Raw genomic sequence first — 107,660 nt, 5'->3', positions numbered from 1 at the left:
AAAATAAGACGACGTCTTATTAAGTGAACCCCAAAGATCCAGATATCCATGATTTTAGGCCATGGGGAATGACATAGACTAAAAAAGCTTTCTATGAAAAAAGAAAAAGTAAGAAAAAGCGAGTTAACAAGAAAAAAACAAAGATTATTATGGGAGGAACAAAGTATGAAAAAATTGTTTGCCATGGCGCTGGCGGCCGGAATGAGTCTGGCAATGACGGCATGCGGGACCGGAGGAACTCAGACGACGGCAGGCGGGACAACTGCTGCGGCAGGAGGCGGGACTACGACGGCGGCTGCGAATTCCGGAACCACGGCCGCAGAAGGAAGCAGCATACCGTATCCGGAGCGTTCGATCAAGGCTCTGATCGGTTACGGCGCCGGTGGTTCCACGGATAATGCGATGCGTCCCCTGCTATCGGTGGCGGAAAAAATACTGGGGCAGAGCATTGTGGTGGAAAACGTTTCCGGCGGATCCGCCAGCATTGCGTTCCAGTCAGCCTTTGAGGCGAATTCCGATGGTTACACCTTAATCGTCGGAGCGGAGACTCCGGCGCTGTACGACGCCTACGACTTGATTGACTATACCTACAGCGACGCCGCGATGGTAATGGTGGCGGCGGATTGCGCCCAGCATATCTTTGTCTCCAAGGATAGTCCCTACGACACGTTTGAGGATTTGGTCAATGCAGAAAAAGAAAATCCGGGCAGCGTTCTGAAAGTGGCTTCCGGCAACGTTGGCATCAACGCTTCCATCGAATCCATCTGGAGCGCCACAATCGGAACCAATTTTTCTGTCTATACGGCGGACAATGCGTCCTCGGCTGTGACCACGGTGATGGGCGGTTTCGCGGATTTCGGTCTCGGCAACACCGCTACTTTATACGATTACTATAAGAACGGGGATATTAAGATTCTCTGCACCTGCCGGTCCGACCGGGATCCGGCGCTTCCGGACGTGCCTGCCATCACGGAGACGTATCCGGAAATGGCAGACTATCTCCCGATGAAAGCTTTTTACACCGTAGCGGTGAAAGGAGACACGGATCCGGAGATCGTGGCTTACCTGCAAAAAGTGTTTGAGGAGGCCTATCAGTCCGAAGAGTACCAGGCGGTCTTGAAGCAGTTACAGCTGGATCCGGTAGGAGCCGTCGGAGACGCCGCCACCGAGTATGTGGATACCTTCCGCAAGAATGCGCTGACCGCGCTGACCAAAAGCGGCGCTGTGAAAAAAACGATGCAGGAATTGGGCTATTGAGTAGAAATGAGAGGGTACAATGGCTGAAAAAATAGGTAAAGATAACATAAAGGAGGAAAAGCCTGGGACTCCAAAAGAGTCTCAGGCGGGAGAGGAACAGGCAAAAGGGCCTCAGACGGTCGCTCCCGGCGGGAAAGCAATGCCTTTTTTGTTCCTGGGGATTGGAATCTTCTTCTTTTACCAGTCCCTGCTTCTCCATCAAAAGGATCCCACCCTGGACGGCTATGCGACTTTTCCCCTGCTGATTACGGGAATCATCATATTGCTCGCCTTGGTGGACATCTGGCAGAACCGGAAAATTCCCACGGAGAACCAGGGAAAAAGTCTGGGAGAAAAGATTAAAAACGGAGTCCGCTATCTGCTGCCTACGGATACGCTGATCATGGTAGTTTTTGTGTTTGTCTATCTGGCGGCTTTGGAATTGGGATTGGGCTTTGTGATTTCATCCACGGCATTCCTTTTTATCTCCATGTGCTACTTGATTCCGAAGAAGATGGTGAAAAACGGGATCTATACGGCGGTGATCATGGTGGCTATCTATGCGATTTTTAAAATTCTGTTCCAAGTTTATCTGCCGTAGGAGGAGAGAGTGATGGGCGCAATTTTATCTTATCTGTTTACACCGTTTACGGACCCGCTGATGCTGGTGGCCGTGGCGGCCGGTACCTGCGCAGGCGTCTATGTCGGCGCGATTCCCGGCTTGACCGGAACCATGGCTGTGTCCCTTTTGGTATCCCTGACTTTCGGCTGGAACACCCATGTGGCTCTGGCGGCCATGATCGGCGTGTTCTGCGGAGCTGTTTACGGAGGCTCCCGCTCTGCGATTCTTTTGAACATTCCTGGAGCTCCGGCCGCGGTAGCGACGGTATTTGACGGCTATCCCCTGGCGCAAAAGGGAAAAGCGGGCATGGCGATCGGAATCACGACGACGCAGAGCGTGGTGGGCGGCATCATCGGCGTGCTGGTGCTGGCGATTTTTACCCCGGCGGTGTCAAAATTATCGGTTTCTTTCGGGCCGATGGATTATTTCCTCCTGTCCGTGATGGGGCTTTTGATGATTGGAACCTTGGGCAATACCTCCATGGTGAAAGGGCTTCTCCCCGCCGCTCTTGGGATTCTGATCGGCCGGGTTGGACAGGACAGCATTTCCGGCGTGGCCCGTTTTACCTTTGGGAATACGTATCTCCTGGCCGGGGTGTCCTCGGTGGTGGCGATGATCGGCCTGTACGGCGTATCGGAATCTTTCGCCCAGCTGAAAACCAGGAATTTCCCAGTGGTGAAACAGGACGTAAAAAAGGTGGTTCCTGCCTTTGGCACAGTAAAGAAATATTTGAAGCTGACGGTAAAGTCTTCGCTGATCGGCTCGGTGATCGGCGCTCTGCCGGGCGCGGGAGGCAGTGTGGCGGCGCTCTTGACTTATGATCAGGCAAAGAGAACCACGAAAAATCCGGAGGTGCCTTTCGGCGAAGGGGCGATCGAAGGCCTGGTGGCCCCGGAATCCGCAAACAACGCGGCGGTCGGTGGCGCATTTATTCCTATGCTGACCTTGGGAGTGCCGGGCGATGCGGTCACGGCTGTGATTATGGGCGCGCTGACGATTCATGGACTGCGGCCCGGCCCGCTGATGATGGCGGAACAGCCGGATCTGTTTTATATCATTGTCAGCCTTCTGCTTCTGTCAAACGTTTTTCTTCTGGTATTCGGCCTGACAGGCATCCGCCTGTTTGCCAAATTTGTGGAGATCCCCAAGGGGCGTTTGATCCCGATTATTATCATTCTGTCGGTGACGGGTGCCTTTGCGATCAACCATATGCTCTATGATATTTTCTGGATGATCGGTTTCGGCCTGCTTGGCTATGTCCTGAAAAAGTATGGGTATCCGGTTTCCCCGATGGTTCTGGGAATCATCCTGGGGAACCTGATCGAGACCAATTTCCGGAGGGCCCTGGTGTCCTTCCGCGGCGTAGGAGGCTGCATCCGCAGCATTTTCACCCGGCCGATCACACTGATTTTATTTTTAATTATCGTGTATGCCATCGTCTCCCAGACGAGATGGTATAAAAAAGCAATTCAGAGTTTCCGCGAGAAGCGGGCAAAAAAATAAGAAGGAGATTTATCAAATGGACGAAAAAGTAGTGAAGATTATCAAGCCTTTCCGGGAGGGGCAGGCGGAGGCGGTTGCCCTGGGGGATTCTTCTCTTCGGTATGAGTACACAAAGCCCGACGGGACGAAGGGAACCTTTGGCTCTGTCCGGAAGGTATTCCGCTGCATCAATGAGCGGGAGGAGTATGGAGCTTCCACCAAATTTAAAGTGGGACTGACGATTTTTGCACCCGGCGAGGGCGGCCCGGTTCATGTTCACGAGAATTCGGAGGAATTCAGCTATATCATCCAGGGAAGCGGCGTCCAGCTGGACCGGGATGGGAATATCGTCGGGACTTACCAGGCGGGGGACGTCAAATTTGTCCCGGCCGGCGCATATCACGGAGGCTTTTGCACCTCGGACGAGCCAATGGTGATGCTGTGGGCTTACTCGGAGGGCGGGGAACTTCCCAAGGAATAAGGATGGATGCGATGAAGATAACCACGGACACAAAGCTGGTTCCGCTGCTTGGCATGCCCCTGGGGCATTCCTATTCGGTGGAACTGCAAAATCAGATTTTTGAGCGGGAGGGACTGAATTACCTTCGGATCCCCATCGAGGTGCAGGGCGATGCCGTCGGCGAGGTGGTGGCGGGGCTCCGCCATATGAATATAGCGGGGATCACGGCGACGAAACCCAATAAAATCGAGATCATGAACTATCTCGATGAAATCGACCCGCTGGCGGGGATTATCGGGGCCGTCAATGTCAGCGTATTCCGGGAAGGGAGGCTGACCGGCTACAACACGGATGGCGAAGGTTTTTTGCAGTCATTAGAGGAAGAAGTAGACTGCGATCTTCCGCAGACGGACTTCTTTTGCTTTGGAGCAGGCGGCGCCGGACGGGCGATCTGTACGATTTTGGCGGACCGGAAGGCAAGATCGATCCGGATCACGGACTGCGTGCCGGAGGTGGCGGAGCATTTGACGCATCACCTGAGCTCTTATTATCCCGACACGCTGCTGGAGACCGTGCCTTTTACGGACAAGGCTGCCCTCGGCGCAGCGGTATCCCAGTCGGATGTAGTGATGAACGTATCCGGAGCCGGAATGTACTCCCGGCTGGATGAGACACCGGCGGATCCGGCTTGGCTTCATCCAGGCCAGGTGGCCTTTGACGCCACCTACAATCCGGAGGAGACCCGTTTCCTGCGGGAGGCCAGGGAGGCTGGCTGCCGGACCTTTAACGGAAAGCGAATGCTGGCTTACTGCGGCATGTTGGGTTACCGGCTTCTGACCGGGAAAGAGCCGCCGAAGGAAGAATGGCTGAAGAGAATGGACCGGATGGAGGAAGAAAGAAGGCAGAACCGGAAGGAGTGAAACGGGATCCTGCGTACCGGCGCTTACCGAAACCGGGAAAAGTATTCGATCACATAATCCCGGAACAGTTGGGCGGAAGAGGACAGATAGGCCTGGCCGTCCCAGGAAAGGTTGATTTTCCGGTAGCAGTGGGGGCTGCGGACCGGCACCAGAGATAATTCACTGTTGTCATAGGAAAACCAGGTATATTTGGGCACAAAAGCAATGCCCATGCCGATGCGCACAAAACCGCACAAAGTCTGCCAGTCGTGGCATTCCAGGATAAAATTGGGCTGGAATCCGGCCGCCTGACAAAATTGTTCGGTGTTGTAGCGGTAGGTGGCTGTTGGGATAAAAGTCAGGAAGGGTTCGTCTTTCAGCTCAATCAGGTCGATCCAGGGCCTTCCGGCCGCCCAGTGGGAGGGGGGGAATGCGATCAGAAATTCCTCCTCCAGCAAGGTAACGGAGTGGCCGTTGTCTTTGGCGTCCAGTCGCGGAAGATCAAAAGTAAAGTCACAGGTCCGGCGGACCGAGTCGAACTCCTGATACTGCTTTTTGCTGATGGAAAAATGAATATGGGGATATTGCTTGCTGAAACCGCCGAGAATATCCGGAAGCATGGAGATGCCGGCCTGAACGTAGAGAAACAGGTCGGGGTAGGAGGTGCTGTTCCGGTCGGTCAGTTCTTTTCTGGCGTTGTTGATCTCGGACAAGGCAGCTGCAATATGAAGATGAAAAATCCTTCCGTTCTCGTTGAGCCGGAGGGATTTTCCCTGCCGGTCAAAAAGTTTGACGCCCAGCTCATCCTCCAGCAGCTTGATCGTCTTGCTCAGGGAGGACTGAGAAATATGCAGCTTTTCCGCTACTCTCGTCATATGAGGTTCCTCGGCCAGCATTTTAAAATAGCGCAATTGCAGAAGTTCCATGTGTGTCCTCCCAGCTGTTTTTTTCAGTATAGCATAGGAGAAAAGCGGATGTCCAGAGGGGGATCGGATTACCGCTGGATGTAAATATATTTTAATGTGTATAAAATTTGCCTGCCCGTATCCATTACTGCCCGGCAAATTTTTGTGTCATAAATTTTTTGAATTCCTCGGCTGCCGGAGACCGCGCATCCGCACTGCGCCAGGCGAGGAAGATCTTGATCAGCGCCGTCTGCGGAGCGTGGGCGGCCTGGATATACTTACCGGCCGGATGAAGCTGGGAGGCAAGCAGGGAATTGGAAAAACCTACGGCTAGGCCGCTTTCCATCAGCTCTTGCTTAAAGAGAGCGCTGTTGGTGCGGTAACGGACATTGGGGATAAAATTATGATGGGTAAATTCGTCGAAAATTTCTTCAATCCGATCGTTGCCCCACTGGAGGGAAACGAAGGGCTCCTGCTTTAGCTCCTGAAGATGGAACCGGAGATTTTCCGGATCCGGCAGGTCTCGGCGGGGGGCAATGATGACCCGTTCCGCCGAGGTGATGTAGAGCCTTTCCTGGAAGTTCAGTCCGTCCGACTGTTCATAGCAAAGTAAGGCGTCCATATTTTGGGAGTTGACGTAGGTCAGATCGCTGATGCGCAGGAAGGTAAAGGTGATATCCGGATTTACGGAGGCAAATTCCTCCAGCGCGGGAATGATGGGCTGGAGCGAGAGGTAGGAGCCGAGGACAATATTTCCTTGGATATTCAGGTTTTTGGCTTCATTGGCTGCGTTTGTGATTTCCTGCAGCGCAAACGAAATATGGGAATAGAATTTCTGACCTTGGGCCGTCATTTTAATATGACGGCCGTTTTTTCAAATAGCTTGACCCCCATTTCATTTTCCAGGCGGCGCATGGTCTGGCTGAGCGAGGGCTGGGAGACATGCAGTTCGTGGGCCGCTTTTGTGATGCTTCCTAGTCTTGCAACTTTCACAAAATATTGAAGCTGTAAAAGTTCCATCTGGGTATCCCCCCTTTTATACATAACTTCGGATTTATGAATGCTGTTACAAAATATGTATTTGAAATAATACGCGGAATGTCGGAAAATGTCAAGTATAAAACAAAAAATATTCAATAAAGAATGAGAAATAATTAATACATACATAAATGTGAGACAGAAAGGACGACAAAAATGAAAGTAAGCGCGGTGGAACTTTTTCCCTATCCGGGATATGAGGGGCATGTGGATATGACTCTAAGTACAGATTCGGGAGTGAAAGCCAGTACGGCGGAGCTGCAGGAGACAATTAAAGCTTATCAGCTGGGACCGGGAACCACGATGAAAGATACCAATATCCCAGGGACAGGGGAAGGGCAAATCATGAAGCTGCGGGTGATCACTCCTTCTGGGATTTCGAATCCTTCTCCGGTTATTCTGGACATCCATGGAGGCGGATTTGTCAGCGGAAGCGTGGACATTGATAACTACAGAAATATTTATCTGGCCGAGCATACCCCCTGCATTGTCGTCTCGGTGGAATACCGGCTGGCGTCCAGGGCGCTTCCTTTTCCCGCGCAGCTGCTGGATTGTTACAGCGCCTATCGGTGGCTGCGGGATCATGCGGATGAGATCGGTGGGGACCGGAACCGCATCGGAGTCCACGGAACCAGCGCTGGCGGAAACCTGGCTGCCGGATTGGCTCTTTATCTAAGGGACAAAGGGGAAGCACAGCCGGCTCTGACGGTGTTAAACTGTCCGGATCTGGATATGGCATGGACAAACTCGAAAGTACAGTTCGGAAAGCTGGGGAAAGCGCCGGACTATGCCCATTCTACGCAGGCAATTTATGTAAACGCAGACGGCAGCCCGCTTTCGTACTATGCGATGCCTGCCCTGTGCAGGAATTTGAACGGACTGGCTCCCCATATGGTGATTACCGCGGAGTATGATCCGCTGAGGGATGAGGGAATGTCCTATGCGCTTCAACTCCTTCATGACCATGTTCCCTGCGCGACCATACAGGCGCCCCGTGTCACCCACGGCTTTTGTGTGATGGACCGGCCCCTGACCCATTGGGTGCATAACGGAATCTGCGCGGCATTCCGTCGGGAGTTTGGAATGGAGATTACTGAATTTTAAACGCGGGGAATCCACAGCCTGCTCAGAAGCGGCGTAAGATCTTCAAACAGAAATCAGGAGGAGGCCTGCCGTTACTGCTTTGTGTACTCGGTCATGCTTGCCACGGCGTATTGTATCCGCAAAGGGCGGATGCTTCGGGTCGATGTGGTAATCAATTTGTTTCCGCCGGTTATCGCAAAATTTTTGGATTTGGCCGCTCAGGTCATGGCCATTGCTTTCTGTGTGATTATGTTAAAACCTTCCTGGAACGTGATGGCCTCCGCTTTTCAAATCGGGAATGTCAGCTCCGGTCTGGAACTGCCGATGTGGATACTGTATACATCGGCGCCGGTTGGTTTTTTTCTGGGAATTGTCCGCGGGATTGAGGTACTTGCAATTTCCCTGAAAGATTTCAAAAAGATGCTGAATGAAAGAAAAGGGGGTGACGGAGAATGAGCGCGATTGTATTCCTCGTATTTTTTGTCTGTTTAGTATTGGCGGTACCGATCGCCATGTGTATGGGATTCGCCACGATCCTGCCGGGTCTTCTGGATCCGAAATTTGCCGGAAATTTGGAGGTTGTGGTGCGAAGCATGCTGAAAGGCGTGGACACCATGTCTATTCTGGCGATCCCTTTGTTCATGCTTTCCGGCGCCATTATGGCAACCGGCGGACTTTCGAAACGGCTGTTTGATGTTTTTGCCTTATTCATCGGAAGATTCCGAGGCGGAATGCCCTGCGCAGTGGTTGTGACTTGCCTGTTTTACGGGGCAATTTCCGGTTCCGGCCCGGCGACCTGTGCCGCGGTGGGTACCATGTGCATCCCGGTTCTCACCACATTGGGATATAAGAAAATTTTTGCTGCTGCGCTGGTGGCGACGGCGGCTGGGCTGGGCGTCATTATCCCGCCCAGTATACCCTACATTTCCTTTGGCCTGGTGACGGATACTTCCGTGGGAGACCTTTTTACCGCGGGGATTTTCCCTGGCTGCCTGATTGCCCTGTGGCTGATGATCTATGTGGTGATTTACTGTACGGTAAAAGGGGAAGACAGGGAGAAGATCGAGGCGAATCACCGGTCGCTGCGAGAACGCGGCGTTCTCCGGGTGCTGCGGTATGGCTTTTTTTCCCTGCTGACTCCGGTCATTATTCTGGGAGGTATTTATTCCGGTATTGTCACCCCGACAGAGGCGGCCTGTGTATCCGTATTTTATGCAGTTTTTGTCTGCCTGTTTCTTTACCGCAGCATTACCTTTAAAGACCTGTGGGGATTCTTTAAGGACGCGGTACGTTCCTATGCCCCGCTCGGTATGTCTCTTTGCCTGGCCAGGGCCTTCGTTCAGATTTTGGCTCTTCTGAAAGCGCCTCAGCAGCTTTCCGACTGGCTGTCGACCACATTTACCAGCAAATATTTGTTCCTGCTGGTGCTGCTAGTTATTCTATTCCTGCTGGGCATGGTGCTGGATGTCGGGCCGGCAAACACGATTTTGGGGCCTATGCTGATCGCTTTTACAGGAAATATGGGAATCAGCCCGGTTCATTTGGGAATCATCATGACCTGCGCTCTGGCGATTGGATTTGTTACACCGCCGTTTGGCATGAACCTCTTTGTGGCTGCCCCCATGGTAAAGGAAAATCCGATGACCATCGGAAAGGAAGCCTATCCGCTGATCGGATTTTATATGATTGCTTTGATGATGATTACCTTCATTCCGCCGATCAGCCTGGGGCTTTTGTAGCAAAATACAGCATGAAGTTTATTCCGGCGTTTGAAGCGCCTGGAAATAATCATTAAGAGGAGGAAACAATATGAAACGGAGAAAATGGACTGCACTGATTATGGCCGGTGTTCTTGCGTGCTCGCTAACAGCCTGCGGAGGCAATTCGGATGCCGGGACCACCAGCGCGGGAACCCCTGCGCCTGCCAGTACCGCCGCCAGCGGAAGTACAGAAAACGGCGGCGCCACGACCGGAGGAGGGGAGGGAGCCTATAGCGGCCTGGAGGAGCTGACCATGATTGTCGCCTCCAGCGCGTCTTCCAACTTAAATACCTTCACTCTTCAGCAGCAGTGCGCCGATGCGATCAAGGAAAAGACCGGCGGGAAGCTGAACTTCGACCTGAATTGGGATGGGATTCTGGGCGATGACGCAGTTTTGACCGAAAACTGCATCGCCGGTTCCATTCCTATGGTCAGCCTGATGTCTTCGGCTCTAGTCAATTATGTTCCGGAAGTAGGCGTGTTTGACTGCCCGGCGGTTTTTGACAGCGAGGAAGCGGCGTATCAAGGCGTGGCAGCTATGAAAGAAACTCTCGATCCGATTTTCGCGGAAAAAGGACTGGTGATTTTGGGGATGGGATTCCAGACGTTCCGGGCCCTGTCCACCAACAGAAATCTGCAGAAGGTAGAGGATTTCCAGGGAATGAGCATCCGGACGCTGGAAAACAAGTATCACATGGCATTCTGGAATAATCAGGGCAGCGTGGCAACTCCTTTGGCGTTTTCGGATTTGTATCTTTCTCTGCAGCAGGGGTTGGTGGAAGCCCAGGATAACACGGCGCCTGCAGTGTATTCCAATAAGTTTTATGAAGTTCAGGATTACTATATGGCCGTACCGGCATTTATGAATGTGGCGCTGGTTGTGGGCAGCAAGACTGTCTATGATTCCCTGGATCCCGCCTATCAGGAATGCCTGATGGAGTTCGGCGCCAATTATGTGCAGGCGGCTTATGATTCCGGATCCAGCGATATCAAGGAAGCGCTGGATAAGATGAAAGATGATCTGACTGTTCTGCCGGTGACGGATGACATGCTGGCTGCTTTCAAGACTGCTGCCAAGCCCATCTGGGATGATGTTGCGGCTGCTTTGGGCGACGATATTGTCAATCGTTATCTGGGTACGGCAGGCATTACCCGCTGATTTGGCCCTCATGATAGTAGGAAAAGGAAAACAAACCGGCGGCCGGAAAATTTTGATTCCTTCGGTCGGAAAGTTTTAATTTCGTCTGTACAAATTTGGAAAAATATCTTAATATATGGATAGCTTTACAAAAGCCCAGGCAGCCCTGCCTGGGCTTCAGGTTTGGGAGATAGGAGAGAGGAATGAAAAAGGGCGTTATCTATATACTGGGAACCGCGTTTTTTTTCGGCACTCTGGAGGTCAGCCTGAAGAGTGCAAATTTGGGTATGCCTGCCATGCAGGTCACATTTCTGCGTTTTTTAATCTGTGGACTGGTTCTGCTGCCTGCGGCGATAACCAGCATCCGGAAGCGGAAGGTGCGCCTGACAAAGGGTGATCTGGCGTATTTGACATTGCTGGGATTCATCTGTATCACCTGCAGTATGACCGTATACCAGGTGGGGCTGAATTACTGCAATGCCAATACCGCTGCGACGATTCTCTGCATTAACCCTGCTTTTACCATGGTTTTTGCTCATTTTCTGACGGAAGATAAGTTTAACCGGAAGAAAATGGTTGTGCTGGGGCTCAGCATCGCCGGGCTGGTTTTTGTGGCCAACCCGGTGAATATGGCGGAGGGGAATACTCCGTTGGGAATTCTCCTCGTTTTATTCGGCGCGGTTGCTTTCGGCCTGTTTACGGCTCTGGGAAAACGACGCGTGGACAGGATCGGCAGTATGGCCCAGAACAGCTTTGGCTTTCTCCTTGGCTGCGTGATTCAATTATTTATCCTCCTCTTTGCCAAGGTTCCGGTCTTTGAGGGAGTAACCTTGGCAAACCTGCCCTGGATTTTATATCTGGGCGTGGTGGTGACTGGGTTTGGCTATATTTGCCTGGTAAAGGGGATAGAGACCGCCGGTCCGTCCCAGGCGTCGGTGGCTTTTTTCCTGAAGCCGATCGTTTCCCTGATTGCGGCCGCGCTCTTTCTGGGGGAAGCGGTTACCTGGAATATCGTGGTCGGGATTGCGTTTATTTCCGGCGGATTTTTGTATTCTTATAAAAAATAGCTGCGAAGCAGATATTTTTGTCCAAACGGAGCGAAGCGGAGTTCGGACTTCTCCCCCTTTTTATGGAGCGACGGAGGAGCGAAATAAAAAATAGACGTGCTTTATATGGCGAATATAAAGGCTAGAAAGCAGCATAAACATTGGATTTAGCGCACTTTTTCAGGTTTGATTTGCCGGGTGCTTGAAACAGTTCAATTCTCTAACATCGGTGAAAGTGTGACCGCGTTCCGCAGGCAGTTATAACGAGTAGCGTGGAACGGTAAGGCTTATGCCGTTTACCGTTCCAAATCGCTGCTTTTTTCTTGCCTATCTGTTGAGGCTTTTTACCGGATTCCTCTTTTTTGGTTTGTTTTAGCTGAGGGTGGACGGCAGTATGGTAGGTATCCGGCACTTCTCCGGTCGTGTAAAAGTCATTGGTCAGCTGGTGTTTGTTGGTAGCTGACGTATGCCTTGGGTCGTGACAACAGGATTCGACAGAATATGTTTGAATATGATTAAAAGTAGCGTCATACTATGTCGAATATATTCCTATACGCTGGGCTAAAGGCAAGACATTTAGCATAATATCTGATATAATAGGGGGAAAGTCATTGGAGGTTGAGCATGAAGGAAGAAAAGGTCTTAAAAGCAAAAATAACTGCTAAAGGAATGCAAATTTCTGTTGTGTCGGACGGAAGTTACGATGACTATATCTCTTTAACTGATATTGCGAAATATAAAAGTGAAGATCCGGCTGCCACAATCCAAAACTGGATGCGAGGCCGTGACGTCATTGAATTTTTAGGACTATGGGAGACGTTGCATAATCCGGATTTTAAACCCCTCGAATTCGAGGGGTTTAAGTCACGGGCTGGTTCTAATGCATTTACTTTATCTCCGAAACGGTGGGTGGAAGCAACAGCTGCAATTGGTATGTATTCCAAATCTGGTCGTAATGGAGGGACTTTTGCACATCGGGATATTGCATTTGAATTTGCCTCCTGGATTTCAGCAGAGTTTAAGCTATACATCATCACAGATTACCAACGCTTAAAAACAGATGAAAACAGCAGGCTTTCATTAAACTGGAATATGAATCGGGAAATCTCTAAAATTAATTACCGAATTCATACAGATGCCATAAAAGAACATCTGATTGTTCCAGAATTACCAAAACAATATCAAAGTTTTACATATGCGACTGAAGCAGATGTTTTGAATGTGGCAATGTTTGGTATGACAGCAAAGCAATGGCGTGAGGCTAATCCAAACCTGGATGGAAATATAAGAGACCACGCCACGCTTCAGCAACTAATTATCTTATCTAATATTGAAAGCTTAAATGCAGAGATGATAAAACAAGGCATAGGACGTAATAAACGGTTGGTGGAATTAAATAGAATTGCAAAAGACCAGATGATATCTTTATTAAAATCAGCAGGAATAAAACGTTTAGAGGATTACAACAATTGAACGCAATAAAAAGCTACCGGATTATAACAAAGTTGCCTACAGGAATCCGTGGTATGTAAACAAAGTGTTTTTATGCTATTTAAGGAGAAGAATTAAATGGACAATAAGGATGAACAAATCCAGATTTTAGAGTGTTTTAAAAATCAAATTTCATTAACATGGAATTCATCTTGCGCGGAAGATTTTAGACAATGCTTTCTTTTCGTAAAAGATTTTTCTGTTTGGATAAAATGTCTCGACGCAATTCCACAATCCATTCTGTTGAAATCTTCCATAAATGAATGTGCAATTGCAAATCTCTTTTGCAGTCAAGGTCTTTATAAGCAAGCGATGGCCTCTCTACGGTTATGTTTGGAACACTGTCTATATGCCATACAACTATCTTCGGATGATTTCTCATTTCGACGTTGGAAAGCAGGACAAGAAGATATGAAATGGGCATCAATTACTGATAGTGAATTTGGCATATTTGGTAAAACATTTATTCGCGCATATGCTCCAGAGTTTGAAGATCGAAGTTCAGAACTTAATAGGACCGCAATTAATGTATATCGAGAATGCTCTGAATATATACATGGAAATTACAGCAAGCTAAATTGCTTACCCGGGCAAAATGAGTTTAATCAGGAATTGCTGTCAAAATATATCTCTTGTTTTCAAAGTATTGCATATTTAATTTCTATTTCACTTGTAATACGATTCAAAGAGTTTATAATAGAAAGCAAAATGCTCATAACATTAGAGCAGCCTATTATGCATAATATAGATATGTTACCGGAAGTCCAGTTGTTGTATAGTAAGGATGGAGATGAATAGTAATGAATGAATTTATATATCGAACTGAAGAGATGACACCTGAATTAATTTGTAATTTATTTGTTTCAACCCCTACTGATGAAGATATTATTTAGAAACTAATAGCTCCAACTCCAATCCTTTTGATTGGTAGTCGTGGTGTTGGTAAATCTTTTTTGTTTAGGGTAGCGGAAGCACAGTTAAATAGTAATTTTGAAACCAATAATGTTTTGCCAGTTTTTATTACATTGCGGAAAGCCTCATTGATTCAGACGGGGAATACCAATCAATTTCAATCTTGGATGCTTGCAAAGATTTGCTCCGAATTGCAACGAGCCTTAAGAAAAAGTGGGAAATTAGCCACTATTAATTATGGCCTTGGTATATTGCTCGGTGCATCAGCAAAGCCTGAAAAATCTGAACTTGAGGATATAACCGAGCGGTTTGAGTCCTCCTGGAAAAAGCCAGGGGAAGTAATCGATGATTCAATGATTCCAACGTTGGATAGTTTGTTAAATGTCGTTGAAGATTTATGTGAAGAACTTGGTATTAGACGAATTGTCCTGTTTATTGATGAAGCTGCACATGTATGCCGACCACAACAACAAAGAGAGTTTTTTACTCTTTTCAGAGATTTACGTTCTCCTTATATTAAATGTAACGCTGCTGTATATCCCGGTGTCACTATTTATGGAGAATCTTTTGAGCCGCTTCATGATGCCATACAAATTTCCCTAAACAGATCTGTCACAGATGATAACTATGTTGAAACTATGAAGGAAATGGTTCTCAATCAAGCAAGTGATAGTACATTATCTATGACATTATCAAAACGTGGTGAAAATTTCTCTATATTGGCGTATGCATCAGGTGGTAATCCACGTCATTTGCTAAAAACAGTTGAAATGGCTGGTAAACTAGATTCTGCTTCGGTTAACAAGGTAATACGTGAATACTATCGAGAATTGCTTTGGGCAGAGCATTCAAATCTTGCAGAGAAATATCCGGGATATGCTAAACTTATCGACTGGGGGCGTGATTTTGTTGAAACTGATGTAATCCCTGCAGTGAAACTTAAAAATGATAAATTTTTGGGTTTAAAAAGCGAAGAAGGTGTGACCAGTGCTTTTTTCTGGATTCATAGAAATGCTCCACAAGAAGTAAAAGAAGCATTGCGACTATTGGAATACACGGGTATTATTCACGAACATTCTTCAGGTATTCGTGCAACACGAAGTGGAATAGGGGCACGTTATGAAATCAACCTTGGTTGTTTGTTTGCAGAAGAAACAATACCAACAACGACAGCATTTTCTATTGCTCAGAAATTGAGTGTGAAAAAGATGACTGAGTATGGTAATAATTATAAAGCATTTAATAGCATTATAGGAGTTATTATTGAATCTGCTCGAAATGTAGAATTAGCAAAACAATTTGTAAAGAGTGTCGATACTTTAGATCTTACTTTATGGCAAAAGAGAAAACTGCATGAGTTAAATATCAATACTATTGGTGAACTGATTGAGGTAGAAGAAAGTAAACTGAAAGAAGCACGGTATATTAAGGAAACTCGTGCGAGGCAAATTAAAAATGCGGCTGTAGCGGCTGTTTGCGAATATCTAATAGGATGATTTTGGAATAAATATTTTTGTCGTGGCCTTGACATAAGGGGGGCGAAGATGGTGATGATAAAGTTCGACATATTATACTGGATTGACTTCGAACAAAAGAGAAAAGTAGGTTGTATTTCAGAATAAAAAGAAGATGCGATTATTATTGCATCTTGCAAAGGACATTATAATGGTTAAAGAGCAGGAGGGGAAGATTCCACCTGTTCTTTAATTTTTTGTCGTGGGTTTGTCATACATATGTCGCAAATCACGGAAACGAATATGCGGTATACCTAAGTTTTCCAATAGTTTTGCGAAAACGCTTAAGATCCATACGGCAGCCTGCGGCGCGCTGTTGAGCTTTCAGACCATCAGATCATTAACAAAATATGAGTTTACCTGCGTTTTGTGCGACTTTTTTGTGCAGCCAGAAAATCATTTGCTTTTCTTAGAACGGACTCACAACCTCGGTAATCGGCAATTCGGGTCTCCCTTACCATAATTTTTGCAAATATCCCCGGCGCTCATTTTCAATCGCAGACGAACCACAACGGAATATCCCATGCCCGATTGGACGTTACCGTGATTCCGTTCCAGCCTATCCACGGTTTGGAGATGCGTCAAAAGGAATAGTGATCAATTAAAGGAATAGAGAAATGGCACAGTAAATAAGCAAAAGGGCCATGATAACATTTACCAACTTTGCGTGTTTTGAGAAGAATTTACAAAATACCGCTCCAAACAGCGCCCAAACAAAAGAGCCGGAAGCGCCAAGCAGAGATAATATAACAGTAAATCCAATCAGAGCTGCACTGGAATGATAAACCGGCAAGATATAAAGCGACATTGCAGTGATTGCGTAAATATAGATTTTGGGATTGACGAATTGCAGTACCATGCCTGAAAGAAAGCTGGCTTCTTGATCGCCGCTTGTACTTAATTCCGAAGAACTTTTCCAGACTTTCCATGCAAGGTACAGCATATAAGCAGCGCCTAATATCTGCATGACAATCTTCACTTTAGGAAGATACGAATAGAGCGTTGCGCTAAATGCAGTACAAACAGACATAACGATTGCAAATCCGGCCAGTATACCGAGATTAAAGCGAACGCTCCGACGGAATCCCAGCCGTATGGCATTGCTCATGGAAAGCAGATTGTTGGCACCCGGTGTGTAAGCAGTAATAAAACAATAAATCAGAAAATCATATAAATGGAACATCATAACCCCTTTCTATTAAAGAATGGTTTTTGTCAATCCCCCAGAATGCCAGATGCGACTTCACCATGCAGCAAATGGAAATCACCTTTGTTGTATTTTTGAGTAGTCCCCTGGCTTCTTCAAGATTTGGAATCAGAAGGATAGCTCCTTTCCTCTTTACAAGCCTAAATTGAAACTGTATAATGGTATAAAATGATTATTATATTGTACTAGTACGATATAATAATACAACTAGTGCATTATAATGTCAAGAGAGAGGGTGATTTTTTGGATTCAATGAATGTGATAGTCGCTAGAAACATCAGACGACTGCGTGAAGAAAAAAAATTAAGCATGGACGAGCTTGTAAGATTGAGCGGCGTTAGTAAAAGTATGCTGGCACAAATTGAGCGCGGTGATGGGAATCCGACGATTTCTACATTATGGAAAATTTCAAATGGAATGAAAGTGCCGTTTGACGCTTTAACCGTTCGTCCCAAAAGTCCGTATGAGATTGTGAAGACATCGGAAATTCAACCCTTGCTTGAAGATGGCGGAAAAGTAAAAAACTACTCTCTTTTCCCGGATAATGAGAACCGTAGATTTGCAGTCTATTATCTGGAATTAGATGAAGGCAGCTATTGGGAATCCGAACCGCACTTAAAGGGAACCACTGAATTTCTTACAATTTTTACGGGAAAAATCGAGATTCATGCTGGCGGTCAACGTTTTATCGTTGAAAAGGGCGAAAGTATACGATTTGGAGCCGATACCGTTCATTCATACAAAAATGTTGGGAATGAAACCGCAGTACTGCACATGATTCTTTTTAACCCCTAATTGTGTTTCAGAGGAAGTTATCCCGAATGTAGCAATGTTGATCTTATAAAAGTTATATCAGTTGTGAATATGATGGAATAAGAAAAAATGCGGTTCCCAGCATGCCCCCTACTTTCTAAAGATATCAAGCGCATGGCTTGTAATTCCCAGTAGATCCTCCCGTTCACAGGTGGCGAAATGATACCTCATATACAAGGCAAAGATATCGGAATCCATCGCGTCGATCGCCTCGCGCATTAATAAGGTGCATCCGTCAGCAGCGACGTAATGCAGCCGGGTAACAGGAAATACGGACATTAAGGCGTCAATGTCTTCTTTCCGGACAAGTTCAAATAAATCCTTTGGCTCTGAATTCGCGGCAAATGTCTGAGCGTTAAGTAAGCCCTCTTTTATATATTCCGCGACGTTGACATTGCCGCGCTTGAAGCCCTCGTCCAGAAGGCAGCCGTCGGAGATCACATAGGCGGCAAAAATTACGCCTCCTGGTTTCGTGATACGAATCGCCTCGCCCAGAGCTTGCCGCTTGTCTTCTGGGGTATAGAGATGATACAGCGGGCCTAACAGCAGTGTAATATCATAGGTATCGGCCGGGAATGAAGATAAGTCCAAGGCGTTGCCCTGAACGATGGTGATTTGCTCGTCCGGCTCCGTATTTTCCCAAAAAACTTCTATATTGTGTTCCACTAATTCCACGGCATCCACGAGATACCCCTGACGCGCCAGCGCATGGGAGTACCGGCCTGTGCCGGCGCCGATTTCAAGCACACGGCTGCCAGAAGTGAGATACCGCTCGATATACCGCATTGTGGTCAGGAACTCAACAGACCCATGAGGGAACGCCAGCCGGTTATCCTCATCATAATGATTATAAAAGTCAATTAAATAGGGGGTTGTTTTCATTTTCACTCCTTCTGCGTCCGTTAGCGCCATTCGATCCATTCCAATGCGGTATTTCTTGCAGTATCAAAGCAGTCAGCACATCCATCACCATTTTCTCAGCGTTTTCTCGATCAAAAGAAAGCTTTTTCGTCGCGGTCAAAACAGCGATTCCATGGGTATAGAGAAATAAGTCCAGATAAATCTTTTTTGTGCGTTCTAAATCGATTCCGATGGCTTTCGAAAAAATCTCCGCCTTTTTTTCATTGTCAGCTTCCTGATAAAAATCATTTGCTTTTGTCATGTCCAAATCCATATCATGGATAAACAGCAAATGGAACAGGAGGGTTTCTTTTTGAGCAAAGTCAACATAGGAAAGGGGGAGAACTAAATAAGGAGGGACCTTCGCTAAATCACGATAATCCGCGACATACTGTTCATAGAATTCATAGGCAAACGCTAGATAATCGGTTTTTGGCAGCAAAAGCGCCTGGGGGCAAGATGATCCACAAAGAAAAGGATAGGGGGCGGCAGATAAGCTTCCGGGATCAAGCCATTGCGTTATTGACTCGATTCGTTGATGCTGGTACACTGAAATTGGGAGGATAGGAATGGACAAAAATTATTCCATTCCGGCTATGAATTAAGGGACAAGGACAGGTATGATCTTTCCATTCTTGAGAACCTGCTGGAATAATGGGCAGGATTAAAACGGGAAGCAGTGGAGTGTCTCCGGCGGATCTTACAGCAGCTGGGTAGGCTGAAATATAGCCTGACCGGAGGCAAGGTATCAAGTATAAAGGAAAGGGAAAGTCAATGAAGAAAAATGATAATCTAGTGATCGCATGTATGTGCTTTGGTATGATACTAGGGATCGCGATCGGTTGGGTGGTGGGACATTCTCAAGGAAAAACAGGCATAACCATGTGTTTCGGGCTTGTATTCGGCATGATCGCGGGAGCAGGTGTCGGAATGGTTGTCAAAAAAATCAGAGAGAAAAGCTGAGGCGTCTAAAAAGGGAATGCAGATTTGCCCCGGTACTTGCTGCGGCGTTTTCGAGGGACTCTTTGACCTTGCCGGGCCATTCCTGGGGAACCATAAGAGCCGGAAACCTACGCCAGAGAATGATAGGCAGCGGCCCGAAACAAAATCCGGCTTGATTTTGAAAAAACCTGTTGACAAATAAAAAAACTCTGCGTATAATACACCATATCAAAATAAACACTTCAAAAACCATAGAGGCGGAGAAGGTATTGCAGAGAGCACTCACAGAGAGCGGGGAAGCTGAGAAACCGCAGAACGCGTTGCACTACATGGGCCGCTGAGGGCGAGGGGAAAGGCACAGCCAAGTATCCAAGACGTATTGTCCGCGTTAAGGGCAGGGGATGTATTGGCATTCCTGACAAAGTGAATTCGAAACGAATTAATTAAGGTGGCACCGCAGGTGAAAACTTGTCCTTATTCTGCACAGGCAGAATAGGGATTTTTTTTGTATAAGCTACGAGCCGGGCAAAACGAAGAACGCAGCCGCCGGGAAGGGCTTGCACTTCCCGGCGGCTGAGCTCTCCGTTTTATGAGGCGACAGCCTCCAATGAGGGAGGGCGAAAGCCCTCCCGAATGGGCCCGGCGGGGGAAAGCCAGGAGCACCCTGGCTTCTCCCAACTGCGAATTGGCCAAAGGCCAAGAGCCCAACCTACCGCCCCCGCGAAATAGCCAAGAGCCCAGCCCATCCGCCCCTCCGGCCAATACCGGACACCAAGCGCCCCCTATTTCCAAAAAAAGGAGAAAAAAGATGAAAAAGAGCAAAAAAACCAACTTATTAGCCTACGGAATGAGCCTTATCATGGCGGCCGGCATGCTGGCCGGCTGCGGCAGCGGGACCACTTCTACCACCGCAGACGCCACCACCGCGGGATCCGCGGCCTCCCCGACAACAGCCGCCTCCGACGCCGCCACCACCGCAGCCGCCACTGACGCCTCAACCGGCAAAACCTACAAGATCGGCATCATCCAGCACATGGATCACCCCTCCTTAAACCAGATCTACGAGACCATCGTGGAAGAATTGAAACCCCTGGAGGAAGCCGGAACCATCGAGATCGTCTACCAGAACGCCAGCGGCGATTCCACCATGCTTCCGACCATTGTCCAGGAGATGATCACCGGCGGCGTGGATATCCTGGTTCCGATCGCAACCCCGACCGCCCAGGTGGCGGCCTCCGCGACCAAGGAGATTCCGATCGTATTCTCCGCGGTCAGCAACCCGGTGGAAGCAGGCCTGGTGGAATCCCTGGACAAAACCGATGGTAATATCACCGGCGTTTCCAATTCCATCCCGGTGGAGGATATCATTAAGCTGGCCCTGGAGCTGACGCCGGACGTAAAGACCTTCGGCATGGTCTACAACACCAGCGAGATCAATTCCGTGACTGGCATCGAGAAAGCCAAAGCCTACTGCGACGCCAACGGCCTGAAATATGAGGAGGCCACCGTAACCGGCACCGCCGACGTGCAGCAGGCGGCTTCTTCCCTGGTTGGTTCCGTGGACGCCTTCTTCACCCCCAACGACAACACGGTGGCTTCCGCCATGGCCGCGTATCTCCAGGTGGCTACGGAAGCGAACCTGCCCATCTATGTGGGAGCCGACTCCATGGTCATCGACGGCGGCCTGGCTACGGTGGGAATCGATTACACGGTTCTTGGAAAACAGACGGCCCAGATGGTGCAGCGCCTGGTGAACGGCGAGACCATTGCGGAGAACCCGGTGGAGCAGATCGCGGAGTTTGCCAAGATGATCAATGCGAAGACAGCCCAGGAACTGGGAATTGAGCTGTCCGACGCGATGAAGGCAGAGTTTACGATTTTGGGAGAGTAACGATTCGGATTTGTTGGTTCCGCCCTGTCTGGGTACGGGGCGGAGGAAATGGAGAAAGTCATGAGCAAAATTGTCGTTTTGGGAGCCGGCCATGTCGGCTCTCTCTGTACCTTAAATCTGGCCCTGTCCGGGATCTGCGGGGAGATCGCCTTGATCGACATCGACGAGAGAAAGGCGGACAGCCAGGCCAAAGATATCGCAGATGCCACGGCTTTCATGCGCCGGCCGGTAAAAATCTATGCGGGGACTTATGCGGACTGTGACGACGCTGACATCTTGGTGATCAGCGTGGGCGTTTCCAGAAAACCTGGCCAGACCCGGCTGGATATGCTGGGAGACACCATCGACATCATGAAGGACGTGGTGGAGAAACTGAAACAGACGAAGTTCAACGGGATGATTATTTCCATCTCCAACCCCTGCGATATTGTGGTCAATTATGTGAGAAAGCATTTGGGTTACCCGGCGCAGAAGATCTTCGGCACCGGCACGTCCCTCGATACGGCCAGGCTTCGCCGGACCCTCCATGAGCTGACCGGCGTCGATATGCGCTCGATCCAGTGCTTTGCCATGGGAGAGCACGGCGATTCCTCCATGGTCCCTCTTTCCCATGTCACGTTGATGGGGAAACCCCTGACAGAGTTGATCCAGGAAAATCCGGAGGTCTACGGCAAGGTGACGCTTTCGGTTCTGGAAGAGCGGACCCATCAGATCGGTATGGAGATCATCATCGGAAAGGGCTCCACAGAGTTTGGAATCGGGGCGGCCCTGGCGGAGATCTGTCAGGCGGTGCTCTACGATGAAAAGCGGGTCTTCCCGGTTTCGGCCTATCTGGACGGAGAATACGGAAAGAGTGGTTTTCATGTTGGCGTTCCGGCTGTGATCGGAAAGAACGGGGTCGAGGAGATTTTGACTTTGAAATTGACCGAGTCGGAGCAGGCGGCGTTTGACGCTTCCTGCGAGGTGATTCAAAAACACAATGAGCTGGCCGAGGCCAGATAGGAGAAAAGATGGGAGTACTGCTGCTTCGTTCCCTTCAGGAGGGATTTGCCTATGCCGTGCTGGCCATAGGCGTATACATTACCTTTCGAATTTTAAACACGCCGGATTTAACGGTGGACGGGAGCTTCGGCCTCGGCATGGCGGTATCCGTGATGCTGACCGTGGCGGGCCATCCGGCTCTTGGTCTGCTGCTTGCTTTTCTGGCCGGGGCGGGCGCGGGCACAGTGACCGGCCTTTTGCAGACGAAGATCGGCATTCACCCGATTCTTGCCGGGATTTTGACCATGACCGGCCTGTATTCGGTGAATCTCTTTGTGACGTCGGGCAAGTCCAATGTCTCTGCCAATACCGGGGAGACATTGTTTCAGGCCGCGGAGAGGGTTTTCGGACTGACCGCCAATCAGAGCAAGACTTTGCTCCCCCTGATCGTCTGTCTGCTCCTGGCGGCAATTTTGTCCGTGTATTTTAAAACCCGCCAGGGCTTGGCGATCCGGGCCACCGGCGACAACGAGGATATGGTGCGTTCCTCCTCGGTCAACGCCGACATCTACAAGTGCGCGGGCCTGGCCCTGGGAAATGCCTGTGTGGCTCTTTCCGGCGGCCTGATCGGTCAGTCGCTTTCTTTCTTTGACGCAGGATACGGCAGCGGCATGGTGGTGATCGGCCTGGCTTCGGTGATCATCGGGGAGACCGTCATCGGCCGCCGTTCGGTGACCATCGGCCTTTTTTCTGCGATCCTCGGTTCCGTGGTTTACCGGATGTTTATCGCGGTTGCCTTAAAAGTTAAGCTGTTTCCGTCCTACGGCCTGAAACTGGTCTCGGCGGTCATCGTGGCGTTGGCGCTGTCCCTGCCTGCGATCAAGCAATGGATGAGCCTGCGGAAGATGAAGAGAAGGGAGCGGATCTAGGATGCTGACCGTAAAAAATGTAAAGAAAACCTTTTATCCGGGCACGCCCAATGAAAAGCGGGCGTTAAATGACGTCAGTTTAGAGCTGGACGCCGGGGACTTCGTCACCATCATCGGTTCCAACGGCGCGGGAAAATCCACACTTTTTAACGCGATCGGCGGCGCTTTCTGGGTGGATGCCGGGAGCATTCATCTGGACGGGAAAAATATTACTTCCTGGAAAGATTATAAGAGGGCGTACGATATCGGCCGGGTCTTTCAGGACACCTTGAAAGGGACGGCGCCCAATCTGACAATCGAGGAAAATCTCGCGCTCGCCTATACGAGAAAAGCGAAAAAAAGCCTTTTTGCCGTCAGCCGGGACGATCGGGATTTTTTTCGGACGCTTCTCGAAAAGCTGAACCTGGGCCTGGAGGACCGCTTAAAAGCAAAGGTGGGGCAGCTCTCCGGCGGCCAGCGCCAAGCGGTTTCCCTGCTGATGTGCACGATTGCGGAGCCGAAGCTTCTGCTGCTCGATGAGCACACGGCGGCTCTGGATCCGGCCACCGCGGAGAAGGTGCTTGCCATCACGGTGGAGCTGGTGGAGGCTGGAAAAATTACCACCATGATGATTACCCACGATATGCAGGCCGCCCTTTCCATCGGAAACCGGACGATTATGATGGACGACGGCGGGATTATCCTGGATCTTTCCGGAAAGGAGCGGGCGGATATGACTGTGGACCGGCTCCTGACCTGCTACACGGAGGCCAGCAAAAAGAAACTGGCCAATGACCGGATGCTGCTGCGGTAGAAATAGCGCGGACTGGTAAGCGCGAATTAAAAATCCAATATCGAACCAAGAAACAAGGACAAACAAGAGGTCTGCCGGATTTACCGTCCAGCAGGCCTTTGTTTGTCCTTTGCGGTTTTTCTATTCGTATCAAGGAAGGATCAGGAAAGTCAAGCGGCAAAGAGACAGGGGAAGCTTCCATTAAAAGTAGAAGAGATCTTCAAACTTTTTATTGAGAGCGATACATATAACCAAAGCCAGCTTGGCGGTAGGGTTAAACTGCCCGGTCTCAATGGAGCTGATCGTATTGCGGGAGACTCCTACCATTTCCGCTAACTGGGACTGGGATAAATTTTGTTCCGCCCTGGTTTCTTTCAGCCGGTTTTTTAATGTCAGTTTTTCGTCCATCCTCTCCCCCCGGTCAATGTCCCATAAAAAACCGAACCGTCGCGAAAACGGCCATTGCAAGTGTGACAACGGCGAGGAAGAGATTGGCCTTGTCTCTCGTTTTGATAAAACAGTAAATCCGGCCGGCAAAGACCGAAAAACAGACCGTTGCGCAAAGATCCATGATCGGCTGGCCGTTTTGTCCCCGAAGGAAGGCAAAGACAGCGGCGCTGCAGACTAGCGCCAGGTACGTATATTTGATCGATTTGTCACGGACTTGCGCAACCATTTCGTCTTCTTCTCCCTGCGCTTTCTTTAATATGGTTTCCCTGTCCATTCTGGTAACCTCCTTTTGTGATTTTGGAACCAACGAGCAACATATCCATCTACCTTTTTCGGCGGAAAAGGCTGCCGCGGGCGATGCCTGCCGGGTGACGGGATCTTTATCCGGCAGCGGACGGTATGAAGGATGAACCAAATCGCCTGCCTTCGGTGAACTTTCTGCCTGTAGAATCTTGATGCCAAGTTTACTTGGTATTTAGATGATACTGCTGCCAAGTTTACTTGTCAAGATAAATCCACACAAATTTTGGCGGTACGCCTTTTTTCTGTTTTGATGAGCCCGCCGGAGTCCCTTCTGCCTTTGCCGGGGAGAAGACGGAATGATGACAGGCAAGAAGCGAAAATAGTCCACCCTTTTCCTCCGAAATGTGAGTGTTCACCCTCTTTGCCAGGTGCTAAGATAAAGCCATCAGTGTACAAGGAGGATATCGCAGTGGAAGAAAAGAGAGTGATGTCGGAGCGGATCAAAAAGATATACGAGATCGTCCGTGCTCCAAAGATCGCCTTCAGCGTGGAGAAGGCAAGTTTATTTACCGAAGCATATCAAAAATTTGAAGGGGATCCCAACGTGATCCGCATGGCGAAGGCACAGTCCTATATGCTGGAGCATATTCCGATTTATATCATGGAGGGGGACCTGCTGGCCGGAGCGCCCGCCAGCAAGCCGATGTGCGTGGAGGCGGATTTTTGGACCAAGGGAACCTGGCAGAAAGAAGGAATCGAATCCCTGCGCGGGGAAGAGTATTCCATCACCGATGAGCAGGCGGCTAAGATGTATGAGCTGACCGAATATTGGCACAAAATTATCCCGGAATATAAGCTCTACGACCTCTACGACGAGCCCATGTGGGCCTGGAAAAAGAGCGGCTATCTGCTGCCGGTCAACAAGACGCTGGAGGAGGCGGCCGGCATGGGCTACGCCTGCAACGGTATGGCCATCCTGCCGGAGGCGGATACGTACCAGATCGACTACGCCTATGTGCTGAACAAAGGTTTGCAGAAAATCATCGACGAGGCCCAGGAAAAACTGGACCAGGTGGTCAGCATCAAGATCAAGACCGAGGAGGACATCGAAAAGATTTATGTATGGCGCGCCATGATCATCATCAACAAGGGCGTCATCGCCTGGGCGATGCGGTATGCGGATCTGGCCGAAAAACTGGCGGCGGAGTGTGCGGACGCCCGGAGGAAAGAGGAACTGACCGAGATGGCGAAGATCTGCCGCCGCGTCCCTCAGTATCCGGCAGAGACCTTCAAGGAGGCCTACCAGTTCCTGTGGTTCCTGTTTGTGATGATCAGCTGCCAGACCACGACGCCCTTGGGACGCCTGGACCAGGTTCTCTATCCTTATTATAAAAAAGACGTGGAGGACGGAAACCTGGACGATGAAACCGTCCTGGAATACATGCAGAACTACCGTCTGAAGATCATGCAGATGAAGAACACCTCCGGCGGCCAGAGCCGGTTGAAATGGTCGGGCCAGGCCCGCTGGAACGGCGTGACGCTTGGCGGTGTGGATGAAGAGGGAAATGATGCGACGAACCCTCTGACCTACCTGTTTTTGGAAGCAGCCTACCGCTGCCGGACGCCCCATCACACGCTCCACCTGCGCGTCCATGAGAAAACCCCGGATGAACTGATGATGAAGGCACTGGAATTGGTCTCCACCGGAATCGGAATGCCCTCCTTCAACAGCGATAAAGGCTATATGACAACTTTGATGGAAAAGGGAGTGCCGTTAGAGAAGGCCAGAAATTATATGGTGATGGGCTGCGTGGACCCGACCGTACCGGAAGGCTGGGGCCATGTGTATTCCATGATCGTCACCTCCCTGCCCTTCGATACGTTCCTGCACAACGGTTACAGCCCTCACCTTGACATGCAGATCGGACCGAAGACCGGCGACGTCTGCGAGATGAAGACCTACGAAGAGTTTGAGGAAAAGATGCTGGAACATCAAAAATATTACATCGAGTATTTCGGCCAGGATATGCTGCTCCGCTACCTGACCGGGCGCAAAGAAATGCAGGATCCGTTCCCCATCTCCCTGTTCTCGGACGGCGTGGAGGTCGGTAAGATCGGCAAGATGCGGGAACTTCCCTACGGCCTTGGGCCGACCATCAACCTGGGTGTCGGCACCATCAACGTCGGCGATTCCATGGCGGTGATCAAGAAACTGGTATTCGATGAGAAGAAAATTACCATGAAACAGCTTCTCGACGCCCTGGACGCCAACTGGGAGGGAGAGGAGAACCAGAAGATCCGCGAGATGTGCCTGGCGGTGCCCAAGTACGGCAATGACGATGACGAGACCGACGAGGTGGTCGCCCGCATCTACAGCCGCCTGGTGGACATCGGATGCAGCATCGACAGCTACAGGGGCGGAAAGTTCTGCGTCAGCGGACTTTCCATCACGGCCCACGATCCGGGCGGACGCCTGACCGGCGCCACTCCCGACGGCCGCTATGCAGGAGCCGCCCTGGCTGACGGGTCGGTTTCCCCGGAGCAGGGCTGTGACGTCTGCGGGCCCACCGCGATGCTGAACAGCGCGATGAAATTGCCGCAGCGCCGGATGAACGCGACACTGCACAACATGAAAGTTCACCCGACCGCGATCCGGACCGAGGACGACCGCCGGAAGCTGATGATGCTGATCCGCACCTACATGATGGAGGGCGGAAATCAGATCCAGTTCAACGTGGTGGACCAGGAGACTTTGGTTGCGGCGCAGAAGGAGCCGGAGAAGTATAAGGACCTGATCGTCCGTGTGGCCGGATATAGCACCTATTTTGTCACCCTGTCCAAGAATGTACAGGACGAGGTGATCGGCCGGACCAGCTACCGGGGACTTTGATCCGGGGGTGCCGGTGGGCTCCCACAGCCAGCAGTCGGCGCGGCTTTGATTATTTTGGCAGGAGGATCCGATGGAACAAGGGATTGTTTTTAACATTCAAAGATATTCGATTCATGACGGGCCCGGAATCCGAACCACGGTTTTTCTCAAAGGCTGTCCTCTGCGCTGTCAGTGGTGCCATAACCCGGAATCCAATCTGGTGAAGGAACAGATGGCCTGGTATTCGAACCTCTGCACCGGCTGCGGCGCCTGCCGTTCGGCTTGTCCGAAGGGCTGTATCCGGCAGGCCGAAAACGGAATCCTTCAGACCTGGGAAAACTGTACGGACTGCTGTGCCTGTGTTGATGCCTGCCGTCAGAAAGCCCGCGAACGGATCGGGAAGATCTGGACGGCGGAGGATGTGATAAAAGAGGTGGAGAAGGACCGGCGGTATTACCGGTATTCCGGCGGCGGTCTGACCGTCAGCGGAGGGGAACCCTTATCTCAGCCGGAATTTGCCGCGGCCCTGCTCCGGGAAGCCAAAGAGCGGGGGATCTCCACCGCTGTCGAGACCTGTGGGTTTGCCGCCTGGGAGAGTGCTAAGCTGGTTTTGTCTCAGGCGGACCATGTCCTGTACGACATCAAGCACATGGATTCCAAACGGCACCGGGAGCTGACCGGAGTGGGGAACGAGAGGATTCTTGATAATTTGGAGCGGGCGGTCCGGGAGCTGGGGAAAACAGTCTGGGCCCGCCTCCCTCTGATCGCCGGCGTCAACGACTCCGAGGAAGAGATCCGCCGGGTGGCTGCCTTCCTGGCCCCTTTTGTAGCTTCCGTGGAGGAAGTATGGCTGCTCCCTTACCATGAGATGGGGAACTCGAAGCGGGAAGCCCTGGGATGGAGCACGGAGATCTGCGGGACATTTCGAACGCCGGAGCCTAGTCACTTGGAAGAACTGGCGGAGATTTTCCGGGGGCAGGGATTTTCGGTGAAATATTAGTGAGATACGGCAGAGGCGGCAGGGCAAAATTTTTTCTCGATGAAATCGGGGAGGAAATTTTGCCCTTCGCTGTTCTTATCTGCAAAAACTACCTTGCATTTTTTGCCGTTACGTGTTATTTTATAAACGGAAAATTAAATAAAACAGATATGTCAAGGGGAGCCCTCATGGGCTGAGAGGAAAGCACGTTTCGACCCTGGAACCTGATTTGGATTATGCCAACGGAGGAATCGACAGCAAGAGAAGAACTATTCAAACCAGGCGCAGGCCTGGTTTTTTGTTTTTTCAAAGGAGAACCAATGGAAAAAATCGTAGAATTTCAAAAGGTAACATTTCAATATGAAGAAGATCCCAATCCGATGTTTGAAGATCTGTCTTTTTCCGTGGAGCAGGGCGAGTTTGTGGCTGTGGTCGGCGCCAGCGGCTGCGGCAAGAGCACGCTGTTCCGCCTGATCCACCAGCTCGAAGAGCCGGAAGAAGGACACATCCTGGTCGGCGGGAAAGAGGTAAAAGGCCAGAAAGGCTACAGCGGCTTCATGCCCCAGCGTGATCTGCTGATGCCCTGGCGGACGCTGGAAAGAAATCTGGCGCTGCCTCTGGAATTAAAGAAAGTCCCGAAGGGAGAACAAAAAAGAAGAATCCAGGAGCTGCTGGAGCGGGTCGGGCTGGGCGGGAACGGAGGAAAGTACCCGCGGGAGCTCTCCGGCGGAATGCGGCAGCGCGCCTCTTTTGCCAGGACGCTTCTGTCCGGATCGGATCTTCTCCTTTTGGACGAGCCTTTCAGTGCTCTGGATTATCTGACCCGCGTTTCCCTGCAGGAGTGGCTGGCGGAACAGTGGGAAAGTTTGGGGAAAACGGTGCTGTTTGTGACCCACGATGTGGAAGAAGCCTTGTTTTTGGCCACGAGGATTTTGGTTTTAAAGGGGCGTCCGGTGCGGTCGCTGGAAAGTATTCCGGTTCCGCTTCCCTTCCCCAGAAACCGGAAGATGCTGGAAGCGGTGGAGATACAAGAGTTGAAGGAGCGTTTGATCGCGGGATTGCAGGAGGAGAGACGGGATGAAGAAGAAAAATAAAAGGTCGGGGAAAGGGCTGTCAGGCCTGGTCATCTTCGGGTTTCTGGCGCTTTGGCAGGGAATCGCCATGCTGATCGGCGCGGCGTACATCCTTCCCACGCCGGTCCAGGTACTGCAAAAGCTCTGGGAGCTGAGGGAACCGCTGTTTCTCGTACATCTGCCCGCTACGATGGCGATCACCGGACTGGGGCTTTTGATCTCTTTGGTCCTGGGGATCCTTCTGGCGGTTTTCATGGATATGAACCCCACCGCGGAAAAAGCGCTGTACCCGCTGATCGTGGCTTCCCAGACCATCCCGACCATGGCGATTGCGCCGCTTTTTGTGCTCTGGTTTGGTTACGGCATTTGGAGCAAGGTGCTGGCTGCGATTTTAATCACCTTTTTCCCGGTCACGATTACGATCCACGACGGCCTTCGTTCCACAAAACGGGAGATGGAAGAGTATATGGAGACCTGCGGGGCCGGGAGATGGGAAATTTTTTGGAAATTGAAGGTGCCCTGGGCAATTCCTTCGTTTTTCTCCGCGGTCCGGATGGCGGTTCCGATCAGCGTGATCGGCGCGGCGATCGGGGAATGGCTGGGAGCCCAGAGCGGTCTCGGCTATTTCAGCAAACGGATGATGACCCAGCTGGACGGCGCCGGGGTATTTGCGCCCATCGTCCTGCTCTCGGCGGCGGCCATGCTGGTGGTCTTTCTCGTGGGAAAATTGGAAAAACATTTTGTGACCTGGAGAAAAGAACTGTAAGGGAAAAACTTACTTTTCCGGCAGCACCACAACAACCTGGAGGGAACGGCCGTCCGGGGAGGAAGCGGTAATCTTTCCTTTATGGGAGGTAACGATTGCTTTTGCAATGGAAAGGCCGATCCCGTAGCCGCCGGTCTGGGAATTCCGGGACGGGTCCGCGCGGTAAAAGCGCTCAAACAAATGCGGCAGACTTTCCGGGGAAATATTTTCCACTGTGTTAAAGACCGTAAGCCGGATGGATTTCCCCGATTTTTCCAGGGAAAGGGAGATGGCTCCTTCCGGATCGGAGTATTTCAGCGCATTGTCCAGAAGGATGGAGAGAAGCTGGCGGAGGCTTTTCTCGTCCCCGCACAAAGACAGCATGGGCTGAATGCGGCTGGAAAAGGTTTTGTTCTGCTGGAGGGCCAGGGCCTGGAAGGATTGGACCATCTCCGAGGCCAGATCCGAAAAGGGAAAGTCAATCTTTTGGACTTGTTTCGTTCCCTCATCCATCCGGGCGAGGAGAATCAGATCGTTGGTCAGCGAAGCCAGCCGCTTCGTTTGGCTTTGTATATCCTGAATCCACTCGTTTTCTCCAAACTCCATGGACAAAACATCCGCATCCGCGTCAATGATGGTCAGCGGGGTTTTCAGCTCATGACCGGCGTCGGTGATGAATCGTTTCTGTTTCTCATAGCTTTCCGAGAAGGGCTTAATGATCCGGCCGGAGAGCATGGCCAGCAGGGTGAAGACGGCCAGCAGTCCAAGCAGGGAGATGCCGCAGCTCGTGAACAGGAACGAGCGGAAGGTGGAAAGCGTCCTGCCGCAGTCCAGGAAAATGATCCGGGTTCCCTCGTCCGTCTCTTGAAACGTATAGCGGTAATCCCCGATAAACCCCTGATTTTCCTGCCGCTCCCAGAGACTTTCGGCGTACTCCATGGCGGTGGCGGTGTCAACAGCTGCGATTTTTCCCGTGTCCACAGAGATCACTTCTCCCTCACGGGACATCAGTACGGAAAAGAACCGGGACTCATAGGGCGTTTCCGGAGACAGAGGTTTCGGCGAGTCATGCTTCCCGCGAGGCTCCTCCATTTTGGGAAATGCCCCATTGTTCGATTTCAATATGGAAAGGACGCTGTCGGCGTCTTTTACAATATCCTGGTAATTTAAAATGTTGATCGACCCCATGATGATGAAGAGCACCAGGAGGAGGGAAAACATGGACAGGGCGATAAACTTGATCCGCAGTTTCTTTATCATTTGATTTCCTCCAGGGAATACCCTGCGTTTCGCTTGGCTTTGATTTGAATATCTGCGTGGAGCGCAGTCAGCTTTTTTCTCAGATAAGAAACATAGACCCAGACCACATTGATCTCCGCTTCGCTGTCGTAGCCCCAGATTCGCTCCATCAGCCGTTCGGTGGAGATCAGATTCCGGGGATTGCACATCAAAAGTTCCAGCATCTGAAATTCTTTATTGGCCAGGCGGAAGCTTCCGGCCGGGGAGGAGAGCTCAAACGTAGCGCGGTCCAGCGTAATGTTGCCGAATTGCAGTTTCGAGCTGGGCTGGTCCGTCTGGGTTCTTGTCATGGCGCGGATGCGGGCCAGGAGTTCCCGGCTGGAAAACGGCTTGGTCAGGTAATCATTGGCGCCGCAGTCCAGGCCGAGGACCTTGTCGTCGATTTCGGATTTTGCCGACAGGATCAGCACCGGGATCCGGTCGCCTTTATTCCTCAGTGCCTTTAACACTTCCATGCCGTCCCGTTTCGGCATCATGATATCCAAAATTAACCCGTCGTAGTTGCCGGTTTTTAAATATTCCAGAGCCTCTTCCCCGTCGTATACCGCGTCGGCCGAGTAATTGTTTTTTTCCAGAATCGTGATAATCGCTTTTGAGAGAGACCTCTCATCCTCTGCGAGCAATAATCTCATGAAAATCCTCCCTATAAAACCGTCCAGCCTGCCGTGTCCGAACTTTGCTGTAACAGCAGGTCTTCCTTAATAGAATAGCCTCCGGACATTAATTATAATTAAAAATCCGGAATCTTCTATCGATTCCCCTTCTTATTATAACATTGCAGCAGCGCAAAATCATCTTTTTCTTCCCCGCCTCCGCGATTCCATAAGAAGAACCGTAAAGCCAAAACAAGCTGCGGACCAATTCCTCCAAACAATTTTAACTTTTTTTTCGGATTTTAAGTTGAGTTAGGTTTTGCACTTTACAATGATTTTACCAAGGAGGATAAAATCAATGGGAAATCAGATGATTTTTAAACGAAAAGAATTGAAATACTTGCTGGATCAGCGGCAGAAAGAGGCTTTGCTTCGGGCGATGGAGCCGTATATGGCCCTGGATGGGTATGGGAGGACGACGATCCGCAATCTCTATTTTGACACGGACAACTTCCGGCTGGTGCGCCGGTCCATGGAAAAACCCATATACAAAGAGAAGCTGCGGGTCCGCAGTTACCGGCAGACGCGGCCGGATGTCCCGGTCTTTGTGGAGTTAAAGAAAAAATACCGTTCCGTGGTATATAAGAGGAGGCTGTCCCTGCCGGAGCGCCAGGCCATGGAGTGCCTCCGGAAGGGCGGGGCGCTGCCGGTTTCCTCTCAGATAGCGGGGGAAATCCAATATTTCTGTGAATTTTATCAGGATCTAAGGCCGCAGGTCTTCTTAGCCTATGAGCGGGAAGCTTTTTACAATCTGGCCGGAGGTGATTTCCGGGTGACCTTTGATGAAAACATTCTTTACCGGCGGGAGGCCCTTTCCCTCGGAACGGAGGTTTGGGGAACCCCGCTGCTGGAGGAAGGGCAGACGCTGATGGAGATCAAAACCGTGGGAAGCATTCCGCTGTGGATGACCCAGGTTCTCTCACAGGAACAAATCTTCCGGACCTCTTACTCGAAATATGGGAGCGCCTACCAAAGAATGATCTGCCAGGGGCAGGAAGGAGGGCTCTTGTATGCTTGAATCCATGTTCCGCGGGATTTTTGATGCGGAAACAGCCAGTGTGATTTCGGTGGCTGATTTCCTTCTCTGTGTCGGGTGTTCTCTGGTGATCGGATTGATTCTGGCCGCCATGTACATGTACCGGACCCGCTACACCAAAAGTTTTGTCGCCACACTGGCGCTTCTTCCCGCGGTGGTCTGCGTGGTGATCATGATGGTGAACGGAAATGTGGGAACCGGGGTCGCGGTGGCCGGGGCTTTCAGCCTGGTGCGGTTCCGCTCTGTGCCGGGAACCGCCAAAGAAATCGGCGTGCTGTTTTTAGCCATGGGAGCGGGATTGATCGCCGGGATGGGGTATCTGGGATTTGCCTTCTTGTTTGCGCTGATTTTGAGCGCTGCCAGTATGGTCTACAGCCGTTTGGACTTCGGCTTAAAAAAAGCGGAGCGGTACAAAACCCTCCACATTACGATCCCGGAAGATCTGAATTATACCGATGTATTTGACGAGATCTTTCAGAAATATGCCGCAGTCTGGGAGCTGATCCAGGTGAAGACAACGAATATGGGGAGCATGTTCCGTCTGACCTACCATCTGACCATGCGTCAGGCAGATCAGGAAAAGGAGATGATCGACCAGCTTCGCTGCCGGAACGGAAATCTGGAAATTTCGGTTTCCCGGCAAGAGTCCGGGGCGTCGGAACTGTAAAGGAGGACGGGACATGACAAAAATGAAACTGCTTTCCCTGATGCTCGCCGCGTCGCTGTTCTTCTCCGCGTGCAGCGCTCAGAGTGGGGAGACCTCTCATTCTTCCCAGGATACGGCCGTGTCTTCTTCCGGTCAGACGGCCGCCGCAGAGCCCGGCGCATCAGACACACAGACGGAAGCGGAAACACCGTCTTCCCCGGCGGAGCTCAGCCAGTCGGAGATGTTTACCGACCGGGATAAGGAGATCGGCTATGATGAGGATGCCAGCGTCCGCATCCAGCTTGGCGGGGACACGGCCCAATGTGACTCCGAGGCCGTAGAAATATCCGGCGGCACCATCACGATTCAGGACGAAGGGACTTTTATTCTGACCGGCACGCTGAACGGAATGGTGATCGTGGACGCCGAAGACACGGATAAGCTCCAATTGGTTCTGGACGGCGTTTCCATTAAAAGCGAGAGCTCGGCGGCCCTTTATATCCGTCAGGCGGACAAAGTATTTGTCACCCTGGCTCCCGGATCGGAGAATACGCTGTCAAACGGCGGCTCCTACACAGCGATTGATGAAAACAATATCGATGCGGCGGTCTTTTCCAAAGAGGATCTGACATTAAACGGTTCGGGATCCCTGAACATCCAGGCGGCGGCCGGACACGGCATCGTTTCCAAGGATGACCTGGTGATCACCAGCGGAACCTATCAGATCACCGCCTTAAGCCATGGCCTGTCCGGAAAAGACAGCGTGCGGATCGCCGGAGGAAGTTTCAACATTGCTTCTGGGAAAGATGGGATCCATGCCGAGAATGCGGACGACGCCTCCCTAGGTTTTGCCTATCTTTCGGACGGGACCTTTGTGATTTCTTCGGAGGGGGACGGCATCAGCGCAGGCAGTATCCTGCAGATCGAAAACGGAGAATTTCAGATTCAGTCCGGAGGGGGCAGCGCCAATGCAGAGCAGTCCCAGAGCAGTGGGCAGCAGCCGGGGCGCTTCCCAGTGAAGGAAACGGAAACCGCCTCTGCCTCGGAGGACACCGTGAGCACAAAAGGGCTCAAGGCGGACGGGGATTTGCTGATAAATGGCGGGAATTTCACCATTGATTCGGCCGACGATGCCTGTCACACCAATGGGAACCTTACCGTAAACGAAGGGACCTTTACGATTTCCACCGGGGACGACGGATTCCACGCCGACGCTGGCCTGGTGATTGCGGGCGGCACGATTGAAATCACGGAAAGTTATGAAGGAATCGAAGGACAAAGCATTGAAATCACCGGCGGAGAAATCCGGCTGACCGCCAGTGACGATGGGCTGAATGCGGCAGGCGGGAATGATCAGAGCGGTTTCGGAGGCCGCCGGGGGGACGATAATTTTGCCTCCGGATCCAATGCGTCGATTCATATTTCCGGGGGAACACTGTTCATCAACGCATCCGGAGATGGGATTGATTCCAACGGCAGCCTGACGGTTTCCGGCGGCGCGGTCTATGTGGACGGGCCGACCGGAGGCGGTGACGGGGCGCTTGACTATGACGGCGTGGGAACGATCACAGGCGGGGTTGTCGTAGCGGTGGGCTCCTCTCAGATGGCTCAGAATTTTGGTTCCTCCTCTACGCAGGGTTCCATACTGGTCTCTGTTGGTTCCCAGGAAGCGGGAAGCACTGTCACTCTGACGGATGAGAGCGGACAGGAACTGATCACCTTTCAGGCGGCAAAGTCTTTTGACTCGGTTGCCGTCAGCTGTCCGGAAATCACCGAGGGTGCTTCCTATACCTTGACGGCGGGAACTTCGGAGAATCAGATCACAATGGACAGTCTGATCTACGGCTCCGGTGGCGGAATGGGAATGGGAGGCGGAGGCGGCGCAGGCCGCGGAGATGGAGGAGAACGGGGAGACCGAATGCCCATGGATGGTACGTTCCGATAGCGTTTGACGCGTTTTGTTTTTTAGAAAATGAGGGCTGCGGCCAGAGGGAGTATTACTTCCCAAAGGTCACAGCCCTCGTTTTGCTGGGGAGATCCTTTTTCGGTATGTATTCCTTTACGCCGGATTCCAATTCAAACAGAATGCGGCGGATTACTGCGGCGCATTCGGAGCGCCCGGTGTCTCGTCCTTTTTTCCCACAGCAGCCTTCTCGGATCCGGCCGCTTTTTTCTGGGGCATATGGCGGAATTCTGCGTCAATGACGGCAAAGGCAACTTGCTGGCCCCGCTTATCCAGCTTGCGGAATTTTTTTAACAGCTTATATTCCTCCTCGGTGATTTGAGGAGGCGCGTCGGGAAAATCCGTCAAACCCAACAGATAATCAACGCTGACATTATAATAATCGGCAAGATTGACCAAGACTTCATAGGGGGGCTGGCGGCGTCCGTTTTCATACATGGAATAGGTTCCGCGGCTGGTGTGAATGCTGTTGGCTAAATCTTCTTGCTTCACCTTCGCCTTTTCGCGCAGCGCCTTTAATCGTTCTAAAAGCAAAGAAATTCTCCTTTTACGTCGAGATATGCCAATTATACCTGTAGAGTGAGATTTTTACCAATTATGAAACGTAACGTTACAACAGTGACTTGAAATCCATGCTAATGCAACAAAATGATGCAAAAGTGCAAAAGAAAGCGGGATTTGTTTACATTTGAAAACTTGCGGAAAACGTGGGAATTTCCGGGCCGGCCGGAGCCTGCCGCCGAGAGAAAGCAGAAAAAATAATTTGACGCCGGAAAGAACCTCCCGGATCAGGGCGGAATCTTACAGACTGTTCAGAATGTCGGGATCTTCTTTTTTGACCGTTTTCTTTTTGGCCTGAGCCGCCTTTTTCTGTACCAGATAATGATGGTACTCAAAATGGAGAACCGCAAGAGTAGCGTCTTTTCCCCGTTTGTCTAAAGCGCGGAATTCGCTCAGCAGTTTAAATTCTTCTTCGGTCAAAGTAAGAGCGGGCGACGGCTGGTCGGTAAGCCCGAGCAGATAATCTACACTGACTTTGTAATATTGCGCCAGGCTGACCAAGGTTTCATAAGGAGGCTGCCGGTGGCCATTTTCGTACATCGAGTAAGCTTCGCGGGAGATATGGATGTCCCGCGCCAGATCCTGCTGGCTCAGATTTACCTTCCGGCGGAGAGTCTTTAACCGTTCTAACAGCAAGTGGATACTCCTTTGAATGAAAGATATCATGATTATACCTGTTAGAAATCTGATTTGCTAACGATGCAACGAAGTGTGACAAAAAACGGGAATACAAACTGATTGTGTAACAAATTGAATCGAAAAAAGGCAAAAAAATAAAACGAACTCCCCGCCAGCCATCCCAAAAGGATTCTGCAAGAGGGGAGTTCGCGCCGTGCATCAAGGCCGGAACTTACCGTAAATCTTTCCGTTTTCCATGCCGCCCCGGTATTGGGCCAGCTCGCTGACCGTGACCAGCTGGTAGCCTTCTTCGATCAGCCGCGGGATGATCCGCTCAGCCGCCGAGGCGGAAGCTTTGTAGAGGTCGTGCATCAAAATGATGTCGCCGTCCTTGACATCCTTGAAAACGGCTTTGACCGTGGAGTCCGCATTTTGGGTCTTCCAGTCCAGGGTATCGATGGACCAGAGGATCAGAGGGAAATCCACAGCTGCCTTCACCCGGTCGCTGTAGCCGCCGCCGGGCGGTCTCATCAGGGCAGGGGCGGCGCCCAGGACCTCCTCAATGGCATCATTGGTTTTGCCGAGCTGCGAGGCGATCGCATCATTGTCGATCTTAGTTAAAACCTTGTGGTTATAGGTATGATTTCCGATTTCATTTCCCATCTCATAAGTGCGTTTTAATATGTCCGAGTATTCCCTGACCCGCTCACCGACGACGAAAAAAGTTGCTCTGGCGTCGTATTCTTCGAGACAGTCTAAAATCCGTTTCGTATACTGGGACGGCCCGTCGTCAAACGTCAGGGCCACCATTGGCTTGTCCGGGTCGATGACGCGGGACTGGGGGGCGTTTCCGTAAGTCTCGCATAGGTCGGTGACGGTTTCGAACAGGGACTCTAGCTGTTCCGGCAGCTCAACCAAAAAGTTTTTGCCCTCAGCGAAGGCGGCCCCGGTGGGGATCATCAGGCAGAGGGCGCAGAAAACAGCAAGCAAACGGTTCCATTTTTTCATTCGTACTCCTTTCCTATAAGGATTCCTTCCAGTAAGAAAGCAAGGTTTCTTTGGTGTTGTATTCCGGATGCTCCAGGACCAGCATCAACAGGCGATTTAGTGTCTCGCCCATCAAAGGTCCGGGTTTCATGCCAGCGGCGATCAGATCCCGGCCGTTTACCGCCAGATGCTTCAAATCCGTGCAGTCGGCCGCGGCCAGAATTTCCGCGTACATTTCTTCCAGCCGGTCGATTATCGGCAAGAGCTTTTCCTGGGCGTAGGCGCTTTTTGCCAGGGTGTCGGCCCGGACCAGCTTCAGGAGAAGGGGAAAGCGTTCGTTCCCCACCTTATACATGGCCCGGCGCAGGTTGTGTTTTGTCATGTCGAACGAGTAATCGTGGTACTTGGTCAAGAGAAAAACCGACTCAATGGTATCATTGTCAAAGCGAAGGTCCCGGAGAAATTCTCTGGCAAAGGCGGCGCTGGCCATCCCGTGGCCGTAAAAGTGGTCGATTCCGTCCCCGCCGGTAGAATAGGTGGTGGTTTTTCCGGTGTCGTGGAGCAGGGCGCACCAGCGAAGGATGGGATCCGGCTCAATGCACTCCATCATTTTCAGCGTGTGCTCCCCGACGGAATAGCAGTGATAAGGATTGTTCTGGGGGAGAGCCATCATCTCGTCAAAACGGGGGAACAGGATTTTGGTGATGCCCGTCTCATAGACCAGGCGAAACTGTCCCGGATGATCCGATTTCAGCAATTTGGTCAGCTCCACCTGGATCCGCTCCCGGCTGACCAGTTCCAGCCGTGCGGCAAAGGAGGAGATCGCCTGCAGCGTATGTTCTTCGATGGAAAAGCCAAGCTGGGCTGCAAAACGGATGGCCCGGAGGATGCGCAGGGCATCTTCTTGAAAACGCTCCTTGGGCACCCCGACGGCGCGGATCACTTTGGCTTCCAGGTCGCCGGCCCCTCCGAACAGGTCCACCAGCCCTTGATCCGGGTGGTAAGCCATGGCATTGATCGTAAAGTCCCGGCGCTTTAAATCTTCCCTGAGGCTGGGAGTAAACAGAACCTCTTTCGGGTGGCGCCCGTCCTCGTACTCCCCATCGATCCGGTAGGTGGTGACCTCAAAACCCTCTTTTCCCAGCATGACCGTGACGGTGCCGTGCTGGATCCCCGTGTCGATGGTGCGGCGGAACAGGGCTTTGACCTCCTCCGGCCGGGCAGAGGTGGTGATATCCCAGTCCTCCGGGGTCCGGCCTAAAAGAGCGTCGCGGACGCAGCCGCCCACGGCGTACGCCTCGTGGCCGGCTTTTGTCAGAGTATGAAGGATTTCAGAAACGTGCTCCGGAAGAGACAAAACCATGTGTTCTCCTTGATTTTTGAATCGCTGATTTACATTTTCCATTGCTCTTATTTTAACATATCCATTCAGGATTGCAAGTGCGCACAAAATAGGAACCGGATTTTTGTGGCATCTGTCAATGGATTTTCAGAGGACAAAAAGGTATGATAAAGGAAATATCAAAATACCGGGAGGAAGATTCATGGCAAGCTTATCGTTGCAGCACATTTATAAAAAATACGACAATGGTTTTGAAGCGGTAAAGGATTTTAATCTGGAGATCGAAGACAAAGAGTTTATCATTTTTGTCGGACCGTCCGGATGCGGAAAATCCACGACGCTGCGTATGATTGCCGGTCTGGAGGAGATCAGCTCCGGCGACCTTTTCATCGGAGAAAAAAAGGTGAACGATGTGGAGCCAAAAGACCGGGATATCGCCATGGTCTTTCAGAGCTACGCCCTGTATCCCCATATGACTGTCTACGACAACATGGCGTTTGGGTTAAAGCTGCGGAAGCTGCCGAAGGACGAAATCGACCGGAAGGTTCACAACGCGGCGAAGATTCTGGATATCGAGCATCTGCTGGACCGGAAGCCCAAAGCGCTTTCCGGCGGCCAGCGCCAGCGTGTGGCCATGGGACGCGCCATCGTCCGGAATCCCAAGGTATTCCTGATGGATGAGCCGCTTTCCAACCTGGACGCCAAGCTGCGTGTGCAGATGCGGATTGAGATCTCTAAGCTGCACCAGGAACTGGGGACCACGATCATCTACGTAACCCACGACCAGACCGAGGCCATGACCCTTGGCACCCGGATCGTCGTGATGAAGGAAGGAATCGTACAGCAGGTTGACACGCCTTTAAATCTGTACAATCATCCTGCCAATAAGTTTGTGGCCGGCTTCATCGGTTCCCCGCAGATGAATATGATTGACGCAGAGATTAAAAAAGAGGGCGGCAAGGTGGTCGCTGCTTTCGCCGGAAATCAGGTTACGCTTCCGGAGGATTGGGCGAAGACCATGGAGCAGGGAGGCTATATCGGCAAGGCTGTGACCCTTGGCATCCGTCCGGAGGATCTTCACGACGACGACAGCTGGCTGAGCGAACATCCGGAGTGGGTGATTCCCGCGAAAATCCGTGTCTACGAACTGCTGGGCGCAGAAGTATTCCTGTACTTTGACGAAGGCGATACCAGCTTTACCGCCAGGGTGCGGCCCAACACCTACGCCAGGACCGGGACGGAGATGAAGTTTGCCTTGGATTTGGAGCATGTGCATTTCTTTGACAAGGAAACCGAGCTGGCAGTGGAGAAAAAGGCGTAAAATCAGCCGTTCCTTTGAGGAAAGGGAACAGGTGGGGGTAGAAAAGTTCCGGAGGCTGGTGTATAATCAGACCAAAGGAGGATCGGTTATGCCGGATCATCGCAGGCTTTTGGAGCTGCTGGAAGAATATAAACGGGAGTGTGGGCAGGATGTCTTTCTCAAGGGGGAGGACGGCCGGGTGGTCGCCTCCACCTGTGCTCCCGCGGCGGTGCTGCTGCGCGCCGCTGTGACGGAACAAATTTCATCAAAGGAGCTGCGCCGCAGGGCCGAAATGCTCGGAGAGGAGGCAACGGGAAACCGCTGCCTGTTTCTTCTGGAAACGGAAAAACAAGATCTGTCCGGGGTCAAGGACGTGGTGGCCGGTCTTTTCGGGGAGGATGAGAAACACTTTCTGATCGAGGCGGAGCCGGGGATTTTGGCGGCCGCTCCCCGGATGGACGAGCTGGATCCGGAGGAATTCCGGGAGATGGCCGAAGGTTTTTTGGCGGTGTCGGAGGGGGAAGCGGGCGTGAACGTCCGGGTGGCCTACGGGAGCGGGTTTTCCTGTTGGGAAGAACTGCCGGACGCCTGCCGGAAGGCGAGGCTGGCTCTCTCGGCGGGCCGGATTTTTTACCGGGAACGCCGGATTCTCCCGTATTCTGAACTGGAATTGGCCGCTTTTGTCGTCCAGCTGCCGCCGGACTTTTGCCGGGAGTTTTTGAAACAAATGCCGCCGGTTTTTGCCGGGGACGGATTGGAGGAAGAGCTGGTCCGGACCGCCGCGGCCCTTCTGGAAAACCGCCTGAACGGGGCGGAGACAGCTCGTCAGCTTTACATCCATCGGAATACGCTGACTTACCGTTTGGATAAGATTAAAAAATTGACCGGCTGGGATCTGCGCCGCTTTGAGGACGCCGCCGCCTACTCTCTGGCGATGATGATCGCCCAAGTCGGAAAGGAGAAATCGGATGGATCAATACTGTGAATACCTGGTGAAGCAAAGAACGGCGCCCTGGCGGAAAGGCCTGAATTTCCTGACCGCTGCTCTCTGCGTCCTGTGTCTGATCGGAGGCTTTCGAATAACGCCCTGGCTGCTGCTTTTGGCGGTGGCTCTCGGCGCCGGAGCCTGGTTTTTGTTTCGTACTACCGAGGTGGAATACGAATATTTATTAATAGAGGAAGAATTCAGCGTGGACTGCATTTATCAAAAGTCCCGCCGGAAGCATAAAGCGACCTATCCGGTCCTGCGTTTTGCCATGGTGGCGCCCTCAGACTCGCCCCGGCTTGGCGGCGTCCGCAAGGAAGGCTGCAAGGTTCTGGACTTTTCTTCCCATGACCCGCAGAAGGAGACCTACTCTATTGTCTGCAAGGATCAGGATGTGACGGAAATCCGGATTACTCCGGACGATAGACTGCTGTCCTTGCTGGAGCGGATGCTTCCCTCCGGGACCGTGACCCGGTGAGGTCCGGTTGATATGAATGAAAAGGAGGCCCAAGGATGAGCCATCGTTTAACACGTGGAGCAGGAGTCCTGCTCCCTATTTTTTCCCTGCCGTCCCCCTACGGGATCGGAACCCTTGGCAAAGAAGCTCGGAAGTTCGCGGATCTGCTGAAGGCGGCCGGACAGAAATACTGGCAGGTGCTGCCGGTGGGGCCTACCGGCTATGGGGACAGCCCGTACCAGTCCTTCTCTGCCTTTGCGGGAAATCCCTATCTGATCGACCTCGACACTTTGATCGAAGAAGGGCTGCTGACAGAGGTGGAGGTGAATTCGAGGAACTTTGGGGAGAGGCCGGAAGCCGTGGATTACGGCCTGCTGTATGAGAATCGTTTTGCGGTCCTGCGCCTGGCTTTTTCACGGTTTCACCCGGAAGGCGAAGTCTTGCGTGAGAGAGAGGAGTTCCGGCGGAAGCACCGGGAATGGCTTTCCGATTACTGCCTGTTTATGGCCTGTAAAAATGCTTTAAAAGGCGCTCCCTGGAGCGAATGGCCGGAGGCGCTCCGCCTGCGCAGGACGGAAGCGCTGAGGGAGGCTTCGGAGCGCTTGGCGGAAGAAATCCAATTTCAGGAGTTTTGCCAATTCTGCTTTTTCCGGCAGTGGGAGAAATTTCGGATCTACTTGAAGGAGAAGGGGATTTCCCTGATCGGGGATGTGCCCATCTATGCTGCGATGGACAGTGCGGATGTCTGGGCTCATCCGGAGCAGTTTTTGCTGGATGAAGCGAGGCGGCCGAAAGCAGTGGCCGGGGTTCCGCCGGACGCTTTTACGGAGCTGGGGCAGCTTTGGGGAAATCCGCTCTATGACTGGGAATGGATGGAGCGGGACGGTTTTTCTTGGTGGCGGAGGAGGATGCGGGCGTCGGCGCAGCTTTTTGACGTGATCCGGATCGACCATTTCATCGGAATCGCCCGCTATTATGCGGTGCCTGCCGGGGCGAAAGACGCCCGGTCCGGCTCCTATTTTCCGGGACCCGGAAAAAAACTGCTGGACGTTTTGGAAGAGGAGGCAGGGGAGGCGAAAATCGTGGCCGAGGACCTTGGCGTATTCCTGCCGGAGGTAAAAGCACTTTTAACGATCAGCGGCTATCCTAATATGAAGGTGCTGGAATTTGGCTTTGACGGCGGAGCGGACAATGAACATGCGCCGCACAATTATGTCCCGAACTGCGTCGTCTACGGCGGTACCCATGACAATGAGACCATGAAGGGATACCTGGAAGGGAGGCAGGATTGGGATCTTGCCTACGCTTACAACTATTTCGGCGTATCGGACCGGGAAGCGCTGAGGAAGGCGATGGTGCGGGCCGCCTACGCCAGCGTGGCGGATGCGGCGGTTTTACAGATGCAGGATATTTTGGGCCTGGGAAATGAGGCTCGGATGAACTTCCCCGGACATATGGGGGAGAACTGGAGGTGGCGTCTTCTGCCGGAGCAGGCTTCCCCGGAAGTCTTTGAGACGGTCCGGGTTTATACCGGCCTGTACGGCCGGTAATTCTGCCCCGCCGGATTTTCCGCGCCTTCCCCGGTAAAAAGAGACATCGCCTCCGGTGCACATAAAAGTTTTCTTTTGCTCATACAATGAAATGGCACAGTTTGAGGGCCGGGGGAGGTTAACGTATGAGCGAACGAGAAATGGAATTATGGGAACAGTATCCCTTTGAGATTGGAAAAATCAGTCGGGTTCGCGGGGCCTTTCTTTGCGAGACGAAGGAAGGCCTCCGTTATCTGAGAGAGACGGGAAGCACCGAGAAGCGCCTCCGCTTTGAAAATGAGATTTTGGAAAAGCTGACTGAGCTGACCGGAATTCCGGTGGACAGCTATGTGGAAAATAAAGAGGGGAACCTGGTCACCGAAAGCAGCGACAAGCGGACCTTTGCGGTGAAGCGCTGGCCCGCCGGGCGGGAGTGCGACATGGCGGACGCAGGGGAGATCGTCAAGGGCGCGGAGGTGCTGGCAAAGCTCCATGAAGGCCTGATCCAAATTTCCGCTGAGACCGAAAGAGGCGCGGAGGCGGCCGGGGATTGGCGGGAGGAATTGTCCCGCCACACCAAGGAACTGCTGCGGACGAGGAACTATATCCGGAAGAAGCGCCATAAATCGGATCTGGAATTGCAGATTTTGGGAGGCTTTAACGGCTATTATGAGCAGGCAATGGACGCGGCAGCACGGGCCGAGGCGGAACCTGCGGCGGAGGTTTTTTTGTGCCATGGAGATTATACCCATCATCATCTCTTGGTTCAGGGCGCGCAGATGGCTGTGATTGATTTTTCGCATATGGGCTGGGATGTTCCGGCCGGAGACCTGTATCTGTTTTTGAGAAAGGCCATGGAAAAGCATGGCTGGAACCGGAAACTGGGGGAGGCTGTGCTGGAAGGCTACCAAAAGAACCGGGAGCTGTCCCCCGGCGAGCGGCGGTATCTGGACATCCGGCTGCGGTATCCGGAGAAATTTTGGAAACAGGTGAATTATTACTACAACCGAAAAAAGAGCTGGGTTCCTCTCAGAAATTTGGAAAAACTCCAGTTGCTGGAGCAGCAAAAAGAACAGCAGGAGGAGTTCCTTGCCGCCATGGAAGCGGGAGGGCTGCTTTGAGCGGATGCCACAAATATCCTTGCCAACGGTTGGAAGATCGATTATAATAGTTCCAAAGGCAACGTGAATAAGAGCGGCCTGCCCTTTTTAGGGCAGGCTTTTTTATCTCATCATTCACGCCGGTAAAAAAAGCAAGGAGGATAAGCGGATGGGATATCAGGAAGCCTATCAGGAGTGGCTGAATAACCCGTACTTTGACGAAGAGACGAAGCAGGAGCTTCGGGAGATAAAGGACAATGAGACGGAAATCAAGGAGAGGTTCTATGCGGATTTGGAGTTTGGAACCGGGGGTTTAAGAGGCATCATCGGCGCCGGTATGAACCGGATGAACCGCTATACCGTGAGAAAGGCTACCCAGGGCCTGGCGAACTTTATTTTAAAGGAAGGGACCCAGGAGAAAGGCGTTGCCATCGCCCATGATTCCCGCCGGATGTCCGTGGAGTTCGCGGAGGAAGCGGCGCTCTGCCTGTGTGCCAACGGCATCAAGGCCTATGTGTTCGACAGCCTGCGCCCGACGCCGGAGCTGTCCTTTGCCGTGAGAAAGCTCGGCTGCACGGCCGGTATCGTGGTGACGGCCAGCCATAATCCGCCGGAATACAACGGCTATAAAGTTTACTGGGCCGACGGCGCGCAGATCACGCCTCCCTATGACACCGGCATTCTGTCCGAGGTCAAGGCCGTGACGGACTACGCCAATGTAAAGAGTACGGATCGGGCTTCCGCCGAGAAAGCAGGCCTTTTCGTGACCATCGGAAAAGAGATCGACGATGCCTACATGGTTGAGCTGAAAAAGCAGATCAAACGGCAGGACTGCATCGACGCAGTCGGAAAAGATCTGAAAATTGTCTATACGCCGCTCCACGGCACCGGAAATCTGCCGGCCCGCCGGATTTTAAAGGAGATCGGTTTCCCGAACGTGACCGTAGTCCCGGAGCAGGAATTGCCGGACGGGGATTTCCCGACGGTCAGCTATCCGAACCCGGAGGCGGCCGAGGCTTTTGCGCTGGCCCTTGCGCTGGCGAAACGGCAGGATGCGGATCTGGTGCTGGCCACCGACCCGGACGCCGACCGCCTGGGCGTTTATGTCAAGGATGGAAAAAGCGGAGAGTACAAATGCCTGACCGGAAACATGTCCGGCTGCCTGCTGGCCGATTATGAAATCGGACAGTGGAAAGAACAAAAAGGACTCCCGGCCGGCGGCACGCTGGTGAAGACCATTGTGACCACCAATCTGGCCGACGCCGTGGCAGAAAAATACGGCGTGCGGGAGATTGAAGTGTTGACCGGCTTTAAATATATCGGGGAGCAGATCAAGCGGTTTGAGGAATCCGGCCAGGGCACCTACCTCTTTGGCTTTGAGGAGAGCTACGGCTGTCTGATCGGTACGTATGCGAGAGATAAGGATGCGATTGTGGCCACCATGGCGCTCTGCGAGGCGGCCGCCTACTACCGCACGAAAAATATGACCCTCTGGGACGCCATGGTGGCGCTTTATGAGGAGCTGGGCTACTACAAGGATGGGATTTTCTCCCTGACTATGAAGGGCCTGGACGGCAAGGAAAAGATCGGAAGGATCATGGATACCCTGCGGAAGAACCCGCCGAAGACCATCGGAGCCTACACGGTGGAGGCGTCCAGGGACTACCTCCAGGATGTCGTCTGCGACAACCGGACCGGAGAGAAAAAAGAGACCGGTCTCCCGAAGTCGAATGTGCTGTATTATGACTTGAACGAAAACAGCTGGTGCTGTGTCCGCCCGTCCGGCACCGAGCCGAAGATCAAGATTTACTATGGAGTAAAAGGAACTTCCATGGAGGACGCCGATGCGAAGATGGCCGCCATCGAGAAGGCCCTGAAAGAATTGGTGGAGTCGATTTCCTGATGAATACGGTTTTGTTTGATCTGGACGGGACGCTGCTCCCGATGGATCAGGATGAATTTATCCGGCTATATATGGAAGGCCTGGCGCGCCGGTTCGTACCTTTTGGCTACGAACCGGCCGGTTTCTGCCGGGCGCTGACGGAGGCCACCTTCGCCGTGATCAAAAATCAGACGGAAGATACCAATGAGGAAGTTTTCTGGAAAGCTTTTTCGGAGCGCACGGATCAAAGAATACGGGACCGGGAACCGGTTTTTTTGGATTATTATGAGAAAGAGTACCGGAGCCTTCGCCGCGTGGTAAAAGAAAGCAGGAAATCCCGCGCCGTGGTGGATCTGTTAAAAAACAAGGGATATGAGGTGGTGCTGGCCACCAATCCTGTATTTCCCCAGGCGGCCACCTGGCAGCGCATGGAATGGGCCGGTGTTTCCCCGGATGATTTTTCTTATGTCACTACGTTTGAAAACAGCAGGCGCTGTAAACCGTATCCGGATTATTTCCGGGAACTTTTGGACAAGCTGGGAAAGAAGCCGGAAGACTGCATGATGGTAGGAAACGATGTGGACGACGATATGGTATCCACCGATGCGCTGGGGATCCCCAATTATTTGATCACAGATTTCCTGATTAACCGGAAGAACCGGGATCTGGCAAAATGGAGACACGGTGGTTTTGAAGATTTTATGGCCTTTGCGAAAGGCCTGCCGGAGGTGGAAACAAAATGATCTCGCTGCTTGCGAAATGGCTGATCCGAGACCGGGACCAGCTGCATGCGCCCGGCGTCCGCCGGGCATACGGCGTGCTCTGCGGGGCCGTGGGGATCGGGCTGAATCTGCTCTTGTTTTTGGGCAAATTGCTGGCCGGGGTCTTCAGCGGCTCGATCGCGATCATGGCCGATGCGATGAACAACCTGTCCGACGCCGGTTCCTCGGTGATCACGCTGATCGGATTTCAGCTGGCCGGACAAAAGCCGGATCCGGAGCATCCGTTTGGCCATGGACGGCTGGAATATCTGTCGGGGCTGATTGTTTCTTTGGCCATCATTTTGATGGGAGTGGAGCTTGGGAAAAGCTCGCTGGAAAAGATCTTTCACCCCGAACCGGTGGAGTTCAGCCTCTTGGCAGTGGGGATTTTGGCGGCGTCCATCGGAGTCAAGATTTATATGGCCTGCTACAACCGGGCGGTGGGAAAGAAGATCGGATCGGCGGCCATGAAGGCTACGGCGGCGGACAGCCTCAGCGACTGCATCTCGACCGCAGTGGTGCTGGCGGCCATGCTGATCGGGCATTGGACCGGCCTGCTGGTCGACGGCTGGTGCGGCGTGCTGGTGGCGCTGTTTATTCTTCGGACCGGCATCGGAGCGGCCAAGGAGACTGTGGACCCGCTTTTGGGGCAGCCGCCGACGGCGGAGTTTGTGCAGTCGGTCCACGATCTGGTGATGTCCTATGATGGGATCATCGGGATCCATGATTTGGTGGTCCATGACTACGGGCCGGGGCGGCGGATGCTGTCCCTGCACGCAGAGGTTCCTGCTTCCGGCAGTATTGTGGAGATCCATGATGTGATCGACCGCATGGAGCGGAGGCTGGGCGAGGAGATGGATTGTGAGGCTGTGATCCATATGGACCCGGTGGATGTGGATGACGCGCGCACCGTGGCCATGAAGCAGGTGGTGGCAGACCTGGTCGGCGGGATCGAGGATGGGATGACCATCCATGATTTCCGGATGGTCAGCGGCCCTACCCACACAAATCTGATTTTCGACGCAGTGCTGCCGGCTGAGTGCAAGCGCGCGGAAAAAGAGATAGAGGAAGAAATTGTGCGCCGGGTGGAGGCGCTGCCGGGAAATTACTATGCGGTGGTGCACATAGACCGGGCTTATATATCCCTTCAAGGGGACGCATAAAATCATACGAGGAGGAGACGATATGTTGACGGCTTCGCTGACGATGACCCAGTGGGTTTGCATCGTCCTGTTGGCACTGATTGCGCTGATTCTGCTGATATCGCCCCAGACTGTCTGGCGGTCGATCTACGGAAAAAATGGAAAGGAAGTCCAGCCGGACGGTCTAACCTTCCGCGTGATGCGGGTGCTGGGTGTCTTGATTCTGGTAGGAATTGCTTATGTTTGCTGGAGAATGATGTAGTTTGGAAGAAAAAAATGAGGCGGCAAGAAGCTTACCGAAAGAGCCGGGAACGGCGCTTTTCACCGGGAGCTGGTTGCTGCCTCGAATCTATTTACGGAAGATCATAGGAAAAAGATTACCACAACTTCTTCGTACATGCTACGGCCAGCGCGCCGGGTCCGATGTGGCAGGATACGCTGAGAGACAGCGGATCCATGACGATATCCTGTTTCGGGAAAATCTGCCGGACTTCCTGGTAGAAACGTTCGGCCTCCCCACGGTCTCCGGTGTAGGCCAGCTGAAGATACATGCCCGTCCCTTGTTCGTCGGAGCCGAAGCGCTCCACGAAATCATGCTGCATGGCTTTGATCATCAGGCTTTTGGCCTGCTTTACGGAGCGGGCTTTCGCGTAGGCGTCCAGCTTTTCTCCCTGAATCTGGAGAACCGGCTTTAACTTTAAAAGCGTGCCGATGGCAGCGGCGGTAGGAGTAATCCGCCCGCCTTTTTTCAGATAATCCAATGTGTTAACCATGATATAGATGCTGGAGTCATACTTCGTATCCTCCAGGATCTTTTTGATCTCCTGTGCGCTCTTTCCTTCACCGGCCAGTTTCAGGGCGTCCAGCACGGACTGCCGTTGGGTTACGGAGATTCTTTGATTGTTCACCACCTCCACCCGGCCGTCATAGTCTACGGCCAGGGCCGTGGCGGTCTCGCAGGACCCGCTGAGCCCGCTGGACATCGGAATATGCACCACTTGGTCGTAGGAGGTCAACAGTTCGTCCCACAGGTCGAGCACATTGGCAACCACCGGCTGGGACGTGGAGATATTGGCGCCGGACGCCAGCATCTGATAAAATTGTTCCTGGGACAGGTCAATGTCCTCATAGTACATTTTTTCATTTATATAAAACGGCATTGGGAGGACCCGGATGCCGAAGGCAAGCGCCTGCGACTGGGTAATCCCGCTGTTACTGTCCGTAACGATAGCTACTTTGCTCATTTTTTCTCCTCTGCGTTTTCTGGTGTAAGTGTATCTGATAAAAAAGACGTTAATCTCTATTATATCGGGTAAAATCCTATTTTGACAAGGGGTTCTGGAAAAAACTTTTGGCGGAACTTGCATTTTGACAGGAAATCCAGTAAAATGTTATTCTAGCGAAGAACGAAGTTGACATTTGGGAGATCAATATGGGAATCATCAAGACAGACCGTCTGGTCTTTGAATATACCAGAAGAGATGAAGAAAATCAGATCGAAGAGGTCATGCGCGCCATCGACGGGGTCAGCCTGGATATCAAAGAGGGCCAGTTTGTAGCTATCCTGGGCAGGAACGGTTCCGGGAAATCTACGTTGGCCAAGCACATGAACGCGCTGCTTTTTCCGACCGACGGTGTGATCTGGGTGGGAGAAAAAGACACGCGGAAAGAAGAAAATCTCTGGGATATCCGTCAGACCGCGGGCATGGTCTTTCAGAATCCGGACAATCAGATTATCGCCACGGTGGTGGAAGAAGACGTCGGTTTCGGGCCGGAAAATATGGGAGTTCCGTCGGCCGAAATCTGGAAACGGGTGCAGGAAAGCCTGGAGGCCGTGGGAATGACTGCCTACCGGAAGGCGTCCCCCAATCACCTGTCCGGCGGCCAGAAGCAGAGAGTCGCCATCGCCGGCGTGATGGCCATGCGGCCCCGGTGTATCGTATTGGACGAGCCTACCGCCATGCTGGATCCCAATGGGCGTAAGGAAGTGATCCGGACCATCCGCGAGCTGAACCGGGCCGAAGGGATTACAGTGATTTTGATCACTCATTATATGGAAGAAACGGTTTCGGCGGACCGGATTTTCGTTATGGACGGCGGGGAAATCCAGATGGAAGGGACGCCGAGGGAGATTTTCTCCCGCGTAAAGGAGCTGAAAGCCCTGCATTTGGATGTGCCGCAGGTGACGGAGCTGGGGGCCTTACTGGCCTCCGGAGGTCTTCCTGTGGCGTCGGGAATCCTGACGGTGAAAGAGCTGGTGGAAGAGCTGGAAAAGGCCAGGGAATCCGGCGCCCGCGTTTCGTATACCGGTGCGTCCGGGGATAAGAGGGCAGAAGCTGTTTCACTGGACAAAGAACCGGTTTTGGAGCTCCGCGAGGTGACTTACAAGTATGGAACCGGGACGCCCATGGAAGTAAAGGTGTTAAAGGGGATCTCCTTTGCGGTACCGAAGGGGCAGTTCCTCAGCATCATTGGCCACACCGGATCGGGAAAATCTACGCTGATCCAACATCTGAACGGACTCTTAAAAGCGGATTCCGGCGACGTGCTGTTTCATGGGGAGAGCATCTACCGGGATGGATACGACAAGAAGGCGCTCCGGGGTAAGGTTGGATTGGTGTTTCAGTATCCGGAGCATCAGCTGTTCGAGGAGGATGTGTTCACGGATGTCTGCTTTGGCCCGAAAAATCAGGGCCTTTCGAAAGAGCAGGCGGAGGAGCGTGCGAAGGAGGCCCTGCGCCTGGTTGGGATGGATTCCAGTTTTTACCGCCGCTCTCCATTTGAGCTTTCCGGAGGACAAAAGCGCCGGGCGGCCATCGCCGGGGTTCTGGCCATGGAGCCGGAGGTGTTGATCCTTGACGAGCCGACCGCAGGCCTGGATCCGGGCGGACGGGACGAAATCTTGGATCAGGTGGAGAAGCTCCATGAGGAAAAGGGGATGGCCGTGGTGCTGGTCTCCCACAGTATGGAGGACGTGGCGCGGTACGCGGAGCGTCTGATTGTGCTGGATCGGGGAACGATCGCTTATGACGGCGCGCCGAAGGAAGTATTCCGGCACTACCGTGATCTGGAGACCATGGGGCTGTCGGCTCCGCAGGTGACCTACCTGGCGGAGGAACTGCGAAAGATTGGGTTTTCACTCGGCGGGGATATCACCACCGTCGAGGAAGCAAAGAGTGCGATTTTGAGAGAATTTGCAGGCGCGGAAGGCGAAGAAGACGCCGGGACGGCCGGAGATTGAGGACAGAAACATGTTGAGAGATATTACATTGGGCCAATATTATCCGGTGGCCTCGCCGGTTCACCGGCTGGATCCCCGGACGAAGCTGATGGGGACATTGGTTTTTCTGATATCCCTGTTCGTGTCGGATGGGTGGCCTTGTTACCTCCTGGCGACCGTTTTTTTGGCGGCCTGCATCAAGATTTCACGGGTCCCGATCGGTTTTATTTTCCGCGGATTGAAAGCGGTTATTTTTCTGCTGCTGTTCAGCGTGGTTTTTAATATCTTCCTGACCGACGGCGATGTGCTGGTCCGATTTTGGATTTTTAAGATTACGAAACAAGGGCTGATACAGGCTGGTTATATGGCGATTCGCCTGATCTATTTGATCATGGGGTCGTCTTTGATGACGTTTACCACCACCCCGACCTCTTTGACCGACGGTCTGGAACGGGGGCTGGGGTTTTTAAAGGCGGTGAAGGTCCCGGTCCATGAGATCGCGATGATGATGTCCATCGCCCTGCGTTTTATCCCGATTTTGACCGAGGAGGCCGATAAGATCATGAAAGCTCAGATGGCAAGGGGGGCGGATTTTGAGTCCGGCAGCCTGATCAAGCGGGCAAAGTCTTTGATTCCGCTTCTGGTACCGCTCTTTATCTCAGCATTTCGCCGGGCCACGGATTTGGCCATGGCGATGGAAGCCCGCTGCTATCACGGCGGCGAAGGACGGACGAAGATGTTTCCGCTGAAATATGCCGGGCGGGATGCAGCGGCCTATCTGATCCTGGCGGCCTACCTGGGGGCGGTCATTGCGCTGAAGGTGATTTTTTAGCCCGGACAGACCCCCAGGAGAGGATTGGTGCGGCTTGTGTCGTTTTTTAGAAACAGGCATCTGGGAGGCCAGTTTTTCACGGAACCGGCGGAACGAAAAAAATAGAAAGACAGGGAATGGTATGCCGGACATACGGTTCCCTGTCTTTTTTGATGTCTTTTATTTCTAAGGTCCCATCCGTAGATCATTCATTCCTCCAAAACCGCTTCTTCCCGCAGAATATTCCGCACGGTCCGATACAGATAGGGCTTGAACTCCTCGATACTCATGGGCTGATTGTAGAGGATCGCATGGTAGCTTGTGCCGCTGACCAGTTCTAATATCATGAAAATCATGACCTCCGGGTCGCGGAAGGTACGGCTGGAGCGGGCCAGCAGCCGCTGGTAGATATCGAAGATCGTCAGCTCCTCGTCCTCGCCGGGGGCGGTCAGCGCGTTTTTGAAAAAGCCCCAGCTCAGATGTTTGGAGAGGAACAGAACCAGACTTTTGTCCTCACAAAACTGGTTTAGGATGTGGTCGATGATAAAGATGACCTGATCTTCAAAGCTTTCGATATTTTCCTTTAAGAGCGCCCGGTAGGCGGCCCGGAATACCTGGTTGGCCTTATGGGAAATCAGATGATTGCGAATATCGTCTTTGTCTGTGAAATACAAATAGAAGGTTCCCTTTGCCACTCCGGCTTTGGCCACGATATCGGCGATCGAAGTTTTGTAAAAACCGTTTTTCATAAACAGACGGAAAGCGGCGTCCAGAAGGGAGTCTCTCTTTTGCTTTTTGTTGGTATCAATCTTACCCATGACAGCCCTCCTTTCCTGTGTGCCTGCCCGGTCAGCTTTCCCGCAAGGGGCCGCGCAGAAAATATCTTTGCAAAGCGGACTGTTCCGCTTTGAGAATATTTGATTTCTGACCGTTTGAAGGCTTGTATCCCCTTGAAAACTGTGATTTCGTGGCATTATTATAAAATGAAAATGACCAGAAGTCAATATTGAATTAATAAAATTTTAATGTCTTTACGACACAATCATCAATCTGTATTAATCTGCATAAAAAAGTATTGACTAATGGTCAGTTTTGGGGTATAACTTCACCAGGAAATGACCAATGGTCATAAAAGAGACAAGAACTTGATTGAAGGAAAGGGACGATTATTATGGTTAAGTTTGGACGGAAAATCGTGAAATTCCGGATTCCGATCTTCATCATCAGTCTGCTGCTTCTGATCCCTTCGGTTTTCGGCTACATCAAGACGAGAGTCAATTACGATGTGCTGTATTACCTGCCGAAGGAGATCGAGACGATGCAGGGCCAGGATATCCTGGTAGATGAGTTCGGAACCGGGGCCTATTCCATGTTTATCTGTGAAGGGATGGAAAACAAGGATGTTGCCAAGCTGAAAAAGAAGATTGAAGAAGTGGACCATGTGGAAAAGGTGGTCTGGTACGACAGCATTCTGGATCTCAGCGTGCCGATGGATATCCTGCCGGAAAAGGTCAGGGACGTGTTTAACTCCGAGGACTCTACGATGATGTTTATCATTTTCCAGACGACCACTTCGGCGGACGAGACCATGGATGCGATCCAGGAGATCCGAAGCCTGGCCGGGAAGCAGTGTTTCCTCAGCGGGATGTCGGCGGTTGTGACGGACACGAAAAACTTGGCGGAGTCCGAGGTAGCGATTTACGTGGTGATCGCCGTGCTGCTTTCCATGCTGGTGCTTTCGCTGACCATGGAGTCTTACCTGATCCCGGTGCTGTTCCTGCTTAGTATCGGCATTGCGATTTTGTACAATATGGGAAGCAATATCTTTAAAGGCGAGATTTCCTATATCACCAAGGCGCTGAGCGCGGTGCTGCAGCTGGGCGTCACGATGGACTACTCGATCTTCCTGTGGCACAGCTATCAGGAAAAGCTGATGAGTTACCGGAGCGACCGGAAGGAAGCCATGGCCCAGGCCATTGCCGCCACGATCAAATCCGTGGTAGGCAGTTCGGTCACCACGATCGCCGGTTTCATCGCCCTGTGCTTTATGAGCTTCACCTTGGGCCTGGATTTGGGAATCGTGATGGCGAAAGGCGTGGTCTTCGGCGTGATCTGCTGCGTCACGGTGCTGCCGTCGATGATCATGATTTTTGACAAACTGCTGGAAAAGACAAGGCACCGTCAGCTGATTCCGCATTTCCCCAAAGTCTCGGAATTCATTTTGAAATACTACAAACCGCTGGCAGTCGCGTTTATCGTGATATTTATCCCGGCTGTTTATTTTCAGTCCCACACATCGGTCTACTACAACCTTGACCGTACGCTTCCGAAGGACCTGGACAGCATCGTGGCCAACGATAAACTGGCCGATGAATTCAATATGGGGGCTGTCCATATGCTTCTTTTAGACAGCGACCTGTCCACCAAACAGATCTCCGATATGAGCAAAGAGATGGAGAAGGTGGACGGAGTGAAAGCGGTTCTGGGGCTGAAATCCATCGTAGGCCCGGCGATCCCGGACAGCATGATTCCTAGTTCCCTGAAGGATCTGCTCTCCAACGATAATTACCAGATTATGCTGGTGACCAATGAATACGCCACCGCGTCCGATGAAGTGAACAGCCAGATCACGGACCTGAACCAGATTTTAAAGCGGTATGATCCTAACGGTATGCTGGTGGGTGAGGCGCCTTGTACCAAGGATTTGATCGATATCACCAACACCGATTTCAAGGTGGTCAGCGCAGTATCGATTTTGGCGGTGTTTTTCATCATTGTGTTTGTGTTTAAGTCGATCAGCCTGCCGTTTTTGCTGGTGATCGTCATTGAAGGCGCTATTTTCGTGAATATGGGAATCCCTTTTATCACGGGAACCGAACTGCCTTTCATTGCCTCCATCGTCATTGGTACCATTCAGCTGGGCGCAACGGTGGACTATGCAATCCTGATGACGAGCCGGTATGAGTCGGAGCGAGGTTCCGGCAAGAGCAAGCAGGAAGCGGTTTTGATTGCGCATCAGACCAGCATGCGGCCGGTGATGGTCAGCGCCTTCAGCTTCTTTGCCGCGACCTTCGGCGTCGGACTTTATTCCGAGATCGATATGATCAGCTCCTTGTGCCTGCTGATGGCCAGAGGCGCCATCATCAGTATGCTGGCCGTGCTGATTTTCCTGCCGGCGGTATTCATGGTATTTGATAAGCTGATCTGCAAAACCAGCGGAAACTTCTCAAAGAAACGGAAGAAAGCCGAGGCAAAGGCGGAGAATTGAGCCTTTGAACCGGGGGCTGGCCGGAATCGGAGACCGGCAGTGTATGGACAGTAAAATGTAAGAAGCGATTTCAGGAGGAATGAATAATGAAAAATAGAGCTTGGCGGCGGGTGGCTGCATCCTTGATGGCAATCGTTCTGGGCGTCTCGATGACCGCTTCCACGGTGTTTGCGGCGGAACTCAATGCGGAGAAAGACGAGACCGTCTATGTCAACGCCAACGCGGATGGATCCGTGGATAAGATTACGGTCAGCGAGTGGCTGAAAAATACAGGAAAGGGCGCGACGATCACCGATCAGAGCAGCCTGAGCAACATTGAAAATGTCAAGGGCGATGAGACCTTTGAAACCGGGGCAGGCGGCACCCTGACCTGGCAGGCAGGCGGTAATGACATCTATTACCAAGGGGAGACCAACGCCTCCCTGCCGGTTTCCATGAAATTTACCTACACGCTGGACGGCAGGGAAATCTCTCCGGAGGAGCTGGCCGGAAAGAGCGGAAAGGTGAAGATCCGGATCGACTACGCGAACCACACGGAGCAGACCGTGGTCGTAGACGGCAAGGCCCATACGGTATGCACGCCGTTTTGCATGATAACCGGCATGATCCTGTCCACCGACAACTTCACCAACGTAGCGGTGGAAAACGGAAAGCTGATTTCTGACGGCAAGAATAATATCGTGGTCGGCGTGGCGTTTCCGGGACTTTCAGAAAGTTTGGAGCTCTCCAAGGTAGAAGCGCTCTCCGACGTGGAGATTCCGGATTATGTGGAGATCACGGCCGACGTGGAGGATTTCACGCTGGCGCTGACCGCTACGGTTGCGACCACCGGCACCTTGAGCGAATTGGGGATCGATGAGAACGAAGATTTTGACAGCCTGAAAGAAGACTTGGATAAGTTAAAAGATGCCTCCACCGAATTGGTGGACGGCAGCGGCGAACTTTCGGAGGGCGCTCAGGACCTGCTGGAAGCCTTTGGGACCTTCACGGACGGTCTGGACAGCGCTTCGGACGGAGCCGGGGACTTGAAAGATGGAATTGATCTGATGGACGATAAAAAGTCGGATCTGATCGAAGGAATGGAAGCGCTGGCAGGAGGACTGAGTGAGTTGAATTCCGGGGCAGCCAAGCTGAAAGCGGGCGCGGATGCCTACACCGGCGGCGTGGACCAACTGGCAGCCGGCGCAAAGCAGGTGGATGACGGCGCAGGTGAGCTGCTCTCGAATTTACAGGCCATGGCGGCCTCCGACGGGGAACTGATGAAGGGCCTTGGCTCTTTGGTGAAAGGAGCCGGGGAGCTGAAAACCGGATTAAAGTCCTACACGGAAAATGCGGAAACCATTGCCGGCGGCCTGAATCAGTTGAACGGCAGCGCAGGCTCCCTGATCGGGGCGCTGGCCGGAGTACCGGCGGGAGCTCTTCAGATCGCGGAGAACGCTGGGTTGATCGCAGAAAATCTGGATCAGGTTTTGCAGACCATGAACGGGGCGATCGATCAGATCAGAACGCAGCTGACCAGCGCAGCGGACGAGATTAAGGCAAGTTATGGATCCTTAAGTTCCACAGTTGAGGGCACGGCGGAGTCGTCGGTGAGAGCCCGTCTGGAACAGCTGGCGGCATCAGGCGTCAATATTTCGGAAGATCAGATCGATGCCATTGCATCCGGTGTGTCAGGTGATGTGGGCAGTGTGATGTCTGCCGGAGGACAGCAGATTTCCGAGAAAATTGACGGCCTTCAAATTCCGGATCTGGACGGAAACACCTTTACGCAGAACGCTGCGGATTTGAAGAGTGCGGCCCAGGGGCTGAAAGACGGCGTAGCCGTCATCACCAATGACCCTCAGGCATTTGCGGCGACCTTGCAGACAGCCGCAGGAAGCATCCAGGCGCTGGCCGATGGGGCGGCGGAATTAACCGGCCATGATAAGGAACTGAACCAGGGGGCGGATGCCCTGGCAACCGGAAGCGCGACCTTGGCGCAGACGTTAAAAGATATTATGCCGGAACTGCTGAAGGGCGTTGGGGATCTGAAGGATGGTACAAAAGCCGTGTCGGCCGGCCTTTCGGAATTGTCCGGAAAGAGCGAAGAGCTTCGGAGCGGAGCCGATCAGGTACTCTCCGGAAGTGATCAGCTGCTCTCCGGCAGTGAAGAACTTTTGGGAGGTGGGAAGACCCTCTCCAGCGGCATCGGTCAGTTGGCCGACGGCGCGGCCAGCCTGGTACGCGGCATGACCCAGCTGGTGAGCGGAGGATCCCAGCTGTCCGACGGCATCGCCACCCTGGCGGAAGGCGCGCAGAAACTGGCGGACGGAGCTAAGGAATTTGACGAGGAGGGAATCCACAAGCTGACGGATACCTTTGACACCGATTTCCAGGAGACGCTGGACCGTGTGAAGGCCGTGGTGGATGCAGATAAATCGTATCAGTCCTTCGGCGGCCTGGCCGACGGCATGAACGGCAGCGTGAAGTTCATCATTGAGACTGCAGGCATCGAGAAGGAAGATTAAATTCCCGGACAGAAGGGAATCAGTAAAATAGCGGCAATAGAATTCAGGCGGAGCTTCGAGACAAAGAAGCTCCGCCTAAATTTTATTTCCGCCGGAAACCACCCCCAAAAAGCATGTTAACCAGACCCTCGTCCAAAAAAATACCTGTCCAAGGATGGGATTTGTATGATATAATGGCGCCAGACATAAAACCGCCCCATTTTAACCAAAATAGAAAAAAGGAATCCTATGATTTATGTAAGAAGTTTACGGCTTTCCGGCGAAGGCCGCAGGAATCCCAACTTGTACCCCTACAATGTGTTTGGCAGCCGCCGGGGAGAGCAGATGATTTTTGAGCCGGTCACCCTGTTATACGGAAATAACGGGTCCGGGAAGTCCACTGTGCTGAATCTCCTGGCAAATTTACTGGGGATTCAGGGATCCGAGCAGATGACCTTTTACTGCCAATCTTATTTTGAGAAATATCAAAGAGAATGCGTCCTGGGATTTGGGGAAGATGAGTATGGAAATCCCATTTCCGCCCCGCCGAAGAGAAGCCGCTATATCAAAAGTGAAGACATCCTCTATGAGGTAAAAAAGGTAGAGCGGGAAGCGGTGCTGGAAGAGGAATTGGAATACCAGCAGAAACTCCAGGAAAAAGCCGGAAAGAAGACGTTGAAAAAAGGTTCCCTGGAATGGATGGAGCGCATGGAGATTTTGGCCTTTGCACAGGAAAAGTATTCCAACGGTGAGACAGCGATGCGTTTATTCGACGATTTTCTCTGCCCGGACGCTCTGTTTCTTTTGGACGAGCCGGAGACATCCCTCTCACCGGCCAATCAGGTAAAGCTGGCCGAGACCATCAATCAGATGGCACGGCTGCTGGATTGCCAGTTTATCATAGCGAGCCACTCGCCGTTTCTTTTGGGCACGCTGACAGCAAAGATTTATAATCTGGACCGTCCGGGACTGGTGACTTGCCCCTGGACCCAGTTGGAGAATATCCGTTATTTTTACGATTTTTTCCAAACGCACAGAAAGGAATTCGACGGAACGAAACCATGATAAAAGGAGGCGGCCATGGGCTATCAGGACTATGAGAAAGCGTTAAAGCTGGGAGAGAAAGGCTATCGCCAGGCGGTGGCGCGGGGAGACTACCCCTATCTCCAGGTGCTGGATGAAATCCTGTCCTACACAAAAATCGTCGGGGAGACCAGCCTGGGACTGGTGGAGGTTCCCTTGGAGCTGATTGTGGGAACGAAGACAAAGAGCCGGCAGTGGTCCTTTGCCCACAATTTTATGCCGCTGATGTCGGCTTCCTCCGAGTTTTGCTATAAATGGGGGCTCCTCTGCGATTCTCTGCAAAAGGAAGGGCTGCGGGACCCGATCATCGCTTACGAGTTCATGAACCGGTTCTATGTGCTGGAGGGAAACAAGCGAGTCAGCGTGCTGAAATACCTGGATGGTGTCTCGATTCCCGCGCGGGTGGTACGGTTGATCCCCCAGCGGGGGGAATCTTTGGAAAATAAGATTTATTACGAATTCATGGATTTCTACGAGGATACCGAGATCAATTATCTGTGGTTCAGCCGGGAAGGGAGTTTTGTCCGGCTGCTGGAGGCTGTGGGAAAACAGCCGGGAGAACTTTGGAGCGCGGAGGAGAAAAAGGAATTTCACTCGGTCTATGTTCGGTTCCGCCGCGCCTATGAAGCCAAGGATGGAGGAGAACTGGCGATTACCGCTGGCGACGCCCTGCTGGTTTATCTGGAGCTTTTTGGCTATGAAGAAGCAAAGGAGCAGACCGAAGCCGAGATGCGCAATGACTTGTCCAAGATATGGAAAGAGCTGCTGGCCCTGGAGCGCAGGACGGCCGTGGCGCTCTCCATGAATCCGAATCCGGACACTTCCCGCGGGATTTTGACCAGGATTCTCTCGGAAGCCCCAAAGGTTTGGAAGATCACATTCCTTCATGTAAAATCTCCCGCCTCCTCCGGCTGGACCTACGGCCATGATCTGGGACGCCGCCATCTGGAGCAGGTTTTCCCAGGGCAGATCGACGTTGTCTCGGTGAACGATGTGAAAGAAGGGGAAAATGCCGGGCAGGAGCTGATCCGGGCTGCGGAGCGGGGAAGCGATATTGTCTTTACGACTTCGCCGACCCTGCTGATGTCCAGTCTGAAAGCAGCGGTGGAGTACCCAAAGATGAAGGTTCTGAACTGTTCGGTCTTTACGCCCCATCCATATCTTCGAACCTATTATGCCCGCATGTATGAGGCAAAATTTCTGACCGGCCTGATCGCCGGATGCCTGGCCAGGGGAACCAGCGAGATCGGCTATATCGCCGACTATCCGATCTACGGGATGCTGGCCAATATCAACGCTTTCGCGCTGGGGGCAAGAACCGTAAACCCCCAGGTGAAGATTTATCTGGAATGGTCGAAACGCAAAGGGGCCGGAGCGGAGGAGCTGGCGAAGCGGCCGGATATTTCCTTTATCTCCGACCGGGATATCTTGCCGTCCGGCGGCGCGTCCCGCCGGTTCGGCCTGTACCAGAGCGCCGGCGGGGAACCGAAAAACATGGCGATGCCGGTTTGGCACTGGGGGAAGCTCTACGAGACGATTCTTCGGAATATCATGAGCGGAGTCTGGAAAAACGAGGAGAGCCACCGGGAGCCGAAAGCGTTGAATTACTGGTGGGGGATGTCTGCCGGCGTCATCGATTTGATTTGCTCTCAGAATCTGCCGAGGGAGACAAAACAGCTGGTGCAGATTTTCCGGAATCTGATCTGCTCCGGAAAATTTCATCCCTTTACCGGCCCTCTTTACGCCCAGGGAGGAGAGAAAAAGAAGGCGGATGACGAGAGGATGACTCCGGAGGAAATTATCACCATGGATTGGCTGGAAGAACACGTAGTCGGAACGATTCCAACCTTGGATGAGCTTCAGGATGAGGCGAAGGAGGTGGTACGGATTCAGGGAGTCGGGCCGGGGAAGAAAGGGCCCGCACAGTGAAGATTTTGACGATTGCTGATAAGGAAGCGCCTGTCCTGTGGGAATATCTGGATCGAAATCTGCTAGACGGGGTGGATCTGGTTTTGTCCTGCGGGGATTTGGCTCCCCAATACCTTTCCTTTCTCGCTACTTTTGTGAAATGTCCGGTTCTCTATGTCCATGGAAATCACGACGACTGCTATGACCAAACGCCTCCGGAGGGGTGTATCTGTGTGGAAGATACCATCTATGTCCACCAGGGTATACGGATCCTCGGTCTGGGAGGTTCCATGCGGTATAAGCCGGGAATCCACCAGTATACCCAGACGGAGATGAACCGCCGGATCCGGAAGCTTTGGCTTTCGCTGAAGCGGAACGGGGGAATCGACATCCTGCTGGCCCACGCGCCGGCTCAAGGCCTTTTCGATGGCAAGGATCTGCCGCATCAAGGCTTTCAGGGATTCCGGTACCTGTTGGATACGTACCGGCCCGCTTATTTTGTGCACGGACATGTGCATCCTTCCTATGGAACGCATCCCAGAGAGTTCTGTTACCATAGCACCAAGATTATCAACGCTTATGAGAAACAATGGATCGAGTATCCCCGGCCCTGAAAAGAGTCCGGGGATTTTGCTTTTCCGAAGAGAATGCGCAGGAACTTGGGATTGACAATAGCACGGTCTGAGACTAGGATAAAAGGAATCTCTTTGCTTCAATCATCAAAATAGGAACGTCCGGGGGGGAACGGCGATATCCTGTTTAAGGGGGAATGTTTGTGATGAATAAAAAGAGAAAACAGGGGGATTCCCTGGAAATGAAGTTGGCGATGCGGGTGTCGATGGTGAGTATCATCGGCAACCTGATTTTGTCCGCCGGGAAACTTCTCGCTGGGATTCTCGCAAATTCCGGGGCCATGGTCTCGGATGCGGTTCACTCGGCATCCGACGTTTTCAGCACGATTATTGTGATCCTAGGCTTTCGAATGTCCCGAAAAAAGGCGGATGAAGAACATCCTTACGGCCACGACCGGCTGGAATGCGTGGCCGCGATCCTGCTCGCCGCCGCACTTCTTGTGACCGGCGCCGGAATCGGATACCGCGGGCTTTCCACCATCTTAGGCGGCGAATACAGCAACCTGGCGATCCCCGGTGTTCTGGCGCTTGCCGCCGCCATCGTGTCCATTGTGGTGAAAGAGTGGATGTATTGGTATACTCGGATGGCGGCGAAAAAGATTCATTCCGACGCATTGATGGCCGATGCCTGGCATCACCGCTCTGATGCGCTGTCATCGGTCGGCGCTTTGGTCGGAATCGCTGGGGCGCGGATGGGCTACCCGGTCATGGATTCCGTGGCCAGTGTGGTGATCTGCGTCTTTATCCTGAAAGTGGCGGTGGATGTATTTCACGGGGCCGTCGATAAGTTGGTCGATAAGTCGTGCAGCCCGGAAAGCGAGGCCAGGATGCGGGATGTGATCAAGGCACAGCAGGGCGTGTTGGGGATTGATTCCTTGAAGACCCGGATCTTCGGGTCGAAATACTACGTGGATGTGGAGATTGCAGCGGACGGCGATCTGTCTCTGCGGGAGGGACATGAGATCGCGGAGACTGTGCACGCTGCGATTGAGGATGAATTTGAGATGGTGAAGCACTGCATGGTGCATGTGAACCCCAGATAATAGGGAGAGAACGAAAAACCCGGAAAAAGTGGAACGCCGCCGCAGGCAATCCATGTCTTCCGGGTTTTTTGTTATGATACAGCGGCCGGGACCGCCGCAGGAATCTGGTTTTTAGTTTCCTAGCCTGCGCCCCAGCATATCCGGATTGGTGGCGTAGGTCAGGGCCGTATCCTTTGTGATCCGGCCGGACTGAAAAAGGCTGAGGAGGCTGGCGTCCATGGATCTCATTTCTTCCGAGGTGGAAGAGTACAGGATGCCGCTGATCTGATGAACTTTATTCTCCCGGATCATATTTCGGATGGCGGGCGTTACGGTCATAATTTCAAACACAGGAAGCCGCCGGCCGTCCACCGAAGGGACTAATTGCTGCGACACCACTGCCATCAGGCTCATGGAGAGCTGCACGGTGATCTGGGACTGCTGGCTCGGAGGGAAAATATCGATGATCCGGTCAATGGTATTGGCAGCGCCGATGGTGTGCATGGTGGAGATAATCAGATGACCGGTCTCCGCTGCGGTCATGGCGACGGAAGTGGTCTCTGCATCCCGCATTTCGCCAAGCAAAATCACGTCCGGGCTTTGACGGAGAGCGGCCCGCAGCGCCGCCACGTAGCTCTGGGTATCCAGCCGGATTTCCCTCTGGCTGACAATGCTTCTTTTATGGGAATGCAGGTATTCCAGCGGATCCTCCAAGGTGATGATATGCTTTTCTTCCTTGGCGTTGATCGCATCCACCATGCAGGCCTGCGTCGTGGATTTTCCGCTTCCGGCCGGGCCTGTGACCAAAACCAGACCGCGGGTGATGGCTCCCAGACGGATAACGGCGTCCGGGATGGCGAGATCCTCCGGCTTTGGAAGGTGGAACGTGATGACCCGGATCACAGCGGCCAGCGTTCCCCGCTGTTTATAGGCATTGACCCGGAAACGGGATACCCCGGAGATGGCTAGGGAAAAATCATCGTCTCCCCCTTTCTGTAAGGGTTCAATGGATCGGTTTTCCGCCAATTGATAGATTTGAGTGATCAGCTCTTCCGTGTCTTTCGGAAGAAGCTTTTCTTCGTTTTCCTGGATTAAAAGGCCATTAATCCGGCAGGTGACCGGAAGCCCGGCAATCAGGAAAACATCGGATGCGCCTTCGGCGGCGGCTTTTTTTAAAAGGTCAACGACGTTCATAATGCAGCTCCTTCAAGAGATAAAACCGGAACAATATTTTTCCCCTCCCATTCCCTGGTGGATCTTTCCTTCCAGGATGTGATGCGATAAAAGCGATCGCCTGGCTCGGTGGGAAAAGTCAGCTCCAGACATACGGCAAGCGCCCGGTCTTCCCCGAAAGAAATCTGGAAGCTTACCGCCGGCAGAGCGCCGGAAAAATCGGTCTCGATTCCATCGAACCCGGCCAGCGCGCTTTTGACGGCTTCGTAGTAGGATGCGGAATCGGTTTGATAGGCTTGATACAAGATGTCATCGATCTGGCTCAGCAGATCTTCCGCCTGGTTGGAGGCGGCATAGTAAGCGGCGGTGCGCTCGGAGATTTTTTCTCCGAAGGCCCGGTCTCTCTGGGTGTTTACGGCGGAGAGCGCGGCAAAGGTTACCAGAGACAGGATGATAAACACACATAGGATCAGGGAAGCCCCCATATGACTGACAGGAAAAGATTTTGATTTCATGGGGCGACCTCCTGTTCTGTTAGGGTGTGGGGAAAATTCCGCCGGACTTCCAGGCGAAAGAGATCATTCCCTTCCGCCGTGCAAACCGCGATTTCCGCCGTGCCGGTAGATCCTGCAAGAGGGAACGGCCGTGAGGTTTCGCCGGAGAGATCCTTCCAGGACCAGGATACCGTCAGCTGATAGGCGGCATCCGCATTCTCACAGCTTTGCCAGTCTTGGTTAAAATAGAGGGTCTGATCGGAGGGGGCGGCATCGCCGGTCCGGATCACATCGGCCATGCTCTGGGCCAGCGCGACCGCCTGGTTCAAATCAGCCGTTTCCGCGGCTTTTTGCCTGGAGCCTGCGAAGATCTGGATACATACCGCGCTGCATAGAGCGAAAAAGAGGATGGCAGCGATCAGTTCCATCAGGAACAGGTTCGGCCGCCGGGCGCTGATTCTTCTCATTGACCGGCACCCCCTTTCTCGCTTTTAAAACCGGCGAAGAATGTAAACGGCTCCCCGCTCGTATCCTCCGTCCGGAAACGGAAGAGATGCGGGCTCACTTCTTCTATCTCAAAGGACTGCACTTCGAGGATCGTTTTCCCGCTGGCTGCCGTGGCATCGGTCCCGTCTTTGATCAACAATTCTTTCAGCGCCCCTTCGTCCGCATAGATGTAGGTGGTGTAGGAAGCCCCGTTATAGGCCTGCCGGATCGCCAGGGCGTCCCGGCCGTCAAAGGAATCCAGAAAGACGGCTCCGTTTTCATCTCCCTGACGGATTTTTTCCGTTAGATAAGCCATGGCCGTCCGGGCGTTATAATTTTTTTCCGTTTCGGCCGCCGTATTCCGGTAAGCGCCGGAGGCGGTCAGAATCAGCATCACGGCGGAGGCGGCAAAGACAAAAAACAGCGCCAGCGGAAAGAGAAAGTCCACTATATGATGTTTGGGTTCAAAGGAATTCATCCGGGCATCTCCCCTCCTTCCTGTTTTGGTCTAGCGGGGATTTCGGGCCAGAACCGTAATGTCCGGCATGATGTTTTCCCCCAAGGGCTGGTAGTCGACAAAAAAACGGTTCTCATCAAAAGACAGCCCATAATTTTCTTTGAGATAGTCCAGGCTTTCCGGGTAAGATCCCTCCACGCAGTAACAGTGGACCGCGGTTTGGTAGAGTGATTTTTCCAGGCTGGCGAGCTGTTCTTCGGAAGTCTTTTGGGACAGCAGGTTTAAGCCGCCGGAAAATAAAAAGAGGACCAAAAGGAACAGGGCGAGAGTGACCCAGATTCCGGAAACGCGCCGCTTTTGAGAGCGGCCGGAAAAACGGTTCATAAACGCCTCCTTTACATGCCGGAAAGAATGCCCATCAGAGGAAGCATCACGGAAAGCAGAATCACACCGACGATGACGGAGAGAATCGCCACAAGAGTCGGTTCCAGCACCGCGATTCTCCGGCGGATGTGGCCGTCCAGCTCCTCTTCCGTCTGGAGCGCTATTTTCTGAAACATTTCATCGGCGCACCCGGTGCGGGAGCCGATGTGGATCATCCGGGCATAGAGGCCGGTCAGGATTCCCGCCTCGGACAAAGCGGCGGCAAAATCCGTTCCCTCCTGTACGGATTGGCGGCAGGCTTGGATTTTTTTACGGAAATCTTCATCCTCCACCAACTCGGAGGAAAGTTCAAAGCTCCGGTCCACATCCAATCCGCTGGAGAGAGTCAGCGCCATCCCGCCCGCAAAACGGCAGGCCGCGGTTTTACGGCGAAATTCTTTGCCGATGCCAAGCCGGGCGGCAATTTTTGCAGCCGCTTTCTTTCCGGAAGCAGTCCGGACACAGAAAAACACGCAGAGCACCGCCAAAATCAACAGGATGAGGAAAACGGAAGAATAGCGGTTCATGGTTTCCCCGACCGCGAGAAGGCCGGAGGAAAAACCGTTCATTTTTCGGCCCAGCTGTTCAAAAACCTGCTGGAAAACCGGCAGTACCTTGGTGATCAGGAGGACCACGACCACAGCCATCATAGCCAGCATCACCAGCGGATAGGTAACCGCCTGCTTCATGGAATCCGCGATACTGTCTTCGCGGTCATAGTATTCCGCAAGGGCATCCATGACTTCATCCAGCTTTCCGGACTGCTCTCCGATTTCCGTCATCTGCAGCAGATAGGAGGGAAAAGCGCCGGTGGCTTTCAGAGCGTTTGTCAGGCTTCCCGTCGCCTGCAGCGTTTCCTCCACGATTGCTAAGAGCCTTCGCTCCGCCTCGGAGGACGCATCCTGTACCATAATGGAAATCCCTTCCGCCGGAGATATCCCCGAACGAAGTATCATCGCCATCTGACTGCAAAAGGAGGCGGTTTCCTGATAGGAGAGAGGTTGTTCTGATGTTTTTGTTTTCATGGAAGCTCCTTCCTGATGGATTTTGCATGGAGTGTTAATACGTATATTTGACGATATAGTTGCTGCCGTCTCCCACATATTTTTTGACATCTTCGGCATCGTTGTTGGCCGCCAAGGTGGGGTCCATCAGGGTCCAGACCTTACCGTCAAATTGAATCACATTGTCCACCCAGCCCTGATCGTCCACGTAGGTGCTGATCCAGGCGTGGTAGAGATCGTTGGAATAGCCGACCACAAGCTTGGTGGGAATCCGCTGGGCCCGAAGCATGGCGGTCATGACCGCCGCATAGTCAAAACAGATCCCAGTCTGATCGGACAGCACTTCGTCCACATCCGGCAGGTAATCATAAGGCGCATTTTCCGCCAGGGCCTCGTCATAGGAGATGGATCCGATCACATAGTTATAAATATTGGTGACGACCTCCAGATCCGAATGGGCGCCGTCTGCCAGCTGCTCGGAAAGGGAAAAGGCTTTGCTGTCCGCAGTGAAATTTGTGTACTGGTTGGGATAGAGGAAGGGTTTAAATTCGTCCGCAATCTCTACCTGAATTGTCTGGGACAGCACGGCGGCGTATTGGTCGCCGTTCAGGTTTTCATAAACCGTAAACTGATATTCGCCGCTTCCTTCGGTCAGCGGGAAGGATTCGTAATCGGTCCGGCTGTGGATCACATACGTATACTTGACCGAGGTAGGGGAAATGATCTGTAATTTCACCTTCTGGTTGCTTCCGGTATAGCGGACCATAATATAGCCTTCTGAAGTGTGGGAGGCATCGGCCGCCGCCGTATCGGAGGTGTACGTAACAAGGCCGGACGCCTCCGGAACCAGCACCTGCGGGCGGCTGTCCCGCAAGGCCCCCGTCTCTTTGACACCCGTCTGTTTTGCGGGGGCGGCTGTCGTTCCGGCAGGCGGCTCTTCCGGCGAAGAACAGCCTGCCGCTGTCAGGCAGACCAGGAGCAGCAGCCATATGAAGTTGAAACAGGACGGCCTTTTCATACGGCGCTCTCCTTTCCTCTTAAATTATTCGATCAATTTCCGCGCGATGGTCAGGCGGATTTTCGGGTGATGTTTTCTCTGATCGTATCTTTCCTGAATCCGGTTCGCCGCGATCTCGCTTCCGTATTCATTGGGGACGGTCAAAATCACCGAATACTGGGAGTTACTGGTCCTGGTATAGATATCGTTCCGCCGCAGGGTGGTGGAGAGAAGTTCGAACAGAATCGCCATCTCGTCTTTCAGAACGGCGGAGTCCGGCTGATTTCCGGAGGCTTCGAGGAGCGACAAAAGCAGGAGATAGTGCTTGCTGTGGGACCGCCGCACCGACCGCCGGTTCAGTTGGTAAAAATTCCGGAAGATATCAAAATTACAGTAAAAGGTCTGGTTCGTCTTTCCGCTCTCGGAGAGATCCTCTTCCAATTCTTCCAGATTGACCGGATTGCTGGGAATCCGGGATAAAATCTCGTGGTAAACGTCCTGGAGAGAATCGCTGATGTCGACGCCGAATTTCTGGGTAAAGAAGTTCACGGTCTGATGGTAATATTCCAGCGCGGTGGTTGGCGTGTCCAGCCCTAGATAAGCCATCAGTTTATACCGGTGAAACCGGTCTTCCTCCTGGTACATCAGACAGGAGCGGTCGCACAAGGTGATTAGCGCGCTGTAATCCTTTTTCACCATTAAATAATCGCACATGCGGAGCGTGCAGTCAATAAATAAATTCCTGTAATAGGCATTCTGAAAAAGCACCCATTCCACGGATGTCAGCGTAGGGAGGAACTCTCCCTGATAAAGCTGGTGCATCCTGCTATAGAGCACGTAAGCCTGATCTGGGTCCTTTTCGCTCCTGGCCTGCTGGTAAAGCTGTTCAAATTCAAAGATATCGGTGGTACAAGGGATATCCTTGTTCCAGTAGTAGGAATCGTTGACATATCCGATGTATTCAGTTTCTTCCGAAGGGGAGAGAATTTTCAAGTCCTTCCGGGCGCGGTAGATCAGATTGCGCAGCGCGGCCGTCTGATTTTTGATTTGACCTTCGGGCCAGAGGGCCTCCGACAATTTGGCCTTGGAAACCTCCGCCCCCTTGTTGGTGATCAAATAGGATACCAAGAGGGTGATTTGGGAACTGTTATTGGTCCCTGGGTGAAATTCTCCACAAGGACTCTGAATCATAAATTCTCCGAACAACCGGATGCTGAGACGAAATTCCTGCATAGGCGCTGCCTCCTTGGGCGGTTTTTGACACTGCGGACAGTGTTTTCTCTTGTGTGTGTTATGATATTTGATTGTATCACACAAAAGGAAAGTAGAAAAGAAAAATCATATCCATATTATCTGTGACATTGGTGTGATTCCTATGTGTTATAGTATAAACGGAGTATTGGACTTATAGACAAATGAGTCTGGTGATAAGAAAAGAGGAGGAGCTCATGAAAAAATTCGTAAAAGGCCGTTGGCGCCGCACGACTTCCGTTCTGCTGGCGTTCGCCATCCTATTTACCACAATGATGCCCAGCACTACAGCATGGGCTGAGAGCTTGCCGGAAGGAGGAGCTTCCCTGTCCGGAGAGGTGACGGCGGAATCTTCCGGACAGGAGGAGACTACCGTTCCGGAGGGAAGCGCGGCGCCGGAGGCATTGGATCCGGGCGGGGATGCCTCAACCGGCTCGCCGGAACCGGCGGAGGATCAAGAAACGGCCGGAGGGCTGACCACGGAAGTGTTTACCCAGGCGGAGACAGCGGCTCAGGCGGCCGCGGAGACCACCGCTGCGGAAATTGCGGAGAGCCTGGGCGCTCTGGCGGCATCGTTCGAGGAGACGGTCGCGGCCGCTTCCCTGGGTGTGCCCCGCACGGATCCTATATCCTTCGGCATCTCGGCGACGGTTAGTTCCAAAGAGATTTTGTCAGGCGGAGACTTTAACTATTATATCAGCTACACAGTGCCGCCTCTGGAGGACAATCAGAAATACAGTGGGATGTCCATCGTGCTGACGCTCCCGGATTCCGTGACCCTGAAGCAGGACGACATGGGAAATCCACTGGTGCTTGGACAGGAAGTCGACAGTGTGATTCAGATCAAGCAGGGGAATGCGACCTTGGTCACGATCAATCTGAAGCCGGATAAGCTGAGCACCGGAACAACCAATGAAATTGATCTGAATTTGACCACAGAGAATTTCAAATTTATCGATGGATCAAAGATCAAGCTTTTGCCGAAAGTGCAAGGGTTTGCCGGAGACCAGGCGGCTGCCGGCGAGATCCCGGAGGCCGAGGCGCCGGAGGTAACGGTTCGGGCCGAGGATGATTGGGAGATCAAGAAATCGGTGGGAGCGGTGGATGGCTCCAGCGATCCGGATTTTTATCTGGTCCCCTACACGATCGTGGTACAGAATAAAAAAGGCGGTCAGGACTCCGACGGAGACCGAAACGGACGTCTGGATCTGGAATCCTTTTTGCTGACGGATACGCTGCCCACCGGCTATCCGGCCGGGGGCGGAGCGGCGGAAATCGTATCCCTGAAACTGGGGAACACGGACTTGGTTATCGGAGAAGACTATACGGTGCAGAACGCTTCCGACGGTTCGGTCGAGAGCGTACAGATTTCCGCGATCGGAAAGGCCGGAGACAGGGCTAGCTATCTTGGAGCCGGGTCGCCGGTCACGACCACCTATACGATGACGGTGAAATATCCGAAAGCTCCTTATGTGACTCCGTCCAACCAGGAGCTTCGGACCTATCAGCTGGATAACTGGGCCCAGATCGATTATAAGCTGTTGGGCGGCGTCCCGCAGGTTAAGAAAGCCGACGCTCCGATTACCTTGGGAGAAAAAGAGGTGACGGAGGATGATTACTCCATCACCGTGAAAAAGATCCTGAAGATCGGTGAAGAAAGTTTTCCGATTGAAACATCCGGCCTGACGGCTTCTTTTGCGCTTTACACGGATCCGGAATGCAGCAAACTGGCAAACAACGCCAACGGCACGGCTGTGGCCGGTTTGGAACAAGCGACCGGGACGGACGGCAAGGTGGTCTTTGAACACTTGCGCCGTGACACCTATTACTTAAAAGAAACATCGGCTCCCGCCGGTTTTTCAGCGGCCGGAACCGTGGTGAAAGTGACCGTAGGGGAGCAGGGGGCGATCACGGCAGAGGCGATGGATGCTGCGGCGGCCGGAAATGTGACCCTTTCGGAGAATACGATCGAGCTGACCAACCCGACCAGCGAACGGGGCGCCCTTCACTTTGTCAAGTATGGAAAAGACGCTGAGGGAAATATCCACACGCTGGCCGGCGCGACGTTTCGGCTGACCAGTACAGATACTCCAAGCGGGGCCTTCTATGAGGCCGTATCCGATTCCAATGGACTGGTCCAATTTATCGGAATCCCGGCCGGGGAATATCAACTGAAGGAAGCCAGCCTGAGCGATGATCTGGCGGCGGAGTATCCTCTGTCCGGCAAAGTGTTTTCCGTCACCGTGACGGCCAATGCAAACACGGTCCCCAATCTGGACGGCATCACACTGTCTGCGGGAGAGGTCAATGGATTTTTGAACGAATCCCAGAAGGGGCGTCTGCAAATTCAAAAGATCAGCTCGGCCGAGGGCAAAGAGTCTTTGGCGGGCGCTGAGTTTAAGCTTTACGGACCCTTCGTTGCTCCGCAGGCGGACATTCAGGGAGCGGACCCGGTCCAATACCAGGGAGCCGATTACATCCTGAAGACAGAGGCAGGCGGACTGGCGAAGACGATCCCCCTTGAAAAAGGGTATTACCTGCTGCAAGAAGTGACGGCGCCCACAGGCTATGCGCTGCCGGAAAATCCTTTGACGCAGGTGGAAGTGATTGCGAATCAGATCAATGAGACTCCCGTGGAGATTTCCAATGATCCGATTGTAAAAGTGACGTTTTCCAAGACAGGCGTGGTTGGAAACAGTGATTATACCGAGCCTTTGGCCGGCGCGACCTTTGAAATTTATGATCAGGAGACCGGCGGGACTCTGCTGGCGGCCGTCACCACGAAAATCGTCGGGGACAACCAATCTTCCAGCGATCCCGTGGAACTTGCTCCGGGAACCTACTATTATATTGAAACGGTTCCTCCGGAAGGGTATTCCCTGCCGTCCCCGAACCTCCGCACCGAGTTTACGGTTCCGAGAGGACAGGGGCAGCTGGAGCTTCCGGTGGAAGATCACGCCTACTATGGCCAGATCAAAGTGATCAAAAAGGACGCGGCAGATGATGGTATCCTGCTGGACGGCGTGGAGTAATCAGGCGGGTCATCTGGAAGCCGCCGGTTATCCGAATATCAAAACCGGCCAGGACGGCGTGGGCCTCTCCAAGGTAATTCCGTCCGGGACGTATTACCTGCGCGAGGTATCTGCGCCGGCCGGTTATCAGCCGCTGGAAGGAGAAGTGGAAGTGACGGTGACGGAAAATGCCCAGGTGGAGATTTCCGTGGCCAATGAGCGTCTGAAACAAATCCAGATCGAGAAGACAGACTCCGAGACCGGAGAAAAGCTGTCCGGTGTGGTCTTTGGCATTTTCACCGATTCCGCGGCGAATGTTCCGGTTCAGAACGCGGACGGAACTCCTTGCCAGGCTGTCACAGGCAGCGATGGGGCTGCGGTTTTTGAAAATTTGAAGCCGGGTACCGACTACTATGTCAAAGAGATTTCAACCGTCGATGGCTATATCCTGGATTCGTCCGTCCACCATATCCGAACGACGGACGGCACATCGGCCGATCAGGTACAGACGGAGCAACTGACCAACCAGCGGGAGGCCAAGATTGTGGTCCAGAAGCGGACGGATATGGACGCGGCGGACCCGGCCAATCCGGTGACCCCGCTGAGCGGCGCGGGCTTCACTTTGTACCGGTATGATGCCGGTGCGCCAGATCATATCGGGGCTCAGGTAGGGAGCGAAACATTTACGGATGCGGCCGGGGAACTATCCTTTGACGGCCTGACGCCGGGGGACAGCTATATCCTCGTGGAGACCACGGTTCCGGAGGGCCATGAGAAAGCGGCCAATGTGGAATTCCGAAATGTGGCCGCCGGTTTGAATCAGGGGGCTGGGTATGCGGAGGATGTAAGAACGGTCGTGGACCATGCGGATCATGGGAAAATAAAGATCGAAAAATATGCGGCCGATGCCTCCGGCAGGGCCGATACGACAAAGCCTCTGCGGGCAACATTCAATGTCTATACGAGCGCGGACGCTTCCGGGACTCCGGTGGCTGCGATTGAGACCAATGCGGAGGGAGCGGGCCTGTCCGGCTGGCTGACGCCGGGGACCTATTACATTAAGGAAGTTTCCGTACAGGATCAGGACGGCATCGCCTATACGCCGGATCCCACGATCCGTTCGGTGACGGTCCAGGCAGCTGAGACCAATACCGAACTGACCGGGGCGGCCGCTGTTGTCAATGTGGCCAAAGGGAAAGCAGCAATCGCAAAGAAGGCGGCGTATCAGATTGCATCCCAGGATGGGACCGGGACGGATGCGTATCAAAAATACGATTTAAAGGGCGCGGTGATCAAGCTCTTCCGGAAACAGACGGACTCTGCGGGGTCCGTAGCGCAGGCAGTGGCTGCCGATATCGCGGCGGCGGGCGGCCTGGATCACGCGGACTATACCTTTGATCTCACCAACAGCTCGTCTGGCATCTCGGATTTTCTGGACGCCGGAGAGTATTGGATTGTGGAGACCACCTGCCCGGACGGCTATACCATGCCTTTGGGCGACGGCAGCGGAAAAGGCACGGCGGTTGTGATTGGCGGTCAGACCGTCTATGCCTGGAATACGCCGTGCGCCATCGAACCGGGAAAGACGAATCCTCAAGCCATAGAGATTGACAATGTGACGGATCAGGGAAAAATCCGCCTGACCAAGAATGGTTTTTACGATATGAGCAGGCTTCTGGACGGCGCTCAGTTTGAGCTCTATGTGGCGGACCCGAACGGAGCGGAAACAGCAGTTCTGGAGCAGGCGGACGGCACCACGACGACGGTGACGGTCTCTCTGGTTTCCGGCTCGGCCTCCACGGACGCAGGTGGAAATATTTTAGAGAGCGGTACGGCGGGAACCGGCCAGGCGGTCACGGTGAATCTGGAGCCGGGAACCTACTATTTAAAAGAAGTCAGTACGGAAAAGATTACGGGAGGCCCCTGGTATTGGTACCATCAGTGGACGGGGCCGATCGTAGTCGAGGAAGGCAAAGAATCCGGCGTCACCGTCTCCAACTATAAGATGGAAGGCGAGGGCGTCAAGACCGGTGAGGCGGATCTACCGGTGGCCGGAGCCGTTTTCGGCGCTTTTGAAAATGAGGCGGACGCCATCGCGATGCAGGCGTTCCTGGAAGTCAACTATCAGTTTACCGCATCGGGAGAGACGGCGGGGACCGGCTGGCTGACGAGAGCGGATATGGCGGCTTCCCTGAAGGATGCGGCGTATCTCAGCGCCCATCGGATTATAGCGGTTTCAACGGCTACGGATGCAAACGGAAAGTTTACATTCACCGGCCTGGTGCCGGAGCAGACCTACTATGTGGTGGAGCTGCTGCCTCCGGAAGGATATATGGCCGACACCACGAACAGCGGAATCAAAGCGATCACCGTCAATGCCGATGGCACGGGTTTTACCACCGATCTGACGTTTCATGATGAGAAGCTGGGACGCCTCTCCGTATTAAAGTGGACGGCGATCGGCGACAAGAATTACGCGGTGGAGGGAGTCTCGTTTGAGGTCTACCGGGCGGTACTGGCGGAAGCCGAAACACAGACGGCCTACTCCAAAGACGGAACCTATTACCAGAAAAAAGAGGCGAAACCGTTTGCCTCTGGCGTTACGGGCAGCGATGGGCTTTACACATCCATTCTCCTGCCTGCCGGCATTTACATCGTGGAAGAAAATTCTGTGGATGGAGCGGGCGGAATCGTAACCAAGAATGAGGCGGAAGGTTCCACCTACCGCATTCTGACCGTAACCAGCGGTGCCACGGAGAATACCTATACCCAGATGGCGGACGGCTCCGGATTCTTTAACCCGGCGGCCTACGGCAAGTTCCTGCTGAAAAAGGAAGTGGACGGAAACAACCTGTACAATGTGAAAAATGTCACTTTTGTGATTCAGAAGAAGAACGGTGAAAGTTATGAGAACTACAAATTAGACGGAAAATCCGCAGAGTTCAAGGTTCAGACGAACGGAACGCGGTACGAATCTCCGTTCCTGCCGCCGGGAGAGTATCGGATTTATGAGAAGGCGGCGTCCGGGCTGACGGTCTATTACGACGGGTCAGACGACAGCCGGTTCATTGAATTCACGGTGGAGGCAGGCAAGTTCACCGGCGTAGCAGACGCAGACGGCAAATTTGACGGAACCGTTCCGGAGCCGTCGGTCATCGCCGGCGTGCAGTCCACGGAAGTGATCACGGTAGTCAACGCCGCAGAAGGCGAACTGACCATAGAAAAACGCGGCTTCTACAGCCCGGATAACCAGAACCTGGGCGCCTTGAAAGGCGTGGAGTTCGGCTTATATTCAGATGAAACCTGCCAGAATCTGGTGGGGACGACAAAGAAAACCAACGACCAAGGCAAGATAACCTGGTCAAAGTTAGACGCTGGCGACTACTGGCTCAAAGAGATCTCGACCCACGACAGCCGTTACACCCTGCCGGATTCCCCGGTGTGGAAGGTGACGATTGAAAAAGGCGTGAAGAATACTTCCCTGACGGGAAATGACGCCATTCAAAATCTGTCTGCCCAAGGGAAGATCAAGATCAAGAAGGTAGACGCTAACGACACCGCAAAGAGCTTGGAAGGCGCTGTTTTCGGAATTTACAGCGATTCCGGTTGCACCAAGGAAGTGGCGAGAATTACGACGAATTCCTCCGGTATCGGTGAATCACCGCTGATTCCTGCCAACGACGCGGCGGCCCCTTCCTACTATGTGAAAGAGATCACCCCTCCCAGCGGATATCTGGTTTCCAGCGAGGTGAAAACGGTTACGGTGGCTTCCAATCAAACCACGGACCTGACCTCAGGCAGCAGCGATTGGTTCCAGGATTCCAAGGAGTTCTCCATCCAGGTGACCAAGAAAAACGCCAGGGACAACAGCCTTGTAAAAGGCGCAGTGATCGGCCTCTTTGCGACAAAGGCGGATGCCGGGGCCGGGATCAACTGGATGCAGAAAAAGGAGACCGGAACGGACGGCCTGGCGGCATTTACCGGACTTGTGGTTGAGGAAACCGGGACGAAAACCTACTATATCCGGGAGCTTTCGGTACCTATGGGATTTGAGCTGAATCCAACGGTCTTTGAAATGGAGATCCGGTATGACGATCATAAAGATGCCCCGGTTCTTGCCATGGATCTGATCAACAATGAGCTGGGCAAGATCGCCGTCAAAAAGGTAGGCGATTGGAAACAGCTCAGCACGGACCAGACGAATGTCGGGCTGGAGAACGCGGTCTTTGAGGTTTACAAAGTCGCGGCGGACCAGACTGGGCATCAGGCGGGAGATACGCCTGTGACCATCCTCACCACTCTTGCAGACGGCACTGCCGTCAGCAAAGGCTTGCCGGAGGGCTGGTATGAGCTGGTGGAGATCGGCGCTCCGGACGGCTATGCGCTTTTGGACCACTCTCTCTGGGTTCAGGTGACGAACAATACGACCAACGATACCTATCAGGCGAATCCGATCAAGGATACGGCCAACAAGGGCAGATTTGTCCTGGAGAAATACGACGGCTCCGCCGCGTCCCAAAAAGATGGTCTGACGGGGCTGACCGGCGCGGTCTTCGAGCTGTACCGCTGGGATGAAAGCCAGGGAGCATACGTCTACAACAATCCGGATGAGCCCACGTTTACCATGACCGGGCCGAGCCGGACATCGGGCTACCTCCTGCCTGGCAGATACAAATTGGTGGAAATCGGGGCTCCGGCCTATGTCTACACCGATAGCAGCGGGCAGGAACACACGGTCCGGTTTGAGCTGGATTCGACCCCGGTGGAATTTGAGGTAAAGGCGGGAGCGACCGGCGCTTACCGGCCGGGCACGGATCAGCTGATTACCGATGGAGTTTTGAAGTTCTACAACAGCCCGAAAGGCTCCATTCAGCTGACCAAGTACGGCGAGGACGCATCGGGAGCGAAGGAGACCTTAGCCGGAGCAGCTTTCCGTCTCTATACGGACCCGGACTGCACCGCCGAAGTATCGGTGGAGTCCTGGAGCGGTGATTCCCTGCGGACGACGGACGCATTTGGCGTCTGTATCTGGGAGAATTTGGCCCCCGGCACGTACTACGTGAAGGAAATGGAAACCGATGCGGTGAAGCAGGCAGGCTATGCGGTTTGGGCGCAGCCGGTGGCCGTGGCGGTGGAAGCGGGACGTCTGGTGAAGCCGGTCGTGGCAGGAACCGAGGATTTGATCTACGAAGCGGAGCTTACCAACCAGGCTGACCAGGGACGGCTGCTGATCCAGAAGACGGATCCAAGCGGACAGCTCCTGGACGGTGCAGTCTTTGCCGTCTACGCCAAGGACAGCGAAGGTAATTGGAAAGCAGAGCCGGAGCAGACGCAGATGGTGACGGCAGGCGGCGTGGCAATCTCGAAGCTCTTGCCGGCCGCAGCGGACGGCACCGAGTACAAGGTGGTGGAGATTCAGGCGCCCAGCGGTTATACCAAGGACGAAAGCCTAGCGCCCCTGGAGAAGATCGTGACGGTTTATCCGCTTCACAATCCGGCCGCGGGCCAAAACAGCGATAAAAATGTTGTCACCTTTGAAAACATCCTGATTTCCGGCGCGGCCGGGATGAACGGAAAAATTGATAAGGCAGTCCAGGAAGTGGGCGTGGATGCCGATGAGGTTGGGTTTGCGGACGGAAGCAGTCCCAGAACGACGGCCCATGCGGCCCAAAGCCTGCTGAAAAGCGATTATGAGGTTCAGTTTAAGCTGTACGGATACGCCGGCGGCAGTAACGAGATCGGCGCAGATTCCTTTACCGTGACCGACAATGATATTACCCTGTGGTCCGGAGAGGCCCCGAACCTGGAACCGGTTGCCCTGTCCGAGGAGGCGGGCGCAAGCAGAGATTACCGGATCACCTCTCTGGAAGTTCTGCCCTCTGCGAACGGAGACCGGACCCAGACGGTGGGGGCGAATGTCTACATCCAGCGGACGCTGGCGGATAAGGCTTCGGATTCCTGGTATCTGTATCAGGAGATCCCCGATGCCGGCACAGCCCAGACCGTGAATTTTACGGGCTCCGTCATCGGCGTTCGGGTGGAATATCAGAATGTGCAAAAGCAGTTCCAAAGCGAAGGCCTGATCCTTCAGGCAACCTTCCTGGACCGCAGCGGCTGGTCCACGGAAACGGATCATGAGATCCGTGAGATTGTCAACGTGGCCAATGTGGAGTGGACGGACCGGAGGCTGGATGAAAACGGAAATCTGGCGGCGCAGAAAGCCAATGCTAATTCCAGCCAGGTGAAGCTGTACATCCCGAAGTATTCGTCCCATGTGCCTCAGGTCAGCATCACCAATGAGATCGAAAGCCAGAAGGCGACTTATTATTCCGGCGATTCGGTAAACTATAAGATTACGGTGGAAAACCATCAGGTGGATAACCAGAGCGAAACCTTCTACCGTCCGGTGGTATCGTTCCGGATGCCGGCCTGCACGACGGTCAATACCGGCCGTTACGCCAATGGATTCCAGATCACCAAGGTGGACCAGTACGGCAACGAGACGGTGATACCGAGCTCGTACTATACGCTGAAAGTGACGGAGGTGGATGCTCCGCTGATCAACCATGGGAACGATCAGTATGAGGAAAGCGATAAGCTGAAGTCCAGACAGTATGTGTTTGAATTTTCCGACGCGGTTTCCCTGGAACCCGGAGAACAGCTTCTGGTGAAATTTGACGGCATGATTTCCTACGACTCCAAGCGGCAGAACGGTGTGACCACTCTGGTCTGCCCGGCTTACCTGAGCAGTACGGCGAAGGTGCCCAAGTCGGCGGAAAACCCTCTGGGGTTAAGCTTCACCTCCCATGAAGAGCAGCAGCTCCATGACAATGAGGTGACCGACGGACTGCTTTCCGACGATCTCCTCTATCTGAACGCCGCGAACGAAGCGGCGGTGACGGATTCCACGACGGTGATGCTGGTGAAGTACATCGGCGTAAAAGGGGAAGACGGACAGGTGAAGTACCTGGATATGGGCGAAACGGCCCAAGTGAATCCAGGGGAGAATTTGTACTACAAGCTGACCCTGTACAACAATTCCAGTGAGAATATCAGCACCGCGCGGATCGTGGATATCCTGCCGTTCTACGGGGATTCCTACGTCATGATCAACGGAAGCTCCTTCACGCCGAGAGGCACCACGCTTCCGATGGGCGGCGGCTACGAGGATCTGACTCTGCTGGATGTGTCGGGCCAAACCGCAGGTATCCGGATCTATTCCACGGATGCCGGCTGGAGCGGACGCTCGTCCGGCGAGACTGCGGCGGGCGCACTGATGGGGCCGATGTATCACCGGACCGACAGCTTTGACAGCAACGCCGCCTGGTCCTCCGGCTTTGAGGCGGACAGCAGCGCCGTTGCGGCTGAGATCGATTTTGGAAGTGAAGGCCTGGCGCCGGGCGGTACCTATGATGTGTACCTGACCGTGAAGACGCCGGGATATACCGCGGATCAGATTGAAGATTACTATCAAAAACTGATCGCCAACTCGGCCATGGTTTCCGTGACCCGTCAGATGCCGGAAGGCGTCACCGCGCCGGACGAGGTGGGCTATCAGGACCGCACCGAACCGGAGCGGGTACTGGCTACGCTGAACCTTCCGACCGGAAGCCTGGGCGATTACGTCTGGTACGATGAAAATTCCAATGGGCTCCAGGATGACGGGGAGGAGCCGGCCAGCGGAGTGGCGGTATCGCTCCGCAAGACGACTTATTTTAAGGTAGGCGATCAGACCATCTCCAAAGAGGAGACTGTGAAACACACGGCCGCCGACGGTACGGTGGATCTTGATTACCGGACCGATCAGAATGGTCACTATGAGTTTACCGGCCTTGCCTGCAATTACCTGAAACCCGGAGCCGCCGAGGGTTCCACGGATCCGGACGATTACATCGGCGGAGAGTATTATACCTACCAGGTGATGTTTGAAATTCCGGAAGGCTATTCGGCAACCCTGAAAGGACAGGGCAATGATCCTGCCGTGGATTCCAACATGAACAGCGACGGGTCTACGGATCCGATCTCCCTTCGGGTGCTCGAAGATGAAAACGGCGGCCTCTACGGGGAAGCCGACACTACCATCGACGCTGGTCTGATCAGCCCTTATGCCATCGGCGATACGGTATGGCTGGATTGGAACAACAACGGCGTTCAGGATGAAGGCGAATCCGGCGTGGCAGGTGTACCGGTCCTCCTCTACAAGGTCGGCGAGGACGGCGTGATTGGAGAAGGCCAGGGCTATTACGCCCGGATGCTGACCGATGAAAAGGGCCTGTACCGGTTTGAAAATTTGCCGGAAGGGTATTACATCGTCCGGTTCGATATCAGCGAGCTGCGGAAAGCCGACGGCTATACCTACGCCTACGACTTTACCAAGTCCATCGCGCCGGAAGGCACACGGGCTGACCGGGATTCCGATGCGAAGCACTGGGTGGATGAAGACGGAAGAATCCGGCAGACCGACGTGATTACGCTGACGAGAGCCAGGCTGATTGAGGATAACATTTATGTTCCGGGCAAGGCAATGCAGGAAGACAATCGGTATGACGCCGGTCTGGTGGTCTACAGCGCCATCGGCGGTTTCTGCTTTGACGACCGGGATTACGACGATGTACAGAGCCTCTACATCCCGCTTCCCGGAACGAAGGTGGAGCTCTACCCGGTGGAGGAAGACGGTTCCTTTGCCGGCCAGCCGACGGCGGAGATCACGGTGGGCGCCGACGGAACCTACTACTTTGACCACCTGGTCTTTGACGGGGACACCCAGGATTATAAGATCCGATTCGTGTTCCCGGAGGGCTATACCGGCGTGGACGGAAATGTGGGGACCGACGATACCAAAGATTCCGACGCGCTCTATCCGGCTGGATCAGACCGGAGGGAGGGCTATACCGAGACGATTACATTGGCGAAAGATTCGGTGGATACGACTTGGGATGCCGGAGCCAGAAAGTACGCTGCGATCGGCGACTTTGTCTGGAGAGACCTTAACCGGAACGGGAAACAGGATTCCGGGGAGCCTGGAATTTCAGGCGTGCGGGTCGTGCTCCAAAGCCGGGCCGATGCCAACTCGGATTGGACGTATTACGGCGAAACCCTGACCGATGAGAACGGCTATTACCTGTTTGAAAAGCTGAGAAGCAGCGACGAGATTTCGGTGGAATACCGGGTGGTCTTTGCGCTGGGCTCCGAGACGCTGCTGACGAACTGCCAGCAGGCAGGCGTACCGGGCGATCTCGATTCCGACGCGATCGTTACCTACCGTTCCGGAATTCTGCCGGTTACAGCCGAAGGGCAGAGCGACGGCGGATATGTCACAAGGACCATCAAACCGGGATACGGGGAGACGGATCTGACCTGGGACGCTGGTGTCGTGGAGCTCTTGGGAGCCATCGGCGATTATGCCTGGTTTGATGACAACTATAACGGGATTCAGGAGCCGGGCGAGCTGCCTGCGGCGGGAATCCCCGTGGTGCTGGAGCGGAACATGGCCGGAGATCCGGAGCAGGATGATGCCTGGTTCGTGGTGGGCGAGACGCTGACCGATGCCAATGGGCTCTATCTGTTTGAAAATCTGCCGGCTGGTCTGTACCGGGTGCGGTTCCAGGTGCCGGACGGCTATGTGGCGACGAAATACGATCAGACAGAAGACACAGCTGTGGATTCGGATTTGGTGATCCGGGCCGGAGACCGCTGGTTCTACACCAGAGCGTTCCAGCTGGCTGCCGGCCAGGTGGATCTGACCTGGGACGCCGGAATCTATAAACCGAAGCGCCGGGTGGAGACCGTGACGGAGAATGAGGTGAAACAAACCGTGATCCGCCGCAATGGCACCAAGACCGGCGATACGCAGAACCTGATTCTGCCCGCCGCAATTCTGGTTGTCTGCGCAGGAGCGCTGGGCGTCTTGATTGTACGGAGAAAGAAGAAAAAAGAGCAGTAAAGAGGGGGCAGGAGCGGGCTGGCGAATTGACAGTCCCGCTCCCGTCTGCGCTCTCCTTGCGAAGAAAAGTCTTTCGTTTTGCGCCTGTACGGCGTGGAAAATCAGGTGGAAATGCCTGGGAAAGGCCTCCGTGTGATCGCCGTGTGATTCCGCCTGTGTATGATAGAGTCAGAAGATAGGAAAAACCCAAAATAAAATTGATTTAAATAGATGGAGGCGAGGATATGAAGAAAGGGAAAAAGTGGTTAGCAGTTTTGGCAGCGGCGGCGTGTGTGATGACCCAGCTGTACCCGGCTACGGTCCAGGCTGCTGTTTGGGTAGATGATTCCTCGGATCCCAACGGTGGATATTATATTGATGACGATGGATACGTCATGGAGGACGGTGCAAAAGACGGCGGCGCCAGTGATGAGTTCGAGTCGGTGACGACCAGAAAACTGGATTCCGAGAGCAGCAAATCCGGCAAAGAGAAGAGTGCGGCGGCCCAGGCGTCCATCGCGGCCCGCACCTCGGAGGATCCGGCCAGACAGCAGTTTGAAGTGACCACCAACTGTGAGGTTTCATTCCGTTTCTATAAGAACGGCTCTGAGATGCCGGATCAGGCTTACGAATACAGCGACGGAATCCTTTCCATCGCGGACATGGAGAATTACTACACGGTTATGGTGTTTGCCGCTGAGAGTGGAAACTACCTGGCGCAGGCCAACACCAAGCTGGCCCATTATTACACGGTAACTTACAATTACGAAGGCCAGAAAGTAGAGGTTGAGACCGGGAGCTTGAACCGGAATTCTTCCCAGTCCCATACGGCTCCGCTCTACACGGTGGGACCGGACGGCGAGGCGTATGTTTTGAACGGCGGCGAGCTGGCGGCAACCCAGATGCTCCACTTCGGAACCGCAGCTTATGAATTCCAGTATCAGCGCTTTGCGCCGGAAGCCAAGACGGCTACCGTGACTTACGAAGACGAGAAGGGAAATGTTCTCGACACAATCAGCAAAGAAGTGTCCTTTAAGGGCGATACCGTGTTCGAGATTCCGGAGACCTTTGACAAAGACGGACGCACCTACCTGAGACTGGATTCCCTGGCTCTGGTCAAGGTGAATTACTCCAGCCCGCAGCTTCATTACACGGTCAAGTACCGCGCGATGGATGCGGAAAACAAGGATCCCTATTCCGTAAAAATTCAGTACGTCGAGGCAGGCACCGGCAGAGTGCTGGGAGAGAAATACCTGACTGTGACCGTGGAAGACATTGCAAACGAGGCGGTTTTGACGGCGGATGCTCCCAAGGAGATCTCCGTGACCGAAGGTTCCTCTACGGTTTATTACCAGGTGCAGGAAGGCCAGAGCCTTCAGATCAGCCATCCGGCGAAAGATCACCAGACTCTGGTATACACGGTAACTTACGAGCAGATCGCCGAGGATGCGCCTTATACCTGGTCGGTCCGCCTGATCAACGCTGCGACCGGCACTGAGATTTCCCGGCTGGATCAGACCGTTACCGTGAACGCTCCCGCATCTTTCACTGCGGAATCCCAGCTTACCGTGAACGGCACGGTTTACTACCTGGATGCAGGCATGGAGAAGGAGTACACCCATTCCTACGGGGATGCGACGAGAATTCAGTATATTTACTACAATGAAGCAAGCGACAGCGTTCTGGCATCCTACAGCCTGAACATTCAGTACCGCAGCGTGACCACCAATGAGACGATTTTCCGGTCGACCCAGGAAGTGGAAGCTTCCGGATCCGATACGGCGATTCAGACCCCGGATACGTACGCGGGAGCCGACGGCACCCAGTATGTCCGGCTGAACGGACAGGAAGAGATTTCCCATTCGTTCTTCTCCCCTCAGCGGACCTACACGGTATATTACCGCGATGCAAGAGATGTTCAGAATGCGGACACCGTTGTGATCCAGACCGAGGTGGTGACCACGGAAGAAGTAGTCTATGAAGACGTGAACGAGCCGGCGGCTCCGACGCCTACCACGGTTCTGAACAATCCGGAGACCGGAGAAGTGACGACCCTGGACGATCAGGGCGTTCCTCTGGCAAACATTCCGGCGGGCGGGGAGAACCAGGATAATCAAAATCCCACCGAACCCGCTCAGACCGAGAGCGCGGAGCAGACCGAGCCCGGCACGGTGACTTTGGAAGATGAGAGCGTTCCGCTGGCCAACCAGAACCTAGCGGGCGCAGAGAGCGGATTCCAGCTGTCAAGTGTTTGGTGGATCTTCCCGGTTCTGCTGATCGCGGCAGTGGCGGCCGGCGTGATCATCGCAAAGAAAAAAGAAAACTCCGGTAAATAATGACAGGATGAAGTTGAATCAATGAAATTCGAATGCCCTCCGTTGCAGGCTTGCTTCGGAGGGCATTTTGTTTTGAGCGCAGGCTAAGCCGGAGACAAAGCTCTGACGGTCCCGTCAATTCATTGGCAGAGAAATGTCGGAAAGACTTGACAATCGGAGATACATCCGATAGACTGATAACGCATAATATAAACTATTTACGGTCGTCTGGGGCGTAAGCCTGCAGGCGTGAAAAGGGAAACCGGTGCAAATCCGGTACAGTCACCTCTTCTGTAACGTGGACGAAGAAACAAAATGCCATTGGCGGAGACCCCGCTGAGAAGGCGTTTCGGAGGATGAAGCGAAGTCAGAATATCTGCCGTAAAAGAAACGAAGCCTGTTTTCCGGGATGAGGGAATGGCCTTATTTTTGTATTCATTAATGGACAAAAACTAGGGATAAGCCTCTTCTGATGGATCGTCAGGGAGGCTTTTTCTGTTGAATTTTACAGAAAGGACAGGAAGACAATGCTGCAAATGGATTCCGTATCCATCCGGTTCCCGGTTCGGGGAGGCGTGATCTGCCCGGTAGACCGGGTGTCCATGGAGGTAGGAGATCAGGAACGGCACGTGATTATCGGCGAGACCGGGAGCGGAAAAAGTGTGCTGCTGATGAGTATTTTAGGTCTCAGCGGCGGCACCGTGACCGGAAGTATCCGCTGGAACGGGCGGGAGCTCGCCGGACTTTCGCCGAAGGAGTACGCCAGGGTAAGGGGAAAAGAAATTTCATATATCCCACAGGGAAATGCCGGGGGGATGAATCCCCTGATCAAAAATGGGAATCAGATCGGAGAACCCCTCCGCGTTCACCAGAAAATGAGGCGGAGGCCTGCCTTTGCCCAGGCAGTGGAAGCCCTGAGACGGCTGGACTTTTCGGATCCCGAACGGTGGGCGAAGCTTTATCCCCACAATCTCAGCGGCGGCATGAAGCAGAGAGCCCTGGTGGCCATGGGGACCATTGCGGGAGGCGGGCTGCTTCTTGCGGACGAGCCTACCAAAGGGTTGGATGAAGGGCGGCGGGAGGAAGTGGAGGCCTTGTTCCGGGAACTTTCCGGAACCTCTCTCCTGTGTGTAACCCATGATCTGGGGTTTGCCCGTGCCATCGCAGATACGATCTCTGTCATGTATGCCGGACAGTTGGTGGAGACTGCAAAGAAAAAAGACTTTTTTGAACATCCGCGCCATCCCTACTCCCGGATGATGCTGGAATCCCTGCCGGAAAACGGGTTTCGGTTCCCCAAAGGCTTTGCACCCTCCCACACGGATTATGAAAGCCTGGGATGCCGTTTCGCCGGACGCTGTCCCAGGGCGGAGGAAAAATGCAGGGAGTGTCCTCCGATGCGGCGGGATGAGGAAAGGCAGGTGCAGTGCTGGTATGCTGATGGAAACCCGTAACCTGACGAAGATCTATTCCTCCGGGATGATTCACAAGACAAAGACTTATGCTTTGTCGGAGGCGGACATCCGAATCCGGAAAGGGGAGGCCGTGGGAATCTTTGGGAAAAGCGGGAGCGGCAAGACTACTTTGGCGAACCTGATTGCCGGGGTGTTCCCTCCTACCTCCGGCTCCATAATCTGGAACGGAGAGCCGGTCCGCTATCCCTTTCGGGGAGCTCTGCGGCAGGCGGTCCAGATGGTGGACCAGCACCCGGAGCAGGCTTTTGATCCTTGCTGGAGCTTAAAGAAGAGCATCCTGGAGCCTTACCGAATTCACAAGATACCTGATACAAAAGAATCGGTAGACGCTTTGCTGGCCCAGGTGGGGCTGTACGAGGAACATCTCTCCCGGAATCTTGCCTCTCTAAGCGGCGGCGAGTTGCAGCGGGCCGCTCTGGCCCGCGCCATGGCGGTCCGGCCGGAGCTGATCATCCTGGATGAACCCACCAGCATGTTGGACTCCATCTCCCAGGCCCAGGTATTGCAGATTTTGAAAGACTATCAAAGGCAGCAGGAAACCTCTTATCTTTTTATCTCCCATGATCCGGACGTCATGCGCTATCTGTGCGGGCGCTGTTATTTTCTGGAAAAGGGCAGGATTGTCGGGGAGGAGGAGTATTCCCATGAATAAGAAAAATCTGACCCGGTACGGCGGGAAGCTGTTGGTTTACCTGCTGACGGTTTGGTGCGTTGCCACATTCAACTTTTTTCTGATTCGTTTTATGCCCGGCGACCCGTTGGAGCACCTGGTGGGGGAGGAGGATTACCTCTATCTGACCTCAGCTCACCCGGAGGTGCTTCAGGAGCTGGAACAAGAATACGGGTTGGATGGAAGTTTGTGGGAACAGTACGGCGCCTATCTGAACCGGCTGGTTCACGGAGACCTGGGACAATCCTATAAAAATAAAGTCCCGGTGCTGGATTTGATTCTCTGGCGGCTGGGCCGGACCTTCCGGCTGATTTTGCCTGCGGTGGCGCTGGCGGCAATTTTTGGAATCTTGCTGGGAGCCATCGCGGGATGGCGGTCCGGGAGCCGTCTGGACCGGCTGATTTCCCGGTTTTCGCTGATCGTGTACTCAATTCCCGGATATTGTCTGGGGATGCTGGGCCTGCTGGTCTTTTGCTTTTGGCTGGGCATTGTGCCTTCGGGGGGCATGACCAGCGGGGGACTGACCGGAGCAGCCTACACGCGGGACCTGCTGTGGCATATGGCGCTGCCCGTTGGCGTGCTGACCATGAGTAAACTGGCTTACAATATCCAGATGATGCGCAGCAGCGTGGTAAATGCAAAGCGTGCCGACTTTGCTCTGGTGGCCAGGACAAAAGGGCTTTCCGGCCGCCGGATCCTGTTCCGCCACATCCTTCCGAATGCGGCCCTGCCGATGATTACGATTATCACAATGCAGATGGGATTTATCGTCTCCGGCTCCATGATGATTGAGCAGCTGTTTAACTGGGACGGAATGGGCCTTCTGGTGTACAAGGCCATTGGGGGCAACGACTATCCGGTGCTCCAGGGAAGCCTGCTGGTGCTGACGGTCTGTGTGGTGCTTTCCAATCTGCTGTCGGATCTTTTGTGCGCCCTGGTGGATCCCCGGATTAAGGATGGTGTATGGAATGAGCTGTAAGAAATGGATGGTCCGGGCATGGCCCTTGTTGGTTTTGCTTCTGATTGCTTGTTTTGCCGGATGGATCGCGCCCTATGATCCTTGGGAGATGTCGGTTCCTTTTTTAGAGCCGTCTGGAGAGCATCTGCTTGGGACCAATGACCTGGGTCAGGATATTTTAAGCGAATTGATTTACGGCGCAAGGACTTCCCTTTTGGTCGGAATCACGGCCGCCGTGGTGATCACCCTGTTTGGCAGTTTTGCGGGAGCTTTCGCCGCCTACTTCGGCGGGTGGGCCGACCGGCTGATTATGGTGTTTATCAATATCGCGCTGGCGGTTCCGTCATTGCCGCTGATCATTGTATTATCCGCCTTCCTGAAACGCAGCACTTGGAATATCATCCTCTGTATCTGCCTGACCGGCTGGGTGGGAACCGCCCGGATCGTCCGGTCTCAGGCCATGCAGCTGAAGGAGATGGGATTTATCCGCAGCTGCCGTACGATGGGCTGCGGGCCCTTTTACATCATCACCAGGCATCTGCTCCCCAATCTGAAGGAAATCATCCTGACAAAAGGACTTTTGTCCGTGGCCTCCGCCATGCTGACGGAAACCAGCATCAGTTATCTGGGGCTGGGGCCGATGACAGCTAAGAGCTGGGGAACCATTTTGAACGATGCGTTTCGGGCCGGGGGAATTTTTAATGGATATTGGTGGTGGTTTCTGCCGCCGATCCTCTGTATCAGCCTGACCATTTTTTGCTTTTTGTCCCTGAAAGGGGACGAATCGCCTGCCATCGAGTAACTCTGCGGGGCGGGGCTTCCGGAAGGAAAGAGCGCCGCCGGTCAGATTACCAATACATTTCGTCCAAAGGACGACAAAGAAAGGAAAGACTTATGAAAACAGGAAAACGTTTGCTTGCGCTTCTGATGTGCGCAGTGATGGGAGCATCCCTCACCGCCTGCGGTTCCGGCAGCCAGGACACAACAGCGGCTGACACCACTGCTGCAGGGACGGCTGCCGTGGAGACCACGGCCGGAGAGAGCAGCCAGGCGGAACCCGCCGCGGTCTCCGGTTCTGAGGTGGAACTGCTGAATGTGGGGGCGATCTATCAGTTTGACGTGGAAAGCCCTTACTGCGAGCTGCTAAAGTATCTGAGCTACGACAGTTTTATGTACGGAAATCTGGTCCGCTACGGGGAGAACAATGAGGTGGTTCCCTGTCTGTGCGAGCGCTTTGAGATTGCCGAGGACGGGACGGCCGTGACCTTCTATTTCAAGGATGGAATCAAATGGCACGACGGACAGCCCCTGACCATGGAGGACATTGAGTTCAGCCTGAACCTTTGGCTTAACGTGCTGAAGCCTTCGGTGGCGCTGCGCTATATGAAGAGCGTGGAGGTGCTGGATGAAAACAGCATCCGGGTCAACATGCAGAGTTCCTGCGCCTATGTATTCCTGCGCCATATGATCATGTCCAGTTCCGGCTGCGTGATCTACCCAAAGCATATCTGGGAGAACGTGGAAGATCTGAAAGCTTTTACTGGAAAAGAGGCGATGATCGGCTGCGGTCCTTACCAGTATGATTCCTACGACGATGAGGCGAAGATTGCCTACTTTAACCGTTTTGAGGATTACCATGAGGGCACGCCGTCCATCAAGCGGATTGCCTTCCATCTGTACGAGAGTCCGGAAAGCCTGGTGATGGCTTATAAAAATAAGGAAATCGACTGCATGTTCCAGTACGCCGCAGGGTTGGCTGGCACCTATGTTCCGGCTCTGAAGGAGCTGGGTTATCTGAATGTAGGCGAGGAGACCAACCTGGGCGGACCGATCCTGGAATTCAACTTTAAGGATACTTTAATGAGTGACCTGGATATCCGGAATGCGGTCTACCATGCTTTAGATTACACGCTGATCGCCGCCACGGACGGGGACGAGTACTGCAAACCCGGCTACAAGGGTGTGATCTCCCCCGGCAATATCGGCTATGCTTCCGATCTGCCGCAGAACGCGCAGAATGCAGACGAGGCCAAGCGCATCCTGGAGGAAGCTGGATACGTGGATGTCAACGGGGACGGTTTCCGGGAGAACAAGGACGGCTCCGAGATGAAGATCATGGTGAGCCCCGCCTACAGCGCCTCCAAGGGGGTCTTGTATCAGCGGCTGGCTCAGATCGTGGTGCGCGACCTGCAGAATGTAGGCCTGAACGCATACCTGGATGAAGAGGTCTCCAACGCCGACGCCTGGAAAGCCCGTTTCAGCCAGAACAAAGATTTCCAGATTGCGATTACCGCGTGCTCTCAGGGCGTGGCCATCATCGACACGGTGAACCAGGGCCTGGTGGAGAAAGCCGGTTCCGACGGAACGCTGACCTGGAACGGTACCAACGCAACGCCGGAATACGTGGATATCTTCTCCAAGATCATTGATTCCAAGAATCCGGAAGAATATGCGGCGGCGGCTGACGAGAGCCAGAGATACCTGGCGGACAACATGGTCGCGATTTCCCTGGGCGTGGAGAGCATGTTCTATCCCTACAATACCGAGGATTATACGGATTGGTCCTTCCGCAGCGGAAACGGGGCATTTTCCTACGACACCTGGTTCACGTTGAAGACAAAATAAACTAGTTTGGCGAACCGGAATGGTTCGAGACAAAGAAGCAGACTGTTCGAAATGGGCAGTCTGTTTTCATAATCGGCTATTGCGACGGCGTCCTGCCAGACGGAGATCTCCGTCTGGCATATGAAATGCTTATGGAGAATAAGAAAACGGACAGGAAAACGCTAGTCCGCGAGAAAGCGCTGCAGCGGTGCGAGATTAGTCTCCGCGTCTTTCCGGCCCAGCTGATACATTTCCATCAAGCGTTCCGGATCCCGCTCCATCCGGCCGATGTGCAGGTCCACGGAGGGACGCAGGACAAAGGCGCGTCCGGATTCTTCCTGCTTTTTGACGTACTCCAGTTCTGCATTGTAGCGGCGGGGACGGAGACGGAGGGCGCGGATAAATTCCGGATATTTCCGGTAAGCTGCTTTCGCGGCGGATACCCGGTGGGCCTCCTTTTGGTAACCTTCCGGGCGGGTCAGAATCACCAGGTTTTTTTCATACCCATGCCGCTCGAACGCACGCAGAGGAATGCTGTCGGCGATACCGCCGTCCAAAAGTTTCCGGCCGCCTGCTTCCACGGTCCGGGATACATAGGGCATGGAGGCGGAAGCCATGAGATAAGGGATTCCCTTCGTCATGTCCTTGATCCGGATGTATTCGGCCCGTCCGGTTTCCAGATTTGTGCAGGTGACATAGAATTTTGCGGCGGAACGGGAGAACGTCTCCCCGTCAAAGGGATCCAGATGTTCTGGTATCTCGTGATAACAGAACTCCTCCCCCACCAGACTTCCCGTGGTAAAAAGGGAATAGAAGCTCATGAACCGTTTGTCCCGGCAGTATTTGGTATAGTACCGGATACTCCGGCCCTGCTGCTCGGAGACAAAGGAGGCGCCATGGATCGCTCCGGCAGAAACGCCGATGACGCCGTCGAAACAGATCTTTTGTTCCAGGAGAACATCGAGGACGCCGGCCGTGTAGATTCCACGCATCGCGCCGCCCTCCAATACTAAGCCTTTCTTCATTCTGATTGATTCCTTATCTTAAATTAATTCAAGCCAAAAAGTACCGCATCAGGCGCCTTTCCTGCGCCCCAATAGGGTACGCGGCCGAATGACTGCATTATAACATGATTTCCCGAAAATGAAAAGTGTCCCGGAGCGCTCCTGCCTCATATAATAAGGAGAACCACCGAAAAAAGGAGCAGTTTATGACGAATCAGGAGAAAAGGCAGAAAATTGCCGGCGAAGTGATCAGCCGGGAGGGGAAAAATCAATATACCCAGACCAGCAAGCGTTACAAGGTTGCAAGCGGCTGGTCGGACTGCAGTTCCCTGACCCACTGGGCCCATGAACAGGCCATCGGCGTGGATATCGGGGACGACACGGCCGGTCAGATTGTCAGTGACAACCTGACTACCGTGGATGTGGAGATCAAGGACGGCGTTCCGGATGAGAGCGCCCTGCTGGTGGGGGATTTGCTGTTCTTCCGCGGCAGGAGCCTGGGCCGGAAGCAATTTCAATATGTGGGCCATGTAGAGACTTATGTCGGAAACGGAGAAACCTCCGGCCATGGAAGCGGGATCGGCCCGACCCGGAAAAACATGGTGGATTACTGCAAGCAGAGACAGGAGTCCTCTTCGCCGGTGCCTGCGGGAAACCGCGGGCTGATTTGCGTCCGCCGCGCGGTGCCGCTGTCGCCGGAAGAGGAGCAGGGACGGAACCAGAAAGGAGACTGGGACGGAGTGGATACGGAGCAATTTGTAAAAGATTTGTATGTCGAGCTGCTGGGACGGGAGCCGGATGCCGGCGGCCTGAACAACTGGGTGAATACCATTGCAAACGGGGCCAGCTTCCGGGAGGTTTACGACGGGATTGGAAATTCGGAAGAGGGCAGAAAGTATTTTGTCCATGAGATCTATCTTCATCTGCTCGGCAGAGAGCCGGATGCGGAAGGAGAGAAAAACTGGATCGCAGCCCTTGCGGGCGGAGCCAGCAAATCCGAGGTGTATCAGGACTTTTTAAATAGCGATGAGTACAGGGAAAAGAACGGAAAATCGTGAGTTATTCCTTATTCGGGCGCCGGGAGAGATTCTGGCGCTCGATTGATTTTTACCCCACAAATTATCTGGAAAAACCGCGTGATTATTAGGAAAAAAAGATGTCGAAAGAACAAAAAAATAAGTGACAAGGAATAGGGAAGATGCTATACTATACAACGAGTAAAAATAAAGTTTTTTGGAGGGAGTTCCATGGGAAAGAGAACAGACATACATAAAGTCATGATAATCGGTTCGGGCCCGATCATCATTGGACAGGCGTGTGAGTTTGACTATTCAGGTACGCAGGCATGTAAAGCGCTGCGCTCCCTGGGTTATGAGATCATTCTGGTTAATTCCAATCCGGCCACGATTATGACCGATCCGGGGATTGCGGATGTGACCTACATCGAACCGCTGAACGTGGACCGTCTGGAGCAGATTATTGCGAAGGAGAGACCGGACGCACTGCTGCCGAACCTGGGCGGGCAGTCGGGATTAAACCTCTGTTCCGAGCTGAACAGCAAAGGGATTCTGGAGAAATATGATGTGAAGGTCATCGGCGTTCAGGTGGATGCGATTGAGCGTGGCGAGGACCGTATTGAGTTTAAGAAGGCTATGAACCAGCTGGGCATTGAGATGGCCCGCAGCGAAGTGGCTTACACGGTAGAAGAAGCTCTGGCGATCGCCGATGAGCTGGGCTATCCGGTGGTTATTCGTCCGGCCTACACGATGGGAGGTGCCGGCGGCGGCCTGGTATATAATAAGGAAGAATTGACCACGATTGTCTCCCGCGGCCTTCAGGCCAGCCTGGTCGGTCAGGTTCTGGTTGAGGAATCGATCCTTGGCTGGGAAGAGCTGGAGCTGGAAGTGGTCCGGGATGCCAAAGGCCAGATGATCACGGTCTGCTTTATTGAAAATATTGACCCCCTGGGCGTTCACACCGGAGACTCCTTCTGTTCCGCCCCGATGCTGACGATTTCCGAGGAGACTCAGAAGCGTCTGCAGGATCAGGCTTACCGCATTGTGAATGAGGTGCAGGTGATCGGCGGTACGAACGTACAGTTTGCCCATGACCCGGTCTCCGACCGTATTGTTGTCATTGAAATTAACCCCAGAACCTCCCGTTCCTCCGCCCTGGCTTCCAAGGCGACCGGATTCCCCATCGCTCTCGTGTCTGCGATGCTGGCTGCCGGACTGAACTTGGATGAGATTCCCTGCGGAAAGTACGGTACCCTGGACAAGTATGTGCCGGACGGAGATTATATTGTCATTAAGTTTGCCCGCTGGGCCTTTGAAAAGTTTAAAGGCGTGGAGGATAAACTGGGAACCCAGATGCGCGCCGTCGGCGAAGTGATGAGCATCGGCAAGACTTACAAAGAGGCCTTCCAGAAAGCTATCCGCAGCCTGGAAACCGGCCGCTATGGTCTGGGATTCGCCAAGGATTTCCACGAAAAATCCAAGGATGAGCTTTTAAAGATGCTGGCGGTTCCCACCAGCGAGCGCCAGTTTGTGATGTACGAGGCGCTGCGCAAAGGCGCTACCGTCGACGAACTTTTTGAGCTGACGAAGATCAAGCATTATTTCATCGAACAGATGAAAGAGCTGGTGGAAGAGGAGGAAGGGATCCTGTCTCACAAGGGGCAGATGCTTCCCGACGCCCTTCTGACCCAGGCGAAGAAAGACGGTTTTTCCGACAAATATCTGGCGAAGCTTTTGGAGCTGCCGGAGCAGGAGATCCGCGGCCGCCGTTTGGCGATCGGCGTGAAAGAAGCCTGGGAAGGCGTCCATGTCAGCGGCACTAAGGACAACGCCTACTATTATTCCAGCTATAATATTGAAGAGGACAAGAGTCCGGTCCGGAACGACCGTCCGAAGATTATGATTCTGGGCGGCGGCCCCAATCGGATCGGCCAGGGCATTGAGTTCGACTACTGCTGCGTGCATGCCGCGCTGGCGTTAAAGGACCTGGGCTTTGAGACGATCATTGTCAACTGCAATCCGGAGACGGTTTCCACTGACTATGACACCTCCGATAAGCTGTATTTTGAGCCCCTCACTCTGGAAGATGTGCTGAGTATCCATGAAAAGGAACAGCCGGCCGGTGTGATCGCCCAGTTCGGAGGCCAGACGCCTCTGAACCTGGCGGCGGATCTGGAAAAGGCCGGTGTGAAAATCCTTGGAACTTCTCCGAAGGTCATTGACCTGGCGGAAGACCGGGATCATTTCCGCGCAATGATGGACCGTCTGGGAATCCCGATGCCGGAGTCCGGCATGGCGGTTACGGTGGAGGACGCCCTGGAGATTGCGGAAAGAATCGGTTATCCGGTTATGGTTCGTCCGTCCTATGTGCTGGGCGGCCGCGGCATGGAAGTAGTTCACGACGCGGAAAGCCTGGTGGGCTATATGGAAGCGGCCGTCGGCGTGACGCCGGACCGCCCGATCCTGATCGACCGGTTCCTGCACCATGCGATGGAGTGTGAAGCCGACGCGATTGCAGACGGAGAGCATGCGTTTGTTCCGGCTGTGATGGAGCATATTGAGCTGGCCGGCGTGCATTCGGGCGATTCCGCCTGCATCATTCCGTCCCTCCATATCACCGAGGATAACCTGAGGACGATCAAAGAGTATACGAAGAAAATCGCGGAGGAAATGCACGTCTGCGGCCTGATGAATATGCAGTATGCGATCGAGGACGGACGGGTGTTTGTGCTGGAAGCAAACCCCCGCGCATCCCGGACCGTGCCGCTGGTTTCCAAGGTTTGCAACATCCAGATGGTGCGCCTGGCGACTCAGATTATTACCAAGGATTTGACCGGAAAACCTTCGCCGGTGCTGGAGCTGAAAGAGAAGAAGTTCAAGCACTGCGGCGTCAAGGAATCCGTTTTCCCGTTCAATATGTTCCCGGAGGTTGACCCGGTTCTGGGGCCGGAGATGCGTTCTACCGGCGAGGTTCTGGGACTGGCGCCCAACTTCGGCGAGGCATTCTATAAAGCAGAGGAAGCGACGCAGACGAAACTGCCCACATCCGGCACCGTGTTGTTCAGCGTCAGCGATATGGATAAGCCGGAGGCTGTCGAGGTGGCGAAGGAATTCCATGAGGCTGGTTTCCGCATCTTGGCCACCGGCCGCACCTGCGACGTGATTCAGGAGGCCGGGATTCCGGTGGAGAAGATCAAGAAGCTCTACCAGGGCCGCCCGAACATTTTGGATGCGATCAAGAATGGGGATATCCAGATGGTGATCAACACGCCCATCGGCAAGGAAGGCAAGCACGACGACAGCTACATCCGGAAGGCTGCGATCAAGGCCCGTATTCCTTATATGACCACGATGGCCGCCGCCGCCGCTTCGATCAGCGGAATCCGCGCGGTTCAGAGAGACGGTCAGATTGAGGTGAAGTCCTTGCAGCAGATTCATAGTGAGATTGAGGACGAAAAATAATGGCTGTCGCCGCATGGTTTTAGAACGTGCGTGCCGATTGGTGTGCATATTTCGAAAAACTTTCAGATAGTATCAATAAAAAATTTTGGCGGAGGCGCTGCGGGATGCAGCGTCTCTTTGCTATTTTTGTATTTGGCCGCCTATTTTAAAGGGAGCGGCATAAGCTGGATGTGGGAAAACAGCGTCTTGGCGGAGTCGGACGGGGAAGGAAGGATAGCGCCGGTAGCTGCGAAGCAGCCTGCGTTCATGAGCAAGAAGCGAAGCGTATTGCGAATGTCCTTTAATAATACTAAATGGAAACTTTTCCTTTGAAAATTCGAACAACTTTCGATTGGAATTGAAATTCATGTCTGCTATAATAGAGATATCCGCAGGACGAATCGGCTGAGGCCTGTCCGGCTGGGAAGGGAGGGGGTTCCGGTGGATCAAAGAGATAAGAAAATCATTGCACCGGTGGTAATTCTAGTCTTGCTGCTGATCTATGAGGTGGGATTTGTTTTGTTTTTCTGCGTTGTCCCGATTCCTCTGTGGGGCAAGCTGTTGGGGATGATCCTGCCGGCCGGAGCCGCCGGCGTCAGCATCTACGTGTTTGTGGAGAGAATAAAAGAAATAAGGAGCGGAGAAGAAGATGATCTTAGTAAATACTGATTACATTACAGGGAAAGAGCTGGAGATGCTGGGCCTGGTCAAAGGAAGTACGATCCAGAGCAAAAACTTCGGCAAGGATATCACTCAGAGCTTTAAGACGCTGGTCGGCGGAGAGCTGAAGGCTTACAATGAAATGATGAACGAAGCCCGTGCCCTTGCCACGAAGCGGATGGTAGCCGAAGCGGAAGGGCTGGGCGCGGATGCCATCGTCAATATCCGGTATGCTTCCGCGTCGGTGATGCAGGGAGCGGCTGAGGTGATGGCCTACGGCACGGCGGTGCGCTTCCGCTAAATGCCGCAGGCCGGGGATCATGAAATCCCCAGCGCTTTCATCTGACGCCACAGAGTGGAAGGGAAGAATATCCTCCCGCCGTTTTCTCAATGGTTCGATCTCCAGGGAAAGCACATTCAGACGATAGTAGAGGTCGGAGCGGAATTTTCCCTCGGTTACCATCTGCATCAGGTTTTTGTTGGTGGCGGCAAGCACTCGGATATCGACGCTGTGCACCGTGTTGTCTCCCACGCGCATCAGCGTTTTTTCAGCCAGGACGCGAAGCAGCTGGGCCTGAGCTTCAAAGCTGAGTTCGGAGACTTCATCCAGAAAAATGGTCCCGTGGTCGGCCAGTTCAAAAAAACCCTTCTTTCCGGTTTTCATGGCCCCGGTAAAGGAACCGCTGGCGTAGCCGAAGAGTTTGCTTGCCATTTTCTGGGACTTCCCTGGCATCCATGCAGAGAAAAGGATGTCCGGAAGCTGACGCCGGGAAGACCCGGCGCCGGAGGTAACCGTGTACCACGATGCCAGATATCAATCATACTTATATCTCCCGACTCAGTCCATTTCGAAATTGTAAGCCGAAGAGGCTGCCGTGAAAATGGTCTTTCAAACAAGATATTGGGTTTTGTATCAGAGCCTAGTGGTATATCTTGCAGAGAATTTCCACTTTGCGGCAGCCTCTTTTTTCTGGCGCAAATGCAGAGCATTTTAATCGTTCTTCTATTTCTTTTGAATATTTAAAATATTTCAATGTTTTTCCCCGATTTAAGAAAGAAAAAAAGAACCCCGCTATTTAAAAAAAAATTGGATTGACAAAATGCAGAATCCCACTATAATAAATGTATGATCAGTGATCAATCAAAAGAAGATCAAAGGCAGATCAATAATAAATCGGAAAACAATCAGATGGATGGAGCAAGGGATGGAGAAACGAACGTACAGCCAGATGGCCTATGAAGCGGTCAAAGAGGGCTTGATCCGGGGAGCCTACGACGGGTATGTCAATGGACGCCGGATTGCGGCCGAGCTGGGGATGGGCTACTCTCCGGTACGGGAGGCCCTGCAGAGGCTGGACCAGGAAGGCCTGCTGAAGCGGATTCCAAACAATGGGTATTTTGTGAGAGAAATTGAATGGAAGGATATCAACCGGATTTTCCAGGTGAGGGAGTGTGTGGAGCTCTTTATCTGGGATCAGCTCTTCGAAGCGTTGGATGGGACGATACTGGCAAGGATGGAACGGCTCCACGAGAGGGAGATCGAGGCGGCCGCGCGCCAGGAATTTGCCGTGTGCCGGGAGATTGACATTGAATTTCATGGGATCCTTCCGGAACTGTACCGGAATCAGGATCTGCTTTATCTCTATTATAACAGCCGGGAAAAGCAGATGATCTGTGTCAATCAGCCGTTGATGCTCTATAATCAGGAAGCGATTTTGGAGCACGGGCATATTCTAAAACAAGTCCGGGCAGGGAAGAAAGACGAGACCTTGGAACTTCTCCGCAGGCATATCCTGAATTTCCGGGAACGGATGCAGAGGCATATCCGGCGAGACGGGGTATACCAGGACGGATAGGGGTCGATAAAGGAGAGCCGGAGAAGAACAAGGGCTGAAAAAAGGAAGCTAGAGTAAGAAAGCTAGAGTAAAGAAAGCTAGAGTAAGAAATCGAAAGTAAGAAATCGAAAGTAAGAAATCGAAAGTAAGAAAGCTAAAATAAGAAAGCGAAAGAAAGGAAAGAGGAGGATTGCGAATGAAAAAGATCATACAAGGGCTGGACCGGCATTTCGAGGAATGGCTGTTGACTTTTTTCCTGGGAATGATCGCAGCCATCATGCTGCTGCAGGTGATTATGCGGTATGTGTTTGGAAACGCTCTGGCGTGGCCGGAGGAGGTCTGCCGGTATCTCTACATCTGGAGCTGCTTTTTGGGGATCAGCTACTGCATCTCCCAGGGATCCGAGCTTCGGATCGATCTCTTTGAAAAAATTTTCAGGGGAAAGGCAAGGAAGGCATTTCAGATTTTGCTGCAGGTGATCTGTATTGTCCTGTACGCTTATCTGTTTTACACGTCACTGTCGGTCCTGGGCCATGTCTATTCCACCGCGCAGACAAGCTCGGCCGCCAGGATTCCCATGTATCTGGTCTATCTGTCGATTCCGGTTAGCCTAGGGTTGGCTGTGGTCCGGGGCGTGCAGCGGGCGGTGGGGATTTTTCGCCGGCCGGAGGAAAAACAGAAAACGGAGGAGAAAGCACAATGATCAGCGCACTTTTGATTTTCTTTTTCGCGGGGCTGTTGATTGGACTGCCCATCATTGCCAGTATGGCGGTCTCTGTTGTCGGTCCTCTCATCCTGACCGGCAGCACGGCTTATTCGGTGGAGTCCTTTGTCCGCTGGACCCTGGGAGGCGCGGACAATACCACTTCCATTGCGATTCCGATGTTCATTTTAGCCGGAGCGATTATGGCAAAGGGCGGGATTTCCAAGCGCCTGTTCAACGTGTTTGCCCTGGCTGCGGGCAAGAAAACCGGAGGCCTGCCCTGCGCGGTGGTCCTGACCTGCCTTTTTTATGGGGCGATATCCGGATCCGGACCGGCGACGGCAGCTGCCGTGGGCTCCATGGCGATTCCCCTCCTCATTGAGATGGGATATGAAAAGGTGTTCTGCGCCGCTCTGGTGGCAACTTCGGCCGGGCTGGGCGTGATCATCCCTCCGAGCATTCCTTTTGTACTTTACGGGATGGTCAGCAACACGTCGGTGGGCGATCTGTTTATCGCCGGAATCCTGCCGGGCATTGTGATCGGCCTGTTTCTGATGATCTACGCGGTGGTTTACTGTAAAATCCGCGGGGAGGACAAGGAAAAAATCGGCGCCAATTACGAGTCTTTGAAAAAGAGAGGCGTTTTCCGGGTGCTCCGAGAAAGCTTCTGGGCACTGCTATCTCCCATCATTATCCTGGGCGGAATCTATTCCGGAATCGTAACCCCGACGGAAGCCGCAACGATCTCTGTTTTTTATTCCATTGTTGTATCCGTGTTTGTCTACCGGGAAGTACCGGCGCGGTCGGTACCGAGGCTGATGACGGAAGCGGTGAAGTCCTACGCCCCCATCATTATTCTGATCGCGATGGCAACGGCGTTCTCCCGCGCCTTGACGATGCTGAACGCGCCGCAGATGATCGGGGAATTCATCATTCGGACCTTCCCGACCAAAACCGCATTTATTCTGGTAATCCTGCTGGTGTTTTTTATCATGGGGATGTTTATGGACGCGGCGCCGGGGATCGCGGTGCTGGCTCCGATTCTCGTACCGGTTGCCGTGCAGCTTGGGATTTCCCCGATTCACTTTGGCGTGATGCTGATTGTAAACCTTGCCATCGGCCAGATCACGCCGCCGTTCGGCACAAATCTGTTTGTGACCAGCGGGCTGGCGAAGATCCCGGTGCTTTCCCTGGGGAAGAAGGCCATCCCTCTGATCCTGGTATTTGTCCTGGCCTTACTGGTCATCGCGTTTGTGCCCTGGTTTAGCCTGGCGCTGGTGTAGCGAAACAGACCGGTTCACTTTCGCAGTAAACGATTTCTGGCTCTTGTCCCGGCTGATGGGAAGAGTTTGAAATTCCTGCCGTTTCTAAAAAACGGCGAAAGAACACAATAGAAAAGGAGAAGAAAGTATGAAGAGATTATGGGCGGCATCGATGATTTTTGCAATGACCCTGCTGACGGCCTGCGGAAGTTCCGGCACAGAGGGGGCCGCAAAAGCGACGGAGACGGCGGCAGGTACGAAGGAAACGGCAGCCGTCAGCGCCGCCGGGGCGGACACAGCCGCGGCACAGACGGAAGCGGGGGCGGATTCTTATGCGGATTTGCCGGAAATGACGATCCACATCGCCAACACCGCGCCGGACAAGGCTTCCCTGAACATTCACAGCCTTGCTTTTGAGGAGGCCCTAGAGCGGATCACCGGAGGAAAAATCCAGGTGGAAGTACATGCGAATTCCACGATGGGAAGCGACCGGGAGTCGGCGGAAGCCGTGCAGATGGGCGAACTAAACATCATTGCCGTAACGGCGGCTCCCATGATGAGCTTTGTCCCGGAAGCGGCTGTGCTGGATATGCCGATGGTGTATGCGGGCTATGACAGGGAAACCATTCAGAATGTGTTTGACGGCGAATGGGGCGACAAGATGCGGGGAGCCTTTGAGGCCAAGGGCTTTAAGCTTTTGGACGTATTCACCGGAGACGCTTACCGTCAGCTTGCGACCAACAAAAAGATTGAGACCGCTGGAGACATCAAGGACCTGAGAATCCGCGTGATGGAAAATGTATATCACATGGATTTTTGGCAGAAAGCCGGAGCGGCTCCGACTCCTCTGGCCTTCGGCGAAGTTTACCTGGCTTTGCAGCAGGGACTGCTGGACGCGCATGAAAATCCCCTGGAAGTGATCTATTTCAGCGGGATCTATGAGCAGCAAAAATATCTTTACACCAACGCAAACACGACCCTGTTTTCCGTAACGTTTTCCATGAACCTGGATCAGTACAACGCTCTCCCCGACGCCTACAAGCAGGCCTTTAACGAAGCGCTTGCCGAGGCCAGGGCAAAATCCGTTGAGTCCTATCAGAACAACATGAAAGAAATGCGTCCGCTGATGGAAGAATCCGGAATGGAGTTCCTGGAACTGACTCCCGATGTGGTCGAGTATCTCCAGGAATCCGCGAAGAACTCTTATCAGATGCTGGCCGATGAGATCGGAGCGGAGTGGCTGGACAGCCTGTTCGCGGCCTTGGATGCGGCGAAATAAAAGGCGGCCTGTATGGAAAAAAGCAGAAAACAGGCAAGCGCCCCGATGACGCGGCCGATGGGGCCGGAAGTATTTGAAAGCCGGACGGATACCGCCATTTATTGGCTGGGATCGGGAGGGATTTTCATAAATTGCCGTGGCACGCTGCTGATGGTGGATCCGGTGATCGGGCGGGACGAGAAGGAACCAAATCTCAGCGAAGCAGGCTACCGGTTCCTAGTGCCGCCGCCTCTGGAACCGGCCGGTGTTCCGAAGCTGGATGCGATTTTATATACCCACGCCGACTATGATCATTTGGCGCCGGGCAGCGCCCAGGGACTCCTCCCTGCGGGGGCCGGTTATCATGGGACTGCTTTTACTGCGAAGAAGCTGGATGAATCCGGGATTGAACCATCCCGGATTCAAATCCATGGGATCGGGGAAACATTTTCCGTCGGATCGATCTGCATCACCCTGACCCGCGCCTCCCATAGCTGGCAGAAAGACCGGCCGGAATTCGACTGGTGCTATGGGCCGGAGGACTGCTGCGGCTTCTTTTTGGAAACGCCGGACGGGAGAATCTGGATCCCCGGCGACAGCATTCTGCTAGAGGAGCATCTACAGATGAAGAATGTGGATTTAATGTTCTTGGATCTCTCGTCCGATCCTTACCATTTCGGAACAGAGGCCGCGCTGCGTCTGGCCAACGCGCTTTGCCCCGCAGAGCTGATTTTGTATCATTACGGCACCTATGACGCGCCGGATAAACCGGCTTTCTGCGCGGATCCCGCCTGGGCGGACGGGAAACTGATGCGGCCGGAACGGCTTCATATCCTGGCCCCCGGTGAACCTTATCTATTACAGGAAATGGAAAAATAGTTGTCTCATATTTCAGAGTGTAGTATAATAGGGACACTTGGCGGAGATCTGGAAGTTCCGGGAGAAGACCCGCTTTTCCGGCGGCAGAGGTTTTTAGAGACGCTTATCCGGCCGAAGAATATTCCGGCTGGCAGGAACAGGGCCCATATGCTATGATAACGGCAGGGAGTTCGGAGCGGAAAGAAACCGGCGTCCGGATCAGATTATACAGGAATAGTGGAGATGAGATGGCAAAGAAGACTTTGAGTCAAGAAGCATACGAACAAATCAAACAGAACCTGGAAGAGGGAAAGTACCAGGGATACATCAACGGCAGACAGGTGGCACGCGACCTGAATATTGGCTTCACGCCGGTCCGCGAAGCCTTTTTGCAGCTGCAAAGCGAGGGACTGATCCGCAAGGTGGACAATGTCGGGTATTTTGTCAATCGGGTGGAGCTGGAGGAGCTGATCCAGATCTTTCAAGTCCGGGAGTGTATTGAGATGTATGTCTGGAACCAGGCCTTTGATAAAATCACAGAGGTGGAGATCGAGAAGATGAAGGCGCTCCATGCCCAGGAAAAAGAGCTTTTCCAGCAGGGGATTCTGAGGGAATACACAAAGACCGACATCAAGCTTCACGGCGTGATTTTGGACTTCTTTGGCAATGAGGATCTGAAAAACCTTTATTATAACGTTCGCCAGAGATATATGCTGTGCCCAGTGAAAACCGTAAAGCAGGCCAGTGTGGCGGCCATGGAGGAACATGACCAGTGGATCGCCTACGTGGAGGCGCGGGATAAGGAGAAGGCTCTAGGCTATTTGCAGCAGCACATTAACAATACGAAAACGCGGATGAAGGAAGGGTTTATCACGTTTTTGGAATGAGAAAAGAGGAAGCGCCGCCGGGAGGAAACTTCGGCGGCGTTTTTGATTTCAACCAGCGGTTGAAAAACCATGACTGATTTTCAACTTTTACTCCCTGGTAATCCGCCTTTCTTTCTGCTAATCTAAAGCCAAGAGCCTGGAAAAGGAGATCAAAGAAGATGGAATTAAAAATTGGAGAAAATATTAAACGGCTGCGAAAACAGCGGAATCTGACCCAGGAAGCTCTGGCGGAGGCCATCGGCGTCAGCATTGCCGCGGTGTCCAAGTGGGAGAACGACCGTGCGTATCCGGATCTTGTTCTGCTGGGGCCGCTGGCCCGGATTTTAGGGACGGACACGGATGAACTGCTGGGCTACCAACCGGACTTGACCGAGGACGAGGTGATGGCTCTGATGGCCAAGGGGCAGGAACTTTTTGATTCGGGAAAGGCGGATGAGGCCATCGCTTACTGTGAAAAGACCATGCGGGAATACCCGCAGGATTTGTTTTTGAAATTTCGGTCAGCCTCCCTCTATATGCAGTATGCCACGGCCGTACCGGAGGAAGAATTTGTCCAGCGGCAGATGAAGAGGGCTACGGAACTGTTCGAAGCCAGCACCGCCAGCAGCAATACAGAGATCCGCGAGGCAGCGCTGTATGTGCTGGCTGGGCTCTATCAGACGGATGGACGGGAAGAAGATGCCCTGCGGGCAATCGAGTCGCTTCCCAAGGTGGACTATGACGTTAAGCTGATGAAGGCCGGAATTCTTTACCGGCAGGGGAAGGAAGAGGAGGCGGAAAAACTGACGCAGAGCAGCCTCTATGCGGAACTCCGTGATCTGGGGCTGAATCTGAGGACGCTGGCCAAATCCGCCATGCGGCGGAAAGAATACGACCAGGCCTTGGAGTACCTGGAAGTTTCCCTCCAAGTGGATGCCTTATTCCGTCTGGATCAGATGTGGGGGCGGAAGAGTGATTACTGTATGACGAAGATGATGATATGGAACGCCCAGGGAAAGAAAAAGGAGACCCTGGACGCCATGGAGGAATTCGCCGGGGAGATTCTTCGGCCCGGAAGCAGGATCCCGCAGAACAATCCGTTTTTCCACCGGCTGGAATGGTTCGATAACGGCGCATCCGATGAGTTTGTCCGAAAAAATATGGCCATGATCCTGATGGGACCGGAATTTTCCGACGAACTGAAACAGGATCCCCGCTATCAGGAAATACTTCGCCGGTTGGAAGGAAACGGCCTGGACACGGAGAAGGGGAAGAAATAGATTTCAGCGGATTCGTGAAAGGGATGGGAAGCCGGATGCGCTCCGTTGTCGTGATTTTCTCTAAAAAAATTGGTTGATACAGAAGAGCGAATTGCCAAAGGGAAAGATTTGGTATATACTGGAAAAAACAAAGAAAAGCCTATCTAGCGACCGTATGAGAAACAGAGGATGAAGAGCGTATGCCAATACATTCCGTTGAAATTGAAGGGTTCCGCTCGGTGCGGGACGGCTTTTGGAAACTGAGAGATATCAATCTTTTGATCGGGGAGAATGGGAGCGGAAAGACCAATGTGCTCTTGTCGATTCTTTATTTTTACAAACATCTGACCGGCAGCGAAATTCTGTCGGAGGACATTTTCGACACTTGGAATCCTCTGAGAAATGAGGTACGGATCCGCGTAACCTATGATATGGGGAGGATACGGGCAATCGCTAACCATAACCGGCGGAAAGGACGTCTCCGCTATGATAATTTTTATCAAAAGATTCTGGCTGTGTCACAAAAAGACCGCCTGACCGTGGAGATGCGTCAGCAGAAGGATGGTAAAATTCGCTGGAATGTGGATTACAATCTCCGGCAGATCGTCCATCTCCTGTTTCCTCTGTACGCAGTGGATGCCAGGCAAGTGGAACTGACGGATTGGAGTGAGCTGTGGAACCTGGTCGGAGATTTACTGAAGCTGGAGAAGGAACAGACCATTCAGGTGAAAGCGGAGGCCAGGTCGTGGTTGGCATCTTCGGAAAAAAGGCTGGACCGAAGGCTGCAGAGCTTGGTTGAAATTCTGGAAGAACAGGAGATCGGATTGGCCAGTTTTAATCCGAAACAATTTGGACAGGCCATGGCTCAGCTGATTTTGGACGGGAAGAGTTTTCAGACCGGCGGGCGGCGGCTTGGGAGCTTTTCCAATGGAACCAATGCCTACCATTATACCAAATTACTGCTTGACATCCTCCGGCTCAGCGCCTCCAACAAGATGAAAGAGCCGATCGTTCTTTTAGATGAGCCGGAGTTAAGTCTGCACCACAGCTTGATTGACCGGCTGGCGGAAGATATCTTTGATTCCTCTGACCGGGTGCAGTATCTGGTTTCCACCCACTCCTCGCGTCTGGTTAAAGATGTGATGGTAAACGGCGGCGAGAACTGCGTGGTGGCGCACGTGGTTCTGCAAGGCCGGTATTCCCTGCTGAAACCCATGCGCCTATTCAGTCCGGAGATGGTCCGGGAGCGGGTTCAGATGACTGATTCCTATGCCAATGCGTATTTTGCGCGGATGGTGGTCAGCGTGGAAGGGGAATCGGAGCTGGAACTGTTTCAGAACGCTTACCTCTGCGAGTTGTTCCCGGTCCTGCGCCAGGTGGATTTTATGAAGGGAATGAGCAACCGGGTGGTACAGAATATTATATCCCCGAACCAGAGGGGGCATCGGACGGCGGCCTATGCCCTGGTGGATATGGACAAGGTGATCGAAAAAAGGCAGGGAAAAAATGAGTTTGTCTTAAAGTCGGAGTATTTCGGCCATCGGGAGCAGGAAGCGTATTTCTTCGGAGACAGGAGGAATCGAACGCTGATTGCAAGGCGGGAAATTGAGCGGATGGCTGCAAAATGCCGGTTCTCCTATGAATATCCGTTTTTTAGCTGTAAAGACGGAAATTTTATAAGCTGGATTAAAAAAATACAACTTTACCTGGAACAATATCAAACATTTGCCTTCTCTACCACCTTAGAAGGAAGTCTGATTAACAGAAAAAATTTGGCGCTGTTTCGCTGGTACCTGCATGATTCGGAAGTATTGGGATCAAAGAAGGCGTTAATCGAAAAGTTGACTACCCGGTTTTCACCAGCGGGGAGGTGCAATTATCTCCGGCTGGTTTTTTCCGGAAAGAGTGATTATCTCATGGGAAAACGTCAGATCCAAGAGGAGAATCCGAGGTTGGAGGAACCCATCTATCAAACTTTGGGACTGGTGGGAAAAACAAGCGGATGGATCGCGGAGTGGCTGGAATACTTTTTTTGGTTGCGTGCCAGGGACTTTGGATGGGAAGGGAAAACATTTTCCCAATTCCGTGATTGATGCAAAAAGCAGAATCATAATGAGCTTTTAAGAGAGGCATTCCAGGAACATTTTCCGGAAATATGGTATGTAATTCAAAAATTAGAGATGACATTTGAACATCAGAATGGTAAAATGTAATTGATTGCAGTGATAAGAAAGGCAAGCAGGAATGGTTTCTGTGGGCACACGGATTCCCCCCTGAGAGTGTGTCACGGCACTGGAAAGCCAGGGGAAAAAGGATGCTGAAGGAATTAAAAGGTGCAGTGATCCGTTGAGTTTCGCGCAGCGATTGGGACCCTTCGGAATTTTTGAGGTAGTGCTTGCCTTTTTTATTTATAGACAAAGGACTTTGTGCCATGGAATGACAGAAGAAGAGGAAATGCGGATGTATCTGTATGAGGAAAATTATTTTCTCAGCCATATTTTGAATACGAGCAAGCAGAAGCTTTTTGATATTCTGGAGAAAAAGGAGGAGGCATATCTATCTTTTCGAATCCCGAAGCAGCGTGGAGAGCGAAAGATCGATGGGCTGAAGCCGGGATGTGAGCTGAGACAGATTCAGCTGCGGCTGAAAAACAATTTTCTGGACACGATCCCCCTCCCTCTACCAGCGAAAGGTTTTGCAGCAGGGGAAAACTATATCTCCTATTTGCGAGCCCACTGCGGAAAAAAATACTTTCTCCGCTTGGATATACAGGACTTTTTTCCGTCCATCACCGAGAAACATTTGGAAGATGCCCTTTCGGAGTATGTAAAAGATGAGGCAGTAAGGAGGGCAATGATTGAAATCGGGACGCTGAATGGGGGGCTCCCCCAAGGCGGCGTGACCTCGCCGGCTTTGTCAAATCTCGTTTTCCGGCGTATTGACCAGCGAATTTTTAAATACTGCCAAAAAGTATCTGACCGGTATGAGGGAGCGAATTCTGCCTGTGATGAGATTATCTATACACGGTATGCCGACGATCTCTTATTCAGCTCGAAATATTTTGATTTTGGCTCTGTCACAACAAATGGTTGATTTTTGACGAGAAATAGCGTATAATAATAGTAAGAAACAGTACCACCGAAGGAGGTAATTGGATATGCCTACTATCAAAGACGCATTAGATATT

Annotated in this window: 89 protein-coding genes, 2 pseudogenes and 2 riboswitches; of the genes and pseudogenes, 65 read left to right on the top strand and 26 right to left on the bottom strand. The window is 53.0% G+C overall.

Features of this window, described 5'->3' with window-relative positions:
• Positions 1 to 165: 165 nt before the first annotated feature.
• From MUB23_RS15985 to MUB23_RS15965, 5 genes are read left to right on the top strand one after another with little or no spacing between them, the layout of a single operon-like run.
• On the top strand, positions 166 to 1,257 hold the full coding sequence (locus MUB23_RS15985) for a tripartite tricarboxylate transporter substrate binding protein (protein WP_244801740.1): 1,092 nt from the start codon (positions 166 to 168) through the stop codon (positions 1,255 to 1,257).
• 19 nt (positions 1,258 to 1,276) lie between these two features.
• The gene (locus MUB23_RS15980; RefSeq protein WP_244801738.1) at positions 1,277 to 1,837 is read left to right on the top strand and encodes a tripartite tricarboxylate transporter TctB family protein; all 561 of its coding nucleotides are present in this window, start codon (positions 1,277 to 1,279) and stop codon (positions 1,835 to 1,837) included.
• A gap of 12 nt (positions 1,838 to 1,849) precedes the next feature.
• Positions 1,850 to 3,361 (top strand): tripartite tricarboxylate transporter permease, encoded by a 1,512-nt coding sequence (locus MUB23_RS15975; protein WP_244801736.1) that lies wholly within the window; start codon positions 1,850 to 1,852, stop codon positions 3,359 to 3,361.
• A 16-nt stretch (positions 3,362 to 3,377) separates the two neighbouring features.
• Positions 3,378 to 3,821, top strand: a complete 444-nt coding sequence (locus MUB23_RS15970; protein WP_244801734.1) for a cupin domain-containing protein — start codon at positions 3,378 to 3,380, stop codon at positions 3,819 to 3,821.
• Positions 3,822 to 3,832: 11 nt separating this feature from the next.
• Positions 3,833 to 4,720, top strand: coding sequence for a shikimate dehydrogenase family protein (locus tag MUB23_RS15965; RefSeq protein WP_244801732.1), 888 nt, complete (start codon positions 3,833 to 3,835; stop codon positions 4,718 to 4,720).
• 23 nt (positions 4,721 to 4,743) lie between these two features.
• Here MUB23_RS15965 and MUB23_RS15960 read toward each other — a convergent pair whose 3' ends face one another.
• The 3 genes from MUB23_RS15960 to MUB23_RS15950 form a co-directional block, all read right to left on the bottom strand.
• On the bottom strand, positions 4,744 to 5,625 hold the full coding sequence (locus tag MUB23_RS15960; RefSeq protein ID WP_244801730.1) for a LysR family transcriptional regulator: 882 nt from the start codon (positions 5,623 to 5,625) through the stop codon (positions 4,744 to 4,746).
• A 124-nt stretch (positions 5,626 to 5,749) separates the two neighbouring features.
• The gene (locus MUB23_RS15955; protein ID WP_244801728.1) at positions 5,750 to 6,457 is read right to left on the bottom strand and encodes a substrate-binding domain-containing protein; all 708 of its coding nucleotides are present in this window, start codon (positions 6,455 to 6,457) and stop codon (positions 5,750 to 5,752) included.
• Positions 6,454 to 6,624, bottom strand: a complete 171-nt coding sequence (locus MUB23_RS15950) for a helix-turn-helix domain-containing protein (protein ID WP_244801726.1) — start codon at positions 6,622 to 6,624, stop codon at positions 6,454 to 6,456. Before MUB23_RS15950 ends, MUB23_RS15955 begins: the two co-directional genes overlap by 4 nt.
• Positions 6,625 to 6,798: 174 nt before the next feature.
• On the opposite strand from MUB23_RS15950, the gene MUB23_RS15945 reads away from it, so the two are divergent.
• From MUB23_RS15945 to MUB23_RS15910, 8 genes are all read left to right on the top strand, one after another.
• Entirely contained in the window at positions 6,799 to 7,746 is a 948-nt protein-coding gene (locus MUB23_RS15945) for an alpha/beta hydrolase (RefSeq protein ID WP_244801724.1), read from the top strand.
• A 9-nt stretch (positions 7,747 to 7,755) separates the two neighbouring features.
• Positions 7,756 to 8,181: a TRAP transporter small permease gene (locus MUB23_RS15940; RefSeq protein ID WP_330641913.1), complete on the top strand. Its 426-nt coding sequence runs from the start codon at positions 7,756 to 7,758 to the stop codon at positions 8,179 to 8,181.
• The gene (locus tag MUB23_RS15935; protein WP_244801721.1) at positions 8,178 to 9,464 is read left to right on the top strand and encodes a TRAP transporter large permease; all 1,287 of its coding nucleotides are present in this window, start codon (positions 8,178 to 8,180) and stop codon (positions 9,462 to 9,464) included. The genes MUB23_RS15940 and MUB23_RS15935 overlap by 4 nt, the downstream gene beginning before the upstream one ends.
• Before the next feature lie 70 nt (positions 9,465 to 9,534).
• The gene (dctP, locus tag MUB23_RS15930; protein ID WP_244801719.1) at positions 9,535 to 10,644 is read left to right on the top strand and encodes a TRAP transporter substrate-binding protein; all 1,110 of its coding nucleotides are present in this window, start codon (positions 9,535 to 9,537) and stop codon (positions 10,642 to 10,644) included.
• A gap of 182 nt (positions 10,645 to 10,826) precedes the next feature.
• Positions 10,827 to 11,690 carry a DMT family transporter gene (locus tag MUB23_RS15925; protein WP_244801717.1) on the top strand — a complete coding sequence of 288 codons (864 nt, stop codon included), beginning with the start codon at positions 10,827 to 10,829 and terminating at the stop codon, positions 11,688 to 11,690.
• Positions 11,691 to 12,293: 603 nt separating this feature from the next.
• Positions 12,294 to 13,142 carry a KilA-N domain-containing protein gene (locus tag MUB23_RS15920; RefSeq protein ID WP_244801715.1) on the top strand — a complete coding sequence of 283 codons (849 nt, stop codon included), beginning with the start codon at positions 12,294 to 12,296 and terminating at the stop codon, positions 13,140 to 13,142.
• 96 nt (positions 13,143 to 13,238) lie between these two features.
• The gene (locus tag MUB23_RS15915; RefSeq protein ID WP_244801713.1) at positions 13,239 to 13,958 is read left to right on the top strand and encodes a hypothetical protein; all 720 of its coding nucleotides are present in this window, start codon (positions 13,239 to 13,241) and stop codon (positions 13,956 to 13,958) included.
• Positions 13,959 to 14,113: 155 nt separating this feature from the next.
• Entirely contained in the window at positions 14,114 to 15,568 is a 1,455-nt protein-coding gene (locus MUB23_RS15910) for a hypothetical protein (RefSeq protein ID WP_244801711.1), read from the top strand.
• 619 nt (positions 15,569 to 16,187) lie between these two features.
• Here the strand turns inward: MUB23_RS15910 and MUB23_RS15905 are convergent.
• A complete protein-coding gene (locus MUB23_RS15905; protein WP_244801746.1) occupies positions 16,188 to 16,769 on the bottom strand; it encodes a LysE family transporter in 582 nt (193 codons plus the stop codon).
• A gap of 267 nt (positions 16,770 to 17,036) precedes the next feature.
• On the opposite strand from MUB23_RS15905, the gene MUB23_RS15900 reads away from it, so the two are divergent.
• Positions 17,037 to 17,588, top strand: a complete 552-nt coding sequence (locus MUB23_RS15900; RefSeq protein ID WP_244801709.1) for an XRE family transcriptional regulator — start codon at positions 17,037 to 17,039, stop codon at positions 17,586 to 17,588.
• Positions 17,589 to 17,696: 108 nt separating this feature from the next.
• Here MUB23_RS15900 and MUB23_RS15895 read toward each other — a convergent pair whose 3' ends face one another.
• Both MUB23_RS15895 and MUB23_RS15890 read right to left on the bottom strand, forming a co-directional pair.
• Positions 17,697 to 18,488, bottom strand: a complete 792-nt coding sequence (locus MUB23_RS15895; protein ID WP_244801707.1) for a class I SAM-dependent methyltransferase — start codon at positions 18,486 to 18,488, stop codon at positions 17,697 to 17,699.
• Positions 18,463 to 19,083 (bottom strand): TetR/AcrR family transcriptional regulator, encoded by a 621-nt coding sequence (locus MUB23_RS15890; RefSeq protein ID WP_244801705.1) that lies wholly within the window; start codon positions 19,081 to 19,083, stop codon positions 18,463 to 18,465. Before MUB23_RS15890 ends, MUB23_RS15895 begins: the two co-directional genes overlap by 26 nt.
• 197 nt (positions 19,084 to 19,280) lie before the next feature.
• Here MUB23_RS15890 and MUB23_RS15885 point away from each other — a divergent pair, with 197 nt between their 5' ends.
• The 5 genes from MUB23_RS15885 to MUB23_RS15865 all read left to right on the top strand — a co-directional run bounded on the left by MUB23_RS15885 (position 19,281) and on the right by MUB23_RS15865 (position 24,042).
• Positions 19,281 to 19,469: a hypothetical protein gene (locus tag MUB23_RS15885; RefSeq protein WP_244801704.1), complete on the top strand. Its 189-nt coding sequence runs from the start codon at positions 19,281 to 19,283 to the stop codon at positions 19,467 to 19,469.
• Between the two features lie 787 nt (positions 19,470 to 20,256).
• A complete protein-coding gene (locus tag MUB23_RS15880; protein ID WP_244801702.1) occupies positions 20,257 to 21,339 on the top strand; it encodes an ABC transporter substrate-binding protein in 1,083 nt (360 codons plus the stop codon).
• 60 nt (positions 21,340 to 21,399) lie between these two features.
• Complete coding sequence (locus MUB23_RS15875; protein ID WP_244801700.1) at positions 21,400 to 22,341, top strand: L-lactate dehydrogenase; 942 nt, start codon at positions 21,400 to 21,402, stop codon at positions 22,339 to 22,341.
• 8 nt (positions 22,342 to 22,349) lie between these two features.
• Positions 22,350 to 23,249 carry an ABC transporter permease gene (locus MUB23_RS15870; protein WP_244801698.1) on the top strand — a complete coding sequence of 300 codons (900 nt, stop codon included), beginning with the start codon at positions 22,350 to 22,352 and terminating at the stop codon, positions 23,247 to 23,249.
• 1 nt (position 23,250) lies between these two features.
• Entirely contained in the window at positions 23,251 to 24,042 is a 792-nt protein-coding gene (locus MUB23_RS15865) for an ABC transporter ATP-binding protein (RefSeq protein WP_244801695.1), read from the top strand.
• A gap of 180 nt (positions 24,043 to 24,222) precedes the next feature.
• Here MUB23_RS15865 and MUB23_RS15860 read toward each other — a convergent pair whose 3' ends face one another.
• On the bottom strand, positions 24,223 to 24,429 hold the full coding sequence (locus MUB23_RS15860; RefSeq protein WP_244801694.1) for a helix-turn-helix transcriptional regulator: 207 nt from the start codon (positions 24,427 to 24,429) through the stop codon (positions 24,223 to 24,225).
• A gap of 13 nt (positions 24,430 to 24,442) precedes the next feature.
• Positions 24,443 to 24,745, bottom strand: coding sequence for a DUF6442 family protein (locus MUB23_RS15855; RefSeq protein WP_244801692.1), 303 nt, complete (start codon positions 24,743 to 24,745; stop codon positions 24,443 to 24,445).
• A 438-nt stretch (positions 24,746 to 25,183) separates the two neighbouring features.
• Between MUB23_RS15855 and MUB23_RS15850 the strand changes: the two genes are divergently transcribed.
• From MUB23_RS15850 to MUB23_RS15835, 4 genes are all read left to right on the top strand, one after another.
• A complete protein-coding gene (locus tag MUB23_RS15850; protein WP_244801690.1) occupies positions 25,184 to 27,604 on the top strand; it encodes a pyruvate formate lyase family protein in 2,421 nt (806 codons plus the stop codon).
• 70 nt (positions 27,605 to 27,674) lie between these two features.
• Positions 27,675 to 28,583, top strand: coding sequence for a glycyl-radical enzyme activating protein (locus MUB23_RS15845; RefSeq protein WP_244801689.1), 909 nt, complete (start codon positions 27,675 to 27,677; stop codon positions 28,581 to 28,583).
• 145 nt (positions 28,584 to 28,728) lie between these two features.
• Positions 28,729 to 28,831, top strand: a riboswitch (TPP riboswitch).
• A 51-nt stretch (positions 28,832 to 28,882) separates the two neighbouring features.
• On the top strand, positions 28,883 to 29,656 hold the full coding sequence (locus MUB23_RS15840) for an ABC transporter ATP-binding protein (protein WP_280515822.1): 774 nt from the start codon (positions 28,883 to 28,885) through the stop codon (positions 29,654 to 29,656).
• Positions 29,640 to 30,401 (top strand): ABC transporter permease, encoded by a 762-nt coding sequence (locus tag MUB23_RS15835; protein WP_244801687.1) that lies wholly within the window; start codon positions 29,640 to 29,642, stop codon positions 30,399 to 30,401. Before MUB23_RS15840 ends, MUB23_RS15835 begins: the two co-directional genes overlap by 17 nt.
• A 9-nt stretch (positions 30,402 to 30,410) precedes the next feature.
• Here MUB23_RS15835 and MUB23_RS15830 read toward each other — a convergent pair whose 3' ends face one another.
• The gene (locus MUB23_RS15830; protein WP_244801686.1) at positions 30,411 to 31,640 is read right to left on the bottom strand and encodes a sensor histidine kinase; all 1,230 of its coding nucleotides are present in this window, start codon (positions 31,638 to 31,640) and stop codon (positions 30,411 to 30,413) included.
• Complete coding sequence (locus MUB23_RS15825; protein WP_244801684.1) at positions 31,637 to 32,311, bottom strand: response regulator transcription factor; 675 nt, start codon at positions 32,309 to 32,311, stop codon at positions 31,637 to 31,639. Before MUB23_RS15825 ends, MUB23_RS15830 begins: the two co-directional genes overlap by 4 nt.
• A gap of 319 nt (positions 32,312 to 32,630) precedes the next feature.
• Here MUB23_RS15825 and MUB23_RS15820 point away from each other — a divergent pair, with 319 nt between their 5' ends.
• The 3 genes from MUB23_RS15820 to MUB23_RS15810 are packed head-to-tail and all read left to right on the top strand — an operon-like array spanning position 32,631 to position 35,959.
• Entirely contained in the window at positions 32,631 to 33,350 is a 720-nt protein-coding gene (locus MUB23_RS15820) for a polyphosphate polymerase domain-containing protein (protein ID WP_244801682.1), read from the top strand.
• A complete protein-coding gene (locus MUB23_RS15815) occupies positions 33,343 to 34,035 on the top strand; it encodes a DUF4956 domain-containing protein (RefSeq protein WP_244801680.1) in 693 nt (230 codons plus the stop codon). The genes MUB23_RS15820 and MUB23_RS15815 overlap by 8 nt, the downstream gene beginning before the upstream one ends.
• A gap of 13 nt (positions 34,036 to 34,048) precedes the next feature.
• Positions 34,049 to 35,959, top strand: a complete 1,911-nt coding sequence (locus MUB23_RS15810) for a carbohydrate-binding domain-containing protein (protein ID WP_244801678.1) — start codon at positions 34,049 to 34,051, stop codon at positions 35,957 to 35,959.
• 150 nt (positions 35,960 to 36,109) lie between these two features.
• On the opposite strand, the gene MUB23_RS15805 is transcribed toward MUB23_RS15810, so the two are convergent.
• The 4 genes from MUB23_RS15805 to MUB23_RS15790 form a co-directional block, all read right to left on the bottom strand.
• Positions 36,110 to 36,511, bottom strand: a complete 402-nt coding sequence (locus MUB23_RS15805) for a helix-turn-helix domain-containing protein (RefSeq protein WP_244801677.1) — start codon at positions 36,509 to 36,511, stop codon at positions 36,110 to 36,112.
• Between the two features lie 267 nt (positions 36,512 to 36,778).
• Positions 36,779 to 37,174, bottom strand: a complete 396-nt coding sequence (locus tag MUB23_RS15800) for a helix-turn-helix domain-containing protein (RefSeq protein WP_244801676.1) — start codon at positions 37,172 to 37,174, stop codon at positions 36,779 to 36,781.
• 201 nt (positions 37,175 to 37,375) lie between these two features.
• Complete coding sequence (locus tag MUB23_RS15795; protein WP_244801674.1) at positions 37,376 to 38,164, bottom strand: polysaccharide deacetylase family protein; 789 nt, start codon at positions 38,162 to 38,164, stop codon at positions 37,376 to 37,378.
• Between the two features lie 13 nt (positions 38,165 to 38,177).
• A complete protein-coding gene (locus MUB23_RS15790; RefSeq protein WP_244801673.1) occupies positions 38,178 to 39,506 on the bottom strand; it encodes a CCA tRNA nucleotidyltransferase in 1,329 nt (442 codons plus the stop codon).
• A gap of 181 nt (positions 39,507 to 39,687) precedes the next feature.
• On the opposite strand from MUB23_RS15790, the gene MUB23_RS15785 reads away from it, so the two are divergent.
• The 9 genes from MUB23_RS15785 (at position 39,688) to MUB23_RS15745 (ending at position 48,903) form a co-directional block, all read left to right on the top strand.
• Entirely contained in the window at positions 39,688 to 40,806 is a 1,119-nt protein-coding gene (locus tag MUB23_RS15785) for an ABC transporter ATP-binding protein (protein ID WP_244801671.1), read from the top strand.
• Between the two features lie 88 nt (positions 40,807 to 40,894).
• On the top strand, positions 40,895 to 41,770 hold the full coding sequence (locus MUB23_RS15780) for a PucR family transcriptional regulator (RefSeq protein WP_244801670.1): 876 nt from the start codon (positions 40,895 to 40,897) through the stop codon (positions 41,768 to 41,770).
• Entirely contained in the window at positions 41,754 to 42,248 is a 495-nt protein-coding gene (locus MUB23_RS15775) for a hypothetical protein (RefSeq protein WP_244801668.1), read from the top strand. Before MUB23_RS15780 ends, MUB23_RS15775 begins: the two co-directional genes overlap by 17 nt.
• Positions 42,249 to 42,283: 35 nt before the next feature.
• On the top strand, positions 42,284 to 43,777 hold the full coding sequence (malQ, locus tag MUB23_RS15770) for a 4-alpha-glucanotransferase (RefSeq protein WP_244801666.1): 1,494 nt from the start codon (positions 42,284 to 42,286) through the stop codon (positions 43,775 to 43,777).
• A gap of 125 nt (positions 43,778 to 43,902) precedes the next feature.
• Positions 43,903 to 44,877, top strand: coding sequence for a phosphotransferase (locus MUB23_RS15765; protein ID WP_244801664.1), 975 nt, complete (start codon positions 43,903 to 43,905; stop codon positions 44,875 to 44,877).
• Between the two features lie 148 nt (positions 44,878 to 45,025).
• Positions 45,026 to 46,759 carry a phospho-sugar mutase gene (locus MUB23_RS15760; RefSeq protein WP_244801662.1) on the top strand — a complete coding sequence of 578 codons (1,734 nt, stop codon included), beginning with the start codon at positions 45,026 to 45,028 and terminating at the stop codon, positions 46,757 to 46,759.
• Positions 46,759 to 47,481: an HAD family hydrolase gene (locus tag MUB23_RS15755; protein ID WP_244801661.1), complete on the top strand. Its 723-nt coding sequence runs from the start codon at positions 46,759 to 46,761 to the stop codon at positions 47,479 to 47,481. Before MUB23_RS15760 ends, MUB23_RS15755 begins: the two co-directional genes overlap by 1 nt.
• Positions 47,478 to 48,662, top strand: a complete 1,185-nt coding sequence (locus MUB23_RS15750; protein ID WP_244801659.1) for a cation diffusion facilitator family transporter — start codon at positions 47,478 to 47,480, stop codon at positions 48,660 to 48,662. The genes MUB23_RS15755 and MUB23_RS15750 overlap by 4 nt, the downstream gene beginning before the upstream one ends.
• A gap of 22 nt (positions 48,663 to 48,684) precedes the next feature.
• On the top strand, positions 48,685 to 48,903 hold the full coding sequence (locus MUB23_RS15745; protein WP_244801657.1) for a hypothetical protein: 219 nt from the start codon (positions 48,685 to 48,687) through the stop codon (positions 48,901 to 48,903).
• Between the two features lie 115 nt (positions 48,904 to 49,018).
• Here MUB23_RS15745 and MUB23_RS15740 read toward each other — a convergent pair whose 3' ends face one another.
• The gene (locus tag MUB23_RS15740; RefSeq protein WP_244801656.1) at positions 49,019 to 49,885 is read right to left on the bottom strand and encodes a DegV family protein; all 867 of its coding nucleotides are present in this window, start codon (positions 49,883 to 49,885) and stop codon (positions 49,019 to 49,021) included.
• A gap of 188 nt (positions 49,886 to 50,073) precedes the next feature.
• Here MUB23_RS15740 and MUB23_RS20050 point away from each other — a divergent pair.
• The 3 genes and pseudogenes from MUB23_RS20050 to MUB23_RS15730 all read left to right on the top strand — a co-directional run.
• Positions 50,074 to 50,898, top strand: a pseudogene (locus MUB23_RS20050) (energy-coupling factor transporter ATPase); the annotation flags it as partial.
• Positions 50,887 to 51,882, top strand: coding sequence for an energy-coupling factor transporter ATPase (locus MUB23_RS20045; RefSeq protein ID WP_334302805.1), 996 nt, complete (start codon positions 50,887 to 50,889; stop codon positions 51,880 to 51,882). The pseudogene MUB23_RS20050 and the gene MUB23_RS20045, both read left to right, overlap by 12 nt.
• A gap of 10 nt (positions 51,883 to 51,892) precedes the next feature.
• Positions 51,893 to 52,693, top strand: coding sequence for an energy-coupling factor transporter transmembrane component T family protein (locus MUB23_RS15730; protein ID WP_244801653.1), 801 nt, complete (start codon positions 51,893 to 51,895; stop codon positions 52,691 to 52,693).
• 188 nt (positions 52,694 to 52,881) lie between these two features.
• Here the strand turns inward: MUB23_RS15730 and MUB23_RS15725 are convergent, their stop codons facing one another.
• Positions 52,882 to 53,490 (bottom strand): TetR/AcrR family transcriptional regulator, encoded by a 609-nt coding sequence (locus tag MUB23_RS15725; protein ID WP_244801651.1) that lies wholly within the window; start codon positions 53,488 to 53,490, stop codon positions 52,882 to 52,884.
• A gap of 353 nt (positions 53,491 to 53,843) precedes the next feature.
• Here MUB23_RS15725 and MUB23_RS15720 point away from each other — a divergent pair, with 353 nt between their 5' ends.
• The 6 genes from MUB23_RS15720 to MUB23_RS15695 all read left to right on the top strand — a co-directional run bounded on the left by MUB23_RS15720 (position 53,844) and on the right by MUB23_RS15695 (position 63,092).
• Positions 53,844 to 55,940 (top strand): efflux RND transporter permease subunit, encoded by a 2,097-nt coding sequence (locus MUB23_RS15720; RefSeq protein ID WP_244801650.1) that lies wholly within the window; start codon positions 53,844 to 53,846, stop codon positions 55,938 to 55,940.
• 86 nt (positions 55,941 to 56,026) lie between these two features.
• Entirely contained in the window at positions 56,027 to 58,447 is a 2,421-nt protein-coding gene (locus MUB23_RS15715; protein WP_244801648.1) for a hypothetical protein, read from the top strand.
• Positions 58,448 to 58,675: 228 nt separating this feature from the next.
• Entirely contained in the window at positions 58,676 to 59,491 is an 816-nt protein-coding gene (locus MUB23_RS15710) for an AAA family ATPase (protein ID WP_244801647.1), read from the top strand.
• A gap of 15 nt (positions 59,492 to 59,506) precedes the next feature.
• Positions 59,507 to 61,438: a BMP family ABC transporter substrate-binding protein gene (locus MUB23_RS15705; protein WP_244801646.1), complete on the top strand. Its 1,932-nt coding sequence runs from the start codon at positions 59,507 to 59,509 to the stop codon at positions 61,436 to 61,438.
• Positions 61,435 to 62,031: a metallophosphoesterase family protein gene (locus tag MUB23_RS15700; protein WP_244801644.1), complete on the top strand. Its 597-nt coding sequence runs from the start codon at positions 61,435 to 61,437 to the stop codon at positions 62,029 to 62,031. Before MUB23_RS15705 ends, MUB23_RS15700 begins: the two co-directional genes overlap by 4 nt.
• A 164-nt stretch (positions 62,032 to 62,195) precedes the next feature.
• Entirely contained in the window at positions 62,196 to 63,092 is an 897-nt protein-coding gene (locus MUB23_RS15695; protein WP_330641910.1) for a cation diffusion facilitator family transporter, read from the top strand.
• A gap of 111 nt (positions 63,093 to 63,203) precedes the next feature.
• Here the strand turns inward: MUB23_RS15695 and MUB23_RS15690 are convergent, their stop codons facing one another.
• The 8 genes from MUB23_RS15690 to MUB23_RS15655 are packed head-to-tail and all read right to left on the bottom strand — an operon-like array spanning position 63,204 to position 69,338.
• Entirely contained in the window at positions 63,204 to 64,265 is a 1,062-nt protein-coding gene (locus MUB23_RS15690) for a type IV pilus twitching motility protein PilT (RefSeq protein ID WP_244801641.1), read from the bottom strand.
• Positions 64,262 to 64,759 carry a hypothetical protein gene (locus MUB23_RS15685; RefSeq protein ID WP_244801639.1) on the bottom strand — a complete coding sequence of 166 codons (498 nt, stop codon included), beginning with the start codon at positions 64,757 to 64,759 and terminating at the stop codon, positions 64,262 to 64,264. The genes MUB23_RS15690 and MUB23_RS15685 overlap by 4 nt, the downstream gene beginning before the upstream one ends.
• A complete protein-coding gene (locus MUB23_RS15680) occupies positions 64,756 to 65,205 on the bottom strand; it encodes a hypothetical protein (RefSeq protein ID WP_244801637.1) in 450 nt (149 codons plus the stop codon). The genes MUB23_RS15685 and MUB23_RS15680 overlap by 4 nt, the downstream gene beginning before the upstream one ends.
• On the bottom strand, positions 65,202 to 65,702 hold the full coding sequence (locus tag MUB23_RS15675) for a DUF4860 domain-containing protein (protein WP_244801636.1): 501 nt from the start codon (positions 65,700 to 65,702) through the stop codon (positions 65,202 to 65,204). The genes MUB23_RS15680 and MUB23_RS15675 overlap by 4 nt, the downstream gene beginning before the upstream one ends.
• 30 nt (positions 65,703 to 65,732) lie before the next feature.
• Positions 65,733 to 66,065 (bottom strand): hypothetical protein, encoded by a 333-nt coding sequence (locus MUB23_RS15670; RefSeq protein ID WP_244801634.1) that lies wholly within the window; start codon positions 66,063 to 66,065, stop codon positions 65,733 to 65,735.
• Positions 66,066 to 66,076: 11 nt separating this feature from the next.
• A complete protein-coding gene (locus MUB23_RS15665) occupies positions 66,077 to 67,129 on the bottom strand; it encodes a type II secretion system F family protein (RefSeq protein ID WP_244801632.1) in 1,053 nt (350 codons plus the stop codon).
• Between the two features lie 34 nt (positions 67,130 to 67,163).
• Positions 67,164 to 68,126, bottom strand: a complete 963-nt coding sequence (locus MUB23_RS15660) for a transglutaminase-like domain-containing protein (protein ID WP_244801630.1) — start codon at positions 68,124 to 68,126, stop codon at positions 67,164 to 67,166.
• A gap of 24 nt (positions 68,127 to 68,150) precedes the next feature.
• The gene (locus MUB23_RS15655; protein WP_244801628.1) at positions 68,151 to 69,338 is read right to left on the bottom strand and encodes an AfsR/SARP family transcriptional regulator; all 1,188 of its coding nucleotides are present in this window, start codon (positions 69,336 to 69,338) and stop codon (positions 68,151 to 68,153) included.
• Positions 69,339 to 69,553: 215 nt separating this feature from the next.
• Between MUB23_RS15655 and MUB23_RS15650 the strand changes: the two genes are divergently transcribed.
• The 8 genes from MUB23_RS15650 (at position 69,554) to MUB23_RS15615 (ending at position 90,332) form a co-directional block, all read left to right on the top strand.
• Complete coding sequence (locus MUB23_RS15650; protein WP_244801627.1) at positions 69,554 to 72,388, top strand: SpaA isopeptide-forming pilin-related protein; 2,835 nt, start codon at positions 69,554 to 69,556, stop codon at positions 72,386 to 72,388.
• A complete protein-coding gene (locus MUB23_RS15645; RefSeq protein ID WP_244801626.1) occupies positions 72,357 to 82,310 on the top strand; it encodes a SpaA isopeptide-forming pilin-related protein in 9,954 nt (3,317 codons plus the stop codon). Before MUB23_RS15650 ends, MUB23_RS15645 begins: the two co-directional genes overlap by 32 nt.
• Before the next feature lie 224 nt (positions 82,311 to 82,534).
• Positions 82,535 to 84,625 (top strand): hypothetical protein, encoded by a 2,091-nt coding sequence (locus MUB23_RS15640; protein ID WP_244801625.1) that lies wholly within the window; start codon positions 82,535 to 82,537, stop codon positions 84,623 to 84,625.
• A 183-nt stretch (positions 84,626 to 84,808) separates the two neighbouring features.
• A riboswitch (cobalamin riboswitch) is annotated at positions 84,809 to 85,002 on the top strand.
• Positions 85,003 to 85,131: 129 nt separating this feature from the next.
• The gene (locus tag MUB23_RS15635) at positions 85,132 to 86,058 is read left to right on the top strand and encodes an ABC transporter ATP-binding protein (protein WP_244801624.1); all 927 of its coding nucleotides are present in this window, start codon (positions 85,132 to 85,134) and stop codon (positions 86,056 to 86,058) included.
• A complete protein-coding gene (locus tag MUB23_RS15630; protein ID WP_244801623.1) occupies positions 86,039 to 86,731 on the top strand; it encodes an ABC transporter ATP-binding protein in 693 nt (230 codons plus the stop codon). Before MUB23_RS15635 ends, MUB23_RS15630 begins: the two co-directional genes overlap by 20 nt.
• Entirely contained in the window at positions 86,724 to 87,728 is a 1,005-nt protein-coding gene (locus tag MUB23_RS15625) for an ABC transporter permease (RefSeq protein WP_244801622.1), read from the top strand. The genes MUB23_RS15630 and MUB23_RS15625 overlap by 8 nt, the downstream gene beginning before the upstream one ends.
• Positions 87,718 to 88,509: an ABC transporter permease gene (locus MUB23_RS15620; protein WP_244801621.1), complete on the top strand. Its 792-nt coding sequence runs from the start codon at positions 87,718 to 87,720 to the stop codon at positions 88,507 to 88,509. Before MUB23_RS15625 ends, MUB23_RS15620 begins: the two co-directional genes overlap by 11 nt.
• Before the next feature lie 92 nt (positions 88,510 to 88,601).
• Complete coding sequence (locus MUB23_RS15615; protein ID WP_244801620.1) at positions 88,602 to 90,332, top strand: ABC transporter substrate-binding protein; 1,731 nt, start codon at positions 88,602 to 88,604, stop codon at positions 90,330 to 90,332.
• A gap of 161 nt (positions 90,333 to 90,493) precedes the next feature.
• Here MUB23_RS15615 and MUB23_RS15610 read toward each other — a convergent pair whose 3' ends face one another.
• A complete protein-coding gene (locus tag MUB23_RS15610; protein ID WP_244801619.1) occupies positions 90,494 to 91,336 on the bottom strand; it encodes a patatin-like phospholipase family protein in 843 nt (280 codons plus the stop codon).
• A 185-nt stretch (positions 91,337 to 91,521) separates the two neighbouring features.
• Between MUB23_RS15610 and MUB23_RS15605 the strand changes: the two genes are divergently transcribed.
• From MUB23_RS15605 to MUB23_RS15590, 4 genes are all read left to right on the top strand, one after another.
• Positions 91,522 to 92,373 carry a DUF4214 domain-containing protein gene (locus tag MUB23_RS15605; protein ID WP_244801618.1) on the top strand — a complete coding sequence of 284 codons (852 nt, stop codon included), beginning with the start codon at positions 91,522 to 91,524 and terminating at the stop codon, positions 92,371 to 92,373.
• A gap of 189 nt (positions 92,374 to 92,562) precedes the next feature.
• Positions 92,563 to 95,793, top strand: coding sequence for a carbamoyl-phosphate synthase large subunit (carB, locus tag MUB23_RS15600; RefSeq protein WP_244801617.1), 3,231 nt, complete (start codon positions 92,563 to 92,565; stop codon positions 95,791 to 95,793).
• A 420-nt stretch (positions 95,794 to 96,213) separates the two neighbouring features.
• Positions 96,214 to 96,441, top strand: a complete 228-nt coding sequence (locus tag MUB23_RS15595) for a hypothetical protein (RefSeq protein ID WP_244801616.1) — start codon at positions 96,214 to 96,216, stop codon at positions 96,439 to 96,441.
• A complete protein-coding gene (locus MUB23_RS15590) occupies positions 96,422 to 96,733 on the top strand; it encodes a YbjQ family protein (protein ID WP_244801615.1) in 312 nt (103 codons plus the stop codon). Before MUB23_RS15595 ends, MUB23_RS15590 begins: the two co-directional genes overlap by 20 nt.
• Before the next feature lie 147 nt (positions 96,734 to 96,880).
• Here MUB23_RS15590 and MUB23_RS20040 read toward each other — a convergent pair.
• A pseudogene (locus MUB23_RS20040) lies at positions 96,881 to 97,096 on the bottom strand (sigma 54-interacting transcriptional regulator); the annotation flags it as partial.
• A 541-nt stretch (positions 97,097 to 97,637) separates the two neighbouring features.
• On the opposite strand from MUB23_RS20040, the gene MUB23_RS15580 reads away from it, so the two are divergent.
• The 9 genes from MUB23_RS15580 (at position 97,638) to MUB23_RS15540 (ending at position 107,566) form a co-directional block, all read left to right on the top strand.
• The gene (locus tag MUB23_RS15580; RefSeq protein ID WP_244801614.1) at positions 97,638 to 98,288 is read left to right on the top strand and encodes a GntR family transcriptional regulator; all 651 of its coding nucleotides are present in this window, start codon (positions 97,638 to 97,640) and stop codon (positions 98,286 to 98,288) included.
• A 175-nt stretch (positions 98,289 to 98,463) separates the two neighbouring features.
• Positions 98,464 to 98,970 carry a TRAP transporter small permease gene (locus MUB23_RS15575; protein ID WP_244801612.1) on the top strand — a complete coding sequence of 169 codons (507 nt, stop codon included), beginning with the start codon at positions 98,464 to 98,466 and terminating at the stop codon, positions 98,968 to 98,970.
• Positions 98,970 to 100,253, top strand: a complete 1,284-nt coding sequence (locus MUB23_RS15570) for a TRAP transporter large permease (RefSeq protein ID WP_244801742.1) — start codon at positions 98,970 to 98,972, stop codon at positions 100,251 to 100,253. The genes MUB23_RS15575 and MUB23_RS15570 overlap by 1 nt, the downstream gene beginning before the upstream one ends.
• A 127-nt stretch (positions 100,254 to 100,380) precedes the next feature.
• Entirely contained in the window at positions 100,381 to 101,511 is a 1,131-nt protein-coding gene (locus MUB23_RS15565; RefSeq protein WP_244801611.1) for a TRAP transporter substrate-binding protein, read from the top strand.
• 12 nt (positions 101,512 to 101,523) lie between these two features.
• Positions 101,524 to 102,369, top strand: a complete 846-nt coding sequence (locus MUB23_RS15560) for an MBL fold metallo-hydrolase (protein ID WP_244801609.1) — start codon at positions 101,524 to 101,526, stop codon at positions 102,367 to 102,369.
• A 227-nt stretch (positions 102,370 to 102,596) separates the two neighbouring features.
• The gene (locus MUB23_RS15555; protein ID WP_244801607.1) at positions 102,597 to 103,235 is read left to right on the top strand and encodes a GntR family transcriptional regulator; all 639 of its coding nucleotides are present in this window, start codon (positions 102,597 to 102,599) and stop codon (positions 103,233 to 103,235) included.
• Positions 103,236 to 103,393: 158 nt separating this feature from the next.
• Positions 103,394 to 104,494: a helix-turn-helix domain-containing protein gene (locus MUB23_RS15550; RefSeq protein WP_244801606.1), complete on the top strand. Its 1,101-nt coding sequence runs from the start codon at positions 103,394 to 103,396 to the stop codon at positions 104,492 to 104,494.
• A 179-nt stretch (positions 104,495 to 104,673) separates the two neighbouring features.
• On the top strand, positions 104,674 to 106,566 hold the full coding sequence (locus MUB23_RS15545; protein WP_244801605.1) for a retron Eco8 family effector endonuclease: 1,893 nt from the start codon (positions 104,674 to 104,676) through the stop codon (positions 106,564 to 106,566).
• 367 nt (positions 106,567 to 106,933) lie between these two features.
• Entirely contained in the window at positions 106,934 to 107,566 is a 633-nt protein-coding gene (locus MUB23_RS15540) for a reverse transcriptase family protein (RefSeq protein WP_244801604.1), read from the top strand.
• The last annotated feature ends 94 nt before the right edge of the window (positions 107,567 to 107,660 follow it).

It is taken from the genome of Cuneatibacter sp. NSJ-177 (assembly GCF_022867805.1).
Lineage (GTDB): Bacteria > Bacillota > Clostridia > Lachnospirales > Lachnospiraceae > Pseudolachnospira.
Note: the sequence above shows the minus strand (reverse complement) of the source record. Positions and strands in the feature narration are given on the sequence as shown.

Excerpts from the sequence above, each read along its gene's own strand:
- MUB23_RS15970 (WP_244801734.1), top strand. The coding sequence starts at position 3,378 with ATGGACGAAAAAGTAGTGAAGATTATCAAGCCTTTCCGGGAGGGGCAG.
- MUB23_RS15690 (WP_244801641.1), bottom strand. The coding sequence starts at position 64,265 with ATGAACGTCGTTGACCTTTTAAAAAAAGCCGCCGCCGAAGGCGCATCC.
- malQ (WP_244801666.1), top strand. The coding sequence starts at position 42,284 with ATGAGCCATCGTTTAACACGTGGAGCAGGAGTCCTGCTCCCTATTTTT.
- MUB23_RS15895 (WP_244801707.1), bottom strand. The coding sequence starts at position 18,488 with ATGAAAACAACCCCCTATTTAATTGACTTTTATAATCATTATGATGAG.
- MUB23_RS15785 (WP_244801671.1), top strand. The coding sequence starts at position 39,688 with ATGGCAAGCTTATCGTTGCAGCACATTTATAAAAAATACGACAATGGT.
- MUB23_RS15655 (WP_244801628.1), bottom strand. The coding sequence starts at position 69,338 with ATGCAGGAATTTCGTCTCAGCATCCGGTTGTTCGGAGAATTTATGATT.
- MUB23_RS15915 (WP_244801713.1), top strand. The coding sequence starts at position 13,239 with ATGGACAATAAGGATGAACAAATCCAGATTTTAGAGTGTTTTAAAAAT.
- MUB23_RS15685 (WP_244801639.1), bottom strand. The coding sequence starts at position 64,759 with ATGAAATCAAAATCTTTTCCTGTCAGTCATATGGGGGCTTCCCTGATC.
- MUB23_RS15780 (WP_244801670.1), top strand. The coding sequence starts at position 40,895 with ATGCCGGATCATCGCAGGCTTTTGGAGCTGCTGGAAGAATATAAACGG.
- MUB23_RS15935 (WP_244801721.1), top strand. The coding sequence starts at position 8,178 with ATGAGCGCGATTGTATTCCTCGTATTTTTTGTCTGTTTAGTATTGGCG.
- MUB23_RS15550 (WP_244801606.1), top strand. The coding sequence starts at position 103,394 with ATGGAATTAAAAATTGGAGAAAATATTAAACGGCTGCGAAAACAGCGG.
- MUB23_RS15605 (WP_244801618.1), top strand. The coding sequence starts at position 91,522 with ATGACGAATCAGGAGAAAAGGCAGAAAATTGCCGGCGAAGTGATCAGC.
- MUB23_RS15720 (WP_244801650.1), top strand. The coding sequence starts at position 53,844 with ATGGTTAAGTTTGGACGGAAAATCGTGAAATTCCGGATTCCGATCTTC.
- carB (WP_244801617.1), top strand. The coding sequence starts at position 92,563 with ATGGGAAAGAGAACAGACATACATAAAGTCATGATAATCGGTTCGGGC.
- MUB23_RS15540 (WP_244801604.1), top strand. The coding sequence starts at position 106,934 with ATGTATCTGTATGAGGAAAATTATTTTCTCAGCCATATTTTGAATACG.
- MUB23_RS15740 (WP_244801656.1), bottom strand. The coding sequence starts at position 49,885 with ATGAGCAAAGTAGCTATCGTTACGGACAGTAACAGCGGGATTACCCAG.
- MUB23_RS15880 (WP_244801702.1), top strand. The coding sequence starts at position 20,257 with ATGAAAAAGAGCAAAAAAACCAACTTATTAGCCTACGGAATGAGCCTT.
- MUB23_RS15855 (WP_244801692.1), bottom strand. The coding sequence starts at position 24,745 with ATGGACAGGGAAACCATATTAAAGAAAGCGCAGGGAGAAGAAGACGAA.
- MUB23_RS15845 (WP_244801689.1), top strand. The coding sequence starts at position 27,675 with ATGGAACAAGGGATTGTTTTTAACATTCAAAGATATTCGATTCATGAC.
- MUB23_RS15590 (WP_244801615.1), top strand. The coding sequence starts at position 96,422 with ATGATCTTAGTAAATACTGATTACATTACAGGGAAAGAGCTGGAGATG.
- MUB23_RS15835 (WP_244801687.1), top strand. The coding sequence starts at position 29,640 with ATGAAGAAGAAAAATAAAAGGTCGGGGAAAGGGCTGTCAGGCCTGGTC.
- MUB23_RS15610 (WP_244801619.1), bottom strand. The coding sequence starts at position 91,336 with ATGAAGAAAGGCTTAGTATTGGAGGGCGGCGCGATGCGTGGAATCTAC.
- MUB23_RS15635 (WP_244801624.1), top strand. The coding sequence starts at position 85,132 with ATGCTGCAAATGGATTCCGTATCCATCCGGTTCCCGGTTCGGGGAGGC.
- MUB23_RS15545 (WP_244801605.1), top strand. The coding sequence starts at position 104,674 with ATGCCAATACATTCCGTTGAAATTGAAGGGTTCCGCTCGGTGCGGGAC.
- MUB23_RS15725 (WP_244801651.1), bottom strand. The coding sequence starts at position 53,490 with ATGGGTAAGATTGATACCAACAAAAAGCAAAAGAGAGACTCCCTTCTG.
- MUB23_RS15975 (WP_244801736.1), top strand. The coding sequence starts at position 1,850 with ATGGGCGCAATTTTATCTTATCTGTTTACACCGTTTACGGACCCGCTG.
- MUB23_RS15620 (WP_244801621.1), top strand. The coding sequence starts at position 87,718 with ATGAGCTGTAAGAAATGGATGGTCCGGGCATGGCCCTTGTTGGTTTTG.
- MUB23_RS15765 (WP_244801664.1), top strand. The coding sequence starts at position 43,903 with ATGAGCGAACGAGAAATGGAATTATGGGAACAGTATCCCTTTGAGATT.
- MUB23_RS15950 (WP_244801726.1), bottom strand. The coding sequence starts at position 6,624 with ATGGAACTTTTACAGCTTCAATATTTTGTGAAAGTTGCAAGACTAGGA.
- dctP (WP_244801719.1), top strand. The coding sequence starts at position 9,535 with ATGAAACGGAGAAAATGGACTGCACTGATTATGGCCGGTGTTCTTGCG.
- MUB23_RS15630 (WP_244801623.1), top strand. The coding sequence starts at position 86,039 with ATGCTGATGGAAACCCGTAACCTGACGAAGATCTATTCCTCCGGGATG.
- MUB23_RS15755 (WP_244801661.1), top strand. The coding sequence starts at position 46,759 with ATGAATACGGTTTTGTTTGATCTGGACGGGACGCTGCTCCCGATGGAT.
- MUB23_RS15980 (WP_244801738.1), top strand. The coding sequence starts at position 1,277 with ATGGCTGAAAAAATAGGTAAAGATAACATAAAGGAGGAAAAGCCTGGG.
- MUB23_RS15715 (WP_244801648.1), top strand. The coding sequence starts at position 56,027 with ATGAAAAATAGAGCTTGGCGGCGGGTGGCTGCATCCTTGATGGCAATC.
- MUB23_RS15965 (WP_244801732.1), top strand. The coding sequence starts at position 3,833 with ATGAAGATAACCACGGACACAAAGCTGGTTCCGCTGCTTGGCATGCCC.
- MUB23_RS15985 (WP_244801740.1), top strand. The coding sequence starts at position 166 with ATGAAAAAATTGTTTGCCATGGCGCTGGCGGCCGGAATGAGTCTGGCA.
- MUB23_RS15795 (WP_244801674.1), bottom strand. The coding sequence starts at position 38,164 with ATGAAAAAATGGAACCGTTTGCTTGCTGTTTTCTGCGCCCTCTGCCTG.
- MUB23_RS15705 (WP_244801646.1), top strand. The coding sequence starts at position 59,507 with ATGGGCTATCAGGACTATGAGAAAGCGTTAAAGCTGGGAGAGAAAGGC.
- MUB23_RS15675 (WP_244801636.1), bottom strand. The coding sequence starts at position 65,702 with ATGAATTCCTTTGAACCCAAACATCATATAGTGGACTTTCTCTTTCCG.
- MUB23_RS15790 (WP_244801673.1), bottom strand. The coding sequence starts at position 39,506 with ATGGTTTTGTCTCTTCCGGAGCACGTTTCTGAAATCCTTCATACTCTG.
- MUB23_RS15645 (WP_244801626.1), top strand. The coding sequence starts at position 72,357 with ATGATGGTATCCTGCTGGACGGCGTGGAGTAATCAGGCGGGTCATCTG.
- MUB23_RS15650 (WP_244801627.1), top strand. The coding sequence starts at position 69,554 with ATGAAAAAATTCGTAAAAGGCCGTTGGCGCCGCACGACTTCCGTTCTG.
- MUB23_RS15670 (WP_244801634.1), bottom strand. The coding sequence starts at position 66,065 with ATGAACCGTTTTTCCGGCCGCTCTCAAAAGCGGCGCGTTTCCGGAATC.
- MUB23_RS15560 (WP_244801609.1), top strand. The coding sequence starts at position 101,524 with ATGGAAAAAAGCAGAAAACAGGCAAGCGCCCCGATGACGCGGCCGATG.
- MUB23_RS15920 (WP_244801715.1), top strand. The coding sequence starts at position 12,294 with ATGAAGGAAGAAAAGGTCTTAAAAGCAAAAATAACTGCTAAAGGAATG.
- MUB23_RS15680 (WP_244801637.1), bottom strand. The coding sequence starts at position 65,205 with ATGAGAAGAATCAGCGCCCGGCGGCCGAACCTGTTCCTGATGGAACTG.
- MUB23_RS15575 (WP_244801612.1), top strand. The coding sequence starts at position 98,464 with ATGAAAAAGATCATACAAGGGCTGGACCGGCATTTCGAGGAATGGCTG.
- MUB23_RS15860 (WP_244801694.1), bottom strand. The coding sequence starts at position 24,429 with ATGGACGAAAAACTGACATTAAAAAACCGGCTGAAAGAAACCAGGGCG.
- MUB23_RS15875 (WP_244801700.1), top strand. The coding sequence starts at position 21,400 with ATGAGCAAAATTGTCGTTTTGGGAGCCGGCCATGTCGGCTCTCTCTGT.
- MUB23_RS15730 (WP_244801653.1), top strand. The coding sequence starts at position 51,893 with ATGTTGAGAGATATTACATTGGGCCAATATTATCCGGTGGCCTCGCCG.
- MUB23_RS15960 (WP_244801730.1), bottom strand. The coding sequence starts at position 5,625 with ATGGAACTTCTGCAATTGCGCTATTTTAAAATGCTGGCCGAGGAACCT.
- MUB23_RS15825 (WP_244801684.1), bottom strand. The coding sequence starts at position 32,311 with ATGAGATTATTGCTCGCAGAGGATGAGAGGTCTCTCTCAAAAGCGATT.
- MUB23_RS15710 (WP_244801647.1), top strand. The coding sequence starts at position 58,676 with ATGATTTATGTAAGAAGTTTACGGCTTTCCGGCGAAGGCCGCAGGAAT.
- MUB23_RS15815 (WP_244801680.1), top strand. The coding sequence starts at position 33,343 with ATGCTTGAATCCATGTTCCGCGGGATTTTTGATGCGGAAACAGCCAGT.
- MUB23_RS15775 (WP_244801668.1), top strand. The coding sequence starts at position 41,754 with ATGGATCAATACTGTGAATACCTGGTGAAGCAAAGAACGGCGCCCTGG.
- MUB23_RS15555 (WP_244801607.1), top strand. The coding sequence starts at position 102,597 with ATGGCAAAGAAGACTTTGAGTCAAGAAGCATACGAACAAATCAAACAG.
- MUB23_RS15820 (WP_244801682.1), top strand. The coding sequence starts at position 32,631 with ATGGGAAATCAGATGATTTTTAAACGAAAAGAATTGAAATACTTGCTG.
- MUB23_RS15865 (WP_244801695.1), top strand. The coding sequence starts at position 23,251 with ATGCTGACCGTAAAAAATGTAAAGAAAACCTTTTATCCGGGCACGCCC.
- MUB23_RS15625 (WP_244801622.1), top strand. The coding sequence starts at position 86,724 with ATGAATAAGAAAAATCTGACCCGGTACGGCGGGAAGCTGTTGGTTTAC.
- MUB23_RS15580 (WP_244801614.1), top strand. The coding sequence starts at position 97,638 with ATGGAGAAACGAACGTACAGCCAGATGGCCTATGAAGCGGTCAAAGAG.
- MUB23_RS15840 (WP_280515822.1), top strand. The coding sequence starts at position 28,883 with ATGGAAAAAATCGTAGAATTTCAAAAGGTAACATTTCAATATGAAGAA.
- MUB23_RS15665 (WP_244801632.1), bottom strand. The coding sequence starts at position 67,129 with ATGAAAACAAAAACATCAGAACAACCTCTCTCCTATCAGGAAACCGCC.
- MUB23_RS15695 (WP_330641910.1), top strand. The coding sequence starts at position 62,196 with ATGAATAAAAAGAGAAAACAGGGGGATTCCCTGGAAATGAAGTTGGCG.
- MUB23_RS15870 (WP_244801698.1), top strand. The coding sequence starts at position 22,350 with ATGGGAGTACTGCTGCTTCGTTCCCTTCAGGAGGGATTTGCCTATGCC.
- MUB23_RS15945 (WP_244801724.1), top strand. The coding sequence starts at position 6,799 with ATGAAAGTAAGCGCGGTGGAACTTTTTCCCTATCCGGGATATGAGGGG.
- MUB23_RS15955 (WP_244801728.1), bottom strand. The coding sequence starts at position 6,457 with ATGACGGCCCAAGGTCAGAAATTCTATTCCCATATTTCGTTTGCGCTG.
- MUB23_RS15640 (WP_244801625.1), top strand. The coding sequence starts at position 82,535 with ATGAAGAAAGGGAAAAAGTGGTTAGCAGTTTTGGCAGCGGCGGCGTGT.
- MUB23_RS15885 (WP_244801704.1), top strand. The coding sequence starts at position 19,281 with ATGAAGAAAAATGATAATCTAGTGATCGCATGTATGTGCTTTGGTATG.
- MUB23_RS15745 (WP_244801657.1), top strand. The coding sequence starts at position 48,685 with ATGTTGACGGCTTCGCTGACGATGACCCAGTGGGTTTGCATCGTCCTG.
- MUB23_RS15660 (WP_244801630.1), bottom strand. The coding sequence starts at position 68,126 with ATGAAAAGGCCGTCCTGTTTCAACTTCATATGGCTGCTGCTCCTGGTC.
- MUB23_RS15750 (WP_244801659.1), top strand. The coding sequence starts at position 47,478 with ATGATCTCGCTGCTTGCGAAATGGCTGATCCGAGACCGGGACCAGCTG.
- MUB23_RS15760 (WP_244801662.1), top strand. The coding sequence starts at position 45,026 with ATGGGATATCAGGAAGCCTATCAGGAGTGGCTGAATAACCCGTACTTT.
- MUB23_RS15830 (WP_244801686.1), bottom strand. The coding sequence starts at position 31,640 with ATGATAAAGAAACTGCGGATCAAGTTTATCGCCCTGTCCATGTTTTCC.
- MUB23_RS15810 (WP_244801678.1), top strand. The coding sequence starts at position 34,049 with ATGACAAAAATGAAACTGCTTTCCCTGATGCTCGCCGCGTCGCTGTTC.
- MUB23_RS15905 (WP_244801746.1), bottom strand. The coding sequence starts at position 16,769 with ATGTTCCATTTATATGATTTTCTGATTTATTGTTTTATTACTGCTTAC.
- MUB23_RS15615 (WP_244801620.1), top strand. The coding sequence starts at position 88,602 with ATGAAAACAGGAAAACGTTTGCTTGCGCTTCTGATGTGCGCAGTGATG.
- MUB23_RS15925 (WP_244801717.1), top strand. The coding sequence starts at position 10,827 with ATGAAAAAGGGCGTTATCTATATACTGGGAACCGCGTTTTTTTTCGGC.
- MUB23_RS15565 (WP_244801611.1), top strand. The coding sequence starts at position 100,381 with ATGAAGAGATTATGGGCGGCATCGATGATTTTTGCAATGACCCTGCTG.